Here is a 111,220-nt window from a genome sequence, read left to right as displayed (position 1 = left end):
GCCACGCCAGCGCACCGAGCACCGGGATCGCCACCAGCAGCACCACCACGCGCCTGCCCGTCACGAAACGCCCCCAGCGCTCCCCCAGCCCGGCGCCGGTCGCGCGCCCAGCGGGGGCGTGCTGCCCGTCTTCACCGCCCGCGCGGCGCGCCGCTGCGCGGGCGGTGCCGCGCGCGCCCGCAGGCGAGATGCGGTTGCGGGCGAAGCCGACCAGCGCCGGTAGCAGCGTGATCGCGATCAGCACCGCGACCGCCACCGTCGCGGCGGCGGACACGACCATCGCGGTCAGGAACGGGATACCCACCACCGACAGGGCCGCCAGCGTGATGCACACGATCGCCCCGGCGAAGACCACCGCGTTGCCCGCGGTACCCACGGCGCGTGCGATGGCGTGCTCCGGTTCGTAGCCGCGGACCGCTCGTGCCGGTACCGGGTGATGATGAACAGCGCGTAGTCGATCGTCACGGCGAGACCGAGCATCAGCGCCAGCATGTAGGTCTCCGAGGCGAGGTCGAACCACGCCGTCGCAGCGGTGACCCCTGCCACCCCGATACCGACGCCGATCAGCCCGGTCACCAGCGGGAGGCCCGCCGCGACCAGCGAGCCGAGTGCCAGCGTCAACACCACGGCCGCGACGGCGAGCCCGATGATCTCGTTCTTCGGCGGTTCGGGCTCCGGCTGCATCGCCGAGCCGCCGACCTCCACACGCACGCCGGTGTCGTCCGAGGTGCCGCCGATGTCGTCGAGCAGCTCGCGGGTGTGCTCGGACAGGTCCAAGGGCTGCACAGCGTACTGGACCTGCGCGTAGGCGATGTGCCCGTCCTCGGAGACCGTCCCCGCCTCGAACGGCGACTGCAGCGCCGATACAGCAACGTCGCCACGCACTACCCCCGTTCCGCATCGCCGGCACGGACCATCCCTCCGAGCCGGACTGTCGTACCTGTCCGGAAGACGCGCGCACGCACGCCTACGTCGCGGGAACGAACCCTCGTTCCAGCACGTCGAACGCTTCCTCGACGAACGTGACCGGCTGGGCAGCCGAGTCCGAGGCCATCCACCGGACCATCGCGCTACGTGCCGCGGCGGTCGACGCAGCGACGACCACAGAGGGGTAGGCGTCGCCGGTGGGGTCCAGGCCGGTGCGCTCGGCCACGACGGAGGTCAGCAGCCGTTCCTGCTCGACGACCCGGTCCATCAGCCGCATGCCCAGCCTCGGGTGCGTCCTGACCAGATCGCATCGCAGGCGGGAAAGCTCCTTGTCGGCCGTGAGCTCGCCGACGAACGCCGTCACAGCCACCCGCAACGCCCGCAGCGGCGGCACCTCGGGCGGCTGGTCGCGCACCAGCTCCACGACACGCTCCGGCTCGTCCGCACCGGAGCCCGCCTTGGCGTGACCGAAGGCCGCGTCCTCCTTGGACGCGAAGTAGTTGAAGAAGGTTCGCGTGGACACCTCGGCCGCCTCGGCGATTCCCTCCGCCGTGACGTGGTCGAACCCGTGCTCGACGGCCAGCCGTAACGTCACCCGCTCGAGCAGCTCTCGCGTCGCCCGCTTCTTGCGCGCACGCAACCCCTCCACGGGAGGGTCGGCCGCGGGAGACGTCCTGTCGGTCACTCTCCCAGTATGCATGAAATTGCACACCACGCAAAGTTGCGCGGTATGCAAATTCGTATCGACCTCGCCGGCTCAGCCTGCCGGTGGCTGACCGAGCGGGCCGATCTCGTACAGGTCCTCCGCCTCGTGCTCGGCAGGGAAGTCCGTCGCCGCGAACAGCTCCACGCTGGTCATCTCGGCTCCCCAGCGGGTGGCGAACGAGCGGAACAGTGCGATCGACGCCTCGTTGTCCGGCGTCACCGTCGTGGCCAGGTACCGGACCCCGTCCGCGACGAGCCCGGTGTACATGACGTCGAGCATGCGCCCGGCCAGCCCCTCGCCGCGCTGGCTGGCATCGACGGCTACCTGCCAGACCATCGCCGTGCTCGGATCCCTCGGCCTGCGGTAGCCGATCACGAAACCGACAACGTCATCGCCGTCCCGAGCCACGACCGACGTATCCGCGAAGTCCTGACACCACAGCAAGTACGTGTACGGGGAGTTGAGATCGAGCTTGCCGGAGTCCCGCGCGACACGCCACAGGGCGGCGCCGTCGGCCTTTGTCGGTCTCTCGATCGTCACGCTGCCGGACATCTCACCTCGCCTCATAACCGGACACTTGACCCTAAACGTAACAGGGAGTGGGCGCCGCATCCCGTTGCCCGCACCGGGACCCCAGCACGGCAACGGTCGCGAACCCCGCTCGGTGCCCCGATACGGTTCGATCATCACTGGCGAGAGCCCTGCACAGGCCGGTGTGCCCGACTGACGTGTGGCGATCCTCATACGTCGGCGCCCCCGGATCCTCCCAGGACCCCGGGGGCGCCGACGGGGACTGTCTACTGCTCGCGCAGGTGGCTCGTGAATGCCTGCCACGCGGCGAACGGGACCTGCAGAGTCCCGCCATCGCGGTCCTTTGTATCACGCACACGGGCGCCCGAGCGCAGCGACACCTCAACGCAGTTGGTCTCGCGCGCGCTGCGGCTGCTCTTGCGCCACGCGTCGTTGTTGTGCGGTACTGTCATGTCAACGCTCCTTAGCAGCATCGGCGATGAGCTCCACTGAGTCCTCGGGGCTCATCGCCACTTCTTCTATCTCCTCGCGCGCCGAGAGGTACGCACTCACATCACCATGGTCCCGTAGGAACGCACTGGACTGATAGTGCTCCAGGTGCACCACGGAGTCGGCCTTGGCGAACTCCAAGAGTACGAATGGTCCGGCGTGCGCCGGGGTGAACCCGGCGGACTCCGGGATAATCCGGATGCATACGTTATCGCGTTCCGACATTCGGACGAGGAACCGCAACTGATCAGCGAGAGCATCGTCGCCGACGGGCCCCGCCAACGCTCGTTCGCCGATGAACGCCAGATACTGGGCGGGGTCGCGGTCCCGCTCGATCACGTCGCGGCGACCCAGTCGTACCGCTACCCTGGCGGCTGCTTCGGCGTCGTCGCCGAGAATCGCTCGCGCGTACGCCGACGTCTGCAACAGCCCGGGCACGAGCAGCGGAGACACGTCGGTTATCGAGGTGGCGTTGCGCTCAAGCTGCATCAGCACGGCGAGCTGGTCGGCCATACCGGCCACACCGACCGACACCGAGTTGACGGGCTCGTCATCCGCCTCGCGGGCAAGCGCGATGATCCTCTCCCGCTCCCGACTAGAGACCCCGAGGACGGCCAGCAGCGCGGAGACGTTCTCCGTACCGGGGAGCCGCTGACCCTTCTCCCACCGGACGATCACCGAGTGGGATACGTCCAGTTTCTCGGCTACCTGGCGCACCTTGAGACCAGCTTTCTCGCGGGCGTCGCGCAATTCCGCACCTAAAGCGAATGCCCGTGGGGCGAGGTTGGTCTCGGTCATGCACCACACCCTAGCCCGCGACGGAGAGTGACCGCGCGTCACGCGATCGGATCATTGCTCCTTGGTCTCGGGACCACCACCATTGGTCCCGAGACCAACTCGCAATATGCACCTCAGCCTATCGTTCGCGGGGAGGCCCCGATGTTCTGGATCTGGATGCTGCTCCTGTTCGCTCTGCCGTTTCTCACGCTCGTGCCCTGGGACAGGGCGCGCGGCTGGTTGCTGTCGCGCCGGTGGCAGCACGACCCGCACGACACACGCCCCCGCATGGTCGCCACCCGCGACGGATACGAGCTCGACCGGGGCCGGCGATGACAGCGGCGTCCCGCCTGCCCACGCACGGGTGGATGCCCGAAATCCCCACCGGCAGCCACACACTGCCCGCCCACTACATCACCCCCGGCAGCCCGCTACAGCCGATCGTGCCCGACCACACCTTCCCCCGCGGCTACCAAGCCCCCTGCGGCGCCTGGTGCCTACCCATCTACGGCCACGACCCCTGCAGCCGCCTCGCCCGCCACCCACGCTGCACCACCTGCGAGCAGGGCACGTGACGCGGTGGGTGACGGTGGCGCAGCAACGGCATGCCGTGCGCCGCACCGAGGCGGCACGCGGCATACCGGTGATCATCACCATGTGCGGATACCGCGTATGGCAGACCACCTACGACACACGCATGACCGGACCGACCGTGTGCCTGTCCTGCGCACACCTCACCGAACCACCAACCCGCTGACCCCCGGCCGGTGCACGCCACCCCCGACCGTGCACCGGCCGGGCACCACCCGACCGGCCGGTGTCGTGAGACACACCGATCGGCGAGACTCGACACGAACCACGAGGAGGCCAACAATGGCGGACGACGGTAGATGCCCTGCGTGCGACCAGATCGTCAACTCACCGCCCGGGTCGTCAGCACCGACCCACCGAGCTCCGGGCGAGCAAGGCAAGTGCCCAGGCTCGGGCCAGCCAGTACAGCCTCGGTAGCATCACGCGACGTGACAGGAGACGCCGTGACCACGACCTACCCCACTTGCTCGACTCCGGGATGTGACCAGGAGATCTACCTGCGCCCGGGGGAGCGGACCGTGTGCGCCGGTTGCCACTACAGGGGCGGCCCACCACCGCAGCAGCCCGAGCCGGAACCCGAGGCTCAGGAAGTCGTGGTCGACTGGGGACCGGTCCCCTCGTGCCAGTGCGGCCGCCCGGTCAGCCGACCCGACGTATCCGGCGACCGGTGCATGCGCTGCTGGCGAGAGGACCGCTAACTACACCGAGCCAACGGGCACCACCGACACCGGCCCATGCTCCGTCGGGTCCCCCGTATACATCATCGGCGATCGGTCCCCGTCAGCCGGCGTCTCGCTCGACTGCCAGATTGGCACCGCCACCGTCAGCGGACGGATCGGCGCGTCCACGCTGGACCGGAACCGCGCCCCGGTCCAGCACCGGTAGATGGTGCGTGCGCGGTTCGTCCGTCAGGTCCGATGCCTGGTTCCAGGTCACGGCGAGCGCGGCCGTGACGGTGCCCAGCGGGCGGAACAGCTGGTAGCGCTCCACGTGGCCAGGCGGGAACTCCATGATGTGCACCGGCCCGCGGCAGGCCATGTCGCCGACATCGATCCGTACGTCGTAGGCCGGGTCGCTGCCCTCGTTGCGCAGCAGATACGTGTCCTCCCCCACCGGCTCGAGGTCCCAGAGGACGTGGGCGGCTTCGGCCGCGCGGGCCGTGCGGCGTTCCATCTCGTGCTGCAGCTCCACCGCCGCGCGGGCCGCGCGGGCTGTCAGCTGCGTGGCACGAACCTGGTCCCGGACATACCAGACGGCCGTCGCGGACAGCACGACCGCGATACCGGACAGGATCAGCGCGAACCACTCCATCACGGTGCCTCGACTCCGTTGTCTCGACTACCTTCCCCGAGCGGGTCCGCTCCCCCGGCGACCGCGCCCGCCGCTGGTTACCCCGCACCGCGACGGACGAAACGCACCCGGCACCGATGGTGGAGCACGTCCCGCCGATCGTGTGGTCGCGGCCTAGTGGCCGAGCACCTCACGCGGCCGGTACGCCTGCTCGAGCTCGGTCACCTCCTGGCCGGTCAGCGTGAGGTCGAGCGCGGCGACAGCGTCGTCGACGTAGGACGCCTTCGTCGCCCCGATGATCGGGGCCGTCACCCCGGGCTTGCCGAGCAGCCAGGCCAGCGCCACGTGAGCGGGCGGGACGCCACGCTCACCGGCCACTCGCCGGACGGCCTCGACGATCGCGAGGTCGGCCTCGCCGTAGAGGCGCCGGGCGAAGTCGTCCGAGCCCGCCCGCGTGGTGGGGCGCGCGGTCCCGTCGTCGCCCCGGCTTCCGCTCAACCAGCCGCGCGCAAGGGGGCTCCACGGGATGACGCCCACTCCCTGGTCGCGGCACAGCGGGATCATCTCCCGCTCCTCCTCGCGGTACAGCAGGTTGTAGTGGTCCTGCATGGACACGAACGTCGGCCAGCCGTGCAGCCGAGCGGTGAACTGCGCCTTCGCGAACTGCCACGCGTACATGCTGCTCGCTCCGATGTAGCGGGCCTTGCCGGAGCGCACGACGTCGGCAAGCGCCTCCAGCGTCTCCTCGATCGGCGTCTCGGGATCCCAGCGATGTACCTGGTACAGGTCCACGTGGTCGGTACCGAGCCGTCGCAGCGAGGCGTCGATGCCGTCCATGATGTGCTTGCGGGACAAGCCCCTGTCATTGGGACCCTCCCCCACCGGGAAGTAGACCTTGGTGGCCAGCACGTAGTCGCTGCGGTGCGGGAAGAACTTGCGCAGCAGCCGGCCGGTGATCTCCTCGCTGACCCCCTGGGAGTACATGTCGGCGGTGTCGAAGAACGTGACGCCCTGTTCCACGGCACGGCGCACCACCGGTTCCGCCTCGGTCTCGTCGAGCATCCAGTCCCGCCAATCGCGGCTGCCGTAGCTCATCATCCCCAGGCAGATGCGCGAGACCCGCAGTCCGGACGATCCGAGACGTATGTACTCCACGTGTTGCCCATCCCTTCCTGTGACGACCGGTGAACCCCTTCGTCGGCCGGGTTGCCGCCCACCTTATTCGGTTCCCGCCGTGCGCGTGTCACCGCGACGCGGCACCCTCTACCGGACCCTCCGCCGGGCCGTCGACCGGCACGGCGAGCTGGGTGGGTTCGGACCGGCCGCGCAACGTCACCTCTCCGTGCCGTCGCCACCGGCTCGCCTCCGCCGCGTCGGCGGCCTCCACCGCCCGCCCGGATGCCACAAGCCCGCCCTCGATGTCCTTGGCGACATCGGTCAGCCGCGCAGCCTCGTTGACGGGGTCGCCGATGACGGTGTACTCGTACCGGCTCTGCGCGCCGACGTTGCCCGCGACGACCGGTCCGGCCGCGACCCCGATCCCGGCCTCGCAGTCGCCGACCTCGTTCCGCAGGCGCACCGCCATCGCGCGGGCGGCGGCAAGTGCCTGCCCAGCGGCGTCGGGAAGGTCGTGTGGCGCGCCGAACACCGCGAGCGCGGCGTCGCCCTCGAACTTGTTCACCAGGCCGTGGTGGGCCTCGATCTCCGAGACCACCACCCCGAAGAACCGGTTCAGCAGCTCGACCACCTGCGTGGGCGGCCGAGTCGCCGCGAGCGCCGTCGACGCCATGACGTCCACGAACAGCACCGCGGCCTCGCGGACCTCGCCTCCCAGCTCGAAGTCCCTGCTCACCGCGAGCTGAGCCACCTCCCGCCCGACGTGCCTGCCGAAGATGTCCCGGATGCGTTCCCGTTCCCGCAGGCCCGCGGCCATGCCGTTGAACCGGCTCTGCAGCACACCCAGCTCGGTGGCGTCGAAGACGGACACGTGCGCGTTCAGGTCACCGGCCTCCACCGCCTCCATGGCCGCGCTGACCGTGCGGATCGGCGCCACCGTCGCCCTGGTCATCAGCAGTACCAGCACGAACCCGAAGACCACGGTGACCGTGCCCATCGCCAGGATCGTCACGGACAGCTGGGTCGCGGTGGCGTTGTGCCGGACCAGCGTGAACGCCGCCACCAGCATCAGCCCGGCGACCGGGATCACGGTACCCAGCCCCCACGCCCACAGCGTCCTGGTGATCACCCCGGCCCGCAGCGGCCGCTGCGGCGGTGCGTCGGCCAGCGCCCGAGCGGCGATCGGCCGCAGCGCGAACTCGCTGAGCAGGTAGGAGTTGGCGCAGACGACGACACCGCCGAGACCGATGGTGGCAGCCACCTTGACCATCGCGACCGCATCGACGGCACTGTTCGCCGCCGTCAGCAGCACCGTGGCCACCAGCCACAGCGAGGCCTGCATCCCCGTCAGCCGCCACGGGGCGGCGAGCGTCGCGAGCCGGTCGGCCTCGGTGGCCCGCCGCCCTTCGAGCATCCAGCGCACCGACCGGAACGTCATCCGCGTCCCCCAGACGAGACCGACCACGACGGCCAGCAGGACGTAGCCTGCCACCGCCAGCCAGCCCGCCATACCCAGGTACGCGGTGATCGGTTCCGGGCCGGGAATCACGACCGTGACCAGCGCGGTCACCACGGCGATGCCGATCAGGTTGGACAGCAGGATCGACCCTGTCAGCAGGGTCTGCACCCGCACCCGTAGCCGATCGTTCTGCTCGTCCTCGTGACCGAGCAGGCGCGATCCGAGGGGACCGCCGGGAGGCGGCACCGCCGGAGCGCCGGTTATCGTCGCGCCGTTCCGCGCTGTGCCAGACATGCGCACATTCTGCCTGTCCGGCACCGGCCCTAGGCGTGGGCCCGTAGCTCCTTGCGCGCAAGGGAGGCCTTGTGCACCTCGTCCGGGCCGTCGGCGAACCGCAGGGTGCGGATGCTCGCGTACCACTCGGCCAGGGGCGTGTCCTGGCTCAGCCCACCGGCTCCGTGCACCTGGATGGCCTTGTCGAGGATCCATTCCACTGTGGAGGGAGTAGCGATCTTGATCGCCTGGATCTCGGTGTGCGCGTCCCGATTGCCGACGGTGTCCATCAGCCAGGCCGCCTTGAGCACCAGCAGGCGCAGCTGCTCGATGCGCACGCGCGCCTCGGCGATCCAGTCGCGGATCACGCCCTGGCGCGCGAGCTGCTCGCCGAACGCGACCCGCTCGGATGCGCGCCTGCACATCATCTCCACCGCGCGCTCGGCGATGCCGATCGAGCGCATGCAGTGGTGGATCCGGCCGGGCCCCAGCCGGGCCTGCGCGATGGCGAAGCCGTCGCCCTCGGTGCCGATGAGGTTGTCCGCGGGCACCCGCACGTCGGAGAACTCCAGGTCGGCGTGCCCGCCGTGGTCGCCGTCGTCGTAGCCGAACACGGTCATACCGCGGGTGATCGTCAGGCCCGGCGTGTCGCGGGGCACCAGGATCATGCTCTGCTGCCGGTGCGTCTCCGCCTCCGGGTCCGTCTTGCCCATCACGATGAGGACCCGGGCGTTGGGGTTCAGCGCCCCGGTTATCCACCACTTCCGCCCGTTGATCACGTACTCGTCCCCGTCGCGCTCGATGCGCGTGGCGATGTTGGTGGCATCCGAGGAGGCCACATCGGGCTCGGTCATCGCGAACGAGGACCGTATCCGCCCGTCCAGCAGGGGACGCAGCCACTGCTCGCGCTGCTTCCCGGTGCCGAACATCGACAGCACCTCCATGTTGCCGGTGTCCGGCGCGGAGCAGTTGAGCGCGGCGGGCGCCAGGCGCGGGCTCCGCCCGGTGATCTCGGCGAGCGGCGCGTACTGCAGGTTGCTCAGCCCCGCCCCGTCTGCGCCCGGCAGGAAGAAGTTCCACAGTCCACGGTCCCGTGCCTCCCGCTGGAGCTCACCGACCACGGCAGGCACGGCCCACGGGTCCTCGCGTTCGGACAGTTGCCGCGCGTACTCGGCCTCGGCCGGGTACACGCACTCGTCCATGAAAGCCAGCAGGGCTTCCCGAAGCTCCTCGGTGCGCGCGTCGTAGGCGAAATCCATCAGTTCTCCTCGAGTGCGTCGAGACCGGCGGAGACGATGGGTTCGACGAAATCGCCGACGCTGCCGAATCCCTCACCAACGGTCTTGCCCTGCGTGTAGCGGTAGTGGATCCCCTCGAGGATCACCGCCAGCTTGAAGTGCGCCAGCCCCAGGTAGAACCCCATCGAGCCGAGGTCCCTCCCGGATACCCGGGCGTAGTGGTCCAGGATCTCGGCCGGGTCGGGGAAGCCGGGTGCGTCGCTGGCGTCGGCGATCACCGCGGACTCGTCGATCTCGGACAGGCCCCGGTAGGTCGCCAGCAGTGCCACGTCGGTCAGCGGGTCGCCCAGCGTGGCCATCTCCCAGTCCAGCACGGCCGTGATCTCGTCCCGCTCGTCGACGAGCAGGTTGTCGAGCCGGTAGTCACCGTGCACCACAGCGGTCGGCGACTGCTCGGGCACGCGGGACTCCAAGCGCTCGTGCAGCTCGTCGATGCCGCGTACCGGCCTGGCCCGGGAAGCGTCGAGCTGCTTCTTCCAGCGGCGCACCTGCCGGGGCAGGAACCCGTCCGGCCGTCCGAAATCCGCGAGCCCGGCCGCCGTGGGGTCGACCGCGTGCAGCTCGGCGAGTACCTCGATCATGCTCGTGCTCAGCGCCCGGACACGCTCGGCACCCAACCGCTCGAGCTGGTGCGCGTTGCGGTAGGCGGTGCCGTGCACTTTCTCCATCACGTAGAACGGCGCGCCGAGCACCTCGGTGTCCTCGCACAGCAGGACGGTGCGCGGCACCGGTACCGGCGACGACCCCAGTGCCGTCATCACCCGGTACTCCCGGCCCATGTCGTGCGCGGTCGCCAGCACGTGCCCGAGCGGGGGCCTGCGCACGACCCACTCGCGACGGCCGTCCCCGACCTCGTAGGTCAGGTTCGAGCGCCCGCCCGCGATCACCGAGCCACGCAGCTCACCGGAGACCAGGCCCGGAGCGGCCTGCCCAAGGTAGGTCCGTAGCCGGGCGAGGTCCAGTCCCGGCAGCTCGTCCCCCGGCTCATCGTCGCCGTGCATGCTCGCTTCACCTATCCTCACGTACCCGTCCGGCACACCGACAAGAACCATACCAACTGGTCGGTCCAACGTCGATCACCGCGCGCACCGTGTGGTGTCCCGCTGGTCAGACTGCTTGTCGTTCGGGGAGACCGGCCACGAGCGCGACGCGGCCCACAGTCTCCCCGTCCGCCAGCCGCTGCACCCCGGATGCGACGTCGCCCAGCGGCAGCTGCTCGCTGACCACGGGAGCGACAAGGCCGTCGTCGGCCAGCCGGGTCAGCTCCTCGTGGCACTGCCGGACGGCCTGCGGGTCCTTGCTGTTGTACAGCCCCCAGTGCAGCCCGAGAATCGAGTAGTTCTTCACCAGCGCGTGGTTGAGCGCGGCCTGCTGCAACTCACCGCCTGCGAACCCGACGATGATGATGCGTCCCTCGAAGGCGATGCACTTGGTCGACCGGCGGTAGGTCTCCCCGCCGACAGGGTCGTAGACGACATCGGCGCCCCGGCCGTCCGTGGCCTGCTTGACGACGTCGACGAAGTCCTCGCCGCCGCGGTCGACGACGATGTCCGCCCCGAGCGAGTGGGCCACCTCGGCCTTGGCCGGGCCGCCGACCACGCCGATGACCGTGGCGCCTGCCGCCTTGCCGAGCTGCACGGCGGCGCTGCCGACCCCACCGGCCGCGGCGTGCACGAGCAACGTCTCCCCCGGGCGCAGCTGCGCCCGGCGATGTAGCCCGAACCAGCCGGTCTGGTAACCGATGTAGAACGAGGCCGCCTGGGCATCGTCCAGTGCCCGCGGGGCGTGAAATGTCGTGGCCTGCTCCATCAACGCCAGCTCGGCGAAGCCGCCTGCCGGTATCGCGGCGCCGCCGATGACCCGGTCACCGGCGGCGAACTCCGTCACCTCCGCGCCCGTGGCCACCACCTCGCCGCACAGCTCGACGCCGGGAGTGAACGGCAGCTCGGGCTTGACCTGGTACTCGCCGCGACACATCAGCACGTCGGGGAAGTTGGCAGCCGCTGCCCGCACCCGGACGAGCAGCTGACTCGGTGCGGGCTGCGGGTCGGCGACCTCATCGAGCCGCAGCACATCGGCGGGCTCGCCCAGCTCAGGGACCGTCCACGCGCGCATCACACGCCTCCCGTCTGCGTCACGCCGCCGTCGAGCACGACCGTCTGGCCCGTCATCCACGACGCCTCCGCGGACAGCAGGAACGCCACCGCGCTACCGACATCGCCGGGCACGCCCAACCGCTTGAGCGGGTAGGCCGCCGACACCTCTTCTTCCTGCCCCTCGTACAGCGCGCTGGCGAACGCGGTCTTGACCACCGCGGGCGCGACCCCGTTGACCCGGATGTCCGGCCCGAGCTCGACGGCGAGCTCGGCGGTCATGTGCGAGAGCATCGCCTTGCTCGCCCCGTAGAAGCCGATCCCCGGCGCCGGTTTGAGCCCGGTCACCGACGACACGTTGACGATCGAGCCGCCGTGCTCACCCAGCCACGCGCGGTACGCCTGCTGCACCCAGGACAGTGCGGACAGGCAGTTCACCTCCACGATCTTGCGCGCAGCGTCGAGATCGAGATCGACGAGCGGCCCGTAGACAGGGTTGATACCGGCATTGTTCACCAGCATGTCCAGGCGGCCGAACTCCGCGAGCGTGCGCTCGATCGCCTCGGCCTGGTGGGCAGTGTTGTCGCTCTTGCCCGCCACCGCGATCGCGTGCTCTTTGCCACCCAGATGGCCGACGGCCTCGTCCAGCGCATCCTGGTTGCGGGCGGTGATGCACACCCGCGCGCCGTCGGCGACCAGCTGCTCGGCGATGCCGAGGCCGATTCCCCGGCTCGCCCCGGTAACCACGGCGACCTCGCCGCTGAACCTGCTCGTCATGGAACGCTCCTTCCTCGGCGGCGTGCCGGACAACCGCCCGGTGGACACGGTGGCCACGACGATCTGCCCGCATACCGGTCCCGCGCCGTCAGCGACGTACTAAGCGGTTGCTTATCCGCGCGACGTCAGCTTCCCGCACCCCGGACGCCTACGTCAACATACCTGGGGACGACCGGCGCGTGAATCAGGCCACACGTAGCGGCGGTGTCGTGACGCTACCGGTCTCGGCGCCACGGCCGAGTTCCGCGGTGGGCGAGGCCTGCATTACCATGCTGTCGCCAGTCGAGTGGCGTGGCGCGAGACCCACGCGCTCCCCGTATCGACGACCATGGCACCAACCCTCCCGAAGGATCGTGGCCATCATGCTCCGGAGGCGCTCAGGCGCAGACGACCGCAGGCGGTCCGGCTGGCCGCCGAGCCTGCGCAGGCACTGCCAGCAGCGCGTCAAGGCCCTCGGCCTGCCGCGCACAGGCAGGCTGACCGTGCGCGCGGTCTGCGACCGGGTCAGTGAGCACCGCGGGCGCCCCATTCACCTCGTTCCCCTCGAGCTGAGCACCGTGGCCGACGCCCTGTGGGTCGCCTCCGCGACGGACGATCACATCGTGTTCGAGTCGCGCCTGACTCCGGTCCATCAGCATCAGGTGATCCTGCACGAGCTCGGGCACATCATCTGCGGGCACTCGGCCAACTCGGATGCCGCACTCGAGATGCTCCGCCTGCTCATGCCCTCGCTTGATCCCGCTCGTGCGCGCAGCGTCCTCGGCAGGGAGCATGCGGACTCCGGCTGCGAGCTGGAAGCCGAGCTGGTCGGCTCGCTTCTCGCGCAACGGGTCTCCTCGTGGACGGTCCAGCAGCACTACACCGTGCCCCCGCAAGCACGCGAGCTCGCGTCCCGGTTGTCGGCGCTCATGGAGACGCCGCGCGAACCATGACCGCGGGCTTGTACGCGCTGTGCGTCGGCGTGACGGCCGGTGCGCTGCTGTACCGGATGCGGGCGCTGCGCACCGACCGCTCGCCTGCCCAGGTCGCGCTCACCGGGGTGTTCTTCTTCGCCCTGTGTATCTGGGTGGTGGTCCTGCCCGGGCTCTGGCGGTTCCTCAGCGAGACCGTCGGGATGGCCAACCTGTCCGGGCTGCTGGCGCATATCGCCGTGATGCTGGTGACCGCCTGCCAGCAGATCGTCCTGCTGCACCTCAGGCACGACCGCGACGTCGCGTGGCGCAAGGCCGCGCCCCGCCTGGTCGCCATCGGGCTCGTCATCGGCACGATGGCCGGGCTGTTCGCGCGGGCGATCGACCGGCTCGGCGAGCACCCCACCGACTTCGCCGTGACCGCTGCGGCGAGCAACCCCGCCTACCTGACCGTGTACCTGACGGCGTTCGGTGCCGGGCAGGCCGAGGTCGCGCGGCTGTGCAGGCGGTACCGTGCTGTCGCCCCGACAGCTTGGCTACGCCGCAGCCTCGGGCTGATCGTCGTCAGCATCGGGCTACTGTGGATCTACGTTCTCGGCAGACTGGCAGGCGTCCTCGCCGGGTTCATCGGCGCCACCGGGCACGCGTGGGAGCCGGTCACGCTGGTGGCCGTGGTCGCGGGCAGCACCCTGCACCTGTTCGGCTGGCTGCTCCCGGACCTGGGCCCGCAGCTGTCCCGGCTGTGGGCCTGGCTCGACCGGCCGCGCGCGTACCGCGCGCTCCTCCCGCTGCACAGCGCGCTCACCCGGCACGTCCCCTCGGTCGTGTTGCGCGACTCCGTGGCCATCGCCCGCGATCGCCGCGCCGACCTGCCGCTCCGGCTCTACCGGTTGATCATCGAGATCCGTGACGCGCAGTGGGCGCTGCGCGAGTGGATGTCCACCGACGTGCGACGCGCGGCGGAGCGGGATGCGGGCGATCGCGGGCTCACCGGCGAGGAACGCGACGCGGCGATCGAGGCCGCGATGCTCGACAGCGCGCTGCACGCGAAGGCTCACGGCCTGCGGCCCGAGCACCCCGTCGACACGCCCCGCGTGGGCGAGCCCGCCGATCTCGCGGCCGAGCTGGCGCACCACCGCGCGCTGGCGCGGCATTTCGGCAGGCTGCACGCGGCTCCGGCCGAGCCGACCGGCGAGCCCGCCCGCACCGCAGGCGAGGCGGCGGGCGGGTAGTACCCGGGCCGTCCGGTGGCGGGAGGGCGCTATGCTGCCCGGCGGTGTCGCGCGGTGCCGCGCCGCGGCACCACCCGATCCCACCGCCAGTCCAGGAGCCGTCGTGCCCGACCAGCCGAACCAACAGAACCGGCACTGCCGGCCCGGCAGCCTCGAGCCGGACCTGACGCTCGACGCCGATTTCATCGCCGACCCGCACGCCGCGCTGGCGCGGCTGCGCGAGTCCGAGCCCGTCTGCCGCGTTCGGCTTCCCGACGGCAGCCAGGCCTGGCTGGCGACCTGCGACGCCGACGTGCGCGCCGCGCTGACCGACGCCCGGCTGGCGCTGAACAAGGCCCACTCGGCCGGTGACTACGCGGGCTTCGCGCTGCCCCCTGCACTGGATGCCAACCTGCTCAACCGGGACGGGACCGAGCACGCGCGGCTGCGCCGCCTCGCCGCAGGCGCCTTCGCGCCGCACCGCATCGGCACCCTCGGCGAGCACGTGCGTTCCGTCGCCGATTCGCTGGCCCGCGATCTCGCTACGCGGGTTGGCGGCGACCTGATCGCCGATTTCGCCGCACCGCTACCGCTGACGGTCATCGGCGAGCTCCTCGGCGTCCCGCAATCCCAGCGGGCGCACTTCGCCGCGCAGACGCGCCGCATGCTGGCCCCCGAGCGGCGCGAGGACCTGTCCCTGGCGGTGAAGGAGATCCATGCGCTGCTGCTCGAGGTGATCGCGCTACGGCGCGACGCCCCTGGCGAGGACCTGCTGTCGGCGTGGATCGGCGCCCGCGACCGCGACGACCGGCTCGACGAGAACGAGCTCGTGTCGCTCGCCTTCCTGGTGCTGTGGGCAGGCATCGAGAACGTCACCCACCTCATCGGCAACGGCACGGTCCTGCTGCTGCGGGATCCCGAGCTGCGCGAGGCGCTCCGCGCCGACCCTGCGCGGCTGCCGGGCGTTGTCGAGGAGCTGCTGCGGCTGGTCCACCCGAACACCCTGGCGATCCGCCGGTTCGCCACGACCGATCTGGACCTCGGTGGCGCCCGGATCCACGCCGGTGACACCGTCCTGCTCGCGCTCGCCGCCGCCAACCGGGACCCCTCCAGCCACCCGCACCCGGACCGGATCGATCCCCACCGCCCACTGCCCGCACGCCCGGCGCACCTCGCGTTCGGTCACGGGCCCCACTACTGCCTGGGTGCGGCGCTCGCACGGCTGGAGCTGGAGATCGCGTTCGACATGCTGTTGCGCAGGCTGCCCGGCCTGCGCCTGGCCGTTCCCGAGACCGAGTTGCGGCGCCGCGCGTCGTTCCGGTCGTTCGACCTGGAGTCGCTGCCGGTCGCTACGTAGGTCGCCGGACCTCCCGGCCCGCGCGGCGCGCCATGCCGGGCCGATAGGCTCCAACCATGTCCGACCGACTCTACTTCCGCCAGCTGCTGTCCGGCCGCGACTTCGCCGTGGGCGACCCCGTCGCCAGCCAGATGCTCAACTTCGCGTACCTGATCGGCGACCGTGAGACCCGCGAGGCGGTCATCATCGACCCCGCCTACGCCGTCGGCGACCTGCTCGACGTGCTCGCCGCCGACGGCATGCGGCTGGTCGGCGTGCTCGGCACGCACCACCATCCCGACCACGTCGGCGGCAGCATGATGGGCTTCCAGCTGCCGGGACTGGCCGAGCTGCTGGCACGCCAGCAGGTTCCGGTGCACGTCAACCGCGATGAGCTGGACTGGGTGCAGCGGGTCACCGGCCTGTCGACAACCGACCTCACCGGGCACCACCACGACGACACGATCGAGGTCGGCGCGATCACCATCCGGCTGCTGCACACGCCCGGCCACACCCCGGGCAGCCAGTGCTTCCTTCTCGACGACCGGCTCATCGCGGGCGACACGCTCTTCCTCGAGGGATGCGGGCGCACCGACTTCCCCGGCGGCGATGCCGACGCGATGTACCGCAGCCTGCAGCAGCTCGCCGGCCTCAAGGGCGACCCGGTCGTGTACCCCGGCCACCAGTACTCGACCGAGCCGTCGGCACCGCTGTCCTCGGTCCGCGAAGGCAACTTCGTCTTCCGGCCGCGATCCCTCGAGGAGTGGCGCATGATGTTCGGCGGCTGAGGAGCCGGGCCGACCAGACGGGGCCGACAGGCGGGGGCCGACAGGCGGGGCTGATCAGGCCCGGCGTGCGCCCCCGCGTGCGAGCGTCAGGGCTTGCGGCCGACGACGGCGACGTACTCGGCCTCGAACCGCAGTGTCCCGTCGGTGGCCGTGTTGACCTCCTCGAGCAGGTCGATGATCTCGTCGCGGCAGTCTCCCCAGCGGTCCTCCGCGGACAGCCGTTCGCGGACCTTGACCATCGGGCCGTAATAGTCCTCGAAGAACGCCATGTAGTCCTCCGCGGACGGGAACCGGAACGGGTTGGTCCCGTAGTGGAACTCCAGCTCGATCCCCGTGCCGGTGAACAGGCCGCGGACATGGTCCTCGTCGCCCCACTTGGGTGGTGGCGAGGCGAACGGCGGGGGCGCGGGCATGTAGCCGCCGATGATCCGCAGCATCCGCCCGACCTGGCTGTCCGGCGTCCAGTTGATCAGGCCGATGACCCCGCCGGGCTTGCACACCCGGGCGAGCTCCCCGGCGACCACCTCGTGCCGGGGGGCGAACTGGACGCCGAGCACCGAGAGCACGCGATCGAAGCGGTTGTCACCCATCGGCAGATCCTCGGCGTCTCCCGGGACCCACTCGACGGTCACGCCCCACTCGGCTGCCCGCCTGCGGGCGGCGTCGAGCAGCTCGGGCGCGAGATCCAGGCCGGTGACGCCGGCTCCGGCCCGCGCGGCCCGCAGCGCCACGTTCCCGGTACCCGTGGCGACGTCGAGCACCTCCTGCCCGGGGGCGACCCCGACGAGGTCGAGCAGGTGCCGTGGCGGCACGTCGTCGACGAGCTCGGCGACCTTGGCGTACTCACCCGCTGCCCACGTCACCCGGTGCGTCTGCTTGAGCTGGGCGATGCCGGCGTCACCCGTCCCCTGCTCGGTAGGTGATGACATGGCGGAACCTCCATGGTGTTTACCGTTCGGCTTACGGCTCACAGTCTGCACCGATAAGAACGGGCGATACATCCGTACGCATCACTGATTTGCCACTGATACCGGTTACGGGACAATCGCCGAATGACCGATACCGCCCGGTTGCGCGGCATGGGGATCTCGGCTCGCGAGGCCGAGGTGCTTGCGCTGCTCGGGGATCACCTGACCAACTCCGAGATCGCGTCGCGGCTGTTCATCTCGGTGCGCACCGCGGAGAGCCACGTGGCGTCGTTGCTGCGCAAGCTGGAGGTGGCCGACCGTCGCGCGCTGGCGGCACTGGCAGCCGACGCCGCCGGCACCACCGGGCGGGGTGTCACGCGGCTGCCGACGCCGCTGGGCGTGCTGATCGGCAGGCAAGCCGAGCTGGATCACCTGGTGTCGGTCGTCGGCGGGGCCCGGTTGGTGACCCTCGGCGGCGCAGGGGGGTCGGGAAAGACCCGCCTCGCGATCGAGGTAGCCCACCGCCTCACGGCTGCACACCCGGAGGGAACGTGGTTCGTCGAGCTGGCTCCGCTGCGCGATCCCGGCCAGGTGCCGCGCGCGGTCACCGCCACGCTGGGCGTGGCCGATCACGCGTCCCGCACACCGCTGGATTCACTGATCGACTACCTCCGGCATCGCCGCGCGTTGCTGGTGCTCGACAACTGCGAGCACCTCGTCGATGCCTGCGCGGACCTCGCCGTGTCACTCACCTCGGCCTGCCCGGGCGTCCGGGTGCTCGCGACCAGCCGGGAAACGCTCGACGTGCCAGGCGAGACACTGATCCCGCTCGGCGGCCTCGACGCCAGGTCGGCCGTCGCGCTGTTCGACTCGGTCGCGACCGCGGGCAACCCGCACTTCACCCCGTCCCCCGAGACCGTCGACCGGGTGTGCGGCAAGCTCGACCGCCTACCGCTGGCCATCGAGCTCGCCGCGGCGCAGATGGCGACGGTGACACTGCAGGAGCTCGAGGCCGGGCTGGCCGATTCGCCCTCCGCGCTGCGGGCGACCCGGCGCAGGGCCGACCCCCGCCACCGGTCGCTGGCCGAGGTCATCGCGTGGAGCGTGGACCTGCTCGATCCCCGCGAGCGCGAGGCACTGGCCGCGCTGTCGGTGTTCGCCGGACCGTTCGGGATGGCAGCGGCCGGCAGCGTCGTCGGCACGCCCACCGCGACCGCCGACGTGGCAGGGCTGCATCGCCGCTCGCTGCTCAGCCGGGACGCGGACGTAGCGGGAGAGTCACGGTTCCGGATGCTCGAGACCGTACGGCAGTTCGCCACCGGGCTCGACCGGGCAGCGGTGGGTTCGGCTCGCGCGTACCACCTGCGCTACCACCTCAGGCTCGCCGAGGAGGCCGACAGCGGTCTGCGCACCGCCGAATCGCCACGGTGGATGGAGCGATTACGCGCATCGACCGACGATCTGCGCGTCGCGATCGACGAGGCGTTCGCGGCCGAGCCCGGCAGCGCCGCCCGGCTGGTGGCCGACCTGTCCTGGCCGTGGTTCGTCGATGGCAGGCTCGCCGAACTGCAGCTGCGCAGCGAGCACGCCCTCGCCGGGAATCCCGAGGACCCGCTGCTGCGTTCCCGTCTGTACTTCGGCCTGGCAGCAGCCACGATCGCGCAGGGGGATCTCCCCGCGTCCGAGGAGGCGGCCACACGGCAGATCCGCGAGGCCAACGAGGTTGCCGACGTCGACTTCGCCGGGCACGGGTACCAGCTTCTCGGCATGGCGGCCTGGGCGCGCGGTGACCACGCCGGCGCCGACACCCACCATCGAACAGCACTGAGCTACATACGCCGCACCGGAAGCATGTGGCGGCTCGCCCTGGTGTGTGCCACAGCAGGCCGGTCGGCGCGGGCCGCAGGCGACATCGAGCGCGGCGATTCCCTGCTCCGCGAGGCCACAACCGTCGCGGAGCAGCTGGGCGAGCCGATGGTCCTGGCCAGCGCGCTGGACTACACCTGCGTCGGCCTGCTCGAGCGGCAACACTTCGAGGCGGCGGTGCCGCTGGTCGCGCGCAGCCTCGCTGCCTACCGCGCCGTCGGCTACGCGGAAGGGGTCTCCTCCGCGCTGGCGCTCGAGGCGATTCTCGCCATGCGCCACGACCGGTGGGACGAGGCCGAAACACACTACGCGGAGACCCTCGAGGTCTGCCTGCGCGCCCAACACTCCGGCGGCACCGCGACCGCGCTCGAAGGCCTCGGGCTGGTCGCCACGCACCGGGGCGGAGCGCGGACGGCAACGCGCCTGCTCGGGGCCTGCGACCACATCAGGACGAGTATCGGCGTCGCCGTGCCCGAGCACATGGCCGCCCCACGCGACGACGCGCTCGAGGCGCTGGCGCACACGCTCGGTGACGAGTTCGATTCCGAGTACCTGCGCGGCCGCGAGCTCCGGCCAGAGGCCTACACCGGCGGGATCGACCGTTAGCCGAACCAGTCGACGATCTCGTCGACGAAGGCGACGTTCCACGGCTCGTGGCTGAGCGCGTGGGTGGCGCCCTCGAGGATGTGGTGCGTGCCGTGCCGCGCGGCGTGCAGGTACCCCCGGATGGACTCCTGCGAGATCACCTCGTCGCGCTCGCATTCCAGCACGAGCGTGCGCCCGTCGAATGCACGCAGGGCGCGCAGGGCGGGGTTGGCGTCGATCAGCTCGCGCAGGTGCTGCCTGCTCCCTGTGGGGTCAGGGCCTTCCGCGTCGACGTAGAGGGCGGGCGCGCGCACGAGGAGCCGCTCGACAGCACGTTCGGCCAGCAGCAGGCACGACAGGTAGGCGCCGTAGCTGGCTGCGCACACGCCGATCCGCTCGACACCTGCCGCCGCGAGCGCGTCGTAGGCCGCCACGACGTCCTGTACGTGCTGCCCGCGTGTCATCGCAGGCAGCTCACCGGGGCTCTCGCCGTGCCCACGAAGGTCGAAGGCCAGGCAGGTGTGTCCCGTTCGCCGGGCGAGCTCGGTGGCACGCGGGATGTAGCTGCGGCGCGAGCTGGCGTAACCGTGCACGAACAGCACGCCGTAACCGCTGCGCTCGGTTTCGGGCTCGACCAGGTCGGCGGCGAGCATATGCTCGCCGGAGGGAATACGCATGGTTGTCATGGTGCCCGGCAGCGAGACGTCACCCGGCAGCACCCACGGGCAACCGTCGCCGCACGCGGCGCAGCGCACGCCCGACCGCGACCTCGGCCCGTGCGGCGTCCAGCAGCACCACTGCTTGCAGGACGATCGCACCGATCAGGAACCCGGCGAGCATGTCGGTCATCCAGTGCGTGTCCCTGTAGACCGCCGTCACCCCCATCAGCAGCGTCAACCCCGCCACCCCGGCACCGAGCGCACGCCGCCGGTGCCACAACGGCCCGTAGACGGCGAGCAGGTACGCCAGCATGCCCCAGATCAACACCACGTTGGCCGCGTGCCCGGACGGGAACAGCAGTCCTCCTTGGAACAGCTCGGGGTCGTCGAAGGCGGGGTCCTTGCGTCCGAACCCTAGCTTCGCCAGCCCCACCACGAGGTTGATGGTCAGCAGCGCCGCGGCCGTGACCACGACCGGACGCCACCGCCGCTGCCGCAGGCCGAGTACCGCCGCGACGAGCAGCACGAGTGCGGCAGTCGGGCCGCGCTGCCCGACGAGGTCGGTCACCCGTGCCGCGCCGACCAGGGACGGCCACCGCTGCCGGAACGGGAAGTCGTGCAGAACGTGATCGGCGCGGACGAGGGCCCCGGCGTCGGCCCAGACCTGCGCGACCGTGCACACCAGCAGGAAGACGCAGATCGCCAGCACCCACCGCGCGCGGCGGCCTGCCGGCCCGGTGCCCCCTGGCGAGCAGACCGAAGGCTCCGACCCCGGACCACCGTCACGGGACGGGCTTCGATCCGTCGCCGCCTCCTCTACGACCACGGCAGCGGCACTCCTCTCTGCTGCGCCTCACCGTCGACGATACGGGCCGCGCTGTCGTGCCAGTCACCCCCGCTCCGTGCCACCGTGCCCCGGCGCCGCCGGTCGCCTCCGTGCCAGCAGCCTGCTCGCCCGATGACGTTCCGAGCCGTGCACCTCCTCGGCGAGCACCGTAAACGTCGCAGGAAGGCGGGCACCCAGCTCGCCGTGCGCCACCCGGTACGGGCCTCTCTCCCCGCCCGGCGCCTGCGCCAACGCCTCCCAACCGAGCAGCCCGCCCGGCAGCACGGCGGCGGCAGCCGAGTCGAACACCTCCGGGTCCCAGTAGCGGGTCGCCAGCACGAGCGCGTACCGCTCGGCCGCTACCGGGTAGGCCGCAAGGTCGGCGAGCACGCAGCGCACCCGGCCTTCGAGCCCGTGTCGCCGGGCCTGACGCCCGAGCTGCGCCAGCGCGTGGTCGGAGATGTCCACCGCCGTGACCGTGCGGCCCGCCGCGGCCATGGCCAGGGCGCTGCCGGAGCGGCCGCAGGCCAGCTCGAGCACAGGGCCGGTCGGCAGCCCCGCGGCCAGCGCATCGGTCACCAGCGGGTGCGGCACGAAGTCCGGGTCGGCCTCGCGGTAACGCTCGTTCCACCGGCACCGGTCCGGGTGGTCACGCAGCCCGGACGGCACATCCGGACCACGCGGGCCCGCCGGTTCGCTCGCGCCGCTCATCGCTTCTGGGCGAACTCGACGACGTTTCCGTCCGGATCGGACACATGTAGGGTGCGCTCGCCCCACGGCCGGTCCACCGGCCCGGTCAGGATCGGCACGCCGTGGCCCCGCATCCGCTCGGCCTCGGCGTCCACATCGTCGGTGATGAAGCCGATCTCGCCGCACGGCGGGTTACCGCCGTCCCGCCCGATCAGCTCGCCCAGCTTGGCTGCCTCGAAGAGCGCGAACTTCGTGTTGTCCATGGCGAACTCGACGTAGCCGTCGCCCTCGATCCGGACCTCGAGCCCGAGGACGTCACGGTAGAACGCCACCGCGCGGTCGAGCGACCGCACGTACCAGATGACGTAGTCGATCCGGCTCATTCCCGACACGACCCTTCAGCGCTCGTAGACACCCACGACACGGTTCTGCTCGAGGATCGCGTCACGGTAGTCGTCCAGGAACTCCGCCCGCGACGGGGTACCCGCCACCGCACGATCCAGGGCATAGACCCAGAAGTAGTAGCGGTGCGGCCCGTGACCCGCCGGTGGCTTCGGGCCGCCGTACCCGGTCGCCCCGAAGTCGTTCGGTCCCGCACGGAAACGGCTGTCCGCGTCCGGCCCGATCTCGGTGACATCGGCAGGGATGCCGTACAGCGTCCAGTGCGTGAAGCCCCTCGGCAGCGGCGCGTCCGGGTCGTGGCAGACCACCGCGAGCTCGGCCGTGCCCGCGGGAACACCGCTGACCCGCAGCACGGGTGGCACGTTGTCGCGGTCCTTGGCGTGCCGGTCACCCAGGCGCTCGTCCGGTCCGATGTCGGCGGTGGTGACCGTCAGGTCCTTGATGTTCAGCCCCACGGCTCGTCCCTCCTTCTCGCCGGGGAACCTGTGGCAACACCCTCAACGTAGTAGACCCCGGCGTGCGCCGCGCGCCCTGCCTGCTCAGCCGAGCACGGCCACCACGGCCCGGCCGACCGTCACTCGCCCTCCCCCGCGGCGGCACCGGAGGCGCTGAACATACTCGGGAACATGCGGCGCACCTGCGCGCCGTTCAGCCTCAGGAACCGGGCTTCGGCCTGCACAAGAGGAACATCCGGTTCGGCCACCGTGGTGATGCCGCCGTGGGTGACGGTGCGGTTGCCGTCCACCTCCACCGTGTCCGCCCAGATCCGTAGCGGCACCCCCAGCGGGACCGGCTTGCGGTAGCGCACGGACAGGTTCGTGGTCACGCCACGGTTGTCCGCCGCTGCCGCGGCGTGGCCGAGCGCCTGGTCCAGCCACAACGCGCTCATGCCCCCGTGGCTCGACGACGGGGGTCCCTCGTGTGCGAGCCCCAGGCTGCAACGGCCCTCGACGAAGGTCCCGTCGATCTCGAAGCGAAGCGGCGGCGCGATCGGGTGTCCCTCCCCGATCACCGGGTTGTACATGCGTACCCCGCCGAGCAGGTCGTCCACAGAGGCGGTCTCGGATATCTCCCGCTGCTGCCTGCTCAGCTCCCCGGTCGCCGCGGCCACCTCGCCTGCCACGCGGCGCAGCACGTCCGTGGGCACCTCCGTGCGCACGGCAGCCTCGTTCAGCGCGCGCAGCTGCTTGCCAAGCTCGGCCACCACGTCGCGGCGCTCGGCCAGCTCCGCGGTCTCGGTGACAGCCGCCACCCATGCCTCGCTCGCACCGGGCAGCCCGCCCCCGGGAGTGCGCGAACCCTCCACAACGCCTCCTCGCAGATGGAACTCGTGACAGCCTGCCACGGGTACCCCCGCTCCCGGCAGTCGAGGTGACCGGAGCCACACGCGACCGGTTCCGGACGCTTGCGGCCCGCACCGGGGGTATCGCACAGCGGCTCGCCGATCGGGCGCACCGGGACTACCGTGGCGGTATGGCCCGGCCGAACGACGAGGTCGCAGCCCTGCTACAGGAGTACTCCGACCTGCTGTCCATCAGCGGCGGTGCGGCGTACAAGGTCCGAGCGTACGAGAAGGCTGCCCGGGCGATCAGCGGTCACCCGCAGGACGTCTCGGCGATGGACGCCGACACGCTCCGCTCCGTTCCCGGAGTGGGCAAGGCGATCGCCGACAAGGTGCTCGAGTACCTGCGCACCGGCAGCGTGCGAGCGCTGGACGCGCTCCGCGACGAGATCCCGTCCGGGGTACGCGACCTCACCGCGATACCGAACCTCGGGCCGAGGAAGGCGGCCACGCTCTACCAGGACCTCGGGATAGCCTCGACCGACGAGCTGGTCGAGGCCATCCACGCCGGGCGGCTCCGGGACATCCCCGGGTTCGGCGCGAAGACCGAGGAGAACATCCTGCACGGTGTCGAGCTCACCCGGCAGTCCGAGGAGCGCGTGCACCTCGACACCGCCATGGAGCAGGCCGAGGAACTCGTCGAGCGGCTGCTGTCGGTGGACGGCTGCCAGCGCTGCACCCACGCGGGCTCGTTGCGCCGGTTCGCCGAGACCATCGGCGATGTCGACATCCTCGCGGCCGCAGGCGAACCACGGCCCCTCATGGACGCGTTCACCGAGCAGGAACCGGTCGCCGAGGTGACCGCAGCCGGGGAGAAGAAGAGCTCGATCCGCACCACCGACGGCCTGCGCATCGACCTGCGGGTCGTGCCGTTGAGCGCGTGGGGCGCGGCGCTGCAGTACTTCACCGGGTCGCGGACCCACAACATCCGGACCCGTGAGATCGCCGGGAACGCCGGCCTGAAACTCAGCGAGTACGGGCTGTTCGACGCCGAGACCGACCAGCTCGTCGTCTCCGAGACCGAGGAAGAGGTCTACAACCGGCTCGGCCTCCCATGGATACCCCCGCCGCTTCGGGAGGACCGGGGCGAGATCGAGGTGGCGCGCAAGCGCGAGCTGCCGGACATCGTCAGCGAGACCGATATCCGGGGTGACCTGCACACGCACACCGACCTCACCGACGGCGTGTCGCCGCTGGAGGACATGGTGGCCACCGCAGCCGAACGCGGCTACGCCTACTACGCCGTCACCGACCACGCCCCTGGCCTGCCGATGCACCGCATGACCGACGAGAAGGCCCTTGCCCAGCGCGAACGGGTACGCGAGCTGGACGGCGCCTACCGCGGCATGCGCCTGCTGCACGGCAGCGAGCTCAACATCGGGCCGGACGGCGCGGTCGACTGGCCGGAGGAGTTCCTGAACGGCTTCGACATCTGCGTGGCATCCGTGCACACGCACTTCAACCAGCCGCGCGAGGAGATGACCAGGCGACTGGTACGGGCCTGTGAGAACCCCTGTGTGAACATCATCGGGCATCCGACCGCTCGCCTCATCGGCCGCCGCCCCGCCATCGACGCCGATCTCGACGAGGTGTTCCGTACGTGTGCCCGCACGCGCACCGCGCTGGAGATCAACGCGTCCCCGCACCGCCTGGACCTGCGCGACGAGGACATCCTGCTGGCCAAGAAATACGGTGTACGGTTCGCCGTGAACAGCGACGCGCACTCGGCCGTGCACCTGGCCGGGCTGCGTTACGGGGTGGGCACGGCGCAGCGCGGGTGGCTCACCAGCGAGGACGTCATCAACACCTGGCCCATGCACCGGCTGCGCCGGTTCCTGCGCCCACCGTCGTAGGCGGCCACAGCCACCCCGGCACCCTTCCTCCCGGGCGGGTACGGCGCGCAGAATCGGTGTGACTCGCCAACGCTCTACCGGCAGGGGCCCGGACATGCGCGACGACACACGCGACACCGAATCCGATGCTTACCTCGATGCGAAGCTGGCGGAGCTGCGCACCGCGGTCAGCGACCTCAACGACGACGACATCATCCGGATCGTGCATCACATCCGCGCCGAGGCAGGCTTCACCGCGGCCTCGCGCATCGTCACGGAGCTGCTGCAGGCGTCGCGGAACTCCCTGACGGACCCGACCGCCGCCGCGTGCATCCGCACGGCCCTCGCGCGCTACGAGGCGGACTAGTCGGCCGTGTAGCCACGGCCTGGTGACCCCTCCCGTCGCGGTCGGCCCGGTGTACGGATCGGGAACCGATCACGATGCGCTCATTCGAGCACTCTGGTTACGATCCCGACACGATTGTTCACTATCGAGTGAAGTCCGGTCTACTGTCCCGTCCGCACCCGTCCCTCCCAGAGACAAGGACCGGCTGATGCGTCCAGACCGAATCCGACAGCGAGGCCATGATGCGGTACGCCGCAGACCCCGCGTAGCCGTCGCGTGCCTTGCCGCCTGCGGCCTCACCGTGGCGCTGACCTCCGCGGGGCCGGCGGCGGCCGACCCGAACAACAACTCGCCCAGAAAGCTCGAGAAGGCCGTCACGGTCGACGGCGTGCTGGAGCATCTCGACCGCTTCCAGGCCATCGCCGACGCCAATGACGGCACCCGCGCCTCCGGCACGCCCGGCTACGACGCCAGCGCCGACTACGTCGCCGGGCAGCTCGAGGCTGCCGGGTACGAGGTGACACGGCAGGAGTTCGAGTTCCCCTTCTTCCAGGAGCTCAGTGACGCCGAGCTCGAACAGGTCTCCCCCGACGAGACGACCTACGAACTCGGCGAGGACTTCCTCACGATGGAGTTCTCCGGCTCGGGCGACGTCACCGCACCGGTGGAAGGTGTCGACCTGGTGTTGCCGCCCGGCGACGAACCGAACACGTCGACAAGCGGTTGCGAGGCAGCCGACTTCGCCGGGTTCACGGAAGGCAACATCGCGCTGATGCAGCGTGGTTCCTGCGCGTTCGCCACCAAGGCGGCCAACGCCACCGACGCAGGCGCCGCCGCTGCCGTCATCTTCAACGAAGGTCAGCCCGAACGCACCGACACGTTCGCAGGCACCCTCGGCGGCACGATGCCCGACATCCCGGTGCTCGCCGCGAGCTTCTCCGTCGGCGCCGATCTCGCCGATCCCGAAGGCACCGTCGCGCGGGTCCGGACCGACACGTTCAGCGAAACCCGGACCACGGAGAACGTGTTCGCCGAGACCCGGCACGGGCGCACGGACAACGTCGTGATGGCAGGCGGCCACCTCGACTCGGTACTCGACGGCCCCGGCTACCACGACAACGGCAGTGCGTCGGCGGCCCTGCTCGAGGTCGCGCTGCAGATGCGGAAGGTCAAGCCCAACAACCAGGTCCGCTTCGCATGGTGGGGCGCGGAGGAGTCCGGCCTTGTCGGCTCCGACCACTATGTCGCCAACCTCTCCGAGCAGGAGATCGACGACATCGCGCTGTACATCAACTTCGACATGATCGGGTCGCCGAACTACCAGTTCGGGATCTACGACGGCGACGACTCCGACGGGGAGGGCGCCGGTCCGGGCCCCGAAGGCTCGGCCGAGATCGAGAAGGTGTTCGAGGCGTTCTTCGACGGCCGCGACCTCCCCCACGAAGGCACCGATTTCACCGGCCGCAGCGACTACGGCCCGTTCATCGCGGTCGGGATCCCCGCCGGTGGACTGTTCACCGGGGCGGAGGAGCTCAAGACACCCGAGCAGGTGGAACGCTACGGCGGCGTGGCGAGCGAGCAGCTCGACCCGTGCTACCACGCGGTCTGCGACAGCAGCACCCCTGTTGCGGACGGGGCCGACCCAGCGGTGTACGCACAACTCGGTGAGCTGCACGGCAACGTCAACGTGACCGCCCTCGACGTCAACTCCGACGCCGTGGCGAACGCGGTCATCAACTTCGCCTTCGATACCTCCGCGGTCAACGGCGAGCGTTCGCCCGGCAAGTCACACGGGGCGGGCAACAGCGAGGACGCCTTGTCCCCCGAACCCGAGAAGTAACGGCAACGGCAGCCGGAAGGCACTTGCAGGGCCCGGGAATGCGGCTCGGGAGTGCTCTGCACGTGCCTTCCGGCGTCCGGCACCTCAGGCGGTGATCCCGGACCACAGCAGCGCGGAGATCAGCACACCGAGACCGTTGGTGGCCCAGTGCAACCCGAGGGGCGCGAGCAGGCTGCCGGTACGTCGGCGCAGCTCGCACAGCACCACACCGGCCACGCCGGTGAACACCACGACGGCAGCCACTCCGAGTGCCGGGAACGCGCTGCCCGGGCCGAGGATCACGTCGAATGCCGTGTCCTGCTTGGCGACCTCCAGCGTCGGGAGGATGTGCCACAACCCGAACATGGCCGAGGAGGCGCCCACCGCCCAGGCCCTGCCGGCCGGTCGGCTCAGCATGCCGAGCAGCACGCCACGGAACGCGACCTCTTCGAGCAGGACCGTCTTGAGCGGGATCACCACGAGGGCCAGCAGCAGCGCCGAGCCGAGCGCCATGTCGTAGCGGGCATCGGCGATCACGGCGCGGGTGGCCGGTAGCAGCATCCCGGCCAGGTACACCAGCCCGACGAGCGCGATCGCGGCGCCGCCGTAGGCAGCTCCCTTGCGCCAGGTGTGCCTGCTGATCCCGATATCGGCCCAGGTCAGCCCGAACCGGTGCGCGAGGCCGAGCAACACCACCGCGATCGCGGGCTCGACGAGCGCCTCGGCCCCGGCCGAGCCGTACGCGGTCACCACATTGGCGCCTGCCAGCACGGCCACGACCGTGGCGAGCACGGCGAGCCGGTCGGAACGCGTGACGTTCCGGCGCACCGTACCCGCGGATCCGGAATCGACGAGAGTCACAGTGGGCGCCAGTGTACCGGCGGCTTTCCTGCGGCTTTCCGGCGCTCGCCGCTACTACCGCCCCGGACCGGCCGTGCCCGGCTACGCGTGCCGCGCGTGGTAACGCAGGGCCGACAGCGCGGCGTTGTAGCCGCACATACCGTGCACCCCCGGTCCGGGCGGGGTGGCAGCCGAGCACAGGAAGACCCCCGGAACGCCCGTGGCATACGGGTCCACGGCCACGCGCGGGCGCAGGACCGACTGCACAGGAGTGTTGGCGCCTGTCGCGATGTCGCCGCCGATGTAGTTCGCGTTGTAACGCGCCATTTCCGGTGCCGACCGGACGAACGTCCCAAGGATGCGTTCCCGCACACCGGGCGCGAACCGCTCGATCTGGCGGAGCACGGCCTCGGTCGCGTCTCCCTCGTACCCGTGCGGCACGTGCGCGTACGTCCACACCGGATGCACGTCACCCGAGGATCGCTGCGGGTCGGCGAGGTACTGCTGGGCCACGAGCACGAACGGTCGTTCCGGCATGGTGCCGCGGTAGACATCCCGCTCGGCGCGGGCGACCTCCTCCAGTGTTCCCCCGACGTGGACGGTGCCTGCCTTCCGGCAGTCCTCGTTGCGCCACGGTATACCGCCCTGCACGGCGAGATCGACCTTGTACGCGCCGGGGCCGCGCCGGTACCGCGTGTACGCGCGCCGCACCCGCGCAGGCAGCTGCGGGCCGAGAATCCGCACCGCGGCAGCCGGGTCGAGGTCGAGCAGCAGCACGTCGGAAGGTGGCAGGTCCGCGTAACGGTGCACCGGCCTGCCGGTCTCCACGACACCGCCGTGCTCGGCCAGCAGCGCCACGAGCGCGTCGACGATCGACTGCGACCCTCCCCTGGCGACCGGCCACCCGTACCGGTGCCCCGCTGCCGTGAGCATCGTCCCGATAGCGGCACTGACCGGGCGGTTCAACGGGTAGAACGCGTGCGCCGCTATGCCTGCGAACAGCGCGCGCGCCTCGTCGCTGCGCCAGGCCCGCGCCAGCCCGGTTGCCGGAAGCAAGGCCCGCATGCCGAAGTTGGCCAGCTGCACAGGGTGCTTCGGAAGGTGCGCCACGGGCCGGAAGAGGTCCTCGGCCAGCGCGTCGAACCCGGCTGCCGGACGGCCGAACACGGCACGCCACGCCCGCCCGTCCACGCCGAGCCCGCGCGCCGTGTCCTCCAGCGAGCGTCGCAGAACCCCCGCGCTGCCCGAGTCCAGCGGGTGCGCGAGATCCACCTCGGGCCAGGACCACGCCACGCCGTGACGCTCGAGGCCGAGCGAGTGGAAGAACGGCGAGCCGCACCCGGTGGGGTGCACGGCCGAGCACTGGTCGTGCAGCAGACCAGGCAGGGTGAGCTCGGCCGAGCGCGCCCCACCACCGGCCTCGTCGGCTGCCTCGAGCACGGTGACCCCGAACCCCCGCTGCGCGAGCGCGACGGCCGCGGCGAGCCCGTTCGGTCCCGACCCGACGACGACGGCATCACTCACGCCGCGCCCTCTCGGTATCGCGGGCACGCTCGGCGGCCTGCTCGCTGCCGCGCCCGCTCAGCGGCCGGACGGGTATCGTGCCGTCGCCGCCGAGCCACGGCTGACGCTCGCACATGTCCTTGACGTCCACGTGTCCTTCCTCGATCACTCCGGTGGCGACATCCACGATGCGGTAGTGCTGGCGCTGGTGCTGCATCGGTTGCGACTCCAGAAGGATGACACGCACCTCGCCTTCCTCGAACCCGCAGCGCCGCTGGATCGCCCGGATCAGCTGCTCGTGGTGCAGGTGCCCCTCACCGAAGTTCCACCCGAGCACGACTCCGGCGACGAACTCACCCTCACGCACATCGTAGTCCCGGGTGTCGTCGACGGCACGCGGCAGCAACCCGAGCAGGGCCCTGCCGTGCGTGTGCATGGAACGGAACACCACCGCCTTCTGCATCAGCAGCTCGGCCATCTCCTCACCGTAGAGCTTCGTCAGCTGCGCCTTCTGCGTCGCGACCGACTTGGTGATGTGCTGGTCCAGCTTCTGCTCGCTGCCCTTGCGGAACGCCCACATCGACGTCGCCCAGTTGCCCGCGTAGTAACGCATCGCGGGCAGGAACGAGATCAGGTGCGGCTTGGCGTTGCCCAGCACGGGACCGATCACCAGAAACGCCAGCATGACCACCATCAGCACCGGCGATTCCAGCGAGGTCACGCCCACCTCGGCGTAGTTGCCGAACAGGAACAGTGCGCCGAAGATGACGTAGACGTTCCACTCGAGCGGGACGCCCAGCGGGAACGTCGAGATGATGTGCAGGTGGAAGATCACCATGATCACGAGCGCGACCCAGGTCAGCGGCCCGCCGGTGGACAGCAGCAACACGAGCGGCACCGTGAACTCGATGACCGTGCCCAGGTGAGCCGCCGTCGCCGACAGCTTCGAGGGCCGCATGTCCCTCGGGTAGTCGCGGAACAGCTTGCGCTTGATCCGCTTCACCCGCATGAACGGGCTGTTGCTGATCATCACCGAGACCACGAACGGGAAGTGGCGGTTGAGCTTCGAGGTCGCAGCGCCCCACCAGATCGCCACCATCAACAACTTCAGCGCGACGATGATGTCGGTAGCCGAGAAGAGGAAGAAGAACAGCGGTACCCAGTACTGCTCGCTGCGCGCGGCCAGGAAGATCGTCTTGTCGCGCAGGCCCAGCAGGGGCAGCAGGACCATCAGGGGGACCAACCGGACCGGATCGATCAGCCCCACCGAGTTGCCGAGGGCACCGACCTGCACGGCACCGGGTGAGCTCAGCAGCCAGACCGCCGAGGCGATCACCGCGACGTACAGCACGACGTCCACGGCGCCGCGGCGATCACCCCGGGTGCCGGGCACCGTGCCCGGCCACGGTGGCAACCGCACCGTGCCCGGCCGCAACCAGTACGTCAGCGCCCCGATGGGCGGCAGGAACCGGAACGTGAGCGGCCCCGAGCCGCAGCCGAAACCGAGGACCTCGAACAGCAGGGTCCAGACGATGACCTTCTGGTAGACGATCGGCTCGGTCCACCACGCGGCGACGTCGGAAACCGGGCCGAGGCCGGGTGTGGCTGCGATGATGAACAGCGCGCCCAGGATGTAGGCGATCATCTTGAACAGGTAGAAGAAGTAGACGCCGCCTGGCGACCCGAAACCGTTCTGGCCCCAGTCCACCACGATCGGCTTGATGCGCTCGAGGATGGGCCTCGAGCGCCATTCGGCGATGTCGAAGTCGGGTTTGCGTGGCGCGAGGAGTCCCATGACCGTCCTTCCTCGTGGCTCGGATGGTTACTCGGCCCCTCAGGGGCGCGAGGTGGCCCTGCGCGGCAGGCGCGTCCGCGTTCACCGGGAGCGCAGCGCCGGCTTGTCGATCTTTCCGACCGGGTTCTTCGGCAGGCTCTCGGTGACGACGGTCTCTTCGGGAACCTTGTACCGCGACAGGGACGCCCGGCACAGCTCGTCGAGCTCACCCTCGTCGAGGTCGGTTTCCGGGCGCGGCACGACGAACGCCACCGGTACCTCACCGAGCACGTCGTGGGTGCGCCCGACGACAGCGGCTTCCAGCACTCCCTCGTGGGTGTAGAGGACGGACTCGATCTCCTTCGGGTAGATGTTCTCCCCACCACGGATGATCATGTCCTTGATCCGGTCCACGAGCACCAGGTAGCCGTCCTCGTCGAGATACCCGACATCACCGCTGTGCAGCCACCCGTCGACGATCGTCTCCGCCGTGGCCTCCGGCCGGTTCAGGTACCCGCGCATGACGTTCGGGCCACTGATCACCACCTCGCCTGCCTGCCCATCCGGCAGCGCCGCCCCCGAGCTGTCCACGACCGCGACGCGCTGTCCCGGTAGCGGCAGCCCCACGGTCCCGGGCTTGCGTATCCCGTCGACGGGGTTGATCGTCGAGGCGCACGTTCCCTCGGACAGCCCGTATCCTTCCACCACGGGCACGCCGAACCGCAGCTCGAACCGGTCGATGAGCTCCGCGGGCATGGGGGCGGCCCCGCAGATCGCGAACCGCAGCGACGCCAGGTCGGGGTCGGTGCCGGAGGGCAGGGCCGACAGCATGGCATAGATCGCGGGCACCGCGGAGAAGTACGTGGGACGTACCCGTTGGACGGTGTCGAGGAAGGTCTGCGGGCTGAATCCGCCCGCGATCGTGGCACGGGCCCGGGCCAGCAACGGCGAGAGGATACTGACCACGATGCCGTTGACGTGGAACAACGGGAGGATCAGCAGGCTGTGATCGTTCTCGTCCAGGTGAAGCCCGTCGAGAGCCATCTCGCACATCGCCGTGAGGTTGGCGTGATCGAGCATCACACCCTTGGGCTTTCCGGTGGTTCCGCTGGTGTAGACCAACAGTGCCAGCGATCCGTCGTCGCCCGGAACGGCAGGAGATTCAACGTCCATTGTGGCCATATCTGTCGCATCGAGTGCCGCGATCTCCATCACCGGGCACGACAGTTCCGTCGAGTCCGTGACGACGAGAGCCGTGCCGGAGTCGCTTGCCTGGTACTCGGCCTCGCCAACGGTCAGCTCCGGATTGATCGGCGTCACCGTCGCGCCGAGTCGCCATGCCGCGAACATCGCGACGACGAACTCGATGCGGTTGGGCATCATCAGCGCGACGACGTCACCCGCACCGACTCCCCTGTCACGCAACGCCGCACAGGCGCGGCGGACGCGCAGCAGGAAGTCCTCGTTGGTCAGCTCCGTGCCGTTTCCCGCCAGGCAGGGCGCAGCAGGATTCTCGCCCGCGCGTATGTCCGGGAGCACCGACCAGTGCATAACGTTCCTCCACCCTCGTCCGGCTCGTTGGTTCGGGGCGAACCCGCATCGTGTTCGGACGAGCGTAGGAACGGGCGGCAGGCGCCGGTAACGGGCGCGGGGAACGAAACTTCGCGCCCGCGTCGTGCTCGAGGCACAATACCGGCCGCGAAACGCGCCTGCGGGCTCAGCGTGGACGCAGTACTGCCGGGCCGAGCCAGTGACACACGTTCAGCGCCAGCTCGACGTGCAAGCGCTTCTCCCGGACAGGGTGGCCCAGCTCGTCCTCGGCCTTCCTGATCCGGTACTGGATGGAGTTCTTGTGCAGGTTGAGCCGACCTGCGGCCGCAGCATAACTACCCCCCTCGGACAGGAACACGCGCAGCGTCTCACGCATCCGGGCGTGCGGGGCGTCGTCGATCGCCAGGGCACCGAGCGTGTCGATCAGCCACGAGCGCGTCGCCGCGATATCGGTACACATCAACGCGATCGGTCCCGTCTCGTCGAAACTGACCACGGTGCGCGCCTCCCGGCCTGCGATCAGCGAGACCGACTGCGCCTGGACCGCCTGCCGGTGCGTGGCCCGGAACCCGTCCAGACCCGCAGCAGGCCGCCCCACAGCGGCGCGCAGGGATGCATCGCCGTCCTCGGTCACGGACCTGACGATCTCGCCGTTGACCTCGGTTACGTCCCCGGACACGGGTAGCCACGCCCACCCGCTGGTGGCGTCGCACGGCACGAAGAGCGGGCGGGCGATACAGCCGATACGCTCCGCCAGCTGCCGTACTGCCGTCTCCAGCACCGCCACCGGGCTGTCCAGGCCCTTGTCCTCGGTGAACCAGAGTACGACACCGGCATGGTTACGCCCGGTGAGGCGGTAACCGAGCGTCTTCTCGGTCGCCGCGATATCGATGCCGTCCTCGCCGAGCAGCCTGCGGATGTGCGCGGCTCGAACCGCGTCCCTGTTCTGCAGCCAGCGCTCGCGTTCCTCCTCGTAGACGGCGACAACCTGCTGCGAGACCCGGTCGACGTAGGCGAACGTCAGGGCGACCAGGCGTTGCGACACCGCGGCGATGAGCTCCTCGTCGCCGAACGGCAGGAGCTCGAACGCCCGGCGCAGGAACGTGTCCTGGCCGAGCCGGTACGCCCGGATCAGCGCGTCGACGGCGACCCCGTGCTGGGCCAGCCGCTTCGCGTACTCGACGGCCGCCGACGGCGCCTCGATCCTGCCGATGTCGATGCCGTGCTGCAGCACGTGCAGGGCGGTATCGATGTTCGCCTCGACACTGGCACCGAGCAGGTTGATCAGACGCTCGTCCCCGCCGAGCTGGTCGACCTCGGTCGCCAGGCGGTCGCGTACGGCATCAGTCAACGACGCGAGCTCGCCGTTGAGTTGCGCGGCAAGGGCCGCGATCTGCCCGTCGACCTCAGCGGAACGGTCCACTACGAACGGCCTTCCATGCGCGTGTACTGCATTGAACGTCTGCCAATAGTACGGTCGCTCCCGGCGTGGTGGAAGCCCGCATGCCTCGGCAGTGCCGTGCATCGTTTCCCGCACGGTGTCATGCTGCGGTCAGCAGGGCGTGTGCGCCCGCGGCCAGTAGGAGTGTGGCCGCGACGAGGCAGGCGATGCCGCCGCGGCGGAGGACGCGTGTCCGGTGTCTGCGTTCCTGCTCGGGAAGTGGGGCCGGTGCCAGCTGTGGTGCGTGGCGGATGCCCCACGTGCCGAGGGCGGCCAGGATGGCGGCCATGCCGGTGAGGATGAGGGTGTTCATTCGCCGTCGGGGTCGGGTTGCCGGGGTTGTGGTTGCTGCTGGTTGCCGGGGCCGGGTTCGAGGTTCGGGGGCGCGTCGGGGTTGTCGGGGCGGTACTGGTCGGCGTAGGCGACGTCGGCGGCGCGGATGCGTTCGGCGAGCCAGTCACGCCATGCGTTCAGGGTCTGCTCGTTCTGCAGCTGGGCGCGTAGGTCCTCGGCGACGTCGTCGAAGGTGGCCTCCAGCCGCATCGGCGTGTAGTCCTCGTCGATATCGGCGACGTCGCGCCCCCGCGCGCTCTCGATCGCCTTCAACCTCCTGGTGACCTTATCCATGGCGTACTCGGTCATCTCGTCGAGATCGATCCCGAAGGGAACGCCGTCCGGGAACTGGTCGAAGATCCGGGAGATCAGCGCGAGCGTTCCCTCCACGATGTGGTTGTAGGTCACCGAGGCCCGGATCTGGGCGGCAGGCGAGGGATCGACCGAGAGCGCGTACAGCGACGCGGGCAGCTCCTCGTAGAAGATCGTGCGGTAGGGCTCGCTGTAGTCCACGTAGGGATGCAGGTCCTCGGTCAGCCCGACGGCTTCGAACCACATCCGGAACGACTGCATGTGCTTGGTTTCCTCGAACAGGAACTGCGTCAGGTAGGCCTCGTCGGCAAGTCGGCCCTCCGCGGCCATCGCGGTCAGGAACGGCTGCAGGTCCTGGGCGACCGACTCCTCCCCTGCCATGAAATGCGCGGCCATGGTGCACGTCAGCTGCTTCTCGTCCGGCGACATCGCGGCGAAGTCGGCCGCGTCCTTGCTGAAGTCGATGTCGGCGGGTTGCCAGAACTTGTCGTTGCCCTTCTGGAGAAGCTTCATCGGAAACGAGTCCATCCGGAGCCCGCCCGAGGCCAGGCTGCCGAACCCGGCGCGGCTTCCGTGCTCGATCACGCGGTTCGTCGTCATCGGCATCTCCACTGTCGGCAGGCAGTTGCTACCGGCAGTATCGGCGGGATCGCACTCGTGCCGCGCGGGCCGCGGGGGCCCGTGCTGGCCCTCCGGTGCCAGGTCGTGTGCCTGCCGGTTCAGCGCAACGGGACACGTACGGTCGCGGCGAGTCCGCCGCCCGGGCGCACGGCGAGATCGAGCTCGCCACGCATCGCCTGGACGATCTGCTCGACGATCCACAGGCCGAGCCCGGTACCGCCCGAGGCCTCACCGAGCGAGACGTCCTTACGCTTCACCGCTTCCAGCTGTTCGGGCGCAAGGCCGGGCCCGCGGTCGAGCACATCGAAACGCACCTCCGTCGGGGCGACGGTGGCCGCTACCTCGACGGGTTCGCCTTCGCCGTGCCGTGCGGCGTTGTCGATCAGGTTGGTCAACACGCGGCGGATTCGCTGGGTGTCGATCCGCACGACCGCGTCGGGTGGGGTCACGTTCAGTCGCAGTCGCGGGGGATGCAGCCCGGCCGCGTCGCTCGAGGCGAGCAGCAGCTCGTGCAGCCCGACCGTACGCGGCTGGCCCGCAGGCTGCGTCGGGCTCTTGCTGGCGGTCACGTCGGAGAGCGCGTCGAGCATGGTCGACAGGTGCTCAGCGTGCTCGGCGACCAGGCGCTGGGCCGTGGCGCGCTGCTCGTCGTCGAGCCGCCCGCGTGGATCGCCGAGCTGGGCACTCAGCGCGCGCAGCGAGGACACCGGGGTGCGGAAGTCGTGCAGGATGGCGCGCAACCCGTCGTGTTGCGCGCTGTAGGCCTCGAGCAACCGGGCGCGGAGATCACGTTCCTCCTCTGCGGCGAAATGCTCCGCGAGGGCTTCCGCGTTTGCGGCGGCCCTCGCCGCGTGGGCACGCTCCGCGTACAGGGCGAGGCTGCCCCCGAACACGGCCATGAACAGCAGGTAGAGCGGCCACCACACGCCTGCGACCAGCCGCTGCTCCAGCGGTACGTCGTCCGCGTCGATGAGCAACGCGACCGCGAGGTACGCGGTGCCGAGCACCACGGCCAGCCCGATCGCCAGCCAGAGGTTCAATCGTGTCGCCGCGGCGGTAACGGACAGGAACAGGATGGCCACGGCCGGGCTCGTGGCACCACCGGTGGGAGCGATGAGCCCCAGGGTCAGAGCCCCGTCCACCGAGGTCACGACGAGCGGGGCCGCACTACCCGGCCGTTCCCAGTGCGGCCGGGCTCGCCGGGCAGTTCGGTCTACTGGAGCAGGAGTCGTCACCGGAGACCCGGTGACCGGTCCCGCTCCAGCCCTGACGGGGGTCAGCGCGCGGCCGGACCGCCGGCGTCGGCGCCTGCCCGTGACGGGGCGCCGTGAACGTTGCGGACCGCGAGCTCCGCGACCCGAGCGCCCGTCTCCTCGGCCGGCTCGACGGGGAACAGCATGTGGCTCTCGGTCATGCGGACGATCGCGTCCACGGTCGCGGCCAGCTCACGTTGCTCGAGCTCCGGGTGGTGCGCCTCGACGAAACGCCCGACCACCCCTGCCGCCGCGCTCATGATCGCGTCGGATCGGGTGGTCAGCAGGGGCAGCAACGAGTTCTCCCCGCCGCGCGCGCTGTCCAGGACGGCCCTGATGAGCGAGTTCGTCTCGGCTTCGCGGAGCACGTGGATCACCATGGCAGCTATGGCGCTTCCGAGGTCGTCGGGATGCCGCTCGAACTGGTCCGCAACGCCCTGCAGGACGCGATCGGCCTCCCTCGACACGACCTCCTGGCCGAGGTGGTCCTTGGAGTCGAACTCCGTGTAGAGGGTCTGCCTGCTGATCCCCACGTTCTCGGCAAGGCGCCCCATGCGGACGCGGGCCCAGCCCAGCTCGATCGTCAGCCGCCGCGCCTCGTCGAGCACGGTGTCGCGGAGCTGCCGCCGGAGTTGCCGGAGGCGAGCCAGTCGATCATCGCGATCGACCCGCCGCGGCACAGCAAGCTGCGCAGGCTGATCAGCAAGGCCTTCACCCCGAAGCAGATGAAGCGCATCGAGGACCGGATCCGGGCCAACGCGCGAATGATCGTCGATGACCTGGCACCCAAGGGTGAGGCGGACTTCGTCGCCGAATGCGCCGCGCTGATGCCGATGCACAACATCTGCGACATGATGGGCATCCCGTACGCGGACCGGCAGAAGGTCGCGCACGAGGCCGCGATGCCGACCGGGGTGTCCGACCCGGATGTGGTCGGCGAGGGTGATCCCGTGCAGCGGCTGTTCGAGGCCGCCGGGTACGTGCACGACATGGCCAAACGGCTGGCCGCGCAGCGGCGGGACGAGCCGGGCGACGACCTGATCACCGCGCTGGCCGTCTCCGAGGTCGACGGAGCGAGACTAACCGACGACGAGATCGTCTTCGACCGGCCGAACGAGTTCGACCTGAGCCGGGACCCGAACCCGCACGTGGGCTTCGGCGGCAACGGTATTCACCACTGCCTGGGCAACCAGCTCGCACGCACCCAGCTGCGGGTGCTCTTCGACGAGCTGCTGCACCGGCTGCCGGACATCCGGGCAGGCGAGCCCGACCTGCTCAACGCGAACTTCATCCACGGCATCAAGCGCATGCCGTGTACCTTCACCCCGCAACGCTGACCAGCCGAGGTGACAACCATGAAGATCCACATCGATGAGGACAAGTGCACCGGCCACGGTGTCTGCGAAGCCATCAGGGAGGACGTGTTCGAGGTCGGTGACGACGGCGTCGCGCACCTGATCACCGAGGAGCTGACCGAGAACATACGCGAGGATCTCCAGGACGCATGCGACCAGTGCCCGACGCAGGCGCTGCGCCTGGAAGGCTGAGGGGCGGTGATGAGCACCTCCCGTCTCGTCGTCGTCGGCGCCTCGCTGGCCGGACTCCGCGCGGTCGAGGCCGCTAGGCGCACCGGCTATGACGGCCCGCTCACGCTCGTCGGCGCGGAACCGCACCTGCCGTACGACCGCCCGCCGTTGTCCAAGGAGTTCCTCGCCCCCGCCCCGCAACCGCCGGAACCGCCGACCCATCGCGCCGAGCACTCGCTGCGCGCCGAGCTCGATGTCGACCTGCAACTCGGCACCGCCGCTACCGGCGTCGACACGGCTGCGCGGGTGCTGCACCTTGACAACGGGCGGCTGTCCTACACCGGGCTGATCATCGCCACCGGGGCCACTGCCAGGCAGCTGCCGAACACCCCTGAACTCGGCGGGGTGCACACGCTGCGCACTGTGGACGATGCCCACCGGGTGCGCGCCGAACTCGATGCCGGAGCGCGCAACGTGATCGTGGTCGGCGCGGGGTTCATCGGTTCCGAGGTTGCCGCCGCCGTGCGTAAGCGCGGACTGCCGGTCACGGTCGTCGAGATGGCTCCTGTCCCGCTGGTGCGGGCGATCGGCGAGCAGATGGGGTCGGCGTGTGCGCGGCTGCACGAACGGCACGGCACGTACCTGCGCTGCGGCGTGGGCGTAGCGGGCCTCAAGGCCGGCGAGGGCACCGACCGAGTCGAGCGGGTGCGGCTGACGGACGGCAGCACTCTGGACGCGGACCTCGTCGTGGTCGGCACCGGAGCCGCGCCTGCCACCGGATGGCTCGCCGGGTCCGGGCTCGAGATCGATGACGGCGTCGTGTGCGACGAGACGCTGGCCACTGGCGCACCGGGCGTGTACGCGGCAGGCGATGTCGCCAGATGGACCAACCCTGCCTTCGGTGAGCGGATGCGGCTCGAGCACTGGACCACCACCGCCGAGCAGGGTGCCGCCGCCGCCCGAAACGCGCTGCGCCCCGACGAGGCGCAGCCCTTCGAGACCGTGCCGTACTTCTGGTCCGACTGGTACGAGCACCGGCTGCAGTTCATCGGCGTCCCTACCGCCGAGGAGGTCCGCGTGGTCGCAGGCGACACGGACTCCGAGAACTTCCTCGCCCTCTACCGGCAGGGCGACAGGGTGGTCGGTGCCCTCGGGCTCAACGAGCGCAAGCTGGTCATGACGTTCCGCAGGCTCATCGCCAAACGCACATCGTGGCGCGACGGCCTGGCTTATGCCGCAGAGAAGCGGTAACGGCCGGACGGGGAGTGTCAGCTTCCGTCCACATCAGATCGATGACGCCTGCGACTTGACGTGCCGGCGAACCATCCGTGCAGCGCACTTGCCCGCAGCCGCATCGTAGCGATTCCGCCAGAAACCTGCCTCCAACTTCTTGCGTTGGTCGAACATGTGTTCTATCATGAGTAGTGATGATCACATCTGGGGACGTCGCACTTCCCGAGCCCGGCACCGAGTGGTGGCGGGCGTCTCCGGATGAGCTGATGCGCACGCTGCAGCGCTTGGAGGTGCTGCAGCGGCAGGCGGCCGCCGTGCAGGGAGAGATCCTTGCCGATATCGCCGGGCGCGGAGTCATGGACGCCTACGGCTACGGCACACTGCACTCGCTGGTACGGGATGTACTGCGGGTCGATGCCCGGGAGGCGCGACAGCGGGAGGCGCGGGCGATGGCCTGCAATCCGGTGTGCACCGGCATTCGCGAGACCCCTGCGCCGTGCCCGCGGACCGGGCAGGCGCTGCGGGAAGGTGTGATCGGGCAGGGACATGTGGATGCCCTGCGGGAAACTCTCGAACACCTGCCGGGCAGCGCCACTGCAACGGAGTACGACGAGCTCGAACACCGGCTGCTGGCGCGCGCCGAGGAGTCCGGGCCTGCGCAGGTGCGTACCTTGGGTCGACGACTGCTGGCCCGTTTCGCGCTGCCTGGCGACCCACTTGACGACTCCGACCTGGCCCAGCCCCAACGTGAGCTGCTGCTGGGCTGGCGGAGGGACGGGCGCCTCGCGTTCTCCGGCACTCTCGATGCCGAGTCCGGAAAGGCCCTCGAGGCCGCACTCAGCCCGCTGGCCAAGCCCCAACCCAGCGAGGATGGCACCCGCGATGAGCGAAGCTGCGCGCAGCGGCACGGGGACGCGCTTGCCGACCTGATCGGACTCACGCTCGCCGAGGGACGACTGCCCACCGAGGGGAGTGAGAAGCCCCGCCTCGTGGTCACGATCCCGCTGGGCGAGCTGTCGTCCGACGGGCCGCCGACTGCCACCGGCTTGTTGAATCAGGACGTGCCGGTCACCGCCGAACAGGCGCGTCGCCTGGCCTGCGATGCGGGGGTGATCCCCGCCGTGCTCGGAACCAAGGGCGAGGTGCTGGATCTCGGGCGCGAGCAGCGGCTGGTCTCCACAGCCCAGCGCCGCGCCCTCGCCCTCCGCGACAGCGGGTGTGTATTCCCCGGCTGCGGACGCCCTGAGAGATGGTGCCACGCGCACCACATCGAGCATTGGGTGCACGGTGGACCCACCGACCTCGGTAAGGTGAGACCTTCCCAATAGGTGCTACGCTACACGGCATGGAAGCGGGTAGCAAGGCGCGGGAGTACCTGCGGGTCAGCGTCGACGCCTCGGGGCGGGAACGATCTCAGGATGAGCAGCACGCCGAGAACGTGTCCGTCGCCGATCGGCACGGGTGGAAGCTGGGCAAGCCCTACTGGGACACGGGTAGCGCGTCCCGGTACGCCACAAAGGCTCGTGAAGGCTACGACCTGTTGATCAAGGATCTGGGGGCCGGGAAGTTCGCCGCCGACGTGCTGATCATCTGGGAATCTTCCCGGGGCTCGCGCAAGGTTTCCGAGTGGGTGGAGTTGATCGAGCTGTGTGAGAAGCACGGCGTGCAGATCCACGTGACCACCCACGGGCGCACCTACGATCCGGGGAACGCGCGGGACCGTCGGAGCCTGCTCGAGGACAGTGTGGACTCGGAGTACGAGTCGTCGAAGCTGTCCAGCCGGCTGCGACGGTCGGCCGCGTCGGGCGCGCGGGAGGGCATGCCTCACGGTCGGTGCCCGTACGGGTATCGACGCCGGTATGACGATCGGACACGCAAGCTGATCGCCCAGGAGCCCTACGAGCCCGAGGCTCAGGTGGTGCGGGAGCTGTTCCACCGATTGATCAAGGGGCACTCGCTGCGGGCGATCGCGGCGGATTTCGCCGAACGGGGGATCGCGAAGCGCTCGGGTGGGCCGTTTTCGGCCGCGCACCTGCGCACGATCGCGTTGTCACCGCTGTATGCCGGTTTGCGGCAGCACGCGCCGGGAACGCACAGCGGCAACACCCGCACCCAGCTGGACGCGACGCTGTACCCAGCCACCTGGCCCGGTCTGGTGAGCGAGGCCGACTACTACAAGGTGCGGCGGCTCCTGACCGACCCCGCGCGGGTGACGACCCGCCCGGGGCGGGGGAAACACCTGCTGAGCATGATCGCGCGGTGTGGCCCGTGTGGCGGGCATCTGGGCGCGCGCAACGACAAGCGGTACGGGTGGCAATACCACTGCCTGCGTGGCGGCTGCGTACGCGTCAACTACGCCGAGCTGAACGACTACGCCGAGCAGGTCATGCTCGCCTACCTCGCCCGCGACGACATTCATGAGGCCCTGTCGGCCGGGGACGGGCAGGACGACGGCCAGCTAGCCGCGATCGACGACGAGATCGCCGGTTTGCGGGCGCGGTTGGATGAGCTGGCCGACGCCGTCGCGCAGGGCACCGTGTCCGTGACCCTGGCGTCCCGGTCGGAGCCGCAGATCGAGGCCCAACTCCGCGACGCCGAGCGGCGCAAACAGGAGCTAGCCACCCCGTCGGTGCTGCGGGACCTGGTCACGCCCGGGGCCGACGTCGCCCGCCGCTGGAAGACCGCCGAGATGAGCACCAAACGCGAGGTTGCCCGGTTGCTGCTGACGCCGGAAGTGCTCGGCGAGCTACGCGCCACCCGCTCGCCCACCCGGGGGCACCACCACCCGATCACCCAGCGCGTGGAATGGATACGGCAATGAATAAGGTTATCGCCACGATCGCGTGCGGGCTCTGTGCCGCTGAGGGGCACGAGCAGTGCACCCTTGGGCATGTGGTCAAAGGCGCTGACGGCGCGGTGTATTGGCGCGGCAAGGGTACTTCCGGTGCGGCGCGTCGGCTGCGCGACCAGCACGGTGTGACAGCACGCAAGCACAATTGGGTGGTGCTGCGGACCACGCCGGAGACGCAGAGCCGACTCACGTGGGCCTACCGTCCGCCGGAGCAGCTGGTGGCGCATTGTCGCCGTCACGGGCGTGGCACGATCTCCACCCCCAGCGTCACCACAAGTCGTGGTACGGTTGCGGTGGAATTCACCGCTGACGCTATCTAGCGCGGACCGGGCCCACAGCGCCCGGCAGTCGGGGTTGCAGCCCGGCACACACCTTATAGGAGTGTGCCGTGGCACGACCATCCACCACATCCGCGCGCCAGCGCCACAACATCCTCGTGCGCCACCACGGCGCCGACGCGCCCGAAACCCTCGCGGCCCGGCGTGAACTCGAAGCCGCCAAACTCGCCGAGCACATCGACCAGGTCGTCAACACCGCGCCCAAGCTGAGCCCCGAGCAGGTCGAGCGTCTCCGTGGCCTGCTGCCCGCCCCCGATAACAAAGGGGGTTCGGCCGCGTGAGAACAGAAAAGGGCCCCCGCCGTGGGAGTGGCGGGGGCAAGGTTCACGAGGGCAGCGGAACCACCTGCGAGTATACCGCAGCCACCGACACTCCTGCCCAACTCCGTGCCCGGCGCGCCGCGTCCTACCGGTTCCCCCCGATGGAGTGCGGCCACCGCGACCCCGTTGATTGCTACCCGCGTCCGCGCGACATCAACGCCGCCCGGCTGGCCTGGTGGCATCTCCGCGAGCACGGCCTGCTATCCGAGCACGTCGAGGCCGTGCTCGCCGAGGAGGTGGTGTAGTGAACCAGATCGTGCATAGCGGGTTCACCGAGGCCAGCGTCAACGGCGCCGACCGCCGTCGGCAACTCACCCTCGCCGCTCAACTCCTCGCCGACGGGCACTACGTCGAACCGCAGTGGATGCGAGTGCAACTCCTCGACCTGCGCGACCTAGTGGAGGCTCTCGGTCTGGAGGTGCGGCCATGACGAACTACGACCACCCGTTCGTCCAAACCATGATCGAGGCCCGGATCATTGACCCGCCAGACGAGCCCGACCAGGACACACCGATCGGTGACCCTGTCGACGTCGGCAACCCACGGGCGGCGGCCTACATCCGTGGCCTCTACGACGGGTGCCTGAGTGACGTTGAGAAGGCACCCGAAGGGGAGCGCAACAATACGCTCTACGTGAAGGCCAACAAGCTCGGTCGGTTTGTCGCCGCCGGATACATCCGCGAAGGCGAAGTGCGCGGCCAGCTCGAATCCGTCGGACGCACCGCCGGGCTCGGCGAGGTAGAGACCCGGAAAACGGTAAACAGTGGACTCACCGACGGCAGACAGCACCCGAAGACGTTGTATCTCCCCCCGCGCGACGGTGAGGTCACCACCAACGGGCAAGTCGAGGACGAGCCGTCCGAGATCGACCGGCGGATGCTCGAGATCCGGCAACGGCTGCTCACCGTCGACGGGCTCCGCCACATCCCCCCACCCGAGCCGCTGGTGGAGAACTATCTCTACCGCGACAGCCTCGCCTGGCTGCACGGTAAACCCGGACACGGCAAGAGCTTCCTGGCGGTCGACCTCGCCTGCTGTGTGGCCACCGGCACCCCGTGGCACGGCCACACCGCCACCCCCGGCCGGGTGCTGTACCTGATCGCCGAAGGCGCCGCCGGACTGTCCCGCCGCGTCGACGCGTGGAGCCTCGCACACGGCTCCACCGTCGAACACATCACCTTCCTGCCGGTGCCGGTGCAGCTGCTGCAGCACATCGACACAGCCGCATTCACCCGGCTCCTCGGCGAGCTGCAGCCCGATCTCGTGGTGATCGATACGCAGGCACGGGTGACGCTCGGCGGGGAAGAAAACAGCAGCCGCGACATGGGCACGTTCGTCGACGCGCTCGAACAACTCCGCACCGCCAGCGGCGCCTGCATCCTCGTGGTCCACCACGAACCCAGAAACGGAGACAACCTGCGCGGCTCCACCGCGCTGGAAGGCGCTGCCACCACGATCCTGCGGACCGAGAAGGACGGGCAACTGGTCAAGGTGACCAACCCGAAGCAGAAAGAAGCACCCGAACAAGGTGAACTCAAACTGTCACTACTCAGTCTCGGAGAGTCCGCCGTCTACTCCCACGGAGGCGTGGGAGTAGACGCTCAACTCGCCCAATCGGAGATCGACTTACTGAACACCCTGTGGGAGTTCTTTGGGAGTCGAGGCGCGATCACAAAGGAACTCAGAGCAGTCTCCGGGATGAGCGAAACCACCTTCTACCGCGCACTGAACTCGCTGGTCACGCAGGGACTGGTGAGCAAATACCCGGAAGGTGCTGCATCTCGATACATCCCAACCAACACGACGACTCCCACGACTCCCATCGACTCCCAAGCACCCGTGGGAGTCGCCGACTTTCCCGACTCCCACTCCCACCACCCTTAGGGGACCTAAGGGTGGGAGTGGATGGGAGTAGACGGGAGTCAGGAACGTTCCCGCAGCGGTCCACGGACCACTCAGGACCACCAAGAGATAGGAGACCTGCATGACCCCACTATTTCTCACTGCCCTACTGCTTCTCACCGCTGCGATCACCGTCCGCGCCGTGGCGTGGAACGAGTCCCGGAAGGAGCGTCGCCATGACTAGCATCCGCCGAGTTCACCCCCGCTGCCTGGTGTGCGCTGATGTGTTGGAGCCGGAGCACCGCGAACCGCTCTGCGACGAGTGCGAAGCAGAGCGCCGGGGGCGGCGAAAATGACCCCGGGGTGGGTCGAGAAAAACACCCCGGGTGGGTCGAAAAAGACCCCCCGGGGGTGGTGTCGAAAACACCCCCATGGGTTCAAAAACACCCCCCATGGGGCTGCGCAGCTGGCGCTACTCTTTAACCCCCCGCCCCCACTCACACACACCCCGGGCCGTACCCCACACCCCCGGGCACCCCACCCCGGCTCCCCGGGGCACCCCGTCACGGCACCACGGCAGACAACAGTTTGTTCAAGCAAACTGTTCGCCGAGTTCGCGATCACCACGGCATCCACGCCGCACAGCATTTATGCAGGTCAGGGGGGCGTGGGCATCTTGAGAAAAGCCTTCAGGACCCACGTAGCACCACCCGCTCGTCCCTCTCTAAAAGCTGAACGGGGTTTACCTCAACCAAGGAGGCCTGAATGGCTACTCTGAGCACGAAGATTCCGCGCGAGCTCGCCGAGGCTTTCGAGCGTATCGCCACGGACAAGGGTGTGTCCACGTCGCGTCTTCTGCGCGAGCTGGTGGAGATGCGCGTGCACCGCCGGGTGCTGATCGTGGAGGACGAGGAGGTAGAAGAGACGCTCGGCTACCTGTTCTATTCGGGAGCGTGTCATGTCGGCTGCGCGTTGGAGGACTGATGACTGTCGTTGATGCGATTAGCCGGTTTCATCAGGCCTGGCCGCCTGCGTGTGGCCTGCTGCCGGGTGATTCGGTGGAGGTGCAGGCGCAGCGGGATTTCTACGCGCAGCGGCGCGATGAGGCCTTAGAACGGCTATTTCAAGCGATCGAGGTGGCTGTGGCGAATCCGGGTCAGGACTGGTCGGCCGAGCTGGAGCGTGTGAGCTACGAGTCCGAACTGGAGGCGCATCGTGTCATGCGCGCGGTGATGGCCGTCAGGTAGGATCGTGGGGACGAGCCTCCAATCGTCGCTGCCCGCCCCGTGCTTGCTCCTGCGGGGCGGGCTTTTATGCTATTGTGGAGGTGACCGATAGGCCTCGCGTCATGGGGGCCACGGTCCACAGTGTCGCCGCAGGGACACTCTTTCGTCGCCGCAACGCGATGTTGGACGACTTTTTTCCAGCAACGTTCAAGCGGAGGCGGCATATGTCTTCTTCCCCTTCTCGCCGTATGTCGGCTCGCGAGTTCCGCGCATTCATTGAGGGTCTCGGTGAGCGCGGTGAGCAGCTCGCGGCGCGGGTCCAGAACGCCACTCCTGGGGAAGTTCCCCAGTTGGAGCGGGAGTTCAAGGAGTGGGAGTCGCAGGCGGCCGCCGCTGAGTCCGAGACGGAGCGGCGAATAAAGATGGATGAACAGCTACGTAAGGTGCCGCGTGGGACGGGTGGCCCGGCCACTGTGACTCGCGAGCAGAGTATCTACAGCCCTGACGAGCGCACCTCGTTTGTGCGTGACCTGGCGTTTCAGGGGTCCGATCCGGCTGCTGCGGAGCGGTTGCAGCGTCACCAGCGGGAGATGCGTGATCTGAGTTCGGCGGATGCGTCGGCGGGTGCTTTTGCTCCTCCGCTGCACCTGCAGGACGAGTGGGCCGAGTTCGCCCGCGCCAGCCGCGTGTATGCAAACCAGGTGCGGTCTACCCCGCTGGGTGGTGTGGGGATGCAGGTGACGATCCCGCGGGTGACGGGTGGCACCTCCACGTCGACACAGTCGGAGAACAGCCAGGTCAGTGAGACCGATGCGACCACGGACGAGATCACCGTGAATGTCCGCACGATCGCGGGCCAGCAGGATCTGTCCCGGCAGGCGCTCGAGCGCAGCGAGCCGGGGCTGGACAGGGTGATTTTCGCCGACTTGGCCGCGTCCTATGCGGCCACACTGGACCAGCAGGTGCTTAACGGTAACGGGTCGGCCCCGAACGTTGAGGGGGTCCTGCAGAACTCAAACGTTAACTCGGTGACCTACAACGACGCCGACCCGACGGTGGCGGAGCTGTACCCGAAGATCGCCGAGGCGGTGAACCTGGTGCACGCGGGGCGGTTGTTGCCGCCGGACTCGATCTTCATGCACCCCCGTAGGTGGGCGTTCATGCTGAAGGCGTTGGACACCAGTGACCGCCCGTTGGTGGTTCCGTCCGGTAATGGGCAGAACCAGGTGGCGGCGACGGGCCAGCCGGCCGCTGAGGGGCTGGTGGGCAACCTGATGGGTCTACCGGTGTTCGTCGACCCCAACATCCCGACGAATCTCGGTACCGGCAACAACGAGGACGCGATCATCGTGTCCCGCACCGCCGACGGGTTGCTGATGGAGGAGTCGCAGGCTCCCCGCACACGGGTGTTCGAGAGCGTCGGGTCCGATACCTTGACCGTTCGGCTGCAGGTTTTCGGGTATGTGGCGTACACGTCGCAGCGGCACTCGAAGGCCCATGCGAAAATCACTGGTTCGGGCTTGACTGATCCATTCGCATGATCGGTCATGGCTCCCGCCGTAAGGGGGTGATTAGGGGTGGCTGACACCTCGCTTTAGCTTGTCTTCAATATCCTTGCTCGGGACGGGGCGAGCGGCACGATGCGGGACGTGGCCCGGTCGGTCGACCACGTGGGCGACGAGGCTAAGCAGACGCGCCGTCAGCTCGCGGCGATGGGCGCCACCGCGGTGGCGGTCGGCACCGCCATGAAAACCACCATGACAGCTGTCGGTGTGGCTGTGGGTGCGCTGCCGGCGATCATCGCGACGGCCGGCACGGCCATGGTTGGCGCGTTGGGTGGTGCGATCACGGCGGTTGGCGTGGCGGCCGCGGCCACCAACAAGGAAGTCAGAAACCAGTTCAGCGCCACCAAGAACCACATTGTCAGCATCATGAAGGACATCTCGTCCCCGTTCGAGGGCACGCTGACTGCGATCGCCCGCATGGCCCGGGACACGTTCGACACGTTCGCTCCCGAGCTCGAGAAGGCGTTCGCCAAGATCGCGCCGGTGTTGACCACGTTTAGCCATCAATTTTTCAAAGCGTTCGAGGAACTCAAGCCGGTGATCCAGCCGGTGGCGGACGCGTTCGTGGCGATCCTGAAAGCTCTCGGTCCGAAGCTGCCGGACATCATGCGCAGCTTCGCGGGCGGGATCACCGCGATCGCCCGCGCCATCTCCGAGGACGGTGGTGCGGAGGCGTTCGCCCGGCTGATCAAGAATGTCGCCACGTTGGCGGGGGTGGTGCTGCGCGGGATCGCGGTGTTCATCCGCTACCAGGACGAAATCCTGGGGGTTGTTGCCGTGGTCGGCACCGTGGTGGCGGCGTTCACCGGCAGCGTCATCGCGATCGGCGCTGCGGTCGGGGCGATCCTAACCATCGTGGTCACGAACTTCGGGCGGATCAAGTCAGCCATCAGTGGTGCTTGGAACTTCGTGGTCAACAAGACTCTTGCCACGTGGAACTGGCTCAAGGCGAACACGATCGAATCCTGGAACAACATTGTCGGTGCGATCGTCGGGGCGAAGGACAGTGTGCTGCGGACGGTGGGGAAACTGCCGGGCGAGATCGAACGCAAGCTTGGTGCGCTCGGTGGTCTGCTGGTCGACGCGGGCAAGGACCTCATGCGGGGGTTGTGGCGCGGCATCAAATCCCTGGGTGGCTGGTTGAAGGACCAGCTACTAAACCTGGTCAAGAAAGTGGTGCCCGGGCCCGTCGAGGACATTCTCGGCATCAGCTCGCCGTCGAAGGTGATGGCCACCATGGGTCGCCAGGTCGCGCAAGGACTGGCTCAAGGGATCATGCAAGGTGGGGATCTGGTGTCGCGGGCAAGTACGGATCTCGCCAGGGCGGCCACCGTCCGGCCGGATGTGACGATGGCTGCCCAACACGGGCGGCTCGCCGCTGGCGGCGGCCGTCGCGGCAAGCGTGAACCGATCACGCTGGTGCTCGAATCCAGCGGCAGCAGCGAGGACGACGAGCTGCTTCACCGGCTCCGCAAGGCGATCCACGTCAATGGCGGCAACGTGCAGAAGGTGCTCGGGCCATGACCGACGAGGTTCCCGACGTTGTGCCCGCACAGTGGCAGATCGGTGAGGCGATCCGGGGATTTCGCGCGAGCCTGCAGGAGGCGCTGGACCGGCCGGAGGACGAGTTGCGCGCCCGGGTCCGCGACTTTATTGGTGATCTCGACGAAGCGATATACGTTGTGGAGCGCACCAAGATCGAATTCAACTACTAGCCGCCTCGCGCCCGCGCACGCGCGGGGAGCATGTAAGTACTTACACCCTGACACGACGAGGCCCCCGCCCGATCAGTCGGACGGGGGCCGTTGCGTCGCTGTACGGGCTACTCAGCCTGCGGATCGAGACTGTTCGCGAACTCGTCGAATCGGTCGGCTAGTGATCCGAGGAAGGTTCGCATGTCCTCCTCGGGCAGCGACTGCGCTTCCCGGCATGCGTCGCGGAGATTGCGGTAACCCTCAGCAAAGCTCATTCCGGCGGGAATGTGGTCTGGGATGTTCACTTTCTTGGCCCCTTCCTTTCCGTACCAGGTACGTCGTGCGAGCGCGCGAGAACGCTACTCAGCCGCCCGTGAGAGCGCCTCAGACACGTCGACCGCCTGCGTCAGGGTCAGCACCGCTGCGGCCTCGAATACACCGTGCACGAGCAGCTCGACCCGCTGGCCGACGCGGCGCACCACGATCGAGCAGTTGCCGCCACCCACCTCGGCAGGACGGAGCGCGGTGAACGTGTACCTCCTGCTCTCCTCGTTCACGAGTTCTCACCCGCCTCGGCCTGCTCGAGCGCCATCCTGGTGGCGGTGACGAATAGTTGCGCCAGCTCGAGCGCCTGACGCGGCGTGAGTATGCAGCACTCGGCGTGGTCCTCGACGCACACCGCGATCTCGATGGGGCGGGGTTCGTGCCGAGCAATGCTGACCGTGAGCCCGTTGCCGATATCGTAACCGCCGAGGTCGTTGTGGGTGGTTTCGACGGTGCCGACGTGGCGGGTATGCGCCCAAGTGTCTGCAATGTTGTCGTAGTCGTGCTCGCTCTCACCCGTGAAGCAGAACGATGGACACGTGGTGGGGTGGGTAGGGTGGGACATGCCGGTACCTCCGTTACCGGTAGGGCCCCGGACTCGGCGGATACTCGCCGGCCGGGGCCGACTTACATCGGTAGGAAGGCCGTTTCCCCTGGTCAGTCGCTAGAGCATATTCTCAAGGTCCCGCCAACCTGGCCTTGCTGTGCACCGAGCACCACCGCATCATTCACCACTCCGAGTGGAACATCCACATGGGAAGCGGCGGCAACCCCTACTGCACCCCACCACCCTGGCTCGAACCCGCGATCCCCCGGCAACGCGAACCCGTGTGGGAAGAACGAACACGGAACACGGCGCGTTCCGCAGGCTATCCGTAACCTCCTGGTGGGGCACACCCCCGTTCCGGTTGGGGTGCGCACCGCATGTCGGTCGCGCGGTGCCATGTCGAGACTCGGTGCATGACCAGCGACTTCACCGAGCTCTCCCGGCAGGTCCGCGCGGCAGGCCTGCTGCGCGGGCGCCCCGGCTACTACATCGCCCGCATCACCGTGGTGACCGCATCACTCGCAGCGACGTGGGCCGCATTCCTCGCCCTCGGGTCCACATGGTGGCAGCTCGGGATCCCGGTGTTGCTCGCCGTACTCAACGGGCAGGTAGCCCTGCTCGCGCACGACGTCGCGCACCGCCAGGTGTTCCGCACCAGGCGCGCGAGCGAGATCGCGGGCAGGGTGCTCGGCAACCTGGCCATCGGCATGTCCTACGGCTGGTGGATGACCAAGCACACCCGGCACCACGCCAACCCGAACCACGAGCGGCTCGACCCCGATTTCGACCCGACGATCCTGGTGTGGTCGCGAGAGCAAGCGAGACGCAGCGGCGGCGCGACGCGGCTCATCGCCAGGTGGCAGGCGTTCCTGTTCGTCCCCCTGCTCACGCTCGAAGGCCTGAACCTGCACTACGCAGGCGTGCGGGCGGTACTCGACCCGCGCACCAACCGGCGCGGGACGGAGGCCACGCTGCTGCTCGTGCACTTCGCGTCCTACCTCGCAGCCGTAGGGGCAGTCCTGCCCCTGCCGCAGGCGCTCGTCTTCATCGCTGTACACAAAGCACTGTGGGGCGTCTACCTGGGAGCGATATTCGCACCCAACCACAAGGGAATGCCGGAACCGGACGAGCGAACCGACTTCCTCCGCAAGCAGGTCCTCACCTCGCGCAACGTGCGCGGAGGGCGGCTGACCGATCTCGCCCTCGGAGGCCTGAACCACCAGATCGAGCACCACCTGTTCCCGAACATGCCGAGCCCGCACCTGCGAGCGGCACGCCCGATCGTGCGAGCACACTGCGCCCGCCTCGGCGTCACCTACCACGAGCTGGGGTTGCTCCACTCATGGCGCGAAGCGTTCCGGCACCTGCACCGTGTGGGCGAGCCACTCCGTGACGGGCGCCCGCGCGCCGGGGGTGGGGCTAACCCCACCTCGGGAACGCCCGTGAGCGGTATGGCGACCGGACACCCCGCATCGCCAGACTGGCAGCATGACACAGACCAGCCCCGACGTCGTGACCGAACGCACCGGTGACCGGCCCGCGACCGGACGCCCACCGGTACTCGGCTCGCTGGCTTTCCTGCTGCTGAACCTCCCTCTCGGCGTGTTCTGGTTCTCCCTGCTCGTCAGCCTGATCGCGGTGAGCGTCGGAACCGCCGTCATCTGGATCGGCCTGGTCACCGGAGCCGCCACAGTCCTGCTGTGGCACGGCGGCGCCGTGCTCGAACGCGCAAGGGTGCACGCCCTGCTGGGGACCGCCATCGCCGAGCCGTACCGGGAGCTGCCCGATGCACGCGAGTCGGTGCGCTGGAAGGCCCGCCTGCGAGACACCGCCACCTGGAAGGATCTCGGTTACCTGCTCACGCTGCTCCCGATCGGTATCCTCGAGTTCGTGCTGATGGTCACGACGTGGTCGACCAGCCTGGCGCTCGTCGGGTTGCCGATCTACTACCGGTTCCTCCCCGGCGGGGCCTACCACTTCCCCAGTTACGAGCCCGGGCACCAGTGGTTCACGGTCGACTCCGTCGCCGACGCGCTACCGTTCGCGATCGCAGGTGTGGTGGCTGTGCTGGTCACCGTAGCGCTCACCAAAGCACTCGGCACCGCCCACGCGAGGTTCGCGCGCAGTATGCTCGGCACAATACCGGCGAGCGCGTCATGACTGCGGTGCGGGACGGCACGGAGAGCGGTCAGCTGCGGCGGCCGCGCGCCGTCGCGGCGACCACCTTCCTGGTCGCGAGCTTCCCGATCAGGCTCGGGCACTTCGTCGCGATCACCGTGCTCACCCTTGTCGGCATCGCCACCACCGTCATCTGGGTCGGCGTTCCGATCCTGATGGCCACGACCGCGCTCGTACGCTACCTCGCCGACCGGGAACGCCAGTGGGTGCGCACCCTGCTCGACGCGCCCCTGCCGCCGGTCACGCGCATCCCCGAGTCAGGAGGGCCCGTGCAGCGCTGGCGCACGCGGCTGACCGACCCGAGCACCTGGCGTGACCTCGCCTACCTGCTGCTTGCGTTCCCGCTCGGCGTGCTCGAGCTGGTGGTCGGGCTCGCGGGTATCGTGCTCGTCCCGGTGGGGGTCTGGGTAACGCCGGGGCTGGCCTGGCTGCACGGCAGAATGGCCATGGCGTTGCTCGGCCCGGACACGTCGCGACGGTTGGCGGCCAAGGCCCAGCGATTACAGGCTTCGCGAGCACGCGGGGTGAACGCGGCCGAGAGCGAGCGGCGGCGCATCGAACGGGACCTGCACGACGGGGCACAGCAGCGCCTGGTCTCGCTGGCCATGAACCTCGGGAGGGCGAGAGCGAAGATGAGCACCGATCCCGACGCCGCACGGGACCTCGTCGACGACGCGCACGCCAATGCCAAGACCGCGGTCACCGAGCTGCGCGACCTCGCCCGCGGCATCTATCCCGCCGTGCTGGCCGACCGCGGTCTGGACGCCGCGGCCTCGGAGCTCGCCGCGAGCTGCCCCGTCCCCGTCGAGATCTCCGTCGACGAGGCGGTCGTCACGCCACGACCACCGAGCGCCGTGGAGACCTGCGCGTACTTCATCGTCGGCGAGGCCCTGACCAACGTCGCCAAGCACTCCGGCGCGAACCGGGCGCGGGTGCGTATCGAGCGGGACAGCCAGGCCGTCGTCGTCGAGATCACCGACGACGGTGCGGGCGGGGCGCAGCTACACCAGGGACACGGCCTGTCGGGGCTGGCCGACCGCGCGGCCGCGATCGACGGCACGGTCACCGCGCACAGCCCGCCGGGCGGGCCGACAACGATCAGGACGGTGCTGCCGTGCGTGTGGTGATCGCCGAGGACGCCGCGCTCGTCCGCGCGGGGCTCGAACACGTGCTCGCCGACGGCGGCATCAGCACCGTCGCGGCGGTCGACAACGGCGAGGACCTGCTGGACGCCATCCGGCGCCACCGGCCCGACCTCGCGCTCGTCGACGTCCGGATGCCACCCACCTACACCGCGGAAGGGCTCAGCGCGGCGCTTCAGGCGCGTGAGCTCGTTCCCGGCCTGCCGGTTCTCGTGCTCTCCCAGTACGTGGAGGAGACCTACGCCGTCGACCTGTTCGCCGGAGGGACGGGCGGGGTCGGATACCTGCTCAAGGAGCGCGTGGCCGACGTCGACGAGTTCCTGGACGCTTTGCGCCGGGTAGCCGCGGGCGGCACGGCCATCGACCAGCAGGTGATCGCGCAGCTGATGGCCCGCCGTGGCGGCAGCCCGCTCGAGCGGCTGAGCGCGCGCGAGACCGAGGTGCTGCGGCTGATGGCGCAGGGGCTGTCCAACACGGCGATCGCGCGCGAGGCCGTCCTCTCGCACGGCGCTGTGGAGAAGCACATCGGCAACATCTTCGCCAAGCTCGACCTGCCGGGTGACGCCGAGGGGCACCGCAGGGTCCGCGCGGTGCTCACCTACCTGGACCGCCGCTGAGCGGTACCTCAGGTATCCAGCATCTGGAAGTCGGCGAAGTCGAATCCTGGGCAGACCACGCAGCTGACGAGAACGTCGCCGTGTGCCCGTGCGCGCTGCCAGGTCCCGCCGGGCACGAGCACCTGCGCCGTTCGTGCACCGTCCAATCGGGACTCACCCGAGTCCAGCTCGAGATCGAGCGTTCCCGGCCCGTGCCACAGCCACAGCTCGTCCGAGCCCACCCTGTGCCATCGCGAGGTCCGGCCGTCGGCGAGCAGGTAGTGGATCGCCGTGGCCGCGGCACGGGACCCGTCATCGACGGGCAGCCGCGTGGGGCTGGTCCACGTGCGGCGGTACCAGCCGCCTTCGGGGTGCGGGAGCAGGTCCAGCTCCTCGGCGCGGGACGGCCGGGGCTCGAAGTCGACAAAGCGGCCGTCCAGCGTCCTGCGCGCGTACCGCAGCCCCACCACAGCCGAGAGGTCGATGGGCCCGTAGATGTGCGGGAACCGGACCGACGCGTCGACGCCGGGGGGCGGTGCGGGCGCGGCCTCCTCGAACACGGTCGATGCCGTGTTGCGCGCGGTGTCGACCTCCAACGCGACGAACTGGCCGTCGGCCTCGCGGTAGAGGTGGTTGGCCACCGCCAGCAGCGTGTCGCCGTCACCGGTGCAGTGCACGAAACCTTCGGTATCCAGCGAGGAGGGATGGAGCCTCTCCCCCGCGGCGTCGTACTCCTCGAGCGGAGTCAGGTGCAGGACCGTGGTCATCCTGCGATCGTACGGGCCGGATCGCTCCGGGTGAGCGCGCTCCCTCACACCGTGCGGCCGCCGACGACCGTACGCATCACCCGCGCCCGTAACAGCGACTCCGGAGGCCGGCCGAACGTGTCCGCGCCGACCAGCTGCCCTACGGCGGGGGTGAATGACTCCGGGATCGGCAGGGAGGGCCTGGCCTCGGCGGTCGCGGAGGCCACCGAGGAACGCGTGCTCGTGCTCACCGGCCCGGAGCTGTAGGCGCGGGCGTCACCGGCTGCGTCTACGTGACAGCCTCGGCGTCGGCGAAGGTCATCTCCAGGCGGCCGATGCCGCTGGTACCCAGCGCCGCCTTCGGTAGGCCGAGCCGTCGCAGCTCCTCGGCGATCGGGTGCTCGCCGAGCTCCATCCGCACCCCACCGGGCCGGGAGCGCACACCGCCGGGACGCATGACCCACGGGGTGCGTCGCAGCTTGCCGTCCAGGCAGGTGTAGGCGGCCACGGAGGTGCGCGCGATCCCGCTCGGCACGGGCAGGCCCCTGCCGATGCGTAGGTCGATGACGCCCTGCCCGCCCGCGCTGACCACGCAGCGCTGCACGGGCCCGTCGAGCTCCAGATGGATGTCGGCCATCTCCTTCGGAAAGCCCCAGATCACCCTGCCCGCCTCCAGCGTGAACTCCTGGTTGACCGGCAGCCAGTGAATGAACGCGCCGACCTCCCGCTTCGACGCCCCGGGTCGGCGGGCGAGGAACGCGATGGCGAACTCGTGGTACGGCCCCAGGTCGCTGTCGACATAACGCACGAACGCCAGCGAGCACATCGCCCTGCCCGGCAGGGGCTCGACGACGTCCAGCCCCGAGTAGTCGATGATCGACCGTGCCGTCCGCGCCGGCACCAGGAACATGGCCGAGCACGCGCTCGCCTGCCGCACCTCGACCGGCATGGTGACCCGCTCGCCCTGGATGAGATGACTCGCCATAACCATAGTAGAACATGTTCTTGCTAGTTCGTCACTACTCCAGCACAATGCTTGCCATGACCAACGATCACGTTCACTCGACCAGGAGAACCTGTTCCCCTTCGGCGCTCGGGCGGTGCGCATCATGAGCGTCGAGGGCATGGGCGTCCTTGTCACAGGGGGCGGCAGCGGTATCGGCCTCGGCGTGGCGCGGCACCTCGCGGCCGAGGGAGCGCACGTCACCGTGTGCGGCCGCACGGAGGCCACGCTGATCGCCGCGGTCGAGGAGATCTCCGCGCACGCCGCCGCGGGCAGCCGCGCGGGATACGTGGTCGCCGACGTCTCCGATGAGGACGCCGTCGCGGGCGCGGTGGCACGGGCGGGCGAGCGCGCCGGTGGCCGGCTGGACGGCGTGGTGACCTGCGCGGGCGGGAACAGCTGGGTCGGCCCCATCACCCATATGCCGGTCGAGGAGTGGAACGGCGCGCTGGACACGAACCTGACCGGCACGATGCTGGCGCTCAAACACGCGGGCGCGTATATGGCCAAAGCGGGCGGGGGCGCCATCGTCGGTATCTCGTCGATCGCCAGCTCCAACACCCACCGCTGGTTCGGCCCATACGGCGTGACCAAGGCCGGTGTCGACCACCTCTGCCGGCTGGCCGCGGACGAGCTCGGGCCGAGCAACGTGCGCGTGAACTGTGTCCGCCCCGGCCTGGTCCGCACCGAGATGGTCGAGGCCATCACCGGATCCGACAACCCCGTCCGCGACGACTACGAGTCGTGCATACCGCTCCCGCGCCTCGGGGAGGTCGGCGACATCGCCGCGGCGGTCCGCTTCCTCATCGGCCCTGAGTCGAGTTGGCTCACCGGCCAGGTGATCAATGTGGATGGTGGGCACTCGCTACGCAGGGGCCCCGACCTCCGGCCGTGGCTGGAACCCGCCTACGGCGAGGACGGCCTGCGCGGCATCGTCAGCTGACAGCTCGCCGTGTCGAGCGTACGGACATGGTGTGCCGGGCGCGTGGGCACGATGTGCCTCAGCTCACCCGCGCCTCGCGGGCCGAGCCGCTGTCGTCGAGCAGGCCCTCGAGATCACCCGCCGCGTCCGCGGCCGCCTGCTGCGCGTGCGCGACGGCGTCGCTGTCGAAGTCCTGCACGAACCCGGTCACCGACACGGCGGCGCGGCAGTGCCCGCCCGCCCCGCGCACCGGCACCGCCACGTCGGCGATGAGCGGGTCCAGCCCGCCCGAGCTGAACGCGTAACCCGCCTGCCGGGCGTCCTCGAGCCGTGCGCGCAGCCCCGCGACGTCGACACCCGCCTCGGTCGCGGACTCCAGAAGGACTCGCACCGGCCCGGGTCGCTGAACGCGAGCAGCACGAGGCCACTCGCGGAGCGCCACGGGTCGAAGACCTCTCCCTCGAACCCCAGGAACCGCTGGTAACGCTCGGAACGCACGGTCTCGATGACCCGGCATCCGCCTTCCTCGAGGACCTCGATACCCGCGATGCGCTCGGTGTCGGTCGCCACTCTGCTGAGCATCGGCCGCGCCACGTCCGTCCTCCTCTTGCCGCACAACCTCCACCGCGAGTAACGGCACACGAAACCAATGTTGCCTTCTACGCAATCGGGCGCGATGTCAGGTATCGCTCTCCTTCTCCACTCCGGACACATCACCACGCTCGACGGCGGTTTCGCCGGCCGGTACCGGTCCATCACTGTGCACATGCTGCCCTGATCGGCAGCGCGCGCCGGCTCAGCCGGTCAGGCGTTCCGGGCCGATGGCACCGATCGAGCGGCAGCCGGTCAGGCCCATGGTGATGTCCAGCTCGGCGAGCAGGTGCTCGGTCACCTCGCGCACGCCGGTCTGCCCGGCTACGGCCAGACCGTAGGCGTAGGGCCTGCCGACGAGTACCGCGCTCGCGCCGAGGGCAAGGGCCTTGAAGACGTCGGCTCCGGTGCGGATGCCGCTGTCGAACAGCACCGGAACCTGCCCTGCCACCCTGTCCACGATCCCGGGAAGCGCGTCCAGCGACCCGACGGCCCCGTCGACCTGCCGTCCCCCGTGGTTGGACACCACGATCCCGTCCACGCCGGCGTCGAGGGCGCGTGCGGCGTCCTCGGGGTGCTGCAGACCCTTGAGCACGATCGGCAGCGAGGTGTGCTGCCGGAGGAACGGGAGGTCCTCCCAGGTCAATCCCGAGTTGGAGAACACGTCGAGGAAGGTCTCCACAGCTGTCCGCGGCAACGGCGAGCGCAGGTTGTCCCGGAAGCGACCCGGGTAGCGGCGTGACATGGAGACAAGCGACCTCAGCGCCGTCAGCGTCGGCCGCGGCGTCTCACCGTCCTGCCGCCCGTGCTCCGCCCGCCTGCGGACCAGGTCGGTGAAGGCGGGATCGCTGGTGTACTGCGCGATGCCCTGCCCCCGCGCGAACGGCAGGAACGCGCGGTCGAGGTCGCGGGTGCGCCAGCCAAGGATGTGGGTGTCGAGCGTGACCACGATCGCGCCTGCCCCGCAGCGCTCCGCGCGGTCGAGCATGCTCGCCACCACGTCCTTGTCCTTGCTCCAGTACAGCTGGAACCACCGGTCGGTCTCGCCGAGCTCTGCGCAGATGTCCTCCATCGGGTGGGATGCCTGCGTCGAGATGGTCATCGGGATGCCGAGCTCCCGCGCGGCCCGCGCGACGGCGAGGTCGGCGTCGCGGTGCATCAGCTCCAGCACGCCGATCGGCGCGAACAGCAGCGGGGAGGAGTGCCGCCTGCCGAACAGCTCGACCGAGATGTCGCGCTCGGCCACGTCGGTCAGCATGCGCGGCACGATGCGCCGCCGGTCGAACGCGGCCCTGTTGGCAGACGCGGTGGCCTCCAGCCCGGCCGAGCCCGCGGTGTAGCCCCACGCGTCCCTGCCCATCGCCCTGCGAGCGGCCGCTTCGAGCCGGTCGGGGTGCACAGGGACCGGCGGGCGCTTGCCGAACACCCCGTCGCGGTAGATCCGCCCCTGGATCGCACGGCCCACGGTCTCGATCGGATCGGTCATGCTGCTCCCTTGGTGCTCGCCCGAGCGTGCAGACACGCCAGCATAATGCCGTGTCGGGCACCGGGACACACCGTGTTCGTCGATCCGGCATGGCGTGTCGGGCTGTCCGGCATGGCCCGGTGGGAGTCAGGCGATCCGCACGCCTCGTGGCAGCGAGCGGACGGGCGTGTGGAGCCGCCGGATGGTCAGCGCGATCGCGCCGGCTGCGAGCAGCACGTCGAACACGAGACCGTACGGCCACACCGGATCCGGCCTCGGCGGCTCGGGCTGCTCCGGTCCCGGCGGGACGCTGCCGGGCACGGCCCGCGGATCCTCGGAGGCGCGGGCATCGCGCACCGCGGTGGCGATCTCGCCGAGTGGGTCGAGGCCCAGCACGAACAACATGAGCCCACCGAACATCGGTGTCCCGAGCGGCGCGGGCGGCGGGACCTCCGCGGCACCGGCCCCGGGCACGGGACCGGTTACCGGACCCGAGCGCGTCTCGGCCAGCGCCCAGCGAAGCAGCGCGGTGAACGCCAGCAACACGGCGAACCACGTGCCGAGCAGCCACCGCCACCGCCCTGGGTTCCGTCACCTGGGCCGGCGGGCGAGCACGGCGTGCAGCCGGCGTCGTGCGCGCTCGGCACGGCGTGCCTCGTACGCGATCGGCAGGTAGCGCAGCCGCTCCGGAAGCACAGGCAGGAGGTAGGCGATGGCGCGGCCGAAGCGGCGCAAGCGCCGCTCGTCGGCGGCCGTCCACGCGATACCGAGCTTCTCGCGCGCCTTCCCGGGAAGCGTGCCGATGGTCACGAAGTATTGCAGCCTCCCGGGGAGGTCCATCAGCACCCGCCACAGTGGCCGCAGCAGCCCCGGCATGCCCGGTGGCGGCGGTACGTGACGGACGGTGCGCAGGTACTCCCACGCCGTCCGATGGGCGACCAGCACCTGATCGATGATCTCGTCGAATGTGACGCGGTACTCCTCGTACGTGGCCGCGATCTCCTTCTCCGGGACGTGGAGGTTGCGCATCACCTGGACGAGCTCGCCGTACAGCGCTTCGCACTCGGCACCGGTGGGGCTACGCCGCGCGAAGTACTCCCCGGCGATCAGGAAGGAGTACGGTGCGGTCAGCATTACCCACGCCCACGGACCCGACGTCAGCGCGTGGTGCGTCACACCGTGCTCGTCGACGGACTTGAGGGGCGCGTGCATCGCGCGGAGCCGGTCCCCCTCGGCCAGTGCCTCCTCGCCCCCGTAGATCCATGTCATGACCGAGGCGACGCTGCGCGCCGCCCGGCCGACGGCGTCGGTACGAAAGACCGAGCGCTCCCCGACGACGGCGCCGATCGACGGGTGCATGACCTGGAGCAAGAACGCAGATCCCGTGGTCAGCGGGAAGGTGACCAGCCCGGCGTCGTCCCACAGGATCCCGCCCGGCTCCATGGGACGACGCCGCTCGTCGCCGCTCTTGACCGGCTCGGCGTCGCGCCGGCTCGCCGTCCGAACCATGCTCCACCTCTCCTAATCTGGTGTCACTCAACACCATATTTATTTGGTGTCAGCCTCCACCAGATAACGCTTCCCGTCAAGCGTGAGACGATGCGCGCGTGACAACGCGCATGTACGGGGGGAAGACGGCCCGCGAGCGGCAATCCGAACGCCGCGCCGCGCTGCTCGATGCCGCCCTGGACGTACTGGCCGAGCACGGCGCGACCGGCGTGACAATGCGCGCGGTCTGCCACAGGGCACGGCTCAATGACCGGTACTTCTACGAGCACTTCCGGGACCGCGACGCTCTCCTGAAGGCGGTACTCGACGACGTCACCGCCGCCGGTATCCAGCACGTTCTCGGCGCCGTAGCCCGCGCGGAAACCGATATCCCCACGGTCATGCGCGCCGCCATCGCGGCGGGTCTGGAGTTCGTCACCGAGGATCGGCGACGCGGCACGCTGCTTGTCGAGTCCCAAGCCACCGACGCGCTCCGCGCCGGGCGGAACGAGGTCATCAGGTCACTGGCCCGCACCATGACCACCCAGAGCCGCGCGCTGCTCGGGGAGCGAGCACCCTCGGAGTCGGACGCCGAGCTGGCCGCGCTCACCCTGGCCAGCGGCGTACTCGAGGTGGTGGCGATGTGGCTACGTGACCGGCTCGACACCTCGCGCGAGCAGCTCACCGACGTGCTGGCGGGGATGCTGGTCACCAGCGTCGATCTCCCTCGCGCCATCAGCCGTTCGGCGGACGGCGCTTCCCGCGCTGACCCGACCGAGTAAGTACGGCCCGCTCCTCGAACGCCACGATCAGCCGCGCGAAGAACGCTCAGGCGTCGACGTGTTCCATACCCCAGCTGACGACGCCGGCTGGTGTGATCCGGATCATCGGCACCGGCCCGCCGCCGCCGTAAGGGGTGGCCGCGGGCAGTGCCTCGGCACGGCCACGGACCTGGACCGCACGCGGCCTCCATGGCGGCAACACGTCGTCGACCACGAAGCACACCAGCGGGTTGCCCTGCACGTTACGGAACTTCCGGGTGCGGGCGAAGTCGTGTCCCCCGATGTCGATGGTGTCCAGATCGGCGTTGTAGGTCCACCCCAGCGGCACGTTGTGCGGCCGGCCGTGCTCGTCGACGGTGGCGAGGTGACCCAACTTGCCTCCCTCGGCGAGAAAGGCCCGCTCGGCATCGGAGAAGGCGCTGCTCATCACTGTGCTCCTTTCATGCGGATTCGTGCACGTGCTGTTCGGTCGGGGCCGGGGATGCTGCCTCCACCGGTCCGCTGGGGGTCCGCGCGGCGGCTGCGAACACTGCAGCGAGGGCGGCGAGCGCGAGGACGGCTCCGGCGCCGAGGTGGAAACCACCGATTCCGCCGCCTGCCAGGTGCCAGGTCAGCGCAGCCACCGCCGGGCCGAGCGCGAAGCCGAGCGTACGGCCCATCTGGGTGACAGCACCGACGGTGGCCGCCATCCCGTCCGGTGTGGCCGACAGGATCGCGCTGCTGTTGGGGCCGGTGAACAGCCCGGCACCGATTCCCACCACGGCCAGCGGCCACGCCACCGCGACGGCTCCGGCCTGGGCGTCGACGGTCTGCAGGCCCAGCGCGCCGAGCGCTGCGACCAGCGCCCCGGCGGCCGCCACCCTGCGGGGGCTGATGTGGTCGGCCAGCCATCCCGCCAGCGGCGAGCAGAGCGCCATCGCCAGCGGTAGCGCGGCGAGCGTGGTCCCGGCCAGCACCGAGTCGCTGCCGACCACGGTGACGAGCAGGTACGGGATGAGGAAGAACAGCCCACCGCTGGTCGCGGTCCCCAACGGCAGGGCAACCAGTGAGGGCCACAGCGCGGGACGTCCCAGGACGTCGAGCACCGGTCGGGAGTCGGCGCGTCGTACCCACCACCCTCCGGCGACCGCGGCGAGGGCGAGCGCTGCACCGATGCCGAACCAGTCGACATCCGCCGTGGCCACGGTCTCGACCCGGTCGAGCGCGACGAATGCGGCGACCAGCACGGTTCCGAGGCCCAGTGCGTCGGCGAGCCAGCCGCGGCCGGGCAACCGGAGCCGGCCGCCTCCGGGAACGGTGCGGTGCGCCAGCCACGCGACCGCGAGCGCGACCGGCAGGTGCACCAGGAACGTGGCCCGCCATCCCCAGGCTTCGATCAGCGCGCCGCCCACGGCGGGGCCCGCCACCGTGCCGATGGGGCCGAGGGTGGCGAACAGGCCGAATGCCCTGCCGCGGTGCTGGGGTTCCACGAGGGTGGAGACAGCAGGAAAGATCAGCGCGGTCATCGCGGCGGCGAACGCGCCCTGGACAGCCCGGCCCGCGGTCAGCAGCGCGAACCCGGGCGCCGCCGCGATCAGCGCGCTCGCGACTCTGAACCCGAGCGCCCCGGTGACGAGCACCGGACGCAGCGCGGCGCTGTCCAGCCAGCGACCGACCGGGATGACCAGTGCCACGAGCGGCAGCAGGTAGCCGAGCTGGACCCACTGGGTGCTACCGGCGGGCACGCCGAACTCGTCGCCGATGGCGGGCAGCGCGATCGCCGCGATGGTCATGTCGAGGCCCGCCAGGAAGATGATCATCGCGAGGGCCACGACGGCTGCCCAGCGGGTGCGTTCGGGCGTGCCGTGATGGGCGGACATGTCAGGTGGTCCGTTCCGTCATGTGCCCGTCGTCGGCCGTGTCACGTCGACCCCTGACCCATGCGACCAGCTCGGCGGTGCGCCTGCGGCGTGCCACGGCCAGGATCGCCGCGAGTACGAGCAACGGAAACGCCGCGGCCACCCCCTCGCCGAGCACGACGAGGTGCACGAGGACGGCGCCGACCATCAAGCCGACGAACGCCAGTCCGGCCAGGCCGGCCAGCAGCGGTACCAGCAGGGCGACGGCCCCGGCGATCTCCAGAACGGCGATCAGGTAGCGGAACCAGTCACCGAAGCCGATCGCGTCGAACGTCTCGACCACAGCAGGGTCGCCCGCCAACTTCGCGCTCGCGGCCAGCCCGAAGCCTGCAGCGGTGATGATCTGCACGACCCACAGGGCGATGGTGCCCGCGCGGCCGCGACCCGCATCTGCCTGCGCCGCTACGCGGTTTCGCTCGGTCATACTCTCCAACCCTTTCAATTTCGTTGCTGCGGGGATATTTGTCGAAGCAACAATCTACGGACAGTTATTCCCCGCGTCAATATTCCCTCAAGCAACGAAAACTGCTATGCTGCGGCCATGGCCAGTGACCTGTTCGACGATCCGCGACTGACCGCGATGGGGCTCCTCGTCGAGGTGTACGAGGGGGTCAGCGCCCGGATCTCGGAGGTCCACGCTGCCCACGGCCTGTCCGGCAACGAGTTCGACGTGCTGATCCGGTTGGCGCGCTCACCCGGACGGCAGCTACGGATGGCCGACCTCGCTGCCCAGACAGCACTGTCCACCAGCGGCATCACCCGGGTCATCGACCGGATGGAACGCGCCGGATTGGTCGAGCGCGCTGCCTGTCCGGGAGACCGGCGCGCCTCCCTTGCCGTGCTCACCCCGTCCGGCGAGGAACGGCTCGCAGCCGATGTGCCGCCGCTGTTGGACGCACTCGACACGTGGTTCACCGGCCGGCTGTCCGCCGAGGAGCTCGACGCGTTCCTCACCGGACTGCGCAAGCTCCGCGAGGTGGTCCGACCCCGCGCCACCGCAGGCGCGGACGCACCGGATGCGAGCCCCGCCGACCCCGCATGACGCGCACCGGGCACGCCGTGTCTGGCCACCGGGCACACTGTGTCGGGCTTGCCGGCATGCCGTGCCGGGTTGGCCGGCACACCGATGTCACGTACACGTCAGCCGGCATCATCGTCGACATGGCACATGGCCGCTTCCGGGCTGACCCACACCACCCGCGCACCGATGCGACTCCCGCGACGGAATCGCCGCAGGGCATCCTCTGGCTCCCGCAGGCTCATCCGGACGTCACCGTCCACTCCGATCACCTCGACGCGATCATCGAACGCGATCCCCCATCCGGCGATCCGGGCATCCACCCTGTCGCCGAACTCCTGTACCACAGCGAACACCCGTGGCGCATCGTCCGCCACCATCCCCTCCAGCAGTTCAGCGAACCGCGCCTCGCTACATAGCGGCGGCAACCCCGACGGATCCTGAATCAACCGATCCAGCAGACACCCCCGGCCGAGCTCTTCTCCGGCCATCCCCCAACGGAGTCGTCGATGTCCGGGACGTGCTCAGTCGATACATAGGTCATGCGATCCTCCTCAGTCGCACTGGCACCTGGGCGTGATTTCCGAGGCCCAGCACCCGACAGGCCCGCGAAGTTTGCCGCGACACCCCTCGGACACCGACCAGTCATTCTACTATATACATAGTATACTAGGTATAGTATTAGTCAAGCCAGGTCCATCGCTGTATGCCGGTAGCGGTGTCCGTTACCGTGATCACCAAGCACACCGGGTATGCCAGGCCTGCGATGGAGGAACCGCACTATGGCCACACGATGGAGCGGCACACCCGCGTACCTCCAGATCGCAGCCGACTATCGGGGGAAGATCCTCGACGGTTCGCTGGCACCCGGTGCGAAGCTGCCTTCCGAAAGCCGGCTGATGTCCGACTACGGGGTATCGCGCATGGTCGTGAAGATGGCGCTGAACGTACTCCGCAACGAAGGGCTGATCCTCGGGCACCAGGGCAAGGGGAGTTTCGTCAAGGAATCACGCCGGGTCGTACGGGACAGCACGGGCCGGTACTCGCGCCACAAGCCGCACAGCTCATCGCCGTTCACCAACGACGCCGCGCAATCCAGCCAGCGCGGCGACCGGGAGTACGCCAGCAAGAAAGTACCGGCTACCGAGGACCTCGCCGTTCGCCTCGGCATCGAACCGGACGCGGAACTCATGCAGACGGACTACCGGTACTTCGCCGACGGTGCCGTCATTCAGGTAGCGCGATCCTGGGAGCCGCTGGCGATCACGGGTGGAACGTCGATCGAACTCCCGGAGGAGTCCCCGGCCGTCGGTGTCATCGCCCGCATGGACCTCATCGACCAGCGTGTCGATGAAGTGGTCGAGCGCGTGCATGCTCGCCCCGCACGTCCCGATGAGACCGAACGCCTCGAGTTACCCGCTCAGAGCGTCTACGTGCTCGCCATCGAGCGCACTCACTACGTCGGCGACCAGCCGGTGGAAACGTGCGACATCACCTTCCCCGGCGACCGCTACGAGTTGACGTACCGCATACCCGTCGACAGCTAGCCGCCGGGCCTTGGGGCGATGGTGCCGGCCTGCGCGCCGGTGAACACCAGGAGCGGGACCAGCGATCAGGAGCGGAGCAGGTCGCCGAGCACCCGCTCGGCGCGCTCGACGGTGTGGTCCGGCACGTCGCAGAGCTCGATGTCGGTTCCGGACTCACGGGCGTGCTCGATCACCGAACGCAACGACAGCAGGCCGGTCAGGTCCACCCGGCCCAGCCCCTGCAGGTGCACCATGACCCTGTCCACATCGGGCTGCTCGGCGAGCAGGGCCAGCAGGCGCCCCTCCAGCACCGGCGCGGACGCGAAGTACAGCACCCCGCTGAGCCACACGTGCAGCGTCGTGCCCGCGTGCGTGGCCGTGACGTCCAGCCGCATCTCCCGCCACAGATGCACGGCCAGCGACAGTACGACCCCCGCGACGATCCCCCACTCGACGCGAGGTGCCGCTGCGAGTGTCATGACGAACGTCAGCACCGCGATCGCGAACTGCGGGCGTGAGCAACGCCAGGCCTGCGTGAACGGGCGCACCTCGAGCAGCGAGAGCGCCGCGGCGATCACCAGCCCGGCCAGCACGGCCGTCGGCAGGTCCGCTAACACCCCGGCGGCAGGCAGCACGGCCAGCACGACGAGGCCGGTCACCGCCCCGCTCCATCGCGTCCGCCCGCCGGATAGCCGGTTCAGCGCCGAGCGGGAGAACGACCCGCCTGCCGGCAGGCCGCTGAACAGCCCGGCAACGATGTTGGCAAGACCCTGCCCGGTGAACTCCCGGTTGGGGTTCCACGGCGTGCGGTCCATCGAGGCGTAGCGGCGCGCGATGGAGGACGGCTCGGCGAAGCCGACCAGCGCGATGACCACACCGGGCACCACCAGCGACGGCAGGGCCTCCCACGGCAACCCGAGGTCCATCGGCGGCAGCCCGGCAGGGATCGCCCCGACCACCGGCACCGCGACGAGGTCGAACACGCTGAGCAGCAATGCGCCGACCGTGGCGAGCAGCACCGCGGGGAACAGCGGGCTGATCCTGCGCCCGGCCAGCACGAGCAGGACCGTGGCCACGCCGATGGCGACCGCGACGGCGTCCCAGGCCCCCGGCGCTGCCAGCGCCTGCCCCGCGCCGAGGAACGGGTTCGCGGCGTCGGCGTCGCTGTCGATGAGCGTGGGAACCTGCGAGGCGATGATCAGTATCGCGGCCGCGACGGTGAACGCCGACACCACGGGCTGGGACAGCAGGTAGGACACCGCTCCCCAGCGCAGCAACCCGAACAGCAGGCGCACCACACCGACCACGATCGCCAGCAGCGCGGCGTGCGCGGCGAAACCGGCCGTGCCGGTCTCGGCGAGCGGGGCCAGGGCGCTCAGCGTCAGCAGGCTCGTCAGCGCGACCGGGCCGGTCTGCAGGTACGGCGAGGACCCGATCAGCGCCGCCGCGACCGGCGCGACGGCCGCGGCGTACAGGCCGTGTACCGCAGGCAACCCGGCCAGCTCCGCATACGCCAGCGACTGGGGGATCAGCACCAACGCGACGCTGAGCCCGGCCACCAGGTCACCGCGGCGCGGCAGCGTCAGCGACCGACTCCAGCGCACCGCCTCAGCCCGCCGGCTCGCAGTCGGCAGCGTGGATCGTGCCGGTCACCGCGCCGAACCCGATCCGGCCGCCGTCCTCGGCGGGGGCGGTAGCGCTGATGCCGACGGTGTCGCCGTCGGCGAGGAACGTCCTCTGCTGCCCGCCGGAGAGCTGGAGCGGCTCGGTACCGTTCCAGGTCAGCTCGATCAGCGAGCCGCGCGTCCCGGCCGCCTCGCCCGAGACGGTTCCCGAGGCGTACAGGTCGCCGGTACGCAGGCTCGCGCCGTTCACCGTCATGTGCGCCAACATCTGCGCGGGTGACCAGTACATCCCGGCGTACGGCGGCCGGGAGACGACCTGCCCGTTCAGCTCCACCTCCAGCTGAAGGTCCAGGCCCCACGGCTCGGGCTCGGTGAGGTAGTCCATCGGCGGCGGGTCCTGCACCGGGGTGGTGACCCTGGCCGGGGCCAGCGCCTCCAGCGGCACGACCCACGGCGAGACCGAGGTCGCGAACGACTTACCGAGGAACGGGCCGAGCGGCACGTACTCCCAGGCCTGGATGTCGCGCGCCGACCAGTCGTTGACCAGGCACACCCCGAACACGTGCTCGGCGAAATCCTTCGGCGGCACGGGCTGTCCCAGCCGGCTTCCCGCACCGACCACGAACCCGACCTCTGCCTCGATATCCAGCTTGGCCGACGGGCCGAACGTCGGGGAGTCCTCGCCGGGAGCCTTGCGCTGCCCGCACGGCCGCGCGATCGGCGTACCGGAGGGCACGACCGTGCCTGCCCGGCCGTGATAGCCGACCGGAAGGTGCTTCCAGTTCGGCAGCAGCGGCTCGGCATCCGGGCGGAACATCCTGCCCAGGTTCGAGGCATGCTCCTCGGAGGCGTAGAAGTCGACGAAGTCGGCGACCGCGAACGGCATGTGCAGGCCGACCCGCTCCAGGGGGTGCAGCGCGGGCTCGACGACCTGCCGGTGCGACTCGTCGGTGAGCAGCTCGCGGATCCGCGCGCGGGCCTCGCTCCAGCGCGCGCGTCCGGTTGCCAGGAACGGGTTCAGCGATGGTCGCGCGAACACCTCGTCACCGAGTGCGCCGGCGAGGTCGAGCACGTGGTCACCGATGCGGACTCCCACCCGAGGCGCCTGCCCCTGCGGGGAGAACACGCCGTACGGCAGGTTGTCCACACCGAAGCCGGCTTCGGCGACGACCGGAACCCATGTCGTGCTCACGTAACCCTCAACCTTTCTCGCTCGTCGTCCTGCCTTACCAGGCCCAGCTCGGCAGCCTCGGTAACCGGGACGGCCGTGCTGCACGAGCCGAAACCGGCCAGCGCGCGCCGGGTCACCCCGGCGGCACGCGACGTCATGCTCCTGGCCTGCCGGGCGAGCTCGGGGGTGTCCCTGCTGCGCAGCGTATCGGCCACGGCATCGACCTGCGAACCCGCCACCGCACGGGCCACCGCGAGCACCAGGTTCAGGTAACCGTGATGGTCGAAGCCGGTGTCCGGGTCGGTGTAGCGCACCGCGTGGTGCAGCCCCGCGGTGGCCTTGATCGTCACCCCGGCGCGCGCGGCGGCCACCACGGCGCGCGCCAACTCCCCGGCACCCGGGAACGCCCCGGCGGTCGCACCCCCGCAGCGGAACTTCAGGCCCACCTGCCGCGTGCTCGGCCGCGCGGCACCAGCCGCAACCAGTCCGTCCACATCGGATGATTCCTGGGTCATGCTCGCTCCCTCGTGTCGTTTCCTCGCGCGGCCACCCGGTCTCCAGCCCCCGCGGCGCGGCCGAGTGCGGCGGCGAGTCGGCGTGCCAGTAGGGCTCGGCCAGCCTGCCCGAGTTCACCTCGGCGTGGGCCGTCCGGTCGCGCACCGCGCGTTCGAGCACATCCAGCCTCGTGCGCCGCTGCTGCTCGGTGTGCGGGACGAGGAAGCCCATGGTCGCCGTGGTGACGTCCAGGTTCTCCAGCGCAGCCGCGTGCCGCTCGTCGTGGTAGCTCTCCAGCAGCTCCTCACCCGCCCAGCCGCGCAGCACCAGCGCCAGCTTCCACGCCGCGTTCTCCACATCGGGCGTGCCGTGCGGGTCGACCTCACCGACCGCGGGCGTGCGGACATCGCCCGCGCGTTCGGCACGCACAACGAGCGCGAGCAGGCGTGGGCGAGCACGCTCAACGAGCAGGAGCGCACCACCCTCATCGGGCTGCTGGACAAGCTCATGATCGGCACCGGGGCCGACGAGGTCCGCCGCCGCTTCTAGACACGCGCGCGGGGAGCCCGATGTCACCTTCGGCTCCCATCCGAACGCCGAGCGAAGCGGCGCGAGGGAGCCGAAGGTGACCGCCGTTCCTTCTAAGTCGCCGAACGTGACATTCGGCTCCACCCCGCCCGGCGGTCAGACGTAGCGGGGCCTGCCGGCGACCCAACCGAACAGCATCTGGGCGAGCAGCACGCCGATCAGCATCAGCAGCGGCACGGTCCAGCCGCCGGAGATGTCGTGCAGCAGCCCGAACAGGAACGGCCCCACCGCGGCGAGCAGGTAACCGAAGCCCTGCGCCATCCCGGACAGCCGCGCGGTGTCCTCCCCGGTGCGGGCACGCAGCGCAAGCAGTGTCAGTGCCAGCGAGAACACGCTCATCCCCGTCCCGATCAGCAACGTCCACAGCAGCGGCACCGTCGTAGGGGCCAGCATCAGGCCGACCATCCCGGTCAGGCCGATGACGCCGAGCCCGACGATCCACCCCGACTGGCTGCGCCGCCGGGCAGCCAGCGCGGGAACGGTGAGGCTGACCGGCACGCCGACCAGCGACAGCGCGCCGACGTACAGTCCGGCGTCGCCCTGGCTCACCCCTGCGTCGATCAGCACGAGGGGCAGCCACCCCATCAGCACGTAGGCCAGGCAGGCCTGTAGGCCGAAGAAGACGGTCACCACCCACGCCAGGGGGCTGCGCAGCAGGGAACGCGCAGGACCCTGGCTCGCAGGGACCGTCTCACGTGCCGCACGGGGATCAGCGGGCTCGGCGCGACGCCGGGCCCGCGCGGCCAGCGACCACACCACAAGCGCGACCACCGCGAGGGCAGCCCAGCTGGCCAGGGCGGGCCGCCAGCCACCAAGCGCGGCACCCAGCGGCGCCGTCACCGCCGAGCCGAGCGCCCCGCCTCCTTGCAGCGCGGCGGTATACATCCCCGTCATCAGCCCGATCCGGGCCGGGAACGAGGACTTGACCACGACCGGGACCAGCACGTTGGCGAGGGCGATCCCGCCGGTGGCCACCATCGTGCCTGCCAGCACCAGCACCGGGCCCCCGAGCACCCTGGCCAGCAGCCCGCAGGCTAGCACCGTCATCGACAGGGCAACCGCGGCGGTGGTACCGGCACGGCGAGCGAGGGCGGGGGCTGCCAGCCCGGCCAGCGCGAAGCACAGACCCGGGATGGTGGTCAGCAGCCCAGCCCAGGTGGCAGAGGCACCAAGCCCGTCGCGGGCCTGGCCGAGCACCGGCCCCACGCTGGTGATCGCGGGACGCAGGTTCAGCGCCACCAGCACCACCGCGACACCGAGCAGGAGCCCACCCCCGGCGACCCGGCCGTGCCGCGTCGCGGGCCGTGCCGCGTCCGTGCGTGTGGAGATCCCCGTTCCGGCTGTCACGTCCGCTATCATGTCAGACATAGGATGATTGGATGAAGTGATCCTCGGCCGACGTGACCCGTATCAACCCGGCGAACGGCCGTGACACGATCACCACCGGAGTCGGACCGAGCGAAAGGACACGAGCGTGCCCCTCAGCGCAACTCGCCGGACGGGGCTGGTCGAGCAGGTGATCGGCCAGCTCCGGGATGCCATCACCGGCGGTGAATGGCCCGTCGGGCACCGCATCCCGACCGAGCCCGAGCTGGCCGCGTCCCTGAACGTGGGACGCAACACGGTGCGGGAGGCCGTGCGGGCCCTGATGCACAGCGGGCTCCTCGAAGTCCGCCAGGGAGACGGCACCTACGTCCGTGCGACCAGCGAGGTCTCCGGGGCCATCCACCGGTTGTGCGGCTCCGAGCTACGCGAGGCCCTCGAGGTACGCCGCACGCTCGAGGTCGAGGGCGCCAGGCTGGCTGCGATCCACCGCACACCCGAGGAGCTCGCCGAGATGACCGAGCTGCTCGACGCGCGTGACACCGCGCGGCAGCGGGACCGGTTCGAGGAGTTCGTCCGCACCGACGCCGCGTTCCACACCGCGGTCGTCCGCAGCGCGCACAACACCCTGCTCACCGAGCTCTACCACGGGCTGACCGAGGTGGTGCGCGGCAGCGTGGCGGCCACTTCCCCGCAACACACCGCGCCCGGGCACGATATCGAGCACCGCGGGCTGCTGAACGCGATCGCCGAGCGCGACCCGGAACGCGCCGCAGCCGAGGCGCGTGGATTCCTCGACGAGCTGCTCGCCGGTATCGGCGACCGGGAATGAGCGGCGCGACCCCGAGGGGCGCTCAGCCCGGGGCGTAGCCCACGTAGTTCTCCGCCAGCGACCGTGCCGCCGCGGGCGACTCCACCACGTAGCGCAGGCGGGAGAGCTGCATCCGCGCCTGCACCCCCGAGTCGCCCGGCATGCGGTGCAGCATCGAGGTCATCCAGTACGAGAAGTCCTGCGCCCGCCACACCCGGCGCAGGCAGGTGTCCGAGTAGCCGTCCAGTGCCTGGCTGCGCCCGCGCGCGTACCAGTCGTCGAACGCCTCGGCGAGAACCCTCACGTCGGCCACGGCCAGGTTGAGCCCTTTCGCGCCGGTCGGTGGCACGATGTGCGCCGCATCGCCGGCCAGGAACAACCTGCCGTACTGCATCGGCTCGGTGACGAAGCTGCGCACCGGTGTGATGCTCTTGTCGATGATCGGACCTTCCCGCAGCGCGAACCCGTCGTCGGTGCCGAGCCTGGTCTGCAGCTCGGACCAGATGCGATCGTCGGGCCAGTTCTCGATCGGCTCGTCCGGGTCCACCTGCAGGTAGAGCCTGCTGACCTCGGCCGAACGCAGGCTGTGCAGCGCGAAACCGTTGTCGTGGAAGGCGTAGATCAGCTCGTCCGTGGACGGGGCGACCTCGGCGAGGATACCGAGCCAGCCGAACGGGTAGGTGTACTCGTAGGTACGCGCGTGACCGGCAGAGATCCGGTCCCTGCAAATGCCGTGGGACCCGTCGCAGCCTGCGACGAAGTCGCAGTCGATCTCCACCTGCCTGCCGTCGATGGTGGCCCGCAGCACGGGCGAGTCCTCCTCGATACCCGAGACGGTTACGTCGTCGACCTCGAAGTGCACCGCCCCGCCGTCGGCCCGCCGGGCCGCGATCAGATCCCGCACGACCTTCTGCTGCCCGTACACGGTGACGTGTCTGCCGGTGAGCTCGGTCAGCGGGATACGGTGCATGGTGCGGTCGAAGCACAACCGCAGCCCCTCGTGCACGATCCCCTCGCGGTCCAGGCCCGCGCCGACACCCGCCTCGCGGAGCAGGTCCGTCGTCCCTTGCTCGAGCAACCCCGCCCGGACCCGCTCCTGCACGTAGGTCTCGCTGCGCCGTTCCAGCACGACCGAGTCGATGCCGCGCAGGTGCAGCAGGTGCGACAACAGCAGCCCGGCCGGCCCGGCCCCGACGATCGCCACCTGCGTACGCATGTCGCCTCCTCCTGCTCGCCGTCGAACGCCCCGCAATGCTGACCCGCGAGCGCTCTGCTTGGCGAGTCCCGCCTTCCGGTGAACGGAAGCTGACAGTTGCGCGCGGAACCGGCTGGGTATTCTTTCTGGTCAGCGAGAGACCCGCACTGCCCACGTCAGGATGGAAGCGCAGCGATGGCAGGTAACAGCTCCGAGTCCGGGCGAACCGTCGCGGCACGTACCCTCGCGCTGCTCGGCGCGTTCGACGTGGCCCACCCCAGGTTGTCGTTGTCCGAGATGGCCCGGCGCGCAGGCCTGCCCCTGGCCACCGCGCACCGCCTTGCCGGCGAGCTGGAGGCCTGGCGCGCGCTCGACCGTGACGAGCAGGGCTGCTACCGGATCGGGTTGCGGCTGTGGGAGACGGGCCTGCTGGCTCCGGTCTCCAGCAGCCTCCGCGAGGTCGCTCTGCCGTTCATGCAGGACCTGTACGAGGCGAGCAGGGAGAACATCCACCTGGCCGTGCGGGACGGGTTCGACGCCCTCTACGTGGAGAAGCTTTCCGGGCACAGCTCGGTCCCGGTCATCTCACGGATCGGCGCGCGCCTGCCGCTGCACGCCACAGGGGTCGGTAAGGCCCTGCTGGCCTTCGCGGAACCGGCCTTCATCCGCGCCTACTGCGAGCGCCCGCTGCCCCGCTACACGCGCTACACCATCGCCGAGCGGGGCAGGCTGTACCGCGAGCTCACGCGCACCCGGGAACGGGGCCACGCCGAGACCAACGAGGAGATGACGCTCGGTTCCACCTCGGTGGCGGTGCCGATCCCGCACACCAGCGGCGCACCCACGGCCGCGCTCGGGTTCGTCGTGCACTCGCACCGGTCCGAGCTGGTCAGTCTCGTCCCCGCATTGCGCGCGGCCGCCGAGGGAATCGCCCAGCGCTTGAACGAGTCCGCCGACGACCGCGCGCCCGGGCTGGTACACGACCCCTCGGTGTAGCCCGAGCCGCGCACGGAGGTCCGCAGTGCTTCCGCTGGACGGAAGCGCGCCGTTGACCGCCGGTGTGGCCCTGCTTACGTTCGCACAGCAATAAGCCCTCGACTCCCCGACCGTGGAGCACTCCATGAAGCGAACTCCGACTGTGGCAACGGCGGCCGTGGCCGCGCTCGCGCTGGCCGCCTGCGGTGGCGGCGAAAGCGAGCAGGCAGGCGGCGGAACCGACGAGGTGACCGTCGGCGTCATCCCCATCGTCGACGTCGCGCCGATCTACCTGGGCCAGCAGCAAGGCTTCTTCGCAGAGCGGGACATCGAGCTGACGCTGGAGACCAGCCAGGGCGGCGCGGCCATCGTGCCGGGTGTCGCCAGCGGCCAGTTCGACTTCGGCTTCAGCAACATGACCTCGCTGCTGACCGCACAGACACAGGACCTGCCACTTCAGGTCACCAGTGCCGGCGTGGCCACGACCGGCGACGTCGACGACGACTTCGGCGCGATCGTCGCCCCCTCCGGTTCCGGCATCGACGACGCGTCCGACCTCTCCGGCCGGTCGGTTGCCGTGAACACGCTGAACAACATCGGGGACACCACGGTGCGCCACACGGTCGAACAGGCAGGCGGCGACCCGTCCGATATCGAGTTCGTCGAGCTCGGTTTCCCCGACATGCCCGCAGCCGTGCAGGAGGGTCGCGTGGACGCCGCGTGGATGGTCGAGCCGTTCGTCACCATCGCCACCGACCAGGATGCCGAGGTCGTCGCGTCCAACTTCGCGGCGACGCACGAGGAGCTCGCGGTGGCGGCCTACTTCACATCGACCGAGCTCGCCGAGTCCGATCCCGACCTTGTCGACCGGTTCACCGAGGCGATGAACGCGTCGCTGGACTACGCCCAGGACAACCCGGAGCAGGCCCGCGACATCCTCGGCAGCTACACCGACATCGACTCCGCGACCGCCGAGTCGCTGACGCTGCCGGAGTGGCCGACCGAGATCAACGAGGAGTCGGTGCAGCTGCTCGCGGATCTGGCGGTCGAGCACGGCCTGGTGGATGGTGAGCCGGATGTGGGGGCGCTGCTGCCATGAGTGTGGTGACGTCGGCCCGCGCACCGCGGCTCGGAGCGCGGCGTGGGGTGCCCGACAGCGTCCTGGGCCTGGCCGGCCTGGCTGGTGTGGCGGTGCTGTTCGAGCTGGTCCCCCGCGTGGGGCTCGTCGACGAGCGGTACCTGCCGCCGGCCAGTGTGACGGCGGCCGCCCTGGCCGAGCTGGTCAGCGATGCGGCGTTCTGGCAGGCCCTGACCTCGACCCTGCTCGGCTGGGCACTCGGGCTGGCGATCGCGACGGTGGCGGGTGTGGTGCTGGGCATCGTGATCGGCAGCGTTCCCGCGCTGCGGGCGGCGACCAACTCGACGATCGAGTTCTTGCGCCCGATCCCGTCGGTGGCACTGATCCCGCTGGCGGTGCTGCTGTTCGGCGCGGACCTGCGCTCGACGTTGATCCTGGTGGTGTATGCCAGCTTCTGGCAGGTGCTTGTGCAGGTGCTGTACGGAGTGGCCGATGTCGATCCGGTCGCGCGGGACACCGCCCGGTCCTACCGGTTCTCGGCGGTCTCGCAGGTGCGCACGGTGATCTGGCCGACAGCACTGCCGTATGTGATGACCGGTTTCCGGTTGGCCGCCGCGGTCGCGCTGATCCTGGAGATCACCGGCGAGCTGATCATCGGCAGCCCGGGGCTTGGTAACGCGATCGCCACGGCCCAGTCCTCCGGTGCGGTGGCCACGATGTACGCGCTGGTCGTGGTCACCGGTCTGCTCGGCGTCGGCGTCAACGTGCTGGTGCGCCGCACCGAACGGCGGGTGTTGCGCTGGCACCCCTCGGTGCGTAGGGAGGTCGCGGCATGACCGCAGTCGCGTGGGGCAGAAAGTTCGCCATCGTGGCCGGGTTGCCTGCGGTGCTGGTCGCCGTCTGGTGGTTCGCCACCGCCGGCAGCACCAGCGTCTACTGGCCCCCGCTGAGCACGGTACTGGAGACATTCGGCCCGACCTGGCTGGAAGGCCGGCTGGCCTCGGATGTGCTGCCCAGCCTGCTCCGGCTGGCCGCGGGCTACGCGCTGGCACTGGCACTGGGAACCGCGCTGGGCACCGTGATCGGCTCCTGGCCGAAGGTCCGCGCGCTGACCGAACCCGCCCTCGAGTTCTTCCGCGCCATCCCGCCACCGGTACTGGTGCCGATCTTCATCCTGTTCGCCGGGATCGGCGACGGTATGAAGATCCTCGTCATCATGGTCGGCTCCGTCTGGCCGATACTGCTCAACACCGTCGAGGGGGTCCGCTCGATCGACGAGGTGCTGCGCGACACCGCCCGCTGCTACCGCTTCCGCCGCCGTACACGCCTCATCCAGCTGGTGCTGCGCGGGGCGAGCCCGCGCATCGTCACCGGCGCCCGCCAGGCGCTGTCCATCGCGATCATCCTCATGGTCATCAGCGAGATGTTCGCCGCCACCAACGGGCTCGGGTTCTCCATCGTCCAGTTCCAACGCAGCTTCGCGATCCCGCAGATGTGGAGCGGCATCATCCTGCTCGGCCTGATCGGCGTCGCCCTGTCACTGATCTTCCGAGCCTGCGAGGCACGCATTCTCGCCTGGTACCAGGGCCAGCGCGCAGCGCAGCGCTAACGCCACCAACCGGAGGCCACCCATGAGCACCCTCGAGACAGCATCCGCGCCACCACCCCAGGACACCACTATGGACCACGATGCCCACACCACCCCGCTGCTGGACGTGACCGGACTGCGGAAGGTCTTCGCCGGGGCCAACCGCGCGGTCGAGGCACTGCAGGAGGTCACCTTCACCGTCTCCCGCGGCGAGCTGATGTGCCTGGTCGGGCCGTCCGGCTGCGGCAAGACCACGCTGCTGCGCTGCGTGTCCGGCCTCCTGGCACCGTCGGCGGGCGCCGTCACGCTGAACGGCGCACCGGTGACCGAACCACCTCGCGGCATGGCCGTGGTGTTCCAGGAGTACGGGCGCAGCCTGTTCCCCTGGCTGACGGCCTGGCAGAACGTCGAACTCCCCCTCAAGGAAAAGAAGGTCCCCCGCGACGAGCGGAAACGGCTCGTCACCGAGGCGCTCGACGCGGTCGGGCTGACCGACTCGCGCAACGCCCACCCCTGGGAGCTCTCCGGAGGGATGCAGCAACGTGTGGCCATCGCACGGGCCGTGGCCTACGAACCGCAAGTCCTCCTGATGGACGAGCCCTTCGCCGCGGTCGACGCCCAGACCCGGGGCGAACTCGAAGACCTCGTCCGCGCGCTCTGGCAACGTCTCGGCGTCACCGTCCTGTTCGTCACGCACGACATCGACGAAGCCGTCTACCTCGGCCAGCGCGTCGTCGTACTGTCCGCATCCCCCACCGTCGTCCTCGACGACGTGGCCATCACCCTCCCCGGCGATCGCGACCAGATCACCACGCGCTCACTCCCCCAGTTCGCCGAGCTGCGGGCGGCCATCTACGAGCTGGTACAGCGCGCCAAGAACGGGTACAGGCCACAGCCGGACACCGAACGCCCCGCATGAGGGGCCTGTCAGCCCTGGCGCGCATGGCGACGCGTGCCCGCGTCCCCGGCGTGCCTACCCGGTCGCGGTCGTGGGTACTGCTGGTCGCAGTGGTCCTGGTCGCACTCAACCTGCGCGGTCCGATCGCCGCCGTGGCACCGGTTCTCGGAGACGTACGCGGCTCGATCGGCATCGGCGGCACCGCGGGGAGCCTGCTGACCACGCTGCCCGTGCTGTGTTTCGCGCTAGCCGCGCCACTGGTGCCGGCCCTGTCCGCGCGGTCCGGCCCGGACCGCGCCGTGCTGCTCGGCCTGGCCGGTATCGCGGCCGGAACGGTGCTTCGCTCGGTGGACGGTTTCGCAGCCGCGCTCGCGGGGACCGCGCTCATCGGGCTGGCCATCACGATCGGCAACGTGCTCGTGCCGGTGGTCGTCAAGCGGGACTTCGCGTCCGCGGTGGGGCCGGTCATGGGCGCGTACACGGCAGCGCTGGCGTCCGGGGCAGCCCTGACAGCCGCGCTGACCGCTCCCCTCGCGCAGGCGCTCGGCGGGTGGCGTGCCGCGCTGGCGTGCTGGGCGGCCCTCGCCGTGCTGGCCGCGCTGGCCTGGATGCTCGCCGTCCCCGGACGCGCAGCATCGCACGAACCCGCGGCATCCACACCGCCGAGCCGGGTCTGGCGCAGCGGGATCGCGTGGGCGGTCGCGCTGTTCCTCGGGGCGCAGTCCGGCCTGTACTACGCGGTCACCGCATGGTTGCCGACGCTGCTCGCCGACCGCGCGGGCTACACGGCCGGTGCGGGCGGTGTGGCCATGGCCCTGTTCCAGATCGTCGGCGTCGCCAGCACCCTGGCGGTTCCCACGCTGGCAACGCGCGCCCGCGACCAGCGCGGCCTCGCCGTCCTCGTCGCCGCGCTCTGGACGGTCACGCTGGGCGGCCTGCTCGGCGCGCCGGGCATGGCAGTGCTGTGGACCGTGACCGGTGGCCTTGCCCAGGGCGCCGGCATCGCGCTGGCCTTCACGCTGATCGTGCTGCGCGTGCACGGGCTGGACACGGCACGGCACCTGTCCGGCATGGTCCAGGCCGTCGGGTACTCCCTCGGCGCGGCCGGGCCGCTGCTCGCCGGGGCCCTGCACGACGCGACCGGCGGCTGGTCGGCGCCGCTGGTGCTGCTGCTCGGCGCGGCGGGCGCCCTCGCCGCCGCCGGTGCCGTCGCGGGTCGCGGCACCACCATCGACCGCTGACACACCGCCCGCCCTCGCCCCGTCCGGCCGCTAGCGCGAACCGTCGACGGGCACGTCCTCGGCGCCCCAACCGCCTGCCAGCTCCACGAGATCACGATAGTTGCCGTTGAACTCGTTGGAGTCGAGCGGGTCTGTCGTGTACTGCCAGAACGTGTAGTCGTCCCATTCCGGGGGAAGCTCGCCTGCCTCGGCCGCGTAGCGAACAATCCATAATGGATTGTCGAGCTCGAGCTCCCGGTCCTGGCCGACGCACTGCCGCCACCACACCGTGTTCGTGTAGATCACAGGGGACCGTCCCGTGAGTCTCTCGTAGGTGTCTCCGAAGTCCTCGACCCAGCCGACCACGCCGGACGGGGACCTGCCGTAGCAGGTCTCGCCGTACGGGTTGAACTCGATATCCAGCACACCCGGCAACGTCCGGCCGTCCGGTAGCCAGTGCCCGCCGTTGGCCACGAAGTGCCTGGCCTGCGCCGCCCCACCCGAGCGGTCCGGCAGCGCGAAGTGGTACGCGCCCCGGATCATTCCTGCCTCGCGCGCTCCCCTGTACTGCCGCGCGAAGTAGGGGTTGGTGAACGTCGTGCCCTCGGTGGCCTTGACGTAGGCGAACCGCTTGCCCTCCTCCCACCAGCGCTGCCAGTCGACGTCTCCCTGCCAGCCGCTGACATCGATCCCCCACTGCGTCGCCGGTCTCTCCTCCGGACGCCGGGCCGCCGCCGTCGCCCCGTCCGCCCTGCCGGAGCCGGCGGCCTCGGCACCGGCCTCGGGGCGCACAGCCGTCGGGTACCCCTCCTGCCGCAGGCTTCCCGGCATCGGTGGCTCGAGCCGTGCTGTCGTGGGTGCCAGCCCGGGCACCGGCACCCGCAGTGAGCCCGTATCACCCGGTGACGGCCCCACGAGCGGAACGTGCACCCACTCGGCCACCGGCTGCAGCGCGCCCACAGGGACATCAAGCGAGTCGGCGACCGGCCGGGGCTGCCCGGGGAACGTTCCCGGCATGGGTGGCAACGTCACCTCCGCACGACCCTGCTCGCGCGCCGGGTTCCCTCCACCGGCAAGCCCCCCGGGCAGCAGCAGCTCGGTCAGCGCGGCGCCGTCCGGGGCGGAACGGTGCGGCAGGAAGAGCGCTACCAGCAGCAGGATTCCGGCCGCAGCCACGAGGAGGGCCTTCCGGGTGCTGCTGCCCGGACGGCGGGACACACGCGACATCGGCATCCGGACCTCCGCAACCCGCCCGGAGCCGGCGCAGCGGCCCGGACAGCGGCCGGTCGTCAGTGGCTACGGTCCGCCCCCGATTGTCGCCCACGGCTCGATGATTGTCGCCGCTCCGGGGTGCCTGCCGGCAGGCGGTATGTCGCTATGCTCGTGCACGTACCGGCCGCGGAGAGGGAGGCGAACGCATGCGATTCGCGCTGCTGGCCACCTGCATCGCCGACTCGGTCGCCCCGCGAGCGGCCCGGGCGACCGTGCGGCTGCTGGAACGACTCGGCCACGAGGTGGCCTTCCCCGCCGAGCAGACCTGCTGCGGCCAGATGCACATCAACTCCGGGTACCCGGATCTCGCGATGCGCCTCATCCGGCACCACGTGGACACGTTCGGCGACTACGACGCCGTCGTGCTGCCGTCGGCCTCCTGCGCTGGGTCGATCCGCCACCAGCACGCCGTCGTGGCTCGCGGCCAGGGCGACCCGGAGCTGGCCGAGCGTGCGGAAGCGCTGGCCGCGCGTACCTACGAGCTCTCCGAACTGCTGGTGGACGTCCTCGGGATGCACGACGTCGGCGCGCGGTACCCGCACCGGGTCACCTACCACCCCACCTGCCACTCGCTGCGCATGCTGCGCGTCGGCGACCGGCCGCTCACCCTGCTGCGGCACGTCCGCGACATCGACCTGGTCGAGCTGCCCGACGCCGAGGAATGCTGCGGGTTCGGCGGCACGTTCGCGATGAAGAACTCGGCCACCTCCGGGGCGATCCTGGCCGACAAGGTGGCCAACATCCGCTCGACAACCGCCTCGGTGTGCGCGGCGGCCGACCCCTCGTGCCTGCTGCACATCGGCGGCGGGCTGTCCCGGTCGCACACGCCGGTGCGCACCGTCCATCTCGCGGAGATCCTGGCGAGCACGGAAGGGACCGATGCGCTGTGAGCACGGCGTTCCTCGGCATGCCGGAGCTACCCGGCGGGCACGGCAACCTGCGGGGAGCGCAGGAGTTCCCGCACGCGGCGCGGCAGGCGCTCGGCAACAGGCAGCTCCGGGACAACCTGGCACACGCGACAGGGGCGATCAGGGCGAAACGCTCCGCCGTGGTCGACGAGGTACCCGACTGGGAGGAGCTGCGCGCTGCGGGAAGCGCCGTCAAGGCCGACACGCTCGCCCGCCTCCCTGACCTGCTCGAGCAGCTCGAGTCGGCCGTGCAGGCTCGCGGTGGGGTGGTGCACTGGGCCAGGGACGCCGAGGAGGCGAACCGGATCGTCACCGAGCTGGCCGCGCAGCGGGACGCGCGCGAGGTCGTCAAGGTCAAGTCGATGGCTACCCAGGAGATCGGGCTGGACGCCGCGCTCGACGCCGCGGGCATCACCGCGACCGAGACCGACCTCGCGGAGCTGATCGTGCAGCTCGACGACGACCGGCCCAGCCACATCCTGGTGCCGGCCATTCACCGCAACAGGCGGGAGATCGCCGAGATCTTCGCCGAGCACATGCGCGACGACCAGGGCAGGCCGCTCACCGACCCCGGCGATGACCCCGCCGCGCTCACCGAGGCCGCGCGCAGGTACCTGCGCGAGAAGTTCCTCCGCACCCCGGTGGCGATCAGCGGGGCGAACTTCGCGGTCGCCGAGACCGGGACGCTGTGCGTGGTCGAGTCCGAGGGCAACGGCCGCATGTGCTTGACGCTGCCGGACACACTCATCACCGTCATGGGTATCGAGAAGGTCGTACCGACATGGCGCGACCTCGAGATCTTCCTGCAGTTGCTGCCACGATCGTCCACAGGCGAGCGGATGAACCCCTACACCTCGATGTGGTCGGGGGTGCACGGCGAGGGCGGGACCCCGGACGGTCCGCGGGAGTTCCACCTGGTCCTCCTGGACAACGGGCGCACCCGTGCGCTGTCCGATGAGGTGGGGCGCCAGGCGCTGCACTGCATCCGGTGCAGCGCCTGCCTGAATGTCTGCCCGGTCTACTCGCGCACCGGCGGGCACGCCTACGGTTCCACCTACCCCGGTCCGATCGGCGCGATCCTGTCGCCGCTGCTGACCGGAATGGACGCGGGCGATACCAACGCGTCCCTGCCGTTCGCGTCCACACTGTGCGGAGCTTGCTACGACGTCTGCCCCGTCAAGATCGATATCCCCTCGGTGCTCGTGCACCTGCGCGGGCAGGCGACGCGCTCCGGGCACCGCACGGAACGGACCACGATGCGCTTGCTCGCCTGGCTCATGTCGTCGGCAGGCAGGTTCACCGCGGCCCAGCGGCTGATGCGGCTCGGCAGGTTCGGTGCCCGAAACGGGCGGTTCCGGCGACTGCCACCGCCGCTGTCCGGCTGGACCGACCATCGTGACCTGCCTGCGCCGCCGCGGCGCACGTTCCGCCAGTGGTGGGCGGCGCGCCGCCACCGGGACGGTGGAGGTACGCGGTGAGCGCGCGCAGCGAGATCCTGGCACGCGTCCGCGCGGCGCTGGCCGACAACCCAGCCGTGCATCGGGTGCCCCGGGAGTACCGGCAGCACAGCCGGGACGCGGGCACTGCGGAGCTCGTCGAGATGTTCGGCGAGCGGCTCGCCGAGTACACCGCACGGGTGCACCGTGCGGCTCCGGAGCACTCCCCCGCCGGGATCACCGCGGAGGTCCTGCGAGCGCGTGGTGCCCGCAGTGCCGTGGTGGCACGTGGTCTGCCCGCGCGGTGGCGCCCCACCACCGCCTCGATCACGCTGGTCGACGACGCCGGGCTGGACATCGACGAGCTCGACCACACCGACGCCGCGGTCACCGGATGCGCCGTGGCCATCGCCGAGACGGGCACTCTCGTACTGGACGCGGGGGCCGACCAGGGACGCCGCGCGATCAGCCTCATCCCTGACCATCACGTCTGCGTGGTGCGTACCGACCAGATCGTCGGCACGGTAGCCGAGGCGCTGGCCGCGCTGGACCCGCTACGCCCGCTGACCTTCGTCAGCGGGCCCAGTGCCACCAGCGATATCGAGCTCGACCGTGTCGAGGGCGTGCACGGCCCCCGGCACCTCGACGTGATCGTCACCCCCGTGGAGTGCTGAATGACGCTTTCGCTCCGACAGATGGAGTGAAAGCGTCATTCAGCACATACCGGACGAGCGGATCGCGGGTGTTACAGGATGTCCGATTGCGATTGGATTGCGATCTACCTTCAGTCTGAACATCAATAACACCGGTGCCGGTGGTCGGGCTGCAGAGCGATCGCGAGATGACTAGCCTCGATGCCAGAGAGCGAACAACGTTGCGGGGAGCAGGAGACCCGCGGACTGTTGCGGCCGTCGGGGATCCCCCAACGTCCGGGCGACCGGCCTGCAAAGAACGTCCCCGGTCAGCAACCCGTGCCGCGCGTGACCGTCCGACGAGAGGTGCCAGGTGAGCGCGATACGCGCGAAGGAGCTGTACAAGGTGTTCGGCCGCCGGCCAGACGACGCGGTACGGCGACTCAAGGAAGGGGAGCCCCGCGAGGACGTCGCGTCAAGCGGCGTCACCCCCGCGGTGATCGATGCGAACTTCGAAGTGCCCCCCGGGGAGACCTTCGTGGTGATGGGGTTGTCCGGCTCGGGTAAGAGCACCCTGATCCGCATGCTCAACGGACTGCTCGAGCCGACCGCGGGCGAGGTCCATTGCGGCGACGAGAACGTGACCACGCTGGACGCTGCCGGCCTGCGGCGGATACGCAGCCAGCACATGAGCATGGTGTTCCAGCACTTCGCTCTCTTCCCGCACCGGACCGTGCGCGAGAACGCCGCCTACGCCCTCCAGGTGCGCGGGGTGGACAGGCAGACCCGCCTGGCCAAGGCCGACGAGGCGCTCGAGATGGTCGGCCTCGAGGGATGGGGAAGCCGGCTGCCCGCGCAGCTGTCCGGCGGTATGAAGCAGCGGGTCGGCCTCGCTCGCGCGCTCGCCTCGGAGACCGAGGTCCTGCTCATGGACGAGGCGTTCTCCGCGCTCGACCCCCTCATCCGGCGCGAGATGCAGGACCAGCTCGTCGAGCTGCAACACCGGCTCGGCAAGACGATCGTGTTCATCACCCACGACCTGAACGAGGCGATGCGTCTCGGCGACCGCATCGCGATGATGCGGGCGGGCCGCATCGAGCAGATCGGCACCGCGGAGGAGATCCTCAACCAGCCCGCCAACGAGTACGTCGCGCAGTTCGTGCAGGACGTGGACCGCACCCGGGTGTTGACGGCGTCGGCGGTGATGGATACACCACGTGCGGTCGTCTCGGACACGTCCAGCCCGCAGGCTGCCCTGGATGCGATGCGCGAAGGGCACGTGAACGCGGCGTTCGTCGTCGGCAACGACCAGCAGCTGGTCGGGGTGGTCGGCGACGAGGCGGCCGCCGCCGCTCTGCAGCGCAGCGGTGACTCGCTGCGCGAGGTGCTGGATACCAAGCCCACCACCGTCAAGTCCGACACGGTGCTCGTCGACGTGTTCGACGCCAGCGCCCGGTCCGCGATGCCCGTTGCCGTCGTCGACTCCCGTGATCGCCTGGTGGGGGCGATCGCGCGGGCAACGTTGCTGACGGCGATGGCCAAGTTGCGCGCGGCCGAGGAAGCGGTAGACAACTCCGAACCCGGCACGCAACCGGATGCCGAGGTGAGCGAGGTGGACCATGGATGAGTGGCGGATCCCGCTCGGCGACTGGGTCGAGAGCTTCATCGACTGGCTGATCACGGTACTCGGCCCCCTGTTCGACGTCATCGGCACCGTCTTGAAAGAGACGTTCGAGGGGTTGCAGTCCACGTTGAACTTCGCGCCTGCCTGGTTGATGATCATCATCCTCGCGGTACTCGGCGGGCTGGCCCGTAACTGGATCTTCGCGATCGGTGCCGCCATCGGGCTGTTCCTGATCGCGCTGATGGATCAGTGGGAACAGGCCATGCTGACGCTGGCCCTTGTCCTGGTCGCGGGGGCCGTCGCGACGATCATCGCGATCCCATTGGGCATCCTGGCCTCCCGCTCGCGGGCATTCAGTAACGCGATCCGGCCCGTGCTGGATTTCATGCAGACGATGCCGCCGTTGGTGTACCTCATCCCGGCCGTCGTGATCTTTACGGTCGGTGTGGTGCCCGGTATCGTCGCGACGATCATCTTCGCGATGCCCCCCGGGGTGCGGTTGACCGAGCTCGGGATCCGGCAGGTGGACGCCGAGGTCGTCGAGGCCGGTCACGCGTTCGGAAGCCCGCCGAACGCGATCCTTCGGCAGATCCAGCTACCCCTCGCGCTTCCCACGATCATGGCGGGCATCAACCAGGTGATCATGCTCGGTCTGTCCATGGTCGTACTGGCAGGATTCGTCGGTGGTCCCGGCCTCGGCCAGCAAGTACTGTCGGCGATCTCGCGCATAGACGTCGCTCTCGGTGTCGAGGCAGGCCTGTCCGTGGTCATCCTGGCGATCTTCCTGGACAGGGTGACAGCGGGCCTCGGGACCCGATCGACGGTCGCTCGCCAGAAGGAGGCGGCATGACAACCCCGATCCGGGATGTCACCGTGACAACCCACCGCGATACGTCTCGACGTCAGCGTCCCAGCGGCGCTCTAAGGAGGTCATCATGAGAACGGGATTCCGCAAGAGGTCTATGGGCCTGATCGCGGGCTTCGCCGCGAGTGCCCTCGTCCTCGCCGCCTGCGGCGAGGACGGTGACACCGGGGCCGAGGAAGGCAACGGTGACGGCAACGGCGCTGCCGAGGAGCAGGACATCACCATCGGCGTGTTCAGCGGCTGGGAGGAAGGCATCGCCTCCTCCTACCTGTGGGGCCACATCCTCGAGGAAGAGGGCTTCAACGTTACCTACGAGACCGCCGACCCCGGCCCCATCTACCAGGCCGTCTCCCAGGGCCAGTACGACTTCTCGACGGACGCCTGGCTTCCGGCCACGCACGAGGACTACTGGGCCGACCTGGGCGATGATATGGAGGACCTAGGTACCTGGTACGACGATGCCCCGCTGACGATCGCGGTGAACGAGGACGCGCCGATCGACTCGCTGACCGAGCTCGCCGACAACGCCGACGCGTTCGACAACAAGATCGTGGGCATCGAGCCGGGTGCGGGCCTGACCCGGATCACCAAGGAAGAGGTGATCCCGACCTACGGTCTGGAGGACATGGAGTTCGCCGAGTCCTCCACACCGGCCATGCTCGCCGAGCTCGAGAGCGCCGTCGACTCGGGCGAGAACGTGGTCGTGACACTGTGGCGGCCGCACTGGGCCTACGAGGCGTTCCCGATCAGGGACCTCGAGGACCCCGAGAACGCGCTCGGCGACCCCGAGGAGATTCACGCGTTCGGGCGCACCGGGTTCTCCGAGGACTTCCCCCAGGTCGCGGAGTGGCTCGGCAACTTCAAGATGACCGGCGAGCAGCTCCACTCGCTCGAGGAGATCATGTTCAACCAGAACGACGGCGAGCAGAACGAGGAGTCGGTCGAGCAGTGGCTCGAGGACAACCCGGACTTCGTCGAGAACCTCAAGGCCGGTGAGCTGAGCGGGTAACCGCCCGCTCCGGGCATACGTAGAGAACGGGGTGCATCCACGACGGGATGCACCCCGTTCTCTACGTGGTCCAGCTCACGCGGCACTCGGCTCGCGCCGACCGATCGTGCTGTTAGGCTCGAGCGTGCCACTGGTTCCCCACCGGCGCGCCTCGGCGTCGACCGGTGGGGAGGCAACAGGGAACCCGGTGAGACTCCGGGACTGCCCCGCAGCGGTGAGTGGGAACGAACGCCGTCACCACGGTGCGCGACACCGTGGTAAAGCACTGGATGGACATCCGGGAAGCGACGGCCACTAGGTCGGGCCGGACAGGTCAGCGCCCACGAGTCCGAATACCTGCCCGTGGTGCGCTCACCGGCCGGTGAGCGGGAGTCCGGGCCTCGAGGGTGGGCGCGACGACACGTGACGCGAATGGCTTGTCCACCATCCGCGCCGTCTCGCTTTCCCCGTACGGCTGGGCCTCATCCGATGAGCTCGCGAGGGAGAGAGCGATGAGTGAGAGGACTCGAATCGGCACGACCGTACTCGGCTACCCCCGGATCGGCCCCGACCGCGAACTGAAACGCGTGTTGGAAGGCTACTGGTCCGGGCGCGTCGACGAAGCCGAGCTACACCGCACGGCACGCGGTCTGCGGCAGGACACCTGGCGGGAGCTCGCCGGGGCAGGGCTGGACAGTATCCCGTCGAACACGTTCTCCTACTACGACCACGTGCTCGACACCGCCGCCCTGTTCGGTGCGCTGCCGCGACGCGTCACCGAGCTCGACCTGTCCACAACCGACACCTACTTCGCGGCAGCACGTGGTGCGCAGGGCGCGCAGCCACTCGAGATGACCAAGTGGTTCGACACCAACTACCACTACCTTGTCCCCGAGCTCGGCCCCGACACCACCTTCACCGTCGCCGGGTCCAAGCCGCTCGACGAGTACCGGGAAGCCCGTGCGCTCGGCTACGAGACACGACCTGTGCTCGTCGGCCCGCTGACGTTCCTGCTGCTGTCCAAGGCCGCGGAAGGCGTGCCACAGGACTTCGACCCGCTGCAGCTGCTCGAGCCGCTGCTGCAGGCCTACGCGGACCTGCTCCGCACGCTGCACGACGAGGGCGTGCAGTGGGTGCAGCTCGACGAGCCCGCGTTCGCAGCCGATCGCACGCAGGGCGAGCTCGACGCGCTGTCGCGGTGCTACGAGGCGCTCGGGGAGCTGGCGGAGCGGCCGGGCCTGCTTGTCGCGGGCTACTTCGGCAACCTCGGCTCGGCACTGGGGATACTGGCACGCTCGCCGGTCGACGCGCTCGCCGTCGACCTTGTCTCCGACCCGTCCGCGGTGGACAACCTCGCCGCGGAGAAGGGGGTCCAGGACAAGGAGGTCCTCGCCGGCGTGGTCGACGGGCGGAACATCTGGCGCACCGACGTCGACACCGCACTGTCCAAGGCGGCCACGATGCTCGGCACGGCCGGGCACGTCAGCGTATCCACCTCCAGCTCGCTGCTGCACGTGCCGTACGACGTCGAGTTCGAGACCGGGCTCGAGGACCGGCTGCGCGGGTGGCTGGCCTTCGCCAGGCAGAAGCTGGGCGAGGTGGTCCTGCTCGGCAGGGCACTGCACGAGGGCACGAGCGCGGTCGGCGAGCAGCTCGACGCCGCCCGTGCTGTGGTGCGCGAGCGGGCAGCGGCCACGGATCTGCGCGAGCCGAGCGTGCGCGCCAGGCTGGACGCCCTGCGCCCGGAACACACCCGCAGGGGCAGCTACGCCGAGCGAGCGAAGGCCCAGCAGGCGTCGCTTCGGCTGCCCGAGCTTCCGAGCACCACGATCGGCTCCTTCCCGCAGACCGGCGACATCCGCAGGACGCGTGCGGCCTACCGTGCCGGCCGGATCGGCTCCGGGGAGTACCGGCAGGCCATGCGCGCCGAGATCGAGCGTGTGATCCGGCTCCAGGAGGCCATCGGGCTCGACGTCCTCGTACACGGCGAGCCCGAACGCAACGACATGGTCCAGTACTTCGCCGAACAGCTCGACGGTTTCGCCGCGACCGAGCACGGCTGGGTGCAGTCCTACGGATCGCGCTGCGTGCGGCCCCCGGTGCTGTACGGGGACGTGTCCCGGCCCCGCCCGATGACCGTCGAGTGGGCCGGGTTCGCGCAGTCGCTGACGGACAAGCCCGTCAAGGGGATGCTCACCGCGCCTGTCACCATCCTGGCCTGGTCGTTCGTGCGGGACGACCAGCTGCTCGCGGACACCGCACGGCAGGTCGCCCTGGCGATCCGGGACGAGGTGCACGACCTGGAGTCGGCCGGTATCCGGGTGATCCAGGTGGACGAGCCCGCGTTGCGCGAGTTGCTGCCGTTACGTTCGTCCGAGCACAAGGCCTACTTCGACTGGGCCGTGGAGTCGTTCCGGCTGGCCACGTCGGGGATCTCGGATGCGACCCAGATACACACGCATATGTGCTACTCGGAGTTCGGCGACATCCTGCCCGCGATCGAGGCCATCGACGCGGACGTCACCAGCATCGAGGCCGCGCGCTCGCGCATGGAGGTCCTCGACGACCTCGGCGCGGCGGGCTTCACCCGCGGCGTCGGTCCCGGCGTGTACGACATCCACTCCCCGCAGGTGCCCGATGTCGACGAGGTCAGCGAGCAGCTCCGCAGGGCGCTGCGCGCGGTGCCCGCCGACCGGATGTGGGTCAACCCCGACTGCGGCCTCAAGACGCGTGGCTATGCGGAGGTCGAACCCGCGCTGCGCAACCTCGTGACCGCGGCGCGGCGGGTACGTGCCGAACGCGGCACGGCCGGCGAGTAGCGCAGCTGCGCTTGTGGAAGCTCGTGGGAGGCCGGTCCCCGCCGAGCCGACCGGCCTCCCACGGCCCGCTCCGGCGGGAGCACGGCACGTGCCGTGCTCCCGAGGCGGCCTCGGCCTGCACCTCCTCACGCCGGCGTCCGGACGGTCCGCACCAGGCCGGCCAGCCCGCCGCCGGTGAATGCACCGCCGACCCCGATACCGGCGGCCCCCGCACGCAGGAACGCCGGTGCGGTGTCGATGGTGACACCGCCCGTGACGAGCACGCGTAGCTCGGGAAACGGCCCGGCGAGCGCGCGTACCCAGTCGGGCCCGAGGGTCGATGCGGGGAATGCCTTCACGGTGGCGACGCCGAGCCGCAGCGCCTGCCCTGCCTCGGTCGGAGTGGCGATACCCGGCAGGAACGGCATGCCGCGGTGTCCGGCGGCCGCCACGGTGTCCGGGTCGAGGCCGGGAGCGACGGCGAACCGGGCACCCGCCTCCGCCGCCGTGTCGAGGCGTTCGGGCGTAGTGACGGTGCCGGCACCGACGGGCAGTCCCTCGGGGGCGGCACGCACGACCGCGTCGAGCACCCCCGGTCCTCCCTCGCTTTCGAGAGTGACCTCGACAAGTCGGACTCCCGCGTCCCATGCCTCGTGCGCGGCGGCTACCGCATCCCGCTCGGACAGTCCACGAAGTATCACGACGAGCGGTACGGGGTCCAGATGGCCTGCGAAGAACCCCGTCCAGTCCGGAACGGGTTCCGTGGCAGGTGTCATGGTCGGATCCATCCCAGCTCCTCACGGCCGGTGCTGGTGTTCGGGGCGCACTGCGGGAACGGGGCCGGCGAGCAACCGGCCCCGTTCGGCGCGAATGTCGCACACTGTACTGGCGACCACGCAACAGGGTCGCTCCCGACGTGCCGAACCCGTTCCCCGAGGAGCACGCGCATGACCGGCCCCGCACGATCCCCGCGCCCCCACCCGGGCGGTGCCCTGCCCGCGCAGCGGTTGGCCGAGCTCGACGCGGAACCGGTACCCGCGCGCAGCCTGCCTGCCAGCCCCGCGACGGCCGCCGAGGCACGCTCCGCAGGCTGGCAGCTGGACGACCTGTGGCTGCCGGCTGTCGTGCTGCGGGACAGCGCGCTGACGCACAACCTCGACCGATTCGCCAGATGGTGCACCGAGCACGGCGTCGAGCTCGCCCCGCACGGCAAGACCACGATGGCACCCCGGCTGTGGTCGGCCCAGCTGGCCCACGGCGCGTGGGGGCTGACCGCGGCCACCGTGGCCCAGGCACGAGTGATGCGCACCTGCGGCGTCGGCCGCGTGCTCATCGCCAACGAGGTCGTCGAGCCCGCCCAGCTCCGCTGGCTGGCCGACACGCTGGCCGACCCGGACTTCGAGCCCCTCTGCCTCGTCGACTCCTCCGACGGGCTCACGGTGCTGGAGCGGCACCTCGAGCCTGCCGAGCGCCCGTTGCCCGTGCTGCTCGAGCTCGGCGTCGCGGGGCGCCGCACCGGGGTACGCGGCACCGCCGAGGCGCTCGAGCTGGCCGAGCGCATCGCAGGAAGTCCCCGGCTCGAGCTGGCCGGGATCGAAGGGTACGAGGGTGCGCTGCCCCAGGTCCGGGACGGGCAGGCGCCCGAGGTGGCCCGCGACTGGCTGGCGCGGCTCACCGAGTTCGTCGTGCGGGCGGACGCCCGCGGCGTGTTCGCTGCGAACGACGAGGTGCTCGTGACGGCGGGCGGCAGCGCCTACCCGGACCTGGTCGCCGGGGCCTTCGCCGCGATGCCGCTGCTGTCTCGCCCGGTGCGGTTCATCGTCCGGTCCGGCTGCTACCTCGCCCACGACGACCTGTTGTACGAGCGCAGCTCGCCGCTGCGCTCGGCGGCCGACCGGGACCCCCTGCGTCCCGCGCTGTCCTGCTTCGCTCGCGTGCTGTCCTGCCCGGAGCCGGGCCGGTCATTGCTGGGTGCCGGCAAGCGCGATGTCTCGTTCGACATCGACCTGCCCGTGCCGCGCGCGATGTATCGCGAGGGGGTTCGCGAGCCGCTGGACGGCAGGGCGCGGATCGTCGAGCTCAACGACCACCACGGGTTCTGCGACACCGAGCCCGGCCTGCTCGGCGTCGGTGATGTCGTCGAGCTGGGGCTGTCCCACCCCTGCACCGTGTTCGACAAGTGGCAGCTGATCCCGGTGCTCGACGACGCCGACCGCGTCGTCGACGCCGTCCGCACGCTCTTCTAGCTACGTGTCGTAGTCGACGGTGACGCGCTCGGATGTGGGCAGCGTCTGGCATGTGAGCACGAAACCGTCGTCCACCTCGGACTGCTCGAGCGCGAAGTTCCGTCGCATGTATCCGGTGCCGTCGACGAGCTTCGCCCGGCACGTGCCGCACACCCCGCCCTTGCAGGCGAACGGCAGGTCGGGGCGGCTTCGCTGGGCACCGTCCAGGATCGGGGTCTCCCGCGAGACCGCCGTTGTGGTCGACCTGCCGTCCAGGATCACGGTGACCTCGGTGCTTGCGCCCGACATCGCCTGCTCGACGTGCCGCTCCGGTTCGGGGGGCTCCTCCCCGACATAGAACAGCTCGTGATGCACCCTCTCGCCGGGTACACCCCACTGGTCCAGCACGCCCTCCGCCTCCGTCACCATCCCGAACGGGCCGCACAGCCACCAGTGGTCGACCTCCGGCACGCGCATCAGCTCCGGGACCAGCTCGCGCAGCTTGGTCCCGTCCAGCCTGCCGGTCAGCAGCTCGGACTCGCGCGGCTCCCTGGACAGCACGTGGACCAGCTCGAAACGCTCCGGGTAGCGGTCCTTGAGGTCGGCCAGCTCGTCGGCGAACATCACGGTGTCACTCCGCCGGTTGCCGTAGAGCAGGGTGACCGTGCTGCGCCCGTCCGCGAGAACCGAGGCGGCGATGGACAGTGCAGGCGTGATGCCCGCCCCCGCCACCACAAGCACGTGGTGCGCGGCGGACGCGGTGTCCGGGGTGAACGATCCCGTCGGGGTGGAGACCTCGAGACGCTCCCCCGGCCGCAACCGGTGCACCAGCCACGGGGAGAACTCCCCGCCGGCGATCTCGCGCACCCCGATCCTGGGCCTGGCCCCGGCGGGGGCGCAGATCGAGTAGTTGCGGCGCTGCTCCCGGCCGTCCACCGTGCGCCGCACCACCACGGACTGACCGGGGCGGAACGCGTAGTCGGAGGCCAGCTCGGCAGGCACGTCGAAACTGACCGCGACCGCGTCTGCGCAGAGGCGCTCCACCTCGGCGACGGTGAGCGTGTGGAACCGCACGCGCGTCCGGGTGCTGGTACTGGCGGTCACCTCAGATCTCCTTGACGTGTTCGAAGGGTTCGGCGCAGGTCGAGCATCTGCGCAGTGCCCTGCATGCCGTGGCGCCGAACCTGGAGATCTCCGAGGTCTCCGCGCTGCCGCACCACGGGCAGCACACGTCGCTCGGCACCTGGCTGCGGGGTGTGTGCAGGGTCACCGGGATCGGGCCTTGGCCGTGCGCGGGCGCGGGGCCCGGTGGTGCGATGCCGGCCTCGGCGAGCTTGCGCCTGCCGTCCTCGGAGATCCAGTCGCTGCTCCACGGGGGATGCAACACGGTGCGTACGGTCACGTCCCGGTACCCGGCTACCCGCAGCTCGCCGACCAGATCGTCGCGCATGGCCTCCAGCGCCGGGCAGCCCGAGTAGGTCGGGGTGATCGTCACGACCACCCCGTCCCCCGTGACCGTGACGTCGCGCAGTACACCCAGGTCGTCCAGGGTGAGCATGGGCAGCTCGGGGTCGGTCACGCGCGCGGCCACGGCGCGGGCGTGCTCCTGGGTGGTCACCATGTCGCCTCCGGGTACGCCCTCGCCACCGACTGCAGCTCCGCAACCAGGTAGCCCATGGACTCGGTGTGCACGCCGTGCCTGCCCGCGCGTCCGGCGACCCCGGCTCGTGGCGACACCTGCGGCACCTCGAGCGTCGCGCTCTCCAGCACCGTGCCGAACACCGCGGCGCACTCGTCGCGCAGCGACGCCGGGTCGGCGCCCACGCCGGCCTCGGCCATCCGCCGCTCGACAGGATGCGTGGCGAAGAGCTCGTCCACGTACGGCCACACGGCCTCGAGCGCGTCGCGCATCCGCTGCCGCGAGTAGTCGGTGCCGTCCCCGAGCCGGACCACCCACTGGGCCGCGTAGTCACGGTGGTAGGTGACCTCCTTGATGCCCTTGGCCGCGATCGCGGCGAGCACCGGGTCGCGCGAGCCCGTCATCCGCTGCAGCAGCGCCAGCCGCCATGTCGTGAACACCAGCAGGGTCGCGACCAGGAACGCGAAATCCGGCTGGGCGAGCTCGGCCAGCCGCACGTTGCCGAACTCGGACTCGGTGCGGAAGTACGCGTAGTCGTCCTCGGCGCGGTCGCCGCCCTCGGCCTGGCCCGCGCGGGAGTACAGCATCCGGGCCTGGCCGAGCAGGTCCAGCGCGATGTTGGCCAGCGCGACCTCCTCCTCGAGCTCCGGAGCGTGCGTGCACCACTGCTGCAGGCGGTGCGAGACGACAAGGGCGTCGTCGGCGAGCATCAGGCTGTAGGCGGCGAGGTCCGCGCGATCCACCCCTTCGGGCAGCTCGGAGTCCACACCGGACAGCGGGCTGTCGAACCCGGTCCCGAACGCCCAGCGTGCGTCGTTCTGCTCGGTGATCGCCTCGTAGGCGTTGTCGAAGGACACAGCGCGCCACCCCCTCACATGTGCGGCACGTCGTCGGGAATGTCGTAGAAGGTCGGATGCCGGTACACCTTGTCGCCGCTCGGCGCGAAGAACGGGTCCTTCTCGTCCGGGCTGGATGCGGTGATATCGGCCGCGGCGACCACCCAGATACTCACACCCTCGTTGCGGCGGGTGTAGACGTCGCGTGCGTGGCGCAACGCCATCCGCTCGTCGGCGGCACGCAACGAGCCCACGTGCACGTGGTTCAACCCTCGCTTGCTGCGTACGAACACCTCGTACAGCGGCCACTGCGCGCCGCTCGCGTCGCTGCGCTCGCCAGCCTGCCCGCTCATGCCGCTCCCTCCCCCTGCCGGACCCGCCGTCGGGCCTCCTGCTTCTGCGCGTGCGAGGCCGCGGCCTCGCGCACCCAGGAGCCCCCCTCGTGCGCGTGCCTGCGCTGCGCGACCCGCTGCGCGTTGCAGGGACCGTTGCCCTTGACCACGGCGGTGAACTCGGTCCAGTCGATCTCACCGAAGTCGTAGTGCCCGCGCTCGGCGTTCCACCGCAGGTCGGGATCGGGCAGCGTGACGCCGAGGGCTTCCGCCTGCGGCACCGTCATATCGACAAAGCGCTGGCGAAGCTCGTCGTTGGTGTGCCGCTTGATCTTCCAGGCCATCGACTGCGCGGTGTTGGGTGAGTCGCCGTCCGGCGGACCGAACATCATCAGCGACGGCCACCACCAGCGGTCGGTGGCCTCCTGCACCATCCGCCGCTGCCCCGGCGTGCCACGCATCATCGTCATCAACAGCTCGTAGCCCTGCCGCTGGTGGAACGACTCCTCCTTGCAGATCCGGATCATCGCCCGCGCGTACGGCCCGTACGAGCAGCGGCACAACGGCACCTGGTTGCAGATCGCCGCTCCGTCGACCAGCCAGCCGATCACCCCGACATCGGCGAAGGTCAACGTCGGGTAGTTGAAGATCGAGGAGTACTTCTGCTTGCCGCTGATCAGCTTGCCGGTCAGCTCCGACCGGTCCGCCCCGAGCGTCTCGGTAGCCGAGTACAGGTACAACCCGTGCCCCGCCTCGTCCTGCACCTTGGCCAGGAGGATCGCCTTCCGCCGCAGCGAGGGTGCCCTGGTGATCCAGTTCGCCTCGGGCTGCATCCCGATGATCTCCGAGTGGGCGTGCTGGGCGATCTGGCGCACCAGCGTCGAGCGGTACCCCTCCGGCATCCAGTCCCGCGGCTCGATCCGCTGGTCCCTGCCGATCGTGTCCTCGAACTGCCGTTCCAGCTCGCTCTGGTCCGGTTCCGTCGTGGTCATGCCGGGTTCTCCTTGGCGACCATGGTCAACACGTCGTACTTGGCGACCGAGTCACCGTCCTGGTTGGTGACATCGGTGTCCCACCGCACCTCGCCGTAGTCGGCGTCGGTCCGCGAGGTGATCTGCTTGCACGTCAACGAGACGGTCAGCTCGTCACCGGGTTTGACCGGGGTCAGAAACCGCAGGTTCTCCAACCCGTAGTTGGCCAGCACCGGCCCCGGCTCCGGGGCGACGAACAACCCGGCCGCGAACGACACCACGAGGTAGCCGTGCGCCACGATCCCGCCGAACAGCGGATTGGCTTCCGCAGCGTCCTTATCGGTATGGGCGTAGAAGGTGTCGCCCGTGAACTCCGCGAAGTGCGCGACGTCCTCGGCCGTGACCGTGCGCGGTCCGGCGACCACCGCGTCGCCGACCCGCAGCTGCGCCAGCGACTTGCGGAAGGGATGGGTCTGCGAGACCGTCCTGCTCGCCCCCGGCATCCAGCGTCCCGTCACAGCCGTCAGCACGTCGGGGCCGGCCTGCACGGCGGTGCGCTGCATGTGGTGCAGGATGCCGCGCACCCCGCCGAGCTCCTCGCCGCCGCCCGCGCGACCGGGACCACCGTGCACCAGCGCAGGCAGCGGCGATCCGTGGCCGGTCGACTCGGCCGCGTTCGACTCGTCCAGCACCAGCAGGCGACCGTGCCACGGCGCCGCGCCGACGACGACCTCCCGCGCGAACTCCGCGTCGGAGGTGACCACCGAGCCCGCCAGGCTGCCACCGCCGCGCGCGGCGAGGTCGACGGCGTCCGCGGCCGACGAGTACGGGATCAGCGTTGCCACCGGCCCGAAAGCCTCCACCTCGTGCGGCTCGGCGCGCTCGGGGTCGTCCGCGCGGCGCAGCACCGGTGAGACGAACGCTCCCCGCTCGGCGTCTGCGCCGGTGACCTCGACCGACTCGGGATCGCCGTAGACCACCCGGCCCGCGTCGCACAGTGCCTTCAACGAGCGGCGCACCTCGGCACGCTGCTCGGTACTCACCAGCGGCCCCATTCCCACCGACGGGTCGGCGGGATGCCCGACAGTGACTCCCCGCAGGCGCTCCACGACGGCCTCGGTCACCGGCTCGATCAACGCTTCCGGCACGACGGCCCTGCGGATGGCTGTGCACTTCTGCCCGGCCTTGACCGTCATCTCGGTCACCAGCTGCCGCACGTACAGGTCGAACTCGGCGGTGCCGGGCCCGGACTCCGGTCCGAGGATCGAGACGTTCAGCGAGTCCGCCTCGGCGTTGAACCGCACGGCGTTGCGTACCAGCGTCGGGTGTGTGCGCACCTTCTGGGCGGTGGCAGCCGACCCGGTGAACGACACCACGTCCTGCGGGCCGACCTGTTCGAGCAGCTCGCCGGCTCCCCCGCAGATCAGCTGGACGGCACCGTCGGGCAGCAGCCCCGACTCGGCGATCAGCTCCACGAGGCGCGCGGTGAGGTAGGCGGTGGGGCCCGCGGGTTTGATCACGCTGGGCATGCCGGCGAGGAACGCCGGAGCCAGCTTCTCCAGTGGCCCCCACACGGGAAAGTTGAACGCGTTGATCTGCACCGCCACCCCGTGCAACGGCGTGGCGACGTGCTGGCCGAGGAAGCTGCCGCCCTTGCCGAGCGGCTCGACGGCCCCCTCGGTGTAGACGGTATCGTTCGGCAGCTCCCGCTTGGCCTTGCTCGCGTAGCCGAGCAGCACGCCGATACCCCCGTCGACGTCGAACTTCGCGTCACCGCGCGTCGCGCCGGTCCACGTCGAGCGCTCGTACAGTCCTTCGCGGTGTTCGCGCAGGTAGGAACCGAGTGCCTTGAGCAGCGCTCCGCGCTGGTGGAAGGTCAGCTCCCGCAGGGCAGGCCCGCCGACCCGGCGGCCGTACTCCACCGCGGCGGCCTTGTCGATGCCGGTGGCCGACACGCGCGCGACCTCAGCCCCGGTCGCCGCGTGGTACACCGGCGTGCCCTCGTCCTCGGGCGCCTGCCACCGACCCTGGACATAGCTGCGCACCAGCCCCACGGAATCGCTCACCTCAGAGCCTCCCACACGAATTACCGACCGCCCGTTCAGTAATTTATCCTAGCGCCACCACCCCGCGAACGGAAGACGGTCCGATGGGCTGAATGACGCTTTCAGTCCACTTGGCGAGCTGAATGCGTCATTCACTCCGCATGACGGACTGAAAGCGTCATTCAGCCCACATCATGGGGTGGCCGTCAGGATGCGCAGGGCACGCAGGGTGAGCGCACCGCGCCAGGCGAGCTCGGCGGCCACGCCCGGCGGCTGCCAGGACAGCGGCCAGCCGCCGTCCTCCTGCTGCGCGGCGGCGAGCACGTCGAGATGCGCGGCGACGGCGTCGGCGGGGAACGCGCTCCGCAGCGGATGCGCGGGAGTCGCGGCGAGGTCCAGCGGGCTCAGGCCGTAGCCCTCACCAGGGTAGAGGTGGAACAGACTCCACTCCCCCATCCGGCTCAACAGCGTCGCACGGCACTGCTGAGCCCATTCCGGGGCCCATTCCGGGGCCCATTCCCGGTCGGGATGATGGTCGAGGAAGCACAGCACGTTCGACACGGTGTGCGCGTCCACCGCTGCGTCCAACGCGTCGATCTCGCGGCGGCAGTACTCCTCGGCCGCGTCCAGCCACGCCCCGCGCACACCGGCACGGCGCAGCCGCGCGGCGATACCGGCCGTGGGGTTGAGACCGGCAGGGAACCGCCCGTCCCCCCAGTGCTCGGCACGGGGATGCGCGGCCACAGACGGCAGCACGATCGGCACCCCACCGCCCGGCGCGGTGACCGACTCGAGGAACGGAAGCACCCCCGCGGCCAGCGTCCCGGCGCGCTCGCACACGGCGGCGTCCCGGCCACCGGGTGCGTCGAGAACCTGCTCGACGATCTCCAGCCCGAAGTCCACGGCGAGCGGCTGGCTCGCCGGATCCTGGGCATCGGGTTCCAGGCCGTGGCCGAGCCCGCCGTCCGGGTTGCGGTAGCTCGCCACCGCATCCAGCACCGCGCTCGCCACTGCGGGACCACCGCCGTCCAGGTGCAGCTCGGCCAGCCTGCGCTCGAGCACCCGGCCGTGCGCCTCAAGGAACTCCCGTCCGCGCCGCACGCGGCTCTGCGTCGACATCTCGTTCGATTCCATACCGGCACGGTATGCCTGTGCACGCGCACGTGGCTTGAACGGAACGGTCATCCGGCGGCGATGGCGCCGAAGTACTCGGCGGGGGTCAGCCCGGTCAGCGCACGGCAATCCCGTGCGAGATGCGCCTGATCCGCGTAACCGGCCACCACGGCGAGCTCGGCCAACCCCGTCGGGCGCGCCGTAGCGTGCGCACGCGCCCGCTGTAACCTCGCCACTCTGAGGTACGTGGCCGGGCCGTACCCCACGGCCGCGGTGAACCGCCTGCGGAGCTGACGCTGCCCTACCTCGAGATCGGCCAGCGCGGCACGCACCCGGGGCACCCCGGCCCCCAGCCGGTCGAGGAGCAGAGCCACCTGGTGATCCTGCGGACCGGTGAGGGTAGCCGAGACGACGTCGGCCAGCCCGGAAGGCCGGTGCAACAACCGTTCCGTCACCTCGCCGCCCCTGCGGCACCACAGCTCGTCGAGCGGTACGCGCCGGTCCCGTAGCTCCTCGGCCGCGACACCGAGCGCGCGCGGCGCCTGGCCCGGACGGAAGCGGATACCGTGCAGCGTGGACTCGCCCGCGAGCGTGGAGATCCACGCACGGGTGTCGGGACCGGCGACGAACACCTGGTCGTGCCCGACGATCAGGTCGAGGCAGCCATCGGGCACGATCCGCTTCGGCCCGTCCGCGCTGGACCACCACAGGCAGGCCACTGCCGGGCGTAGCCGGTGGGGCGGAGCGAGCTCGCGATACATGGCTCCATCGTGCCGTGCGGCACCGACAGCGAACCGTCCGGCGCGCCATCCCTTGACACCGGCGTCGGCCGGTTCTTTACTGGGCGCGCTCGACAATAACCGTCCGTTCGGTCAGTTTCCGAGGTGGTGGCGCTCGTGACGCAGGCATCGGCCCGGCAGTCGAACGATCCGGAGGCGTACGAACGCATCGGCCGCGAGGAGCTCCGTGAGCTGCAACTCGAGCGTCTGCAGTGGACGCTACGGCACGCGTACGAGAACGTGCCGTTCTACCGGCGCAGGTTCGACGAGGCAGGCGTGCATCCCTCCGACTGCCGCACCCTCGACGACCTCGCGGGGTTCCCCTGCACGACCAAGTACGACCTGCGGGACAACTATCCCTTCGGCATGTTCGCCGTACCCCGGCAGGACCTGCGCCGCCTGCACGCCTCGAGCGGCACGACGGGCAAGCCGACCGTCGTCGGCTACACCCGGCAGGACCTCGATCTCTGGGCCGACATGGTGGCACGATCCATGCGCGCCGCAGGAGCCCGTCCCGGCCAGCTCGTGCACGTCTCCTACGGCTACGGCCTGTTCACCGGAGGCCTCGGTGCGCACTACGGCGCGGAGCGGCTGGGCTGCACCGTCGTACCCGCCTCCGGCGGTATGACCGCCCGCCAGGTCCAGCTGATCACCGACTTCCGGCCGGAGATCATCATGATCACGCCGTCCTACATGCTGACCCTGCTCGACGAGTTCGACAGGCAGGGCATCGACCCGCGGTCCGCCTCGCTGCGGGTCGGGATCTTCGGGGCGGAGCCCTGGACCGAACGGATGCGAACCGAGATCGAGGAACGCGCCGGGATCGACGCCGTGGACATCTACGGGCTGTCCGAGGTGATCGGCCCCGGGGTGGCGCAGGAGTGCGTCGAGACCAAGGACGGGCTGCACATCTGGGAGGACCATTTCTATCCCGAGATCATCGACCCGTTCGACGAGAGCGTGCTCGACGAGGGCGCGCACGGTGAGCTGCTGTTCACCTCGCTGACCAAGCAGGCCATGCCGATCATCCGCTACCGCACCCGCGACCTCACCCGGCTCCTGCCCGGGACCGCGCGACCGGCCATGCGCCGCATGGAGAAGGTCACCGGCCGCTCCGACGACATGATCATCATCCGCGGGGTGAACGTCTTCCCCACCCAGATCGAGGAAATCGTGCTGGCAACGCGCGGCCTGGCACCGCACTTCCAGCTCGAGCTGTCCACACGCGACCGCCGTGACGAGATGACCGTGCGGGTCGAGGCCCGCCGCGACGCGGACACCGAACGCAGGGCGGCAGCTGCCACCGAGGTGGCGGCACGGGTCAAGGACAGCGTCGGCATCTCCGTCGGGATCGACGTCGTCGACGAGGACACCCTGGAGCGCTCGGTCGGCAAGATCCGGCGCGTGGTCGACCGGCGCGGCGAGTAATCCGGCACCTGCTACCGGCCGGACGGGGGTGACCAGCGCAACGGCAGGTGCGTGATGCCGTTGATGAAGTTCGACGTCAGCCGGGTCACGGGGCCGTCCCGTTCGACCTGCGGCAGCCTGCCCAGCAGTGCCTCGAAGAACAGGCGCATCTGCAGCCGCCCGAAGTGCGCGCCGAGGCACACGTGCGGACCCTGCCCGAACGCCAGGTGATCGTTGGGGTCCCTCGTGACATCGAAGCGGAACGGGTCGGTGAAGGCTCGCTCGTCGAAGTGCGCCGAGACGTGGTAGACGACCACCTTGTCCCCGGCGGCGATCCGCGTCCCGGCCAGCTCGGTGTCCACGGCCGCTGTCCTGCGGAAGCTGAGCACGGGCGGGTGCCAGCGCAGCATCTCTTCGACCGCGGCCGGGAGCAGCTCGGGGCGTTCGCGCAGCAGCCGGTACTGGTCCGGGTGCTCGGTCAGTGCGAGCACCCCTCCGGGAAGCGCGCTGCGCACGGTGTCGTTACCGGCGATGACCAGGAGGAAGAAGAACATCTCCAGCTCGGCGTCGTCGAGCTGCCTGCCGTCGACGGATGCGTGCACCAGCGCGGTCATCAGATCGTCTGCCGGGTTCCGTCGCTTGTGCGCGGCCAGGTCCTGCGCGTAGTCGAACATGTCCCGCAGCATCGCCGGCGAGCGAGGGTTGACCGGTGTGCCGGTCTCGTCGCGTACAACCTCCGCGTGCTCGGGGTCCTGGTAACCGATCACCCGGTTGGTCCACTCCAGTAGCAGCCCCCTGTCCGCCTCCGGCATCCCGAGCAGCTCGGCGAGGTTGGCGAGCGGGAAGTCGTCGGTGACCTCCCCTGGCAGGTCGCAGTGCCCCTGCGCGGCGACCGCGTCGACCAGCGACCGTGCGCGAGCGGCGATCCGCCCGGCGATGTGCTCCAGCCTCCGCCTGGTGAACACGCCCGCGACGATGCGTCGCAGCCGGACGTGCTCGGGAGCGTCCATGTTGAGGATCATGCGCCGGATGAACGCGAGGTCCTCGGGGTCGGGGTCGCGTATCTGCGTCGCACCCAGCCAGGACGAGTACACCTCCGGGGTGCGCAGCACATGCTTGACGTCCGCGTAGCGGGTGACCGCCCAGTACCCGGGGCCCGCAGGCCAGTCGAACACCTCGTGCTCGGCCTGCCAGCACACCGGCATCGCGTCCCGCAGCACACGGAACCGTTCGTGCGGCGGACCCTCCGCGAAGATCCGCGGGTCGAACACGTCCGGCGGCGAGGTGGGCTCATCGCTGCCCGGCACGCTCATCACCGCTGCCCGAGGAACCGTTCCATGCACGTCGCCAGCGCGACCGGCGTCTCGTCGATGGCGTAATGCCCCGCGTTGGCCATCACCTCCATCTCGAGGCGCGGGTACCACTCGGCGAAGGTCGCCCGCATCGTGTCCTCGCCGAGTGCCGGGTCGTGCTCGCCCACGATCACCTGTACCGCGACGTCGCTGCCGTCGATCTCCTCGTGGAAGTCCGTGGACGACCATGCCCGCAGGTACGCGTCCAAGGCGTGCTGGTCGGAGTGCTCCAGCGAGTGCGCGACCACCGAGTCGAGCCAGACTCCGGTCAACCGGTTACCGGTGGTGAAGTCCACGATCGCGCGCCTGCTGCCCGGATCGGCTGCCGCGCCCGCGAACAGCTGCCAGGTCTGCTCGTCGAACGGAACGCCGCTCGCCGGAACCGGCGAGATGCCGACCATGGAACGGACCCGCTCGGGCGCATCGGCGTAGACACGCTGCATGACGCTGCCGCCCATGGAGTGCCCGACCAGGGAGAACGAGGAGAACCCCAGCTTGTCGGCCGCGGCGAGCACGTCGGAGGCCGCCTCGGCGATGGAGTACTCGCCGGTCACACCGCGCCGCGCCCCGTACCCCCTGTACTCGGGGAAGGCGTAGCTGAAGGTGGCGCCGTCCAGGTGCGGCCACAGCGGTCGCCACGCCTGTCCCGAGCCGAACCACCCGTGCAACCCGATGACGGGATGCTCTCCCGAGCCGACACGGTGAATCTCCGCACTGACCACAGCAACCTCCGGTGTCGTGACGAGGACGGCAGGTGCTATATTCGCTCCTACCGTGCGTCATTCGCACTTATCGAGGAGTAATGGTGAACCAGCTCACACCCGATGTCAACGCGGCGGGTGCCGCGTACTCCCGAACGCTGGGCAACGGCCTGCGGGTGCTCGAGCTGCTGCACCACAACCCGGCGGGCCTCGGCGTGGCCGCGATCGCCTCCGCGCTCGACCTGCACCGCACGGTGGTCTACCGGCTGCTCGGCACGCTCCGCGCCCACGAGCTCGTCGTGACCACCGGCGACGGCAGGTACCAGCTCGGCACCGGCCTCGTCGAGCTCGCCGGCACCGTCCGCGCGGACCTGCGCTCCGCAGCGGAGCCACACCTGACCCGGCTCGCCGCGGACACCGCGGCGACCGCGTTCCTCGCCGTCGCCGACCGGCACGAGGCTGTCGGCATCTGCGTGGTGGAGCCGCCGCACGCGCAGCTGCACGTGAGCTACCGGCTCGGCACACGCCATCCCCTCACCGTGAGCGCCGCCGGCGTCGCCATCCTCGCCGGTCGCCCTCCCGTGCCCGGCGAGCGCGACGAGGTCACCAGGGCACGGCAACGCGGCTACGCGGTGACAGCCGGCGAGCTCCAGCAGGGCGCCTGGGGGCTGGCCACTGCCCTGCCCGCCGCCGACGGTCCCGCGGAGGCGAGCGTCGGCGTGGTCGCCCTGTCCGAGCTCGACACGCCCGCCACGGCCGAGGCGGTCCGCGCGGCCGCCGAGGCGATCGCGGGCAGCTCCGCGGCCCGGTCACTTGACACCCGGATCGGGTACTCCGTTTACTGCCCTTGAGCTATTCCCAACCGTCCATTCGGTCAACACAATGGTGGGCCAGGTGCGAGAGAACGCGGCGCATGCCATGTTCGACGTGGACACGGCATCGCAATCGCTGGGTATCGAGCTGCTCGAGGCAGCCGACGGCAGGGCGGTCACGCGGATGACCGTCCTGCCCGGCATGGTCAACGGGCACGACATCGCACACGGCGGGTACGTGTTCCTGCTCGCCGACACGGCCTTCGCCTGCGCGTGCAACAGCCACGGCCCCGTGACGGTCGCCTCGGCCGCGGAGATCACGTTCGTCGCTGCCGTGCACCGCTCGGACGTGCTGATCGCGACCGCCGCGGAACGCACCACCTTCGGCCGCAGCGGCATCTACGACGTGACGGTGCACCGCAGCCGCGCGGGCGACCTCGACGTGGTCGCGGAGTTCCGCGGGCACAGCCGCGTCGTCGATCAGCAACGTCACTGACCGTGTCGGCCCCGAGAGTCTGGGAGACTGCGCGTCATGGCGACAGCACCCGGTAGCGCGGGCACCCGCGGCAGGCGGCGCGGGCGTCCCGGCTACGACAAGGAGACCTTGCTGCACATCGCCGTCACGCTGTTCAACGAACGCGGCTACGACGGCACGAGCATGGAGGACCTCGGCAAGAAGCTCGGCATCACCAAGTCGGCCATCTACTACCACGTCGACAGCAAGGAGGAGCTACTGCGGCTGGGCACCAACCGGGCACTCGACGAGCTCTTCGCCGTCGCCGCGGAGGCAGGCGCGGCCGACGGCCGGGCCATCGACCGGTTGGAGCATCTGGTGCGCGGCAGCGTGCGCGTGCTCGTCGAGCAGCTGCCATTCGTCACGCTGCTGCTGCGTGTGCGGGGCAACACCGAGGTGGAGCGCGCCGCGCTCGACCGCAGGCGGGAGTTCGACCGTATCGTGGGCGAGCTCGTGCTGCAGGCGGAGAAGGAAGGTGACGTCCGGCCCGACGTCGACCCCGCGACGACGGCCCGGCTCCTGTTCGGCATGGTCAATTCCATCATCGAGTGGTACCGGCCGCGCTTCGACACCGACGATGCCGGTCTGGCCGATGCCGTGGCCAGGATCGCCTTCGACGGTATCCGGGTGAACGGTCGCGCATGACGGTCGCCGGGCTACTGCTGGCCGCCGGAGCGGGTACCCGTTTCGGCGGCCCCAAGGCACTCGCCGAACTCGACGGCAGGCCCCTCGTCGAACACGGCGCCGCCCTGCTACGCGACGCGGGCTGCGAACCGATCCACGTGGTGCTCGGCGCGGCAGCGGACCGGGTGCGCGCCGTTGCCGACCTCGGTGACACGCACCTGGTGACCAACGAGGACTGGGCGGACGGCCTCGCCTCCTCGCTGCGCGCAGGCCTGCGCTCCTTGCCGTCCGGTGTGGACGCCGTGCTCATCACGCTCGTCGACCAGCCACTCATCGATGTGGAGGCGCTGCGCAGGCTGCGCGCGGCGCACGCGGCGGGCGCGGTGGTAGCTGCCGCGCGCTACCTGGGGGTGACGCGCAACCCGGTCCTGCTGGACAGGTCGGTCTGGTCGAGCGTCGTCGAGCACGCGCACGGCGACTCCGGTGCACGCGGGTTCCTTCGCGCCAACCCCGCGCTGGTGACCGCCGTCGACTGCGACGACGCGGGCACTCCCTTCGACGTCGACACCGCCGACGATCTCGCCGAGGTACGGCGGGTGCACGGTGCCCGCGCGCGGCTCGGACACGGTACGGTGACGCCCATGGCTCGTGTCGAATCCACCATGCTTTCGCTAGATACCCATGCACCGGACTTCGCACTGCCCGACCCGTCGGGCAAGATCTGGTCACTGGACGCTGTCGCGGGCCGGCACGGCACGCTGGTCGCCTTCCTGTGCAATCACTGCCCCTTCGTGGCGCACATCGCTGTGCCGTTCGGCGAGGCGGCAGCACGATGGATCGACTCCGGGGTCTCGGTCATCGGGATCAACAGCAACGACACCGACTCCCACCCCGAGGACAGCCCGGAGAAGATGGTCGAGTTCGCCGCCGAATGGAACTGGACGTTTCCGTACGTCTCGGACCCCACGCAGTCGGTGGCCCATGCCTACCGTGCCGCCTGTACGCCGGACTTCTTCCTGTTCGACTCCGGCCGGCGGCTGGTCTACCGGGGGCGCTTCGACGCTGCGACTCCCGGCAATGACGAGCCCGTCACCGGCGCGGAACTCGACAACGCGGTCACGGCCCTGCTCCGGGGCGCGCCGCTCGACGCCGAGCAGCGGCCGAGCATGGGCTGCAACATCAAGTGGAAGCCGGGCAACGAGCCGGACTGGTCCGGCTGAGCCCGGTTCGGGAGTGGAGCCGAAGGTGACCTCGGTTCCATAGAGGGAGCCCGATGTCACCTTCGGCTCCCACCCCCTGGCGTGCCGCGCGGTTCGTCACGCGGACTCGGTGGGCACGTCCTCGACCTCGAGGCCGAGATGCTCGATGTGGTAGATCGCCTCGTCCAGCAGCTGCGCCACGTGGTTGTCGTAGAGGCTGTAGACGATACTGCGGCCCGAGCGCCGTCCCGAGACCAGGCCGAGCGCGCGCAGCAGCCGGAGCTGGTGGGACACAGCGGACTGCTCCATGTCCACCGCCTCGGCCAGCTCACCCACCGCGCACGGCCCCTGCCGCAGGCGGGTGAGCATCAGCAGCCTGCTCGGCGTGGCCAGTGCCTGCAGGGTGGCGGCGACGGTCACGGCGCTGTCGGCGTCGAGCGCGGCGGCGCTCGGACTCGTGCCCTTGACTCCGTGACCCACGCGGCAATACTAACAGCCGGTATTGTTGAAGAACTCTTCATATGATCCTATATTCTTCCGAGTGACGTTGAGCCACGACTCGGAGGACCAGGTGAGCCCGACAGACCAGGCGAGCTCGCGGGCCGATCCCGCAGCCCCCGCCGCCGACAAACCCGCACCGCGACCCGGTCGCACGCGCACCGTCGCGGTGCCCGAGGTGCGCTGGGCCACCGCCGCGACGGCCCTGTTCTCCGCAGGCGCGCTCGCGCAGCTCGCCGGGGCACCGGACGGGCTGTGGTGGGCGCTCTACCTGGCCTGCTACGTCACCGGCGGTTGGCGGCCCGGCCTCGCAGGCCTGCGCGCCGCGCGGGAGAAGACGCTGGACATCGACCTGCTCATGATCGCCGCCGCGCTCGGCGCGGCCGCCATCGGACACATCCTCGACGGGGCGCTGCTGGTCGTGATCTTCGCCGTCTCCGGCGCGCTCGAGGCCCTGGCCACCAGGCGCACCGCGGACTCGGTCCGCGGTCTGCTCGACCTCGCGCCGGACCGCGCGCACCGGCTCTGCCCCGACGGCACCGAGGAGAGCGTCGACACGGCCCGCCTCGCGGTCGACGACGTGATCGTCGTGCGCCCCGGGGAGTGCATCGGCGCGGACGGCGAGGTCCTCGACGGCCACAGCGACGTCGACCGGTCCTCGATCACCGGAGAGCCACTGCCCGTGCCTGCCTCGGCCGGTGACGGCGTCTTCGCGGGCACCCTCAACGGAGCGGGCACGTTGCGCGTACGGGTGAGCCAGGACCCCTCGGCGAGCGTGCTCGCCAGGATCGTGACGCTGGTCGAGGACGCATCGGCCACGAAGGCGAAGGCGCAGCTGTTCATCGAGCGGATCGAGCAGCGCTACTCGGTCGCCGTCGTGGCCGCGACGCTCGCGCTGTTCTTCGGGCCGCTGGCGTTCGGCGCGGACCTGCAGCCCACCCTGCTGCGCGCGATGACCTTCATGATCGTGGCGTCACCGTGCGCAGTGGTGCTGTCCACCATGCCCCCGCTGCTGTCGTCCATCGCCAACGCAGGCAGGCATGGCGTGCTCGCCAAGTCGGCCGTGGTCATGGAAAAGCTCGGTGCCACGACCACCGTCGCCTTCGACAAGACGGGCACGCTGACCGAGGGGACGCCGCGGGTCACCGGCGTCGAGGTACTCGCAGGAGGCGGCTTGGACACCCACGAGCTGCTGGGCCTGGCGGCAGCGGCAGAGTACCCGAGCGAGCACCCCCTCGGCCGGGCCGTTGTCGCGGCCGCTACGGAGCGCGGCATCACGATACCGCCGGTCACCGATTTCGAGGCACGCCCGGGACTCGGGGTCCACGCCCGGGTCGGTACCCGGCGCATCCAGGTCGGCAGCCCGGCCGCGCTGCTGGCCGGGTGCGACGGCACCGCGCGGGAGCGGGCCCGTGCCGGGGTCGCGCGGCTGGAGGCCACCGGGGCCACGGTCGTGCTGGTCGTGGTGGACGGAGTGCCCGCGGGCGTGTTCGGGCTCGGCGACCGGTTACGCCCGCTGGCACGGCAGACGGTGCACGATCTCGCGGCGCTGACCGGCACCACGCCGGTCCTGCTCACCGGGGACACCCACACAGCAGCACGGACCGTTGCCGACGAGGTCGGCATCGGCGAGGTGCATGCCGGGCTGCTGCCGCAGGACAAGGTCGCGCTGGTGCGGCAGCGCGAGGCACGGGGCGAGCGGGTGCTGGTAGTCGGCGACGGGGTCAACGACGCCCCTGCGCTCGCGGCAGCGAGCTGCGGAGTGGCGATGGGCCGTGTGGGCGCCGACCTCACGCTGACCACGGCCGACGCCGTGGTGGTGCGTGACGAGCTGGCCACCGTTCCCGCCGTGCTCCGGCTGTCCCGCAGGGCGCGCCGGTTCGTCATCGCCAACCTGGCCATCGCCGGGTCGTTCATCGTGGCTCTGGTGACCTGGCCACTGGTCGGCCACCTCCCGCTACCGGTGGCCGTGGCGTTCCACGAGGGATCGACGGTGCTCGTCGCGCTCAACGGGCTACGCCTGCTGCGCGAGGCGGCATGGCGGGCCTGAGGCGGGCGTGCCGCCTATCCCCTGCCCACCCGGCGCGGGGCGGTGACGGCCAGATCCGCCTCGATCCGCGTGGCGCACTCGCGCAACCTCGGCAGCACGTCGGTACACATCGACTCCAGCGTGGTCCTGCTGGCGTGCGAGGAGATGTTCGCGGCGGCGACGACCTCTCCGCCGCGGTCGCGGATCGGCACCGCGATCGATCGCAACCCTTCCTCCAGCTCCTGGTCGACCAGCGCCCAGCCCTGCTCGCGCACCGCGCGCAACTCGGTGGCCAGCTCGTCCGGGGTGGTGATGGTGCGCGAGGTCAGCCGGTCCAGGCGTGCCTCGTCCAGGTAGGAGCGCAGCGCCTCCTCATCCAGCCCGGCCAGCAACACGTGCCCCATGGACGTGGCGTGCGCGGAAAAGCGAGTGCCCACATTGATCGTCACGGCCATTATGCGCGACACAGCCACGCGGGCGACATAGACGACGTCGGTGCCGTCGAGGATCGACACCGAGCTGGACTCGTGCACCTCCGCGGAAAGCCGCTCGAGGTGCGGCTGGGCGACCTCGGGCAACGACATGCTCGACAGGAAGGAGTACCCCAGTTCCAGGACCCGGGCCGTCAACGAGAAGTACTTCCCGTCGGTACGCACGTATCCGAGCCCTTCCAGGGTCAGCAGGAAGCGGCGCGCCGCCGCGCGGGTCATCCCGGTTGAGCGGGCGACGTCGCTGAGGGTCAGCTCCGCGGCACCGGAGTTGAACGCCTTGATCACTGCCAGCCCGCGTTCCAGCGACTGCACGCGGTGCGTCCCGCGCTCCGTGTCGGAGTCCGGCTCGTCCATCCCGATCCCTCGTGTCCCGGCTGCCCCTGCTGGTCAGCGTGTGTCGGTGCGACCGCCCGCGCCGGGGTCCGCACGCGCCTGCGCCTCGGGGTCGCCGAGTTCGGCCAGCGTGTTCCCGGCGAGCGCGAAGGCCGCATTCGCGGCGGGCACCCCAGCATAGACGCCGGTGTGCAGCAGCACCTCGGCGATCTCCGCGGGTGTCAGGCCGTGCCCGCGTGCCGCGCGCACGTGCATGGGAATCTCACCGTGGCAGCCGAGCGCCGTCAGCACCGCCAGCGTGATACAGCTTCGTGTCCTGCGGTCGAGCCCCTCCCGTGACCAGACAGCGCCCCAGGCGGCCCTGGTGATGTAGTCCTGGAACGGCTGGGTGAACTCCGTCGTGGCCTCGACGGCGCTGTCCACATGGGCGTCCCCGAGAACCTCCCTGCGGGTCGCCATGCCGTCGGTGTACGGGTCCGTGGGCGCGCTGTCGCTCATCGCAGCTCCTTCAGGTGGTCGAGCAGCAGGCGGTTCATCTCCTCGGGCCGCTCCACGTTCGCCAGGTGCGCCGCGGGGTCGAGAACCTCCATGCGTGCGCCGGGCACCGACTCCGCGATCCACCTGCCGTGCTCGGGGGGTGTGGCCACGTCCTGCTCCCCCGCGATCACCAGCGTCGGCACGGAGACGGCCTGCAGCCCGCCCGCGATGTCCATCCCGCCGATGGCCGCGCAGCATGAGGCGTACCCCTCGTCGGGGGTCGCCTCCACCATGCGCCGCAGCCGTTCCACCGTCTCCGGGTGTGCCGTGGCGCAGCCCGGGGTCAGCCAGCGGCCGACCACCGCCTCGGACACCGCGCGGGTGCCGTGCTCGCGGACCAGCCTGGCCCGCTCGGACCACGGCTGCGGGTCCAGCGCGGCGGATGTGCAGCACAGCGCCAGGCTGGCGACCCGATCGGGGGCATGCTGGGCCAGCCACATCCCGACCATCCCGCCGAGGGACAGGCCGACCCAGTGCACCTGCCTGCACCCGAGCGCGTCCAGCAGCGCGACCGCGTCTGCGCCGAGGTCGGCCATGTCGTACGGCCCGTCCGGCACAGGGGACAGCCCGTGCCCGCGGTGGTCGTAGCGCACCACCCGGTATCCCGCGCCGAGCAGCGCGGGAACCTGCGGGGTCCACATCGTTCTGTCGCTGCCGAGCGAACCGCTCAGCACGACGGTCGGCGCGCCGTCACCCGCGGCGGGGACGGCGGTCTCCTGGTACAGCTCGACGCTCATGAACCACTCTCCTGGCTGTCCTGTCGCCGGTCTCGGGAGGCCGGGGATGCACTGTCACGGTGCCTGGCGAGTGCCCGCTCGACGAAGACGCCCGCGCTGCCCAGGTACCCGGCGGGATCGAGCAGCTCCGCGAGCCGCTGCCTGCTCAGGTACGCGCCGACCAGCTCGTCTGCGGCGAGCACGTCGGCGAGCTCGCGGTCCTCGGTGACCGCGCGCCGGCAGCAGGCCGCCACTGCGTCGTGCGCGGCGAGCCTGCCGA

116 protein-coding genes, 2 pseudogenes and 1 riboswitch (1 of these 119 only partly in view) are annotated in these 111,220 nt (G+C 70.1%); of the genes and pseudogenes, 55 read left to right on the top strand and 63 right to left on the bottom strand.

Going from position 1 to position 111,220, the window contains the following annotated elements:
- Positions 1-223 precede the first annotated feature (223 nt).
- The 5 genes and pseudogenes from CHB84_RS22835 to CHB84_RS08855 form a co-directional block, all read right to left on the bottom strand.
- Positions 224-885: pseudogene (locus CHB84_RS22835) on the bottom strand (MMPL family transporter); the annotation flags it as partial.
- 82 nt (positions 886-967) lie between these two features.
- The gene (locus CHB84_RS08870; RefSeq protein ID WP_217898493.1) at positions 968-1,612 is read right to left on the bottom strand and encodes an acyl-CoA-like ligand-binding transcription factor; all 645 of its coding nucleotides are present in this window, start codon (positions 1,610-1,612) and stop codon (positions 968-970) included.
- A gap of 72 nt (positions 1,613-1,684) precedes the next feature.
- Positions 1,685-2,185 carry a diaminobutyrate acetyltransferase gene (ectA, locus tag CHB84_RS08865; protein WP_089301042.1) on the bottom strand — a complete coding sequence of 167 codons (501 nt, stop codon included), beginning with the start codon at positions 2,183-2,185 and terminating at the stop codon, positions 1,685-1,687.
- A gap of 245 nt (positions 2,186-2,430) precedes the next feature.
- Positions 2,431-2,616, bottom strand: a complete 186-nt coding sequence (locus CHB84_RS08860; RefSeq protein WP_089301041.1) for a DUF397 domain-containing protein — start codon at positions 2,614-2,616, stop codon at positions 2,431-2,433.
- A 1-nt stretch (position 2,617) separates the two neighbouring features.
- Positions 2,618-3,451, bottom strand: a complete 834-nt coding sequence (locus tag CHB84_RS08855; protein WP_089301040.1) for a helix-turn-helix domain-containing protein — start codon at positions 3,449-3,451, stop codon at positions 2,618-2,620.
- A gap of 141 nt (positions 3,452-3,592) precedes the next feature.
- On the opposite strand from CHB84_RS08855, the gene CHB84_RS22830 reads away from it, so the two are divergent.
- Positions 3,593-3,766: a hypothetical protein gene (locus tag CHB84_RS22830; RefSeq protein ID WP_176439870.1), complete on the top strand. Its 174-nt coding sequence runs from the start codon at positions 3,593-3,595 to the stop codon at positions 3,764-3,766.
- Positions 3,767-4,001: 235 nt separating this feature from the next.
- On the top strand, positions 4,002-4,187 hold the full coding sequence (locus CHB84_RS22340) for a hypothetical protein (protein ID WP_141134626.1): 186 nt from the start codon (positions 4,002-4,004) through the stop codon (positions 4,185-4,187).
- Positions 4,188-4,801: 614 nt separating this feature from the next.
- Here the strand turns inward: CHB84_RS22340 and CHB84_RS08845 are convergent.
- The 7 genes from CHB84_RS08845 to CHB84_RS08815 form a co-directional block, all read right to left on the bottom strand.
- On the bottom strand, positions 4,802-5,335 hold the full coding sequence (locus CHB84_RS08845; protein ID WP_141134625.1) for a hypothetical protein: 534 nt from the start codon (positions 5,333-5,335) through the stop codon (positions 4,802-4,804).
- Positions 5,336-5,485: 150 nt separating this feature from the next.
- Positions 5,486-6,466 (bottom strand): aldo/keto reductase, encoded by a 981-nt coding sequence (locus CHB84_RS08840; protein ID WP_176439869.1) that lies wholly within the window; start codon positions 6,464-6,466, stop codon positions 5,486-5,488.
- Positions 6,467-6,554: 88 nt separating this feature from the next.
- Entirely contained in the window at positions 6,555-8,180 is a 1,626-nt protein-coding gene (locus CHB84_RS08835; RefSeq protein WP_089301074.1) for an adenylate/guanylate cyclase domain-containing protein, read from the bottom strand.
- Between the two features lie 29 nt (positions 8,181-8,209).
- Positions 8,210-9,418 carry an acyl-CoA dehydrogenase family protein gene (locus tag CHB84_RS08830; RefSeq protein WP_089301037.1) on the bottom strand — a complete coding sequence of 403 codons (1,209 nt, stop codon included), beginning with the start codon at positions 9,416-9,418 and terminating at the stop codon, positions 8,210-8,212.
- On the bottom strand, positions 9,418-10,458 hold the full coding sequence (locus CHB84_RS08825; protein ID WP_089301073.1) for a phosphotransferase family protein: 1,041 nt from the start codon (positions 10,456-10,458) through the stop codon (positions 9,418-9,420). The genes CHB84_RS08830 and CHB84_RS08825 overlap by 1 nt, the downstream gene beginning before the upstream one ends.
- A gap of 106 nt (positions 10,459-10,564) precedes the next feature.
- Complete coding sequence (locus CHB84_RS08820; RefSeq protein ID WP_089301036.1) at positions 10,565-11,572, bottom strand: NADPH:quinone oxidoreductase family protein; 1,008 nt, start codon at positions 11,570-11,572, stop codon at positions 10,565-10,567.
- The gene (locus CHB84_RS08815) at positions 11,572-12,327 is read right to left on the bottom strand and encodes an SDR family oxidoreductase (protein WP_089301035.1); all 756 of its coding nucleotides are present in this window, start codon (positions 12,325-12,327) and stop codon (positions 11,572-11,574) included. The genes CHB84_RS08820 and CHB84_RS08815 overlap by 1 nt, the downstream gene beginning before the upstream one ends.
- A gap of 362 nt (positions 12,328-12,689) precedes the next feature.
- On the opposite strand from CHB84_RS08815, the gene CHB84_RS08810 reads away from it, so the two are divergent.
- The 4 genes from CHB84_RS08810 (at position 12,690) to CHB84_RS08795 (ending at position 16,573) form a co-directional block, all read left to right on the top strand.
- Complete coding sequence (locus tag CHB84_RS08810; RefSeq protein ID WP_141134624.1) at positions 12,690-13,259, top strand: ImmA/IrrE family metallo-endopeptidase; 570 nt, start codon at positions 12,690-12,692, stop codon at positions 13,257-13,259.
- Complete coding sequence (locus CHB84_RS08805) at positions 13,256-14,470, top strand: MAB_1171c family putative transporter (protein WP_089301033.1); 1,215 nt, start codon at positions 13,256-13,258, stop codon at positions 14,468-14,470. The genes CHB84_RS08810 and CHB84_RS08805 overlap by 4 nt, the downstream gene beginning before the upstream one ends.
- 103 nt (positions 14,471-14,573) lie before the next feature.
- On the top strand, positions 14,574-15,806 hold the full coding sequence (locus CHB84_RS08800) for a cytochrome P450 family protein (protein WP_245818634.1): 1,233 nt from the start codon (positions 14,574-14,576) through the stop codon (positions 15,804-15,806).
- Positions 15,807-15,862: 56 nt separating this feature from the next.
- Entirely contained in the window at positions 15,863-16,573 is a 711-nt protein-coding gene (locus tag CHB84_RS08795; RefSeq protein WP_089301031.1) for an MBL fold metallo-hydrolase, read from the top strand.
- A gap of 86 nt (positions 16,574-16,659) precedes the next feature.
- Here the strand turns inward: CHB84_RS08795 and CHB84_RS08790 are convergent, their stop codons facing one another.
- Positions 16,660-17,502, bottom strand: coding sequence for a class I SAM-dependent methyltransferase (locus CHB84_RS08790; RefSeq protein ID WP_176439868.1), 843 nt, complete (start codon positions 17,500-17,502; stop codon positions 16,660-16,662).
- 123 nt (positions 17,503-17,625) lie between these two features.
- On the opposite strand from CHB84_RS08790, the gene CHB84_RS08785 reads away from it, so the two are divergent.
- Positions 17,626-19,953: an ATP-binding protein gene (locus CHB84_RS08785; protein ID WP_089301029.1), complete on the top strand. Its 2,328-nt coding sequence runs from the start codon at positions 17,626-17,628 to the stop codon at positions 19,951-19,953.
- On the opposite strand, the gene CHB84_RS08780 is transcribed toward CHB84_RS08785, so the two are convergent.
- The 6 genes from CHB84_RS08780 to CHB84_RS08755 all read right to left on the bottom strand — a co-directional run bounded on the left by CHB84_RS08780 (position 19,950) and on the right by CHB84_RS08755 (position 23,815).
- Complete coding sequence (locus CHB84_RS08780) at positions 19,950-20,609, bottom strand: alpha/beta hydrolase (RefSeq protein ID WP_176439867.1); 660 nt, start codon at positions 20,607-20,609, stop codon at positions 19,950-19,952. The two genes, CHB84_RS08785 and CHB84_RS08780, sit on opposite strands and share 4 nt — an antisense overlap.
- Positions 20,610-20,637: 28 nt before the next feature.
- Positions 20,638-21,417 (bottom strand): phosphatase PAP2 family protein, encoded by a 780-nt coding sequence (locus CHB84_RS08775; protein ID WP_089301027.1) that lies wholly within the window; start codon positions 21,415-21,417, stop codon positions 20,638-20,640.
- 63 nt (positions 21,418-21,480) lie between these two features.
- Entirely contained in the window at positions 21,481-22,128 is a 648-nt protein-coding gene (locus tag CHB84_RS08770) for a class I SAM-dependent methyltransferase (RefSeq protein WP_089301026.1), read from the bottom strand.
- On the bottom strand, positions 22,125-22,490 hold the full coding sequence (locus CHB84_RS08765; protein WP_089301025.1) for a VOC family protein: 366 nt from the start codon (positions 22,488-22,490) through the stop codon (positions 22,125-22,127). The genes CHB84_RS08770 and CHB84_RS08765 overlap by 4 nt, the downstream gene beginning before the upstream one ends.
- Positions 22,491-22,505: 15 nt before the next feature.
- Positions 22,506-22,964, bottom strand: a complete 459-nt coding sequence (locus CHB84_RS08760; RefSeq protein WP_089301024.1) for a YbhB/YbcL family Raf kinase inhibitor-like protein — start codon at positions 22,962-22,964, stop codon at positions 22,506-22,508.
- A 119-nt stretch (positions 22,965-23,083) separates the two neighbouring features.
- A complete protein-coding gene (locus tag CHB84_RS08755) occupies positions 23,084-23,815 on the bottom strand; it encodes a PaaI family thioesterase (protein ID WP_089301023.1) in 732 nt (243 codons plus the stop codon).
- A gap of 167 nt (positions 23,816-23,982) precedes the next feature.
- On the opposite strand from CHB84_RS08755, the gene polX reads away from it, so the two are divergent.
- From polX to CHB84_RS08740, 3 genes are all read left to right on the top strand, one after another.
- Positions 23,983-25,704, top strand: coding sequence for a DNA polymerase/3'-5' exonuclease PolX (gene polX, locus CHB84_RS08750; protein ID WP_089301072.1), 1,722 nt, complete (start codon positions 23,983-23,985; stop codon positions 25,702-25,704).
- Between the two features lie 94 nt (positions 25,705-25,798).
- Positions 25,799-26,050 carry a hypothetical protein gene (locus CHB84_RS08745; protein WP_089301022.1) on the top strand — a complete coding sequence of 84 codons (252 nt, stop codon included), beginning with the start codon at positions 25,799-25,801 and terminating at the stop codon, positions 26,048-26,050.
- 187 nt (positions 26,051-26,237) lie between these two features.
- Positions 26,238-27,869 carry a M20/M25/M40 family metallo-hydrolase gene (locus CHB84_RS08740; protein ID WP_089301021.1) on the top strand — a complete coding sequence of 544 codons (1,632 nt, stop codon included), beginning with the start codon at positions 26,238-26,240 and terminating at the stop codon, positions 27,867-27,869.
- Positions 27,870-27,953: 84 nt separating this feature from the next.
- Here CHB84_RS08740 and CHB84_RS08735 read toward each other — a convergent pair whose 3' ends face one another.
- The 9 genes and pseudogenes from CHB84_RS08735 to CHB84_RS08695 form a co-directional block, all read right to left on the bottom strand.
- The gene (locus CHB84_RS08735; protein ID WP_217898492.1) at positions 27,954-28,709 is read right to left on the bottom strand and encodes a CPBP family intramembrane glutamic endopeptidase; all 756 of its coding nucleotides are present in this window, start codon (positions 28,707-28,709) and stop codon (positions 27,954-27,956) included.
- An 81-nt stretch (positions 28,710-28,790) separates the two neighbouring features.
- The gene (locus tag CHB84_RS08730; RefSeq protein WP_089301020.1) at positions 28,791-30,212 is read right to left on the bottom strand and encodes a phytoene desaturase family protein; all 1,422 of its coding nucleotides are present in this window, start codon (positions 30,210-30,212) and stop codon (positions 28,791-28,793) included.
- On the bottom strand, positions 30,205-31,986 hold the full coding sequence (locus CHB84_RS08725) for a DUF3556 domain-containing protein (RefSeq protein WP_089301019.1): 1,782 nt from the start codon (positions 31,984-31,986) through the stop codon (positions 30,205-30,207). The genes CHB84_RS08730 and CHB84_RS08725 overlap by 8 nt, the downstream gene beginning before the upstream one ends.
- Before the next feature lie 81 nt (positions 31,987-32,067).
- On the bottom strand, positions 32,068-33,516 hold the full coding sequence (locus tag CHB84_RS08720) for a class I adenylate-forming enzyme family protein (protein ID WP_089301018.1): 1,449 nt from the start codon (positions 33,514-33,516) through the stop codon (positions 32,068-32,070).
- A 166-nt stretch (positions 33,517-33,682) separates the two neighbouring features.
- Entirely contained in the window at positions 33,683-34,939 is a 1,257-nt protein-coding gene (locus CHB84_RS08715) for a PucR family transcriptional regulator (RefSeq protein ID WP_245818633.1), read from the bottom strand.
- A 118-nt stretch (positions 34,940-35,057) separates the two neighbouring features.
- Complete coding sequence (locus CHB84_RS08710; RefSeq protein ID WP_089301016.1) at positions 35,058-35,270, bottom strand: hypothetical protein; 213 nt, start codon at positions 35,268-35,270, stop codon at positions 35,058-35,060.
- Positions 35,271-35,452: 182 nt separating this feature from the next.
- Positions 35,453-36,202 (bottom strand): annotated as a pseudogene (locus tag CHB84_RS08705) (R2-like ligand-binding oxidase); the annotation flags it as partial.
- 119 nt (positions 36,203-36,321) lie between these two features.
- Complete coding sequence (locus CHB84_RS08700; protein WP_141134623.1) at positions 36,322-37,365, bottom strand: sensor histidine kinase; 1,044 nt, start codon at positions 37,363-37,365, stop codon at positions 36,322-36,324.
- A 134-nt stretch (positions 37,366-37,499) separates the two neighbouring features.
- Positions 37,500-38,084: a TetR/AcrR family transcriptional regulator gene (locus CHB84_RS08695; RefSeq protein WP_176439866.1), complete on the bottom strand. Its 585-nt coding sequence runs from the start codon at positions 38,082-38,084 to the stop codon at positions 37,500-37,502.
- A 24-nt stretch (positions 38,085-38,108) separates the two neighbouring features.
- On the opposite strand from CHB84_RS08695, the gene CHB84_RS08690 reads away from it, so the two are divergent.
- From CHB84_RS08690 to CHB84_RS08625, 15 genes are all read left to right on the top strand, one after another.
- On the top strand, positions 38,109-38,813 hold the full coding sequence (locus tag CHB84_RS08690; protein WP_176439865.1) for a cytochrome P450 family protein: 705 nt from the start codon (positions 38,109-38,111) through the stop codon (positions 38,811-38,813).
- A gap of 18 nt (positions 38,814-38,831) precedes the next feature.
- Entirely contained in the window at positions 38,832-39,023 is a 192-nt protein-coding gene (locus CHB84_RS08685; RefSeq protein WP_089301011.1) for a ferredoxin, read from the top strand.
- A gap of 9 nt (positions 39,024-39,032) precedes the next feature.
- Positions 39,033-40,253 (top strand): NAD(P)/FAD-dependent oxidoreductase, encoded by a 1,221-nt coding sequence (locus CHB84_RS08680; RefSeq protein ID WP_089301010.1) that lies wholly within the window; start codon positions 39,033-39,035, stop codon positions 40,251-40,253.
- A 176-nt stretch (positions 40,254-40,429) separates the two neighbouring features.
- Positions 40,430-41,563 (top strand): HNH endonuclease signature motif containing protein, encoded by a 1,134-nt coding sequence (locus tag CHB84_RS08675; protein ID WP_089301009.1) that lies wholly within the window; start codon positions 40,430-40,432, stop codon positions 41,561-41,563.
- A 17-nt stretch (positions 41,564-41,580) separates the two neighbouring features.
- Positions 41,581-43,056: a recombinase family protein gene (locus CHB84_RS08670; RefSeq protein ID WP_089301008.1), complete on the top strand. Its 1,476-nt coding sequence runs from the start codon at positions 41,581-41,583 to the stop codon at positions 43,054-43,056.
- Positions 43,053-43,406, top strand: coding sequence for a hypothetical protein (locus CHB84_RS08665; RefSeq protein WP_089301007.1), 354 nt, complete (start codon positions 43,053-43,055; stop codon positions 43,404-43,406). The genes CHB84_RS08670 and CHB84_RS08665 overlap by 4 nt, the downstream gene beginning before the upstream one ends.
- A 68-nt stretch (positions 43,407-43,474) precedes the next feature.
- A complete protein-coding gene (locus CHB84_RS08660) occupies positions 43,475-43,705 on the top strand; it encodes a hypothetical protein (protein ID WP_089301006.1) in 231 nt (76 codons plus the stop codon).
- Positions 43,702-43,989 carry a hypothetical protein gene (locus CHB84_RS22335; protein WP_141134622.1) on the top strand — a complete coding sequence of 96 codons (288 nt, stop codon included), beginning with the start codon at positions 43,702-43,704 and terminating at the stop codon, positions 43,987-43,989. The genes CHB84_RS08660 and CHB84_RS22335 overlap by 4 nt, the downstream gene beginning before the upstream one ends.
- Positions 43,989-44,174: a hypothetical protein gene (locus CHB84_RS08655; RefSeq protein WP_089301005.1), complete on the top strand. Its 186-nt coding sequence runs from the start codon at positions 43,989-43,991 to the stop codon at positions 44,172-44,174. Before CHB84_RS22335 ends, CHB84_RS08655 begins: the two co-directional genes overlap by 1 nt.
- On the top strand, positions 44,171-45,628 hold the full coding sequence (locus tag CHB84_RS08650) for an AAA family ATPase (RefSeq protein WP_089301004.1): 1,458 nt from the start codon (positions 44,171-44,173) through the stop codon (positions 45,626-45,628). Before CHB84_RS08655 ends, CHB84_RS08650 begins: the two co-directional genes overlap by 4 nt.
- A 723-nt stretch (positions 45,629-46,351) precedes the next feature.
- Positions 46,352-46,570, top strand: a complete 219-nt coding sequence (locus tag CHB84_RS08645; RefSeq protein ID WP_089301003.1) for a ribbon-helix-helix protein, CopG family — start codon at positions 46,352-46,354, stop codon at positions 46,568-46,570.
- Entirely contained in the window at positions 46,570-46,833 is a 264-nt protein-coding gene (locus CHB84_RS08640) for a hypothetical protein (RefSeq protein ID WP_089301002.1), read from the top strand. The genes CHB84_RS08645 and CHB84_RS08640 overlap by 1 nt, the downstream gene beginning before the upstream one ends.
- A 203-nt stretch (positions 46,834-47,036) precedes the next feature.
- Positions 47,037-48,353, top strand: a complete 1,317-nt coding sequence (locus CHB84_RS08635; protein ID WP_176439864.1) for a phage major capsid protein — start codon at positions 47,037-47,039, stop codon at positions 48,351-48,353.
- Between the two features lie 108 nt (positions 48,354-48,461).
- Positions 48,462-49,901, top strand: coding sequence for a phage tail protein (locus tag CHB84_RS08630; protein ID WP_141134620.1), 1,440 nt, complete (start codon positions 48,462-48,464; stop codon positions 49,899-49,901).
- Positions 49,898-50,092, top strand: coding sequence for a hypothetical protein (locus tag CHB84_RS08625; protein ID WP_089300999.1), 195 nt, complete (start codon positions 49,898-49,900; stop codon positions 50,090-50,092). The genes CHB84_RS08630 and CHB84_RS08625 overlap by 4 nt, the downstream gene beginning before the upstream one ends.
- Before the next feature lie 107 nt (positions 50,093-50,199).
- On the opposite strand, the gene CHB84_RS22825 is transcribed toward CHB84_RS08625, so the two are convergent.
- The 3 genes from CHB84_RS22825 to CHB84_RS08615 form a co-directional block, all read right to left on the bottom strand.
- Positions 50,200-50,346 (bottom strand): hypothetical protein, encoded by a 147-nt coding sequence (locus CHB84_RS22825; protein ID WP_176439863.1) that lies wholly within the window; start codon positions 50,344-50,346, stop codon positions 50,200-50,202.
- 84 nt (positions 50,347-50,430) lie between these two features.
- Positions 50,431-50,628: a hypothetical protein gene (locus CHB84_RS08620; RefSeq protein ID WP_089300998.1), complete on the bottom strand. Its 198-nt coding sequence runs from the start codon at positions 50,626-50,628 to the stop codon at positions 50,431-50,433.
- Positions 50,625-50,960: a hypothetical protein gene (locus CHB84_RS08615; RefSeq protein WP_089300997.1), complete on the bottom strand. Its 336-nt coding sequence runs from the start codon at positions 50,958-50,960 to the stop codon at positions 50,625-50,627. The genes CHB84_RS08620 and CHB84_RS08615 overlap by 4 nt, the downstream gene beginning before the upstream one ends.
- Before the next feature lie 395 nt (positions 50,961-51,355).
- Between CHB84_RS08615 and CHB84_RS08610 the strand changes: the two genes are divergently transcribed.
- Genes CHB84_RS08610 through CHB84_RS08595 form a run of 4 tightly spaced genes read left to right on the top strand, consistent with a single transcriptional unit; the run spans position 51,356 to position 54,879 of the window.
- The gene (locus CHB84_RS08610) at positions 51,356-52,474 is read left to right on the top strand and encodes a fatty acid desaturase family protein (protein ID WP_089300996.1); all 1,119 of its coding nucleotides are present in this window, start codon (positions 51,356-51,358) and stop codon (positions 52,472-52,474) included.
- Positions 52,431-53,102, top strand: a complete 672-nt coding sequence (locus CHB84_RS08605; RefSeq protein WP_089300995.1) for a sensor domain-containing protein — start codon at positions 52,431-52,433, stop codon at positions 53,100-53,102. Before CHB84_RS08610 ends, CHB84_RS08605 begins: the two co-directional genes overlap by 44 nt.
- Positions 53,099-54,247 carry a sensor histidine kinase gene (locus CHB84_RS08600; protein ID WP_089300994.1) on the top strand — a complete coding sequence of 383 codons (1,149 nt, stop codon included), beginning with the start codon at positions 53,099-53,101 and terminating at the stop codon, positions 54,245-54,247. The genes CHB84_RS08605 and CHB84_RS08600 overlap by 4 nt, the downstream gene beginning before the upstream one ends.
- Entirely contained in the window at positions 54,235-54,879 is a 645-nt protein-coding gene (locus CHB84_RS08595; protein WP_176439861.1) for a response regulator transcription factor, read from the top strand. Before CHB84_RS08600 ends, CHB84_RS08595 begins: the two co-directional genes overlap by 13 nt.
- An 8-nt stretch (positions 54,880-54,887) precedes the next feature.
- On the opposite strand, the gene CHB84_RS08590 is transcribed toward CHB84_RS08595, so the two are convergent.
- Positions 54,888-55,625 (bottom strand): cupin domain-containing protein, encoded by a 738-nt coding sequence (locus CHB84_RS08590; protein ID WP_089300993.1) that lies wholly within the window; start codon positions 55,623-55,625, stop codon positions 54,888-54,890.
- Positions 55,626-55,655: 30 nt separating this feature from the next.
- On the opposite strand from CHB84_RS08590, the gene CHB84_RS08585 reads away from it, so the two are divergent.
- The gene (locus CHB84_RS08585; RefSeq protein WP_141134619.1) at positions 55,656-55,871 is read left to right on the top strand and encodes a hypothetical protein; all 216 of its coding nucleotides are present in this window, start codon (positions 55,656-55,658) and stop codon (positions 55,869-55,871) included.
- A 22-nt stretch (positions 55,872-55,893) separates the two neighbouring features.
- Here the strand turns inward: CHB84_RS08585 and CHB84_RS08580 are convergent, their stop codons facing one another.
- On the bottom strand, positions 55,894-56,589 hold the full coding sequence (locus CHB84_RS08580) for an acetoacetate decarboxylase family protein (protein ID WP_089300991.1): 696 nt from the start codon (positions 56,587-56,589) through the stop codon (positions 55,894-55,896).
- Between the two features lie 124 nt (positions 56,590-56,713).
- Here CHB84_RS08580 and CHB84_RS08575 point away from each other — a divergent pair, with 124 nt between their 5' ends.
- Entirely contained in the window at positions 56,714-57,550 is an 837-nt protein-coding gene (locus tag CHB84_RS08575) for an SDR family oxidoreductase (RefSeq protein ID WP_089301069.1), read from the top strand.
- A gap of 58 nt (positions 57,551-57,608) precedes the next feature.
- Here the strand turns inward: CHB84_RS08575 and CHB84_RS08570 are convergent, their stop codons facing one another.
- The 4 genes from CHB84_RS08570 to CHB84_RS08555 all read right to left on the bottom strand — a co-directional run bounded on the left by CHB84_RS08570 (position 57,609) and on the right by CHB84_RS08555 (position 61,094).
- The gene (locus tag CHB84_RS08570) at positions 57,609-57,920 is read right to left on the bottom strand and encodes an IclR family transcriptional regulator domain-containing protein (RefSeq protein WP_176439860.1); all 312 of its coding nucleotides are present in this window, start codon (positions 57,918-57,920) and stop codon (positions 57,609-57,611) included.
- A gap of 405 nt (positions 57,921-58,325) precedes the next feature.
- Positions 58,326-59,606, bottom strand: a complete 1,281-nt coding sequence (locus CHB84_RS08565) for a lactate 2-monooxygenase (RefSeq protein ID WP_089300989.1) — start codon at positions 59,604-59,606, stop codon at positions 58,326-58,328.
- A 126-nt stretch (positions 59,607-59,732) separates the two neighbouring features.
- Positions 59,733-60,131, bottom strand: coding sequence for a hypothetical protein (locus CHB84_RS08560; protein ID WP_089300988.1), 399 nt, complete (start codon positions 60,129-60,131; stop codon positions 59,733-59,735).
- Positions 60,132-60,176: 45 nt separating this feature from the next.
- Positions 60,177-61,094 carry an oxygenase MpaB family protein gene (locus CHB84_RS08555; RefSeq protein WP_089300987.1) on the bottom strand — a complete coding sequence of 306 codons (918 nt, stop codon included), beginning with the start codon at positions 61,092-61,094 and terminating at the stop codon, positions 60,177-60,179.
- 98 nt (positions 61,095-61,192) lie between these two features.
- Between CHB84_RS08555 and CHB84_RS08550 the strand changes: the two genes are divergently transcribed.
- A complete protein-coding gene (locus CHB84_RS08550) occupies positions 61,193-61,855 on the top strand; it encodes a TetR/AcrR family transcriptional regulator (RefSeq protein WP_141134618.1) in 663 nt (220 codons plus the stop codon).
- Positions 61,856-61,901: 46 nt separating this feature from the next.
- On the opposite strand, the gene CHB84_RS08545 is transcribed toward CHB84_RS08550, so the two are convergent.
- From CHB84_RS08545 to CHB84_RS08535, 3 genes are read right to left on the bottom strand one after another with little or no spacing between them, the layout of a single operon-like run.
- A complete protein-coding gene (locus CHB84_RS08545) occupies positions 61,902-62,282 on the bottom strand; it encodes a PPOX class F420-dependent oxidoreductase (protein ID WP_089300985.1) in 381 nt (126 codons plus the stop codon).
- A 13-nt stretch (positions 62,283-62,295) separates the two neighbouring features.
- On the bottom strand, positions 62,296-63,714 hold the full coding sequence (locus CHB84_RS08540; protein ID WP_089300984.1) for an MFS transporter: 1,419 nt from the start codon (positions 63,712-63,714) through the stop codon (positions 62,296-62,298).
- 1 nt (position 63,715) lies between these two features.
- Positions 63,716-64,177: a DoxX family protein gene (locus CHB84_RS08535; RefSeq protein WP_089300983.1), complete on the bottom strand. Its 462-nt coding sequence runs from the start codon at positions 64,175-64,177 to the stop codon at positions 63,716-63,718.
- A 117-nt stretch (positions 64,178-64,294) separates the two neighbouring features.
- Between CHB84_RS08535 and CHB84_RS08530 the strand changes: the two genes are divergently transcribed.
- Positions 64,295-64,795 carry a MarR family winged helix-turn-helix transcriptional regulator gene (locus tag CHB84_RS08530; protein WP_089300982.1) on the top strand — a complete coding sequence of 167 codons (501 nt, stop codon included), beginning with the start codon at positions 64,295-64,297 and terminating at the stop codon, positions 64,793-64,795.
- A 98-nt stretch (positions 64,796-64,893) separates the two neighbouring features.
- Here CHB84_RS08530 and CHB84_RS08525 read toward each other — a convergent pair whose 3' ends face one another.
- Positions 64,894-65,148 (bottom strand): hypothetical protein, encoded by a 255-nt coding sequence (locus tag CHB84_RS08525; RefSeq protein WP_425432288.1) that lies wholly within the window; start codon positions 65,146-65,148, stop codon positions 64,894-64,896.
- Positions 65,149-65,553: 405 nt separating this feature from the next.
- On the opposite strand from CHB84_RS08525, the gene CHB84_RS08520 reads away from it, so the two are divergent.
- Positions 65,554-66,318 carry a GntR family transcriptional regulator gene (locus tag CHB84_RS08520; RefSeq protein WP_176439859.1) on the top strand — a complete coding sequence of 255 codons (765 nt, stop codon included), beginning with the start codon at positions 65,554-65,556 and terminating at the stop codon, positions 66,316-66,318.
- A 65-nt stretch (positions 66,319-66,383) separates the two neighbouring features.
- Here the strand turns inward: CHB84_RS08520 and CHB84_RS08515 are convergent, their stop codons facing one another.
- From CHB84_RS08515 to CHB84_RS08500, 4 genes are all read right to left on the bottom strand, one after another.
- Positions 66,384-67,901, bottom strand: coding sequence for a SulP family inorganic anion transporter (locus tag CHB84_RS08515; RefSeq protein ID WP_141134617.1), 1,518 nt, complete (start codon positions 67,899-67,901; stop codon positions 66,384-66,386).
- 4 nt (positions 67,902-67,905) lie between these two features.
- Positions 67,906-69,114, bottom strand: coding sequence for a fumarylacetoacetase (gene fahA, locus CHB84_RS22820; protein ID WP_176439875.1), 1,209 nt, complete (start codon positions 69,112-69,114; stop codon positions 67,906-67,908).
- On the bottom strand, positions 69,111-69,608 hold the full coding sequence (locus CHB84_RS22815) for a hypothetical protein (protein ID WP_176439834.1): 498 nt from the start codon (positions 69,606-69,608) through the stop codon (positions 69,111-69,113). The genes fahA and CHB84_RS22815 overlap by 4 nt, the downstream gene beginning before the upstream one ends.
- Before the next feature lie 664 nt (positions 69,609-70,272).
- On the bottom strand, positions 70,273-71,544 hold the full coding sequence (locus tag CHB84_RS08500) for a CynX/NimT family MFS transporter (protein ID WP_089300977.1): 1,272 nt from the start codon (positions 71,542-71,544) through the stop codon (positions 70,273-70,275).
- A gap of 106 nt (positions 71,545-71,650) precedes the next feature.
- Here CHB84_RS08500 and CHB84_RS08495 point away from each other — a divergent pair, with 106 nt between their 5' ends.
- Positions 71,651-72,331 (top strand): FadR/GntR family transcriptional regulator, encoded by a 681-nt coding sequence (locus CHB84_RS08495; protein WP_089300976.1) that lies wholly within the window; start codon positions 71,651-71,653, stop codon positions 72,329-72,331.
- 22 nt (positions 72,332-72,353) lie between these two features.
- Here CHB84_RS08495 and CHB84_RS08490 read toward each other — a convergent pair whose 3' ends face one another.
- Positions 72,354-73,526 carry a 4-hydroxybenzoate 3-monooxygenase gene (locus CHB84_RS08490; RefSeq protein ID WP_089300975.1) on the bottom strand — a complete coding sequence of 391 codons (1,173 nt, stop codon included), beginning with the start codon at positions 73,524-73,526 and terminating at the stop codon, positions 72,354-72,356.
- Positions 73,527-73,700: 174 nt separating this feature from the next.
- Between CHB84_RS08490 and CHB84_RS08485 the strand changes: the two genes are divergently transcribed.
- From CHB84_RS08485 to CHB84_RS08460, 6 genes are all read left to right on the top strand, one after another.
- Positions 73,701-74,501: an IclR family transcriptional regulator gene (locus tag CHB84_RS08485; protein WP_089300974.1), complete on the top strand. Its 801-nt coding sequence runs from the start codon at positions 73,701-73,703 to the stop codon at positions 74,499-74,501.
- Between the two features lie 124 nt (positions 74,502-74,625).
- Positions 74,626-75,579: an ABC transporter substrate-binding protein gene (locus CHB84_RS08480; protein ID WP_089300973.1), complete on the top strand. Its 954-nt coding sequence runs from the start codon at positions 74,626-74,628 to the stop codon at positions 75,577-75,579.
- On the top strand, positions 75,576-76,394 hold the full coding sequence (locus CHB84_RS08475; protein WP_089300972.1) for an ABC transporter permease: 819 nt from the start codon (positions 75,576-75,578) through the stop codon (positions 76,392-76,394). Before CHB84_RS08480 ends, CHB84_RS08475 begins: the two co-directional genes overlap by 4 nt.
- Positions 76,391-77,167 carry an ABC transporter permease gene (locus CHB84_RS08470; protein WP_089300971.1) on the top strand — a complete coding sequence of 259 codons (777 nt, stop codon included), beginning with the start codon at positions 76,391-76,393 and terminating at the stop codon, positions 77,165-77,167. Before CHB84_RS08475 ends, CHB84_RS08470 begins: the two co-directional genes overlap by 4 nt.
- Positions 77,168-77,237: 70 nt before the next feature.
- Complete coding sequence (locus CHB84_RS08465) at positions 77,238-78,065, top strand: ABC transporter ATP-binding protein (protein ID WP_217898491.1); 828 nt, start codon at positions 77,238-77,240, stop codon at positions 78,063-78,065.
- A gap of 23 nt (positions 78,066-78,088) precedes the next feature.
- Complete coding sequence (locus CHB84_RS08460) at positions 78,089-79,285, top strand: MFS transporter (protein WP_089300969.1); 1,197 nt, start codon at positions 78,089-78,091, stop codon at positions 79,283-79,285.
- Between the two features lie 30 nt (positions 79,286-79,315).
- Here the strand turns inward: CHB84_RS08460 and CHB84_RS08455 are convergent, their stop codons facing one another.
- Positions 79,316-80,497 (bottom strand): lysozyme, encoded by a 1,182-nt coding sequence (locus CHB84_RS08455; protein ID WP_425432287.1) that lies wholly within the window; start codon positions 80,495-80,497, stop codon positions 79,316-79,318.
- Between the two features lie 185 nt (positions 80,498-80,682).
- On the opposite strand from CHB84_RS08455, the gene CHB84_RS08450 reads away from it, so the two are divergent.
- From CHB84_RS08450 to metE, 7 genes are all read left to right on the top strand, one after another.
- Complete coding sequence (locus CHB84_RS08450; RefSeq protein ID WP_089300968.1) at positions 80,683-81,426, top strand: (Fe-S)-binding protein; 744 nt, start codon at positions 80,683-80,685, stop codon at positions 81,424-81,426.
- A 17-nt stretch (positions 81,427-81,443) separates the two neighbouring features.
- Positions 81,444-82,922 carry a LutB/LldF family L-lactate oxidation iron-sulfur protein gene (locus tag CHB84_RS08445; protein ID WP_089301066.1) on the top strand — a complete coding sequence of 493 codons (1,479 nt, stop codon included), beginning with the start codon at positions 81,444-81,446 and terminating at the stop codon, positions 82,920-82,922.
- On the top strand, positions 82,919-83,554 hold the full coding sequence (locus CHB84_RS08440; protein ID WP_089301065.1) for a LutC/YkgG family protein: 636 nt from the start codon (positions 82,919-82,921) through the stop codon (positions 83,552-83,554). Before CHB84_RS08445 ends, CHB84_RS08440 begins: the two co-directional genes overlap by 4 nt.
- Before the next feature lie 331 nt (positions 83,555-83,885).
- Positions 83,886-85,139, top strand: coding sequence for a quaternary amine ABC transporter ATP-binding protein (locus CHB84_RS08435; protein WP_089300967.1), 1,254 nt, complete (start codon positions 83,886-83,888; stop codon positions 85,137-85,139).
- Positions 85,132-85,986, top strand: coding sequence for an ABC transporter permease (locus tag CHB84_RS08430; RefSeq protein WP_089300966.1), 855 nt, complete (start codon positions 85,132-85,134; stop codon positions 85,984-85,986). Before CHB84_RS08435 ends, CHB84_RS08430 begins: the two co-directional genes overlap by 8 nt.
- Positions 85,987-86,071: 85 nt before the next feature.
- Positions 86,072-87,010 (top strand): glycine betaine ABC transporter substrate-binding protein, encoded by a 939-nt coding sequence (locus CHB84_RS08425; RefSeq protein WP_089300965.1) that lies wholly within the window; start codon positions 86,072-86,074, stop codon positions 87,008-87,010.
- Between the two features lie 114 nt (positions 87,011-87,124).
- Positions 87,125-87,368, top strand: a riboswitch (cobalamin riboswitch).
- 133 nt (positions 87,369-87,501) lie between these two features.
- Positions 87,502-89,808: a 5-methyltetrahydropteroyltriglutamate--homocysteine S-methyltransferase gene (metE, locus tag CHB84_RS08420; RefSeq protein ID WP_089300964.1), complete on the top strand. Its 2,307-nt coding sequence runs from the start codon at positions 87,502-87,504 to the stop codon at positions 89,806-89,808.
- Positions 89,809-89,933: 125 nt separating this feature from the next.
- On the opposite strand, the gene CHB84_RS08415 is transcribed toward metE, so the two are convergent.
- Positions 89,934-90,575, bottom strand: coding sequence for a bifunctional 4-hydroxy-2-oxoglutarate aldolase/2-dehydro-3-deoxy-phosphogluconate aldolase (locus CHB84_RS08415; protein ID WP_089300963.1), 642 nt, complete (start codon positions 90,573-90,575; stop codon positions 89,934-89,936).
- Positions 90,576-90,734: 159 nt separating this feature from the next.
- On the opposite strand from CHB84_RS08415, the gene CHB84_RS08410 reads away from it, so the two are divergent.
- On the top strand, positions 90,735-92,033 hold the full coding sequence (locus CHB84_RS08410) for an alanine racemase (protein ID WP_089300962.1): 1,299 nt from the start codon (positions 90,735-90,737) through the stop codon (positions 92,031-92,033).
- Here the strand turns inward: CHB84_RS08410 and paaE are convergent, their stop codons facing one another.
- The 8 genes from paaE to CHB84_RS08370 all read right to left on the bottom strand — a co-directional run bounded on the left by paaE (position 92,034) and on the right by CHB84_RS08370 (position 99,709).
- Positions 92,034-93,116 carry a 1,2-phenylacetyl-CoA epoxidase subunit PaaE gene (gene paaE, locus CHB84_RS08405; protein ID WP_089300961.1) on the bottom strand — a complete coding sequence of 361 codons (1,083 nt, stop codon included), beginning with the start codon at positions 93,114-93,116 and terminating at the stop codon, positions 92,034-92,036.
- A gap of 1 nt (position 93,117) precedes the next feature.
- Positions 93,118-93,633, bottom strand: coding sequence for a 1,2-phenylacetyl-CoA epoxidase subunit PaaD (gene paaD / locus CHB84_RS08400; protein ID WP_089300960.1), 516 nt, complete (start codon positions 93,631-93,633; stop codon positions 93,118-93,120).
- Positions 93,627-94,508 carry a 1,2-phenylacetyl-CoA epoxidase subunit PaaC gene (gene paaC / locus CHB84_RS08395; protein WP_089300959.1) on the bottom strand — a complete coding sequence of 294 codons (882 nt, stop codon included), beginning with the start codon at positions 94,506-94,508 and terminating at the stop codon, positions 93,627-93,629. Before paaC ends, paaD begins: the two co-directional genes overlap by 7 nt.
- A 14-nt stretch (positions 94,509-94,522) precedes the next feature.
- Positions 94,523-94,840 carry a 1,2-phenylacetyl-CoA epoxidase subunit PaaB gene (paaB, locus tag CHB84_RS08390; RefSeq protein ID WP_089300958.1) on the bottom strand — a complete coding sequence of 106 codons (318 nt, stop codon included), beginning with the start codon at positions 94,838-94,840 and terminating at the stop codon, positions 94,523-94,525.
- Positions 94,837-95,811: a 1,2-phenylacetyl-CoA epoxidase subunit PaaA gene (gene paaA, locus CHB84_RS08385; protein WP_089300957.1), complete on the bottom strand. Its 975-nt coding sequence runs from the start codon at positions 95,809-95,811 to the stop codon at positions 94,837-94,839. Before paaA ends, paaB begins: the two co-directional genes overlap by 4 nt.
- A complete protein-coding gene (gene paaZ / locus CHB84_RS08380) occupies positions 95,808-97,856 on the bottom strand; it encodes a phenylacetic acid degradation bifunctional protein PaaZ (protein ID WP_245818632.1) in 2,049 nt (682 codons plus the stop codon). Before paaZ ends, paaA begins: the two co-directional genes overlap by 4 nt.
- A 171-nt stretch (positions 97,857-98,027) precedes the next feature.
- Complete coding sequence (locus tag CHB84_RS08375; RefSeq protein WP_141134615.1) at positions 98,028-98,969, bottom strand: hypothetical protein; 942 nt, start codon at positions 98,967-98,969, stop codon at positions 98,028-98,030.
- Between the two features lie 47 nt (positions 98,970-99,016).
- A complete protein-coding gene (locus tag CHB84_RS08370; RefSeq protein WP_176439858.1) occupies positions 99,017-99,709 on the bottom strand; it encodes an AraC family transcriptional regulator in 693 nt (230 codons plus the stop codon).
- A gap of 186 nt (positions 99,710-99,895) precedes the next feature.
- Here CHB84_RS08370 and paaK point away from each other — a divergent pair, with 186 nt between their 5' ends.
- The gene (paaK, locus tag CHB84_RS08365) at positions 99,896-101,155 is read left to right on the top strand and encodes a phenylacetate--CoA ligase PaaK (protein WP_425432290.1); all 1,260 of its coding nucleotides are present in this window, start codon (positions 99,896-99,898) and stop codon (positions 101,153-101,155) included.
- An 11-nt stretch (positions 101,156-101,166) separates the two neighbouring features.
- On the opposite strand, the gene CHB84_RS08360 is transcribed toward paaK, so the two are convergent.
- On the bottom strand, positions 101,167-102,441 hold the full coding sequence (locus CHB84_RS08360) for a cytochrome P450 (RefSeq protein WP_245818630.1): 1,275 nt from the start codon (positions 102,439-102,441) through the stop codon (positions 101,167-101,169).
- 5 nt (positions 102,442-102,446) lie between these two features.
- Positions 102,447-103,208 (bottom strand): alpha/beta fold hydrolase, encoded by a 762-nt coding sequence (locus CHB84_RS08355; RefSeq protein WP_089300953.1) that lies wholly within the window; start codon positions 103,206-103,208, stop codon positions 102,447-102,449.
- Between the two features lie 83 nt (positions 103,209-103,291).
- Here CHB84_RS08355 and CHB84_RS08350 point away from each other — a divergent pair, with 83 nt between their 5' ends.
- The 4 genes from CHB84_RS08350 (at position 103,292) to CHB84_RS23905 (ending at position 106,357) form a co-directional block, all read left to right on the top strand.
- Positions 103,292-104,038, top strand: a complete 747-nt coding sequence (locus CHB84_RS08350; RefSeq protein ID WP_176439857.1) for an IclR family transcriptional regulator — start codon at positions 103,292-103,294, stop codon at positions 104,036-104,038.
- Positions 104,039-104,105: 67 nt separating this feature from the next.
- Positions 104,106-104,495, top strand: a complete 390-nt coding sequence (gene paaI / locus CHB84_RS08345; RefSeq protein WP_089301062.1) for a hydroxyphenylacetyl-CoA thioesterase PaaI — start codon at positions 104,106-104,108, stop codon at positions 104,493-104,495.
- A 36-nt stretch (positions 104,496-104,531) separates the two neighbouring features.
- Positions 104,532-105,158: a TetR/AcrR family transcriptional regulator gene (locus tag CHB84_RS08340; protein WP_089300951.1), complete on the top strand. Its 627-nt coding sequence runs from the start codon at positions 104,532-104,534 to the stop codon at positions 105,156-105,158.
- Positions 105,155-106,357 carry an NTP transferase domain-containing protein gene (locus CHB84_RS23905; protein ID WP_217898490.1) on the top strand — a complete coding sequence of 401 codons (1,203 nt, stop codon included), beginning with the start codon at positions 105,155-105,157 and terminating at the stop codon, positions 106,355-106,357. The genes CHB84_RS08340 and CHB84_RS23905 overlap by 4 nt, the downstream gene beginning before the upstream one ends.
- A gap of 96 nt (positions 106,358-106,453) precedes the next feature.
- Here CHB84_RS23905 and CHB84_RS08325 read toward each other — a convergent pair whose 3' ends face one another.
- The gene (locus CHB84_RS08325; RefSeq protein ID WP_089300950.1) at positions 106,454-106,816 is read right to left on the bottom strand and encodes an ArsR/SmtB family transcription factor; all 363 of its coding nucleotides are present in this window, start codon (positions 106,814-106,816) and stop codon (positions 106,454-106,456) included.
- Positions 106,817-107,003: 187 nt separating this feature from the next.
- Here CHB84_RS08325 and CHB84_RS08320 point away from each other — a divergent pair, with 187 nt between their 5' ends.
- Positions 107,004-108,884 carry a heavy metal translocating P-type ATPase gene (locus CHB84_RS08320; RefSeq protein WP_245818636.1) on the top strand — a complete coding sequence of 627 codons (1,881 nt, stop codon included), beginning with the start codon at positions 107,004-107,006 and terminating at the stop codon, positions 108,882-108,884.
- Positions 108,885-108,898: 14 nt separating this feature from the next.
- Here the strand turns inward: CHB84_RS08320 and CHB84_RS08315 are convergent, their stop codons facing one another.
- The 4 genes in view from CHB84_RS08315 to pcaB are tightly spaced (at most 33 nt apart) and all read right to left on the bottom strand, a layout consistent with a single transcriptional unit that may run on beyond the window.
- A complete protein-coding gene (locus tag CHB84_RS08315) occupies positions 108,899-109,708 on the bottom strand; it encodes an IclR family transcriptional regulator (RefSeq protein ID WP_089300949.1) in 810 nt (269 codons plus the stop codon).
- 33 nt (positions 109,709-109,741) lie between these two features.
- Positions 109,742-110,185, bottom strand: coding sequence for a 4-carboxymuconolactone decarboxylase (pcaC, locus tag CHB84_RS08310; protein ID WP_089300948.1), 444 nt, complete (start codon positions 110,183-110,185; stop codon positions 109,742-109,744).
- Positions 110,182-110,961: a 3-oxoadipate enol-lactonase gene (pcaD, locus tag CHB84_RS08305; protein WP_089300947.1), complete on the bottom strand. Its 780-nt coding sequence runs from the start codon at positions 110,959-110,961 to the stop codon at positions 110,182-110,184. The genes pcaC and pcaD overlap by 4 nt, the downstream gene beginning before the upstream one ends.
- Positions 110,958-111,220, bottom strand: partial view of a 3-carboxy-cis,cis-muconate cycloisomerase gene (gene pcaB / locus CHB84_RS08300; protein WP_089300946.1) — the 3' portion only. The gene runs 1,156 nt beyond the window's last position; the window shows 263 of its 1,419 coding nt (coding positions 1,157-1,419); the start codon falls outside the window, past its right edge; its stop codon occupies positions 110,958-110,960. The genes pcaD and pcaB overlap by 4 nt, the downstream gene beginning before the upstream one ends.

It is taken from the genome of Haloechinothrix alba, from assembly GCF_900188115.1.
Taxonomy (GTDB): domain Bacteria; phylum Actinomycetota; class Actinomycetes; order Mycobacteriales; family Pseudonocardiaceae; genus Haloechinothrix; species Haloechinothrix alba.
The sequence above is the reverse complement of the archived record's forward strand: the minus strand, read 5'-3'. Positions and strand labels throughout refer to the sequence as shown.

Excerpts from the sequence above, each read along its gene's own strand:
- ectA (WP_089301042.1), bottom strand. The coding sequence starts at position 2,185 with ATGTCCGGCAGCGTGACGATCGAGAGACCGACAAAGGCCGACGGCGCC.
- CHB84_RS08860 (WP_089301041.1), bottom strand. The coding sequence starts at position 2,616 with ATGACAGTACCGCACAACAACGACGCGTGGCGCAAGAGCAGCCGCAGC.
- CHB84_RS08855 (WP_089301040.1), bottom strand. The coding sequence starts at position 3,451 with ATGACCGAGACCAACCTCGCCCCACGGGCATTCGCTTTAGGTGCGGAA.
- CHB84_RS22830 (WP_176439870.1), top strand. The coding sequence starts at position 3,593 with ATGTTCTGGATCTGGATGCTGCTCCTGTTCGCTCTGCCGTTTCTCACG.
- CHB84_RS08835 (WP_089301074.1), bottom strand. The coding sequence starts at position 8,180 with ATGTCTGGCACAGCGCGGAACGGCGCGACGATAACCGGCGCTCCGGCG.
- CHB84_RS08830 (WP_089301037.1), bottom strand. The coding sequence starts at position 9,418 with ATGGATTTCGCCTACGACGCGCGCACCGAGGAGCTTCGGGAAGCCCTG.
- CHB84_RS08825 (WP_089301073.1), bottom strand. The coding sequence starts at position 10,458 with ATGCACGGCGACGATGAGCCGGGGGACGAGCTGCCGGGACTGGACCTC.
- CHB84_RS08820 (WP_089301036.1), bottom strand. The coding sequence starts at position 11,572 with ATGCGCGCGTGGACGGTCCCTGAGCTGGGCGAGCCCGCCGATGTGCTG.
- CHB84_RS08815 (WP_089301035.1), bottom strand. The coding sequence starts at position 12,327 with ATGACGAGCAGGTTCAGCGGCGAGGTCGCCGTGGTTACCGGGGCGAGC.
- CHB84_RS08810 (WP_141134624.1), top strand. The coding sequence starts at position 12,690 with ATGCTCCGGAGGCGCTCAGGCGCAGACGACCGCAGGCGGTCCGGCTGG.
- CHB84_RS08805 (WP_089301033.1), top strand. The coding sequence starts at position 13,256 with ATGACCGCGGGCTTGTACGCGCTGTGCGTCGGCGTGACGGCCGGTGCG.
- CHB84_RS08795 (WP_089301031.1), top strand. The coding sequence starts at position 15,863 with ATGTCCGACCGACTCTACTTCCGCCAGCTGCTGTCCGGCCGCGACTTC.
- CHB84_RS08790 (WP_176439868.1), bottom strand. The coding sequence starts at position 17,502 with ATGTCATCACCTACCGAGCAGGGGACGGGTGACGCCGGCATCGCCCAG.
- CHB84_RS08785 (WP_089301029.1), top strand. The coding sequence starts at position 17,626 with ATGACCGATACCGCCCGGTTGCGCGGCATGGGGATCTCGGCTCGCGAG.
- CHB84_RS08780 (WP_176439867.1), bottom strand. The coding sequence starts at position 20,609 with ATGCGTATTCCCTCCGGCGAGCATATGCTCGCCGCCGACCTGGTCGAG.
- CHB84_RS08770 (WP_089301026.1), bottom strand. The coding sequence starts at position 22,128 with ATGAGCGGCGCGAGCGAACCGGCGGGCCCGCGTGGTCCGGATGTGCCG.
- CHB84_RS08765 (WP_089301025.1), bottom strand. The coding sequence starts at position 22,490 with ATGAGCCGGATCGACTACGTCATCTGGTACGTGCGGTCGCTCGACCGC.
- polX (WP_089301072.1), top strand. The coding sequence starts at position 23,983 with ATGGCCCGGCCGAACGACGAGGTCGCAGCCCTGCTACAGGAGTACTCC.
- CHB84_RS08745 (WP_089301022.1), top strand. The coding sequence starts at position 25,799 with ATGCGCGACGACACACGCGACACCGAATCCGATGCTTACCTCGATGCG.
- CHB84_RS08740 (WP_089301021.1), top strand. The coding sequence starts at position 26,238 with ATGCGTCCAGACCGAATCCGACAGCGAGGCCATGATGCGGTACGCCGC.
- CHB84_RS08725 (WP_089301019.1), bottom strand. The coding sequence starts at position 31,986 with ATGGGACTCCTCGCGCCACGCAAACCCGACTTCGACATCGCCGAATGG.
- CHB84_RS08720 (WP_089301018.1), bottom strand. The coding sequence starts at position 33,516 with ATGCACTGGTCGGTGCTCCCGGACATACGCGCGGGCGAGAATCCTGCT.
- CHB84_RS08710 (WP_089301016.1), bottom strand. The coding sequence starts at position 35,270 with ATGAACACCCTCATCCTCACCGGCATGGCCGCCATCCTGGCCGCCCTC.
- CHB84_RS08685 (WP_089301011.1), top strand. The coding sequence starts at position 38,832 with ATGAAGATCCACATCGATGAGGACAAGTGCACCGGCCACGGTGTCTGC.
- CHB84_RS08680 (WP_089301010.1), top strand. The coding sequence starts at position 39,033 with ATGAGCACCTCCCGTCTCGTCGTCGTCGGCGCCTCGCTGGCCGGACTC.
- CHB84_RS08675 (WP_089301009.1), top strand. The coding sequence starts at position 40,430 with ATGATCACATCTGGGGACGTCGCACTTCCCGAGCCCGGCACCGAGTGG.
- CHB84_RS08670 (WP_089301008.1), top strand. The coding sequence starts at position 41,581 with ATGGAAGCGGGTAGCAAGGCGCGGGAGTACCTGCGGGTCAGCGTCGAC.
- CHB84_RS08665 (WP_089301007.1), top strand. The coding sequence starts at position 43,053 with ATGAATAAGGTTATCGCCACGATCGCGTGCGGGCTCTGTGCCGCTGAG.
- CHB84_RS08650 (WP_089301004.1), top strand. The coding sequence starts at position 44,171 with ATGACGAACTACGACCACCCGTTCGTCCAAACCATGATCGAGGCCCGG.
- CHB84_RS08645 (WP_089301003.1), top strand. The coding sequence starts at position 46,352 with ATGGCTACTCTGAGCACGAAGATTCCGCGCGAGCTCGCCGAGGCTTTC.
- CHB84_RS08640 (WP_089301002.1), top strand. The coding sequence starts at position 46,570 with ATGACTGTCGTTGATGCGATTAGCCGGTTTCATCAGGCCTGGCCGCCT.
- CHB84_RS08635 (WP_176439864.1), top strand. The coding sequence starts at position 47,037 with ATGTCTTCTTCCCCTTCTCGCCGTATGTCGGCTCGCGAGTTCCGCGCA.
- CHB84_RS08625 (WP_089300999.1), top strand. The coding sequence starts at position 49,898 with ATGACCGACGAGGTTCCCGACGTTGTGCCCGCACAGTGGCAGATCGGT.
- CHB84_RS22825 (WP_176439863.1), bottom strand. The coding sequence starts at position 50,346 with ATGAGCTTTGCTGAGGGTTACCGCAATCTCCGCGACGCATGCCGGGAA.
- CHB84_RS08615 (WP_089300997.1), bottom strand. The coding sequence starts at position 50,960 with ATGTCCCACCCTACCCACCCCACCACGTGTCCATCGTTCTGCTTCACG.
- CHB84_RS08610 (WP_089300996.1), top strand. The coding sequence starts at position 51,356 with ATGACCAGCGACTTCACCGAGCTCTCCCGGCAGGTCCGCGCGGCAGGC.
- CHB84_RS08605 (WP_089300995.1), top strand. The coding sequence starts at position 52,431 with ATGACACAGACCAGCCCCGACGTCGTGACCGAACGCACCGGTGACCGG.
- CHB84_RS08600 (WP_089300994.1), top strand. The coding sequence starts at position 53,099 with ATGACTGCGGTGCGGGACGGCACGGAGAGCGGTCAGCTGCGGCGGCCG.
- CHB84_RS08590 (WP_089300993.1), bottom strand. The coding sequence starts at position 55,625 with ATGACCACGGTCCTGCACCTGACTCCGCTCGAGGAGTACGACGCCGCG.
- CHB84_RS08580 (WP_089300991.1), bottom strand. The coding sequence starts at position 56,589 with ATGGCGAGTCATCTCATCCAGGGCGAGCGGGTCACCATGCCGGTCGAG.
- CHB84_RS08575 (WP_089301069.1), top strand. The coding sequence starts at position 56,714 with ATGAGCGTCGAGGGCATGGGCGTCCTTGTCACAGGGGGCGGCAGCGGT.
- CHB84_RS08565 (WP_089300989.1), bottom strand. The coding sequence starts at position 59,606 with ATGACCGATCCGATCGAGACCGTGGGCCGTGCGATCCAGGGGCGGATC.
- CHB84_RS08555 (WP_089300987.1), bottom strand. The coding sequence starts at position 61,094 with ATGGTTCGGACGGCGAGCCGGCGCGACGCCGAGCCGGTCAAGAGCGGC.
- CHB84_RS08545 (WP_089300985.1), bottom strand. The coding sequence starts at position 62,282 with ATGAGCAGCGCCTTCTCCGATGCCGAGCGGGCCTTTCTCGCCGAGGGA.
- CHB84_RS08540 (WP_089300984.1), bottom strand. The coding sequence starts at position 63,714 with ATGTCCGCCCATCACGGCACGCCCGAACGCACCCGCTGGGCAGCCGTC.
- CHB84_RS08535 (WP_089300983.1), bottom strand. The coding sequence starts at position 64,177 with ATGACCGAGCGAAACCGCGTAGCGGCGCAGGCAGATGCGGGTCGCGGC.
- CHB84_RS08530 (WP_089300982.1), top strand. The coding sequence starts at position 64,295 with ATGGCCAGTGACCTGTTCGACGATCCGCGACTGACCGCGATGGGGCTC.
- CHB84_RS08520 (WP_176439859.1), top strand. The coding sequence starts at position 65,554 with ATGGCCACACGATGGAGCGGCACACCCGCGTACCTCCAGATCGCAGCC.
- CHB84_RS22815 (WP_176439834.1), bottom strand. The coding sequence starts at position 69,608 with ATGACCCAGGAATCATCCGATGTGGACGGACTGGTTGCGGCTGGTGCC.
- CHB84_RS08500 (WP_089300977.1), bottom strand. The coding sequence starts at position 71,544 with ATGTCTGACATGATAGCGGACGTGACAGCCGGAACGGGGATCTCCACA.
- CHB84_RS08490 (WP_089300975.1), bottom strand. The coding sequence starts at position 73,526 with ATGCGTACGCAGGTGGCGATCGTCGGGGCCGGGCCGGCCGGGCTGCTG.
- CHB84_RS08485 (WP_089300974.1), top strand. The coding sequence starts at position 73,701 with ATGGCAGGTAACAGCTCCGAGTCCGGGCGAACCGTCGCGGCACGTACC.
- CHB84_RS08480 (WP_089300973.1), top strand. The coding sequence starts at position 74,626 with ATGAAGCGAACTCCGACTGTGGCAACGGCGGCCGTGGCCGCGCTCGCG.
- CHB84_RS08475 (WP_089300972.1), top strand. The coding sequence starts at position 75,576 with ATGAGTGTGGTGACGTCGGCCCGCGCACCGCGGCTCGGAGCGCGGCGT.
- CHB84_RS08470 (WP_089300971.1), top strand. The coding sequence starts at position 76,391 with ATGACCGCAGTCGCGTGGGGCAGAAAGTTCGCCATCGTGGCCGGGTTG.
- CHB84_RS08465 (WP_217898491.1), top strand. The coding sequence starts at position 77,238 with ATGGACCACGATGCCCACACCACCCCGCTGCTGGACGTGACCGGACTG.
- CHB84_RS08460 (WP_089300969.1), top strand. The coding sequence starts at position 78,089 with ATGGCGACGCGTGCCCGCGTCCCCGGCGTGCCTACCCGGTCGCGGTCG.
- CHB84_RS08455 (WP_425432287.1), bottom strand. The coding sequence starts at position 80,497 with ATGCCGATGTCGCGTGTGTCCCGCCGTCCGGGCAGCAGCACCCGGAAG.
- CHB84_RS08450 (WP_089300968.1), top strand. The coding sequence starts at position 80,683 with ATGCGATTCGCGCTGCTGGCCACCTGCATCGCCGACTCGGTCGCCCCG.
- CHB84_RS08445 (WP_089301066.1), top strand. The coding sequence starts at position 81,444 with ATGCCGGAGCTACCCGGCGGGCACGGCAACCTGCGGGGAGCGCAGGAG.
- CHB84_RS08430 (WP_089300966.1), top strand. The coding sequence starts at position 85,132 with ATGGATGAGTGGCGGATCCCGCTCGGCGACTGGGTCGAGAGCTTCATC.
- CHB84_RS08425 (WP_089300965.1), top strand. The coding sequence starts at position 86,072 with ATGAGAACGGGATTCCGCAAGAGGTCTATGGGCCTGATCGCGGGCTTC.
- metE (WP_089300964.1), top strand. The coding sequence starts at position 87,502 with ATGAGTGAGAGGACTCGAATCGGCACGACCGTACTCGGCTACCCCCGG.
- CHB84_RS08415 (WP_089300963.1), bottom strand. The coding sequence starts at position 90,575 with ATGGATCCGACCATGACACCTGCCACGGAACCCGTTCCGGACTGGACG.
- CHB84_RS08410 (WP_089300962.1), top strand. The coding sequence starts at position 90,735 with ATGACCGGCCCCGCACGATCCCCGCGCCCCCACCCGGGCGGTGCCCTG.
- paaD (WP_089300960.1), bottom strand. The coding sequence starts at position 93,633 with ATGGTGACCACCCAGGAGCACGCCCGCGCCGTGGCCGCGCGCGTGACC.
- paaB (WP_089300958.1), bottom strand. The coding sequence starts at position 94,840 with ATGAGCGGGCAGGCTGGCGAGCGCAGCGACGCGAGCGGCGCGCAGTGG.
- paaA (WP_089300957.1), bottom strand. The coding sequence starts at position 95,811 with ATGACCACGACGGAACCGGACCAGAGCGAGCTGGAACGGCAGTTCGAG.
- CHB84_RS08375 (WP_141134615.1), bottom strand. The coding sequence starts at position 98,969 with ATGGAATCGAACGAGATGTCGACGCAGAGCCGCGTGCGGCGCGGACGG.
- CHB84_RS08370 (WP_176439858.1), bottom strand. The coding sequence starts at position 99,709 with ATGTATCGCGAGCTCGCTCCGCCCCACCGGCTACGCCCGGCAGTGGCC.
- paaI (WP_089301062.1), top strand. The coding sequence starts at position 104,106 with ATGTTCGACGTGGACACGGCATCGCAATCGCTGGGTATCGAGCTGCTC.
- CHB84_RS08340 (WP_089300951.1), top strand. The coding sequence starts at position 104,532 with ATGGCGACAGCACCCGGTAGCGCGGGCACCCGCGGCAGGCGGCGCGGG.
- CHB84_RS23905 (WP_217898490.1), top strand. The coding sequence starts at position 105,155 with ATGACGGTCGCCGGGCTACTGCTGGCCGCCGGAGCGGGTACCCGTTTC.
- CHB84_RS08315 (WP_089300949.1), bottom strand. The coding sequence starts at position 109,708 with ATGGACGAGCCGGACTCCGACACGGAGCGCGGGACGCACCGCGTGCAG.
- pcaC (WP_089300948.1), bottom strand. The coding sequence starts at position 110,185 with ATGAGCGACAGCGCGCCCACGGACCCGTACACCGACGGCATGGCGACC.
- pcaD (WP_089300947.1), bottom strand. The coding sequence starts at position 110,961 with ATGAGCGTCGAGCTGTACCAGGAGACCGCCGTCCCCGCCGCGGGTGAC.